Genomic DNA, 108,551 nt, shown 5'->3' with positions numbered 1-108,551 from the left:
CGTGCTCGACGGCGCCGGCTGCGACCACGAACATCCGGTCGGTCGTGTAGTTGCGCCCGAGATAGTGGCGGATCTGGTCGGCCGAAAACGACATGACAGTGTCGGGCGTGCCGAGGATCGGCCGGCCGACGGTCTGGTTGCGATAAGCGGTCTCGGCGAAGCGGTCGAAGACGACGTCGTCGGGCGTGTCGTCGGCGGCGCCGATCTCCTGCAGGATCACCTGCTTTTCGCGCCGGAGCTCCTCCTCGTCGAAGCTCGATTCCGTCAGGATGTCGGCGAGGATGTCGACCGCAAGCGGCACGTGATCCTTGAGCACGCGGGCATAATAGGAGGTCGTCTCGGTGGAGGTCGCAGCATTGACCTCGCCACCGACGTTTTCGATCTCTTCGGCAATCTGGCGGGCGGTGCGCCGCGCGGTGCCCTTGAAAGCCATGTGCTCCAGCAGATGGGCAATGCCATGTTCGCCCACGGTTTCATTGCGCGAACCGGACTTGATCCACACGCCGAGCGCCACGCTTTCGAGATGCGGCATCTGCTCGGTTACCACCGTCAACCCGGAAGGGAGCCGGGTGCACTCAACTTTCATCATACGTTTCTTCTCGTTCTTACCCCCGGAGGCGGGTCCGCTCGCCGATAAAGGTCTCGACGGTTTTCAGGTCCGGATCCAGGATATCGAAACGCTCCTCCCTGTTCATCAGGTCAGCAAGCCACGTCGGAAGCGCCGGGTCAATACCACTTGCCGATTTTACCGCGTCCGGGAATTTCGCCGGATGGGCGGTCGCAAGGGTCACCATTGGAGCGGACGCCTTCTCGTGTTTGGCGGCGACGAAGACGCCGACGGCGCTGTGCGGATCGAGCAGATAGCCCGTGTCGGCAAGCGTCTTTGCAATCGTCCTGGCGACGTCCTTCTCCGAGGCGCGACCGGCGCGGAACTCCTTGCGGATCGCCTTCAGCGCCTTCTCGCGGATGGTGAAGGAGCCGGACTGCTTCAGCCCGTCCATCGCCGAGCGGATTTCGCCCGGGTCGCGGTCGTTCGCCTCGAACAGGAGCCGTTCGAAGTTCGACGAAATCTGGATGTCCATCGACGGTGCGGTGGTCGCCTTGACGTCGCGCATCTCGTAGCGGCCGGTCTTCAGCGTGCGGGCGAGAATGTCGTTTTCGTTGGTGGCGATGATCAGCTTGTCGATCGGCAGGCCCATGCGCTTGGCAACGTAGCCGGCGAAGATGTCACCGAAATTGCCGGTCGGGACCGTGAAGGAGATCTTGCGGTCCGGCCCGCCGAGCGCGACCGCCGTCGTGAAGTAATAGACGATCTGGGCCATGATGCGCGCCCAGTTGATCGAGTTGACACCCGAAAGCTTGACGCGGTCGCGGAAGGCGGCGTCGTTGAACATCGCTTTGACGAGGTTCTGGCAATCGTCGAAGTTGCCGTTGACGGCGATGGCATGAACGTTCGATGCGCTCGAGGTCGTCATCTGGCGCTGCTGCACCGGCGAGACCTTGCCGTGCGGGAAGAGAATGAAGATGTCGGTACGCTCACGACCGGCAAAGGCGTCGATCGCCGCACCGCCTGTGTCGCCCGAGGTCGCGCCGACGATCGTGGCCCGCTCGCCGCGTTCGGCAAGCACATAGTCCATCAGCCGTGCGAGCAACTGCATCGCCACGTCCTTGAAGGCGAGCGTCGAGCCGTGGAAGAGCTCCATGACGAAGGCATTCGGTCCGGTCTGCACCAGCGGCGCCACTGCCGGATGGCGGAAGGTGGCGTAGGCCTCGTCGATCATTTCGCGGAACTTGGCCGCCGGGATCTCCCCATTGATGAAGGGCTCGAGCACAGTGAAGGCAATGTCCTGATAGGATTTGCCGCGCAGGCCGCGGATTTCCTTCTTGGAAAACGTCGGCCATTCCTTGGGGAGATAGAGACCGCCATCGCGCGCAAGACCGGCAAGCAGCGCATCGCAGAAGCCGAGAGGAGCGGCTTCGCCGCGCGTCGAGATATACTTCACCATCGTTGTCCTTCGTCCCACCTCAAGGGTTGCGCCGACCTTGGGAAGCGTCGTCGCGACACGCTCGTCTTATTGCGTCAGTCCTTGACAAAGTCTGCATCTATTCTTGTCACCGACCCAATTTCCGGTCGCAAAACTAGCTTCGGAAAATTCGGAAGGGACGGACTGACCCAATCGATTTTTCAGTTTGTCGCTGCTATAGACGATGCCCGAAGGCCATGAAAGGTCTTCCGGCCGAGATTTCGGTCAAGGAGTTTCAACCGGTCCAGCAGAGGTTGTTCAACGTGTTTGGCAAAGTATCCCGGCCTGTTCTCGCAATATCTTTTCTCGCGGTCCTCGCCGGCTGCAATCAGACTCAATCCGGTGGGGCGATCGATGCTGGCGGCAGTGCCGCTGCTCCGACGCCGGCCGTCGTTCAGGCCGCGTGCCCGCAGGTCATCCTGCGTGACGGCACGTCGGTCTTCACCAGCTACGCCAAGGGCGCCAAGAACGACCCGACCAAGGTCGTCTACCAGGCCTCTCTTGCCGACACCACGCGCCAGTGCGTCCAGAGCGAGAACTCGCTGACGATGACCGTGGTGGTTCAGGGACGCGTGGTCAGCGGACCCGCGGGCGGCCCCGGCAAGGTCACGATGCCGATCCGCGTTGCGGCGACCGATGAAGACAAGACGCTTTATTCCGAGCTGACGCAGCATGCCGTCGAGATCCCCTCGACCGGCTCCGGCCAGTTCGTCTTCACCAAGGCCAACGTGACGCTGCCGGCCGGTGCCGGATCCAACGTTACCGTTTATGTCGGCTTCGACGAAGGTCCGCCGGCCAAGGGCAAGAAGAAATAAGCAGCGGCCCATGCCGCATAAAAAACGCCGGGGCTTGCCCCGGCGTTTTCATTTCCATTGTGTGCGGCTTATTCAGCCGGAACGCTCTTGCCGCCTTCCCACTTGTAGAGCGAGAAAGCCTGCGAGGTGAGGTCGCCGGCTTCGCTGTAGGTCAGCTTGCCGAGAACCGTGTCGATGGCGTCGCCCGACTTGATCGCGGTTGCAACCGCGGTCGCGTCCTCAGCGGAGCCCGCCTTCTCGATGCCGGCCTTCAGCACCTGGACGGCGGCATAGGCGTTCAGCGTGAAGGCTTCGGCCGGGATGTTCTTCGCCTTCAGCGCTTCAACAGCCGGAGCCGAGGCCGGGTTGCTGGTCGCGTCGCTGGCATTGGTGTAGACCGTGCCGGTCGCAGCTTCGCCGCCGATTGCCCAGAACTCGGTGTTGGACAGGCCGTCGCCGCCGAAGATCTGCGCCTTCACGCCCTGGTCGTGCATCTGGCGTGCGAGCAGACCGCCTTCCGGATGGTAGCCGCCGAAGTAGACGACATCGACGTTTTCGGCCTTCAGGCGGGTGACGATGGCGCTGAAGTCCTTGTCGCCCGGGTTCAGGCCTTCATAGACGACTTCGGTGATGCCGCCAGCGTTGATCGCCTTCTTGAAGCCGTCAGCGAGGCCCTTGCCGTAAGGCGCCTTGTCGTGCAGCACGGCGACCTTCTTGTCCTTGAGGTTCTTGAGCACATAGGCGGCCGCAACTTCGGCCTGCTGGTCGTCGCGGCCGCAGGTGCGCAGCACGTTCCAGAGACCGCGGGTGGTGAGGTCAGGCGTGGTTGCCGTCGGCGTCACCATCAGGATGCCGTTTTCGGCAAGGATGTCCGAAGCCGCCATCGAGGTGCCGGACAGAACCGGACCGACGACGTAGCGGATGCCTTCACCGGCAGCCTGGTTGGCAACCGAAACAGCCTGCTTCGGATCGCCGGCGTCGTCGAGCATCTTCAGCACGATCTTCTCGCCATTGATGCCGCCAGCCTTGTTGATCTCGTCTGCGGCCGTTTCCGCGCCGTTCTTCACCTGCTCGCCATAGGCCGCGACCGGGCCGGTAAGCGGCGTGATCACGCCAATGGTGATGTCGGCGAAGGCGAGCGGGCCGAAGGCGACGCTGGCCGCCAGGGTCAGGCCGGTCAACATTGAAAGACGCATTGTGTTTCCTCCTAAAAATACCCCGATGGGGCTTGCTTGGTACGGCCCTCGTGCGCGGCTCCTCGAAAACCGGGAAGATTTTCTAGGGGACGTGACGCCACTGCAATGTGTCATCATGTCCCTTGGCGTCTAATTGGACGTCTGCCGTGTTGGCCGAAGGCTTCTTTCCCGCTCCGGCCGAAAGCCGGAGCGAAAGGGGCATGGCGGTGCGCAACCGCCTGCGGCCAATTAGGCCGTCATCGACTCCGACCATGCGGAAAGGGCCGCGATCACGCCCGGCAGCGCCGTCATGCGCGAAATCACCGTTTCCGCACCCGCTTCGGTCAGCTGGTCGGCATGCGAAGGATGGGTGTGCGAACCGCCGGTGAAGCCGACGACGCGCATGCCGGCGGCACGTGCGCCGTGGATGCCGTGGACGGAATCCTCGATCACCAGCACCCGCGACGGATCGACGCCCATCTGCTTGGCGCCGTGCAGGAAGATGTCCGGCTTCGGCTTGACGCGGTCGGCGCCGAGGTCGCGCGCCGAATAGATGTGGCGGCCGAAATGGTCCTTGATGCCGACCTTGCCGAGCATCATGGCAAGCCGCGCCGAGGTCGAGTTGGAGCAGATGCAGTGCGGCAGCGTCAGTTGCGCCAGCATCGGCTTGACGCCGTCGATGATGTTGAGGTCGCGGGCCAGGCGCTCGTCGAGGATCGTGTCGACCTTGCTGATGAGCTGGGCCGAAAGCGGAATGCTCGCTTCCTTCTCGATCTGCAGCAGCGTGTTGTGCCAGGTCATGCCGGCAAAACGCTCCGCCATTTCCTCGACGCTGATCGGGTAACCCGCTTCTGTCAGCAGTGCTGCTTCGACTTCCGACGCGATGATTTCGGAATCGACGAGAACGCCGTCGCAATCAAAAATGATGAGATCGATACCGGTCATATGGAACAGTTCCCTGGGAGGAGAGGCGCCGCAGGCGGGGGGAGGAATGTTCGCGCGGCGCGGGGCTTTCGTACGGCAGAGCTTTATACGATGGCAGGCCAAAGCTCAACCATTGGAAATTATCGAAACCGCCGCTGCGCTTGCTCGACAGCATTGTTTCGCGGCTCTATCAGTAGGCGATGGAAAAGCAGCAGGACGATACGCTCGCAAGTCGCATCAGCAAGGCCCTGGCCGAGCGGATCATCTCCGGCATGCTGATGCCGGGGGAGCGCTTGCGGCAGGATCATATCGCCGAGGAATTCGGTGCGAGCCACGTGCCCGTCCGCGAAGCCTTTCGGCGGCTGGAGGCCCAGGGCCTTGCCGTCAGCGAACCGCGCCGCGGCGTTCGCGTCGCCTCCTTCGACCTGAAGGAGGTGAGGGAGGTCGCCGAAATGCGCGCGGTGCTGGAGGTTCTGGCGCTTCGCCATGCCATCCCGCATTTGACGCCGGCGATCCTCGATCGGGCCGAGATGGCCACGGCCGCCGCCGATACATCGCGCGACGTGCGCTCCTGGGAGGCGGCAAACCGCGCCTTCCACCGGCTGATCCTCGAACCTTGCGGCATGCCACGCCTGCTTGCGGCGATCGACGATCTGCATGCGGCGAGTGCCCGCTTCCTGTTTTCCGCCTGGCGCACGAGCTGGGAGGCGCGCACCGACCACGATCACCGCGCGATCCTGGCCGCCTTGCGCGAGGGCCGGGGCGACGAGGCGGCAAAGATCCTCGAAAGGCATGTGGGCTGGATCGGCAAGACGCCGGTCAGGACCGCCGCGGGCGAAACCCGTGAGGCCTTTTCCATCGTCGGCTAAAGTGGCTGGCAGCAGCTACTGCGGAAACAGCTCGGAGAAAGCCTTCTCGCCATTGGCGGTGAAGCGGATGACGCGGCTGTTCGCCTCGCGCTTGGCCCAGCCTTTATCGATGAATAGCGTCAGCAGCGCTTCGCCAAGCGAGCCGGCCAGGTGCGAACGGCGCTCGCTCCAATCGAGGCAGGTGCGGCATATCGGGCGGCGGGATTTTTTCAGCGCCGTATAGTCGATGCCGAGCGTCTCGATCCGGCTTTGCCCGTCGGGCGTCAGCGCCAGGTCGTCGCCGGTGACTTCGATCTGCTTTTCGGCGATCAGGCTGTCATACATGCGCACGCCATAGTCGCCGGCCAGATGGTTGTAGCAGACGCGCGCCTTACGCAGTGCCGGATCCTTCGGCCCGGGGCGGTGGCGGGTCATGCCGCGGCCGGCGGCAAAGCCCATCAGGTTCTCGAGCATCAGCCCGACTTCGTCTTCTGCCAGCTGAAAATAACGGTGGCGCCCCTGCTTGCGTTGGCTGAGCAGGCCGCCGGCCTCAAGTTTGGCGAGATGGGAGCTGGCGGTCTGCAGCGTGATGCCGGCATGGGTGGCAAGCTCGGTTGCGGTCAGCGCGCTGCCGCCCATCAGCGCCGTCAGCATGTTGGCGCGGGCGGGATCGCCGATCAGCGAACCGATGAGAGCGATGTCTGGACCTTCCTTCATACTTCGATCGTAATCGAAGCATTCCCGACAGACAAGCGGGCATAGTCACCTCATCGAAGACCGGGCGAAGGGCCCGCAAAAACCTGGAGATGACGATGATCACCTGTTTCATCCGCTACGAAATCGATCCCTTCAAAAAGGACGAGTTCGCCACCTATTCGCGCAATTGGGGTGAAGTCATTCCGCGCTGCGGCGCCGATCTCATCGGCTATTTCGGCCCGCACGAGGGATCGGCGACGACGGCTTACGGCGTTTACAACATCGAGAACCTCGCCGCCTATGAGGCCTATCGCGCCCGGCTTGCTGCCGATCCGCTCGGCCGGGAAAATTATGCCTTTTCCCGCCGCGAGCGGTTTATCCTGAAGGAGGATCGGATTTTCCTGAAGAACGTCTCGATGCCAACAGGAGGAAAGTGAACCATGATTGCCGTCATCTTCGAAGTCCTGCCGGCCGAGGGCCGGCGTGACGCCTATCTCGGCATTGCCGCCGACCTGCGGCCGCTGCTCGACGACATCGATGGTTTCATCTCGATCGAACGGTTCCAGAGTCTGACCAATCCCGACAAGGTGCTTTCCTTGTCTTTCTGGCGCGACGAGGAGGCAGTGAAGGCCTGGCGGAACGGCGCCGAACATCGGGCCGCCCAGGATGCCGGGCGCCACGGCGTCTTTGCAGACTACCGCCTGCGCATCGCTTCCGTGATCCGCGACTACGGGCTGAACGAGCGCCATGAGGCGCCCTCGGACAGCCGCGCCTTTCACGACAACAGGTGAAGCGCGTCCGAGACGCCTAAACGCTGCGGCAGGAGGCGGGTGAATACCCGTTCCCGCCTTTCCTGTTCACTCCAGAAGACCTCTCTAACATAGCGTGACTACGCACTTTTTCGAAACGGCCTTCAGGCTTTGGTAACCATCTTCGGTAACCATAAGCTCCATGATCCGTTCCGAGTAAGCGTATTTGCGAGTTGTCCATGTCTTCAGTTGTTTCGCTTGCCGAAGTCTCCCGCTCCGCCCGTCCGCAGGGCTGGCTAGACACCATCATCAAGGGTGACTGCGTGGCCGCGCTCAATGCGCTTCCCGACAATTCGGTCGACGTCGTTTTCGCCGACCCGCCCTATAACCTCCAGCTCGGCGGCATGCTGACCCGTCCCGACCAGTCGGTGGTCGATGCCGTCGACGACGAGTGGGACCAGTTCGCTTCCTTCGAGGCCTATGACGCCTTCACCCGTGCCTGGCTGCTCGCCTGCCGCCGCGTGCTCAAGCCGACCGGCACCCTCTGGGTGATCGGCTCCTATCACAACATCTTCCGTGTCGGCGCGATCCTCCAGGACCTGCACTTCTGGATCCTCAACGACATCATCTGGCGCAAGACCAACCCGATGCCGAACTTCAAGGGCCGCCGGTTCCAGAACGCCCATGAAACGCTGATCTGGGCGACGCCGAATGCCAGCGCGAAGGGCTACACCTTCAACTACGATGCGATGAAGGCGGCCAATGACGACGTGCAGATGCGCTCCGACTGGCTGTTCCCGATCTGCTCGGGCCACGAACGCCTGAAGGACGACGACGGCAAGAAGGTGCATCCGACCCAGAAGCCGGAAGCGCTGCTTGCCCGCATCATGATGGCCTCGACCAAGCCTGGCGACGTCATTCTCGATCCCTTCTTCGGTTCCGGCACCACCGGCGCCGTCGCCAAGCGCCTCGGCCGCCACTTCGTCGGCATCGAGCGCGAGCAGGATTACATCGACGCCGCATCGGCGCGCATCGACGCGGTCGAGCCGCTCGGCAAGGCGATGCTGTCGGTCATGACCGGCAAGAAGGCCGAGCCGCGCGTCGCCTTCAACACGCTGATCGAAAGCGGTCTGATCAAGCCCGGTACGGTTCTGACGGACGCCAAGCGCCGCTACAGCGCGATCGTCCGCGCCGACGGCACGGTCGCTTCCGGCGGCGAAGCCGGCTCAATTCATCGCCTGGGCGCCAAGGTCCAGGGGCTTGATGCATGCAACGGATGGACATTCTGGCACTTCGAAGAGGGGAACACCCTGAAGCCCATCGACGAACTCAGAACCGTCATTCGAAATGATCTGGCAAAACTGAACTGATCAACCAGTTCCGCCGGATCCTTCGAAAAGCGCTCTGACCGGTTTTTGTACCTTCAGTCCCGGAAGGAGAGCTTTAAATGCCCGGAACCCTCGATGTGAGGATTCCGGGCATTTGTATGTCCGGGCCATAGGACCGAGCGTATGAAGCAACCGGCCAGCCTTGAGGCCGATTGCCAATCTACGCATCCGCCAATAGAGTTCGGGCAGACCAGCTTTCATCCGAACAAGAGTGTCATCCGCATGGCCTTGCCCGATCGTCTCCAGCGCGTGAAGCAATGGGCGCGGCAAATCAAACGGGACGTCGTTGCGCTCTGGTTCGCCGCGCGAGATCGTCGAACGCCGCTTTCGGCGAAACTCGTTGCCGGTGCTGTGGCGGCTTATGCACTCTCGCCGGTCGACCTGATCCCGGACTTCATTCCGATACTCGGATACCTCGATGACCTGGTCCTCGTTCCGCTCGGCATCCTCTTGGCGGTGCGTCTGGTGCCGCCGGCGCTGATGGAAGAATTCCGAGAGCGGGCGACGACACTCGAAGGGCGTCCGTCCGGCCGAAGCGGCCTTATTGCAATCCTGAGCATCTGGTTCGTGGCCGCTGTCCTTGCGGCCTGGCTGGCATGGCGCTTCATCGCGGCCGGGCCTTGACAATGCGCGGCGGCGACCCGTGCCGCCGCCGCGCGTTGAATGGAGGATACACCGCCTTTAGAGAACCGGCGTTCCCTCTGGGCGCAAATGGAAGAGCGTCCGCGGGCCTTTGTCCTCAAAGCCGCAACTGGCGAGCACAGGCTCGAGGCGTGCTCTTTCGTTTTCATTTAGTTCGACCGTGGCGACCCTGATATCGGGATAGGCCGCGGGAATGCGCTGAAGCAGGGCGGCAACCAGGGCAATCAGCCCGGGAGAAGGGGCCTTGTGTTCGGTGATGTGGATCATCATTTCATCGCTCCAGACAAAGGCGTAGGCCTCGGCGACGACGAGGTCGTCACGCTCCAGCATCTGCATCAGCAGCCCGTTTTCATCCCAGTCCGCGATACGTTGGGCGACGGCGTCCGCCTCCCAGGTCGTGGTGCAGGTTTCTCCACTGCAGTTCGATATCCCCGCGCGTGTAAGGAAGTTCACGAACTTTGTGAGGAGATCTTCCGGAAGAGGTGCGTGGACGGCGTGAACGATGGCACCGTCCTCGGGTTTTGCGATTGCGGCTGGCCAGCGCTCAGATGGCGCCTGCCAGGTCCTGAATAGATCCCGAAGCGCTGTCGCGCCGGTCATTTCGACGACCTGCCGGTTGAGAGGGGTTGTTCGGGAGTGCCAGGTGATGCCCTCTGAGCCGGCCTCCACGGCGCCAAGCCGAAAGAGCTGCACCAGAATTTCGGCGTCGCGCAGATCGTGCGATGGCATGGCGTGCCAGCCTCGATCGGCTGCTCTTTCGTCGTCGCCTTCGGTCGGCGGTCGAAGGCTGAGCCAGCCCGCCAATTTGGCATCGCGTCTGGCGACGACGAAACGGGTCTCTGAATACCGTTCACTGAATTCTTGCCGAGAAACCTCGTCGCGAAAGCTGGCCTCGGTCGTCGCGTAGAGCTCGTCCATGAAGGCGTCCTTGGCCACGCCGTCTCGAGCTACTGAAAATTCTAAACTATTCATATATTACCCCTGCGATCACACAATCGCAGGTAGTGAATATGATTCGTGGCGGAATCGTGCCGCCACGAGCAGAAGCCATGTTCGATCGGTAGTTTCAGCCTACGGATGAATGCCGTAGCCGGCGAGATCGGCCTTCAGTTTTTCCGGGTCGACGAAATGCACCGCGTGCCAACCGGCAAGCCGCGCGGCTTCGACATTGGGCACGCTGTCGTCGATGAAGAGCGTGGCCGACGGGTCGAGATCGAAGGTCCGCGTGTGCGTCTCATAGATGGCGATATCGGGCTTGATGAGTTTGACGTCGCCCGAAACGGTGACGCCGCGTGGCAAGGTCAGGAAGGGGTAGAGGACCTGTGCCTCGCGGAACGTATCGGAAGCGAAGTTGGTCAGCATCGTCACGTCGCGCCCTTCGGCGATCAGCCGCTCCAGGAGCGACACCGTCTCGACATAGGCGTGCGGCACCATCTCCTGCCAATATTTGCGGAAGGCGCGGATCTGCTCTTCGCGCTCGGGGAAGTCCTTGATCAGCAGCGTTTCGGCTTCTTCCCACGAGCGGCCGCGGTCCTGCTCGATGTTCCAGTCATGGGTGCAGACATTGGCAAAGAACCACTCGCGCTCGGCCTCATCGGGGATGATGCGGCTATAGGGCAGGTTGGGGTCGTAGTGGATCAGCACCTTGCCGATGTCGAAGACGATGTGACGGATCTCGATGCTGCTCATGAACGTATTCCCTGCTTGAACTTTCGGAGTGAGCGGGACGGGTGACCCCGTACCGCGCTAGCGTTCCGCCTTGAAGGCATGTGGGATCGCCTGGGCGATCGCCTTCTTCATCACCGTCGGCAGCGCCTGGGCGCTCAGTGAGTGAACCGGTTCCCACCAGCCGTTGCCCTGCGTTCCGGCGCGCGCGACATTGGCGCGGTAGACCGAGAGACGCAACTCGAAATGCGTGAACACATGGCTGATGGTGCCGCAATCTTCCCAGGCCGCCGCAAAGGGTTGCGAGGCAAGCGAGGTGTCGCCGTCCTGCCGCGACGTCCAGTCGGTGCCGGGCACTTCGGTCATCCCGCCAAGCAGGCCCGTCTCGGCCCGCTTGCGCAGATAGACCGCGTTGTCGCCGTCGATCGCGACGAAGGCAGCACCGCGCCGAAGCGGCTTGTCCTTCTTCTGCGCCTTGCGCGGAAAGGTTTCGGGGTCTGCTACGGAAAGCGCACGACAGTGGGCGCGGAAGGGACAGAGCGAGCAGGCGGGGCGCTTCGGCGTGCAGATCGTCGCGCCGAGATCCATCATCGCCTGGGCGAAATCGCCCGGGCGCTCGCCGGGGGTGAGCGCGGCGACGCGGCCCCGCATCTCGGGCTTTGCCGCCGGCAGCGGCGTCTCGATCGCGTAGAGACGCGAGATCACCCGCTCGACATTGCCGTCGAGAACGGCGCTTCTGCGGTTGAAGGCGATTGCCGCAATCGCGGCGGCTGTATAGTCGCCGATGCCGGGAAGCGACTTCAGCCCGTCCTCCGTATCGGGAAAACGGCCGCCGTGATCGTTCGCGACGGCCTCGGCGCATTTCTTCAGGTTGCGGGCGCGCGCATAGTAGCCGAGCCCGGCCCATGCCTTCATCACGTCCTCATTGTCGGCCTGCGCCAGATCCTCGACGGTTGGCCACAGCGACAGGAACTTTTCGAAGTAAGCCTTTACCGCCTGCACCGTCGTCTGCTGCAGCATCACTTCGGATAGCCAGACGTGATAGGGATTGGCGACGATGCCTCGGCGCGCCATGGGCGGCGAAACCCGCCAGGGCAGGTCGCGATGGTGCCTGTCGTACCATTCCAAAAGCAGGGGTGCGGCGTCTGCCGCCGGTATCGTATCGTGCATGATTTGCCGGAAGTTCCTTTTCCGGCCTATACTTGGCGAAGCGGAGCCGCAGCATCAAGGCTCAATCGACATTGCCTACAGAAAGTCCATACGTGAGCGAGCAGAAGTCCCGGAAGGGTGTTGTCCAGATCAGCGAAGTCGCGAATGGCCTGATCGACCCGGTGCTCGCCAAGCGCGCGGGCATCAACACCATGCTGCTCGGCTCCTGGGACGAAATCGCCGGCGAAGACTTTGCCGATTGCACGCGGCCCGAAAAGATCGCCTGGCCGCGGCGCGCCTCCGAGATCATGGGCGAGGGCGGCCACCAGCCGGGCGTGCTGACGGTTGCCTGCGAGGGCGCGCGCGCCCTGTTTTTGACCCATGCCCAAGGCGAGCTGATCCAGCGCATCAACGGCTTCTTCGGTTTTTATGCCATCGGCCAGCTGCGCATCGTCCAGAAGCCCGTCTCCCAACAACCGAAGCACCGCGGCAAGCCGAAGCCGCTTTCGGGCGAGCCCGCGCGCCGGCTCGAAACGATGGTCGAAGGCATCGAAAGCGAAGAGCTGAAGGCGGCCCTGCGGCGACTGGGCACCGCTGTGCTCAACCCACGCCGACGCTAAGGCATGTCGCGCAAAACTCCCCAGCGGTTTGCGGCGACGGCATGCGAAAACCAGAGGCCTAAAGCGCAAGGCGCGGATATCCAGGTCGAACTGCGCTTCCGGGCAGCCATCGGTCGGTCACAATTCTTTGAATTCTGTTGACGCCGCGCCACTTGCCGCCCTGCGCGCGGCAAGATATCGAATCCGCACTGCAATTCCCTCCGAACACGGGTCAAATCATGTCCGCTTCCGCAATGAACCTTACCAAGCGCCTGCTCAGCGGTGCCGCCATCGCAACCGTCGCCCTGGTGCTTGCTGCCTGCAGCGACGAAAAGAAGGAAACGGCATCGACCGCCCCGGCCGCAGCCACCGAGACGGCAGCGAAGACCGAAACCAAGCCGGTAACGGACGCAACGACCACCGCATCGACGACCGCGACGCCGGCCACCACCGAAACCAAGCCTGCTGCCGGCACCGAAGTCGCGCAGACGACCGCCGCGCCCGTCAAGGTCGAGCTCCCCTCGTCGGAAGGTTCCGTCGACGTCGCCAAGCTGATGGAGCCGGGTGCTCTGCCGGAAATGGCGATCGGTGACGCCAACGCGCCGGTGACCATCGTCGAATACATGTCGATGACCTGCCCGCACTGCGCCGCCTTCCACAACAACACCTTCGAAGCGATCAAGACCAAGTATGTCGACAGCGGCAAGGTCCGCTTCGTGCTGCGCGAATTCCCGTTCGACCCGCGCGCTGCGGCCGCCTTCATGCTGGCGCGCTGCGCTCCGGAAGGCCAGTACTTCCCGATGATCTCGATGCTCTTCAAGCAGCAGCAGCAGTGGGCTGCAGCCCAGAATGGCCGCGACGCCCTGCTGCAGATGTCCAAACTCGCCGGTTTTACACAGGAGAGCTTCGAGGCCTGCTTGACGAACCAAAAACTTCTGGATGATGTGAACTCTGTTATGCAACGGGGCGCCAAGGAATTCGGGGTTCAGTCGACGCCGACCTTCTTTGTCAATGGCGAGCACTATTCGGGGGACATGTCGGTTGACGTTATGTCGGCCCTCATCGACAGCAAGCTCTGATCCTTCGCTTTTCCTGAAAACGGGCGACGGCAGCAGCCGTGCGCCCGTTTTTCTTGTCTGGGCTGATGGCAGAGGGGGGCATCTCGTAGCCCCAGTGTCCGTCCCATGAAGTTCAACAAGCTTCGCCTGCTCGGCTTCAAGTCCTTCGTCGAACCGACCGAATTCATCATCGAGCGGGGGCTGACCGGCGTCGTCGGACCGAACGGTTGCGGCAAGTCGAACCTCGTCGAAGCGTTGCGCTGGGTGATGGGGGAGAACTCCTACAAGAACATGCGCGCCTCCGGCATGGACGACGTGATCTTTTCCGGATCCGGCAACCGTCCTGCGCGCAACACGGCCGAGGTCGGCCTCTATCTCGACAATAGCGACCGCACGGCGCCCGCTGCCTTCAACGACAGCGACGAGATCCAGGTCAGCCGCCGCATCGAGCGCGAGCAGGGCTCGGTCTACCGGATCAACGGCAAGGAAGCGCGCGCCAAGGACGTGCAGCTTCTGTTCGCTGACGCCTCGACCGGCGCACGCTCGCCGTCGATGGTCGGGCAGGGGCGCATCGGCGAACTGATCGCTGCCAAGCCCCAAGCCCGCCGCCAGCTCCTGGAAGAGGCGGCCGGCATCTCCGGCTTGCATTCGCGCCGCCATGAGGCGGAGCTGCGCCTGCGTGCCGCCGAAACCAATCTCGAACGCCTCGACGACGTCACCTCGCAGCTCGAAAGCCAGATCGAGAGCCTCAAGCGCCAAGCGCGCCAGGCCAACCGCTTCAAGATGCTCTCGGCCGATATCCGCAAGCATGAGGCGATCCTGTTCCATATTCGCTGGGTGCAGGCCAAGGAGGCGGAGGCCGAGGCGACGAGCCAGCTCAATCAGGTGACGGCGCTGGTTGCGGAAAAGGCGCAGCAGCAGATGCAGGCGGCCAAGGACCAGGCGATCGCCAGCCTGAAGCTGCCGGAGCTGCGCGAGAACGAAGCGAAATTCGCCGCCGCCCTGCAGCGCCTGCAGATCGCCCGTTCGCAGCTCGAAGAAGACGCCGGTCGCATCCTCAGGCGCCGCGACGAATTGCAGCGCCGGCTGGCGCAACTGGCCGAGGACATCGCCCGCGAAGAGCGCCTTGTCGTCGACAATGCCGGCATTCTTTCGCGCCTCGACGAAGAGGAAGCCGAACTCAGCGATATGCTCGCCGAGGCCGACGACCGTGCGACGGAAGCGCGCGAGCGCCTCGAAGAGGCGAACGAAAAACTCGCCGGCAGCGAGGCATTGTTGGCGCGGCTGACGGCTGAACGTGCCGAGGCGCAGGCCGGTCGCAACCAGCTCGAGCGGACTTTGCGCGACCTCTCGGAGCGCCAGGCGCGCCTTGCCCGCCAGCTTGGCGACCAGTCGCGCGATCTCGACGAACTCGACCGCCAGATGGCAGCCCTTCCTGATCCGCACGAAAAGCAGGGCCAGGTCGAGGTCGCAGAAGCTGCGCTGGAAGAAGCTGAAAGCAATGTGATCGCGATCGAGGAAAGCCTCGCCGAAGCGCGGCGCACGGAAGTCGAGGCGCGCCAACCCGTCGATCGCACGCGAGCCGTGTTGAACGGCATCGAGACAGAAGCGCGCACCATCCGGCGCATGCTGGAGGCGGTGGCCGGCGGCGCCTATCCCGCCGTCGTCGAGGAAATGAAGGTCGACCGCGGATTCGAAACTGCGCTCGGTGCCGCGCTGGGCGACGATCTTGACTCACCGCTTGAAACCGATGCGCCCGCCCATTGGCGCGAACCGGGGGACCATGCCGGCGACGCCGATTTGCCGGAAGGCGTCAGCCCGCTGATTGCGCATGTGAAGGCGCCCGACGCGCTGACCCGCGCCCTGAAGCAGATCGGCATCGTCGCAAGCGAGGCGGAAGCCGAGCGGCTGCTACCCCTCTTGAAACCCGGCCAGAGCCTGGTCACCAAGCAAGGCTCCGTCTGGCGCTGGGACGGCCACGTGACCGGCTCCGAGGCGCCAAGTGCTGCCGCCTTGCGGCTGGCGCAGAAGAACCGGCTGGCCGAACTCGACGCTGAGGCAGACGGTGCCGCAGAGGCGCTGCGCCGCGCGGAGGCCGAACTTGCCGCTGCGGGCAGCCGCATCCGTGCCGAGGACGAGCGGCTGCGGCTTGCCCGCGACGCGCAGCGTATGATCACCCGACAGCTCGGCGAAGCCCGCGACGCGCTCGCCGCCGCTGAACGCGCCTCGGGCGACCTTGCCCGCCGCCGCGCGGTGCTTGCCGAATCGCGCAGCCAGATCGAAGCGCAGGTCGAAGAGGTGGCCGAGCAGATCGAGACGGCCAACGACGCGCTGGCAGACGCGCCCGATCTCTCCGAACTGGAACTGAAGCTGCGCACGCAGACGGCCGAAGTCGCTGCCGATCGCGCCGCCGTCGCCGAGGCCCGCGCCGCTCATGATGGCCTGGCGCGCGAGAACGAGGCCCGCCAGCGTCGCATCGCCGCGATCGGGGCGGAACGGCAGACCTGGAAGGCGCGTGCCGCCAGCGCCGAGGAACATATCGCCACCCTGCGTGACCGCGAAGCGGAAGCCCGCGACGAGGTGGAAGAGCTGATCGATGCGCCCGACGAGTTCGAGGATAAGCGCCGGGCGCTGATGAACGAATTGCAGAAGGCGGAAGCGGCGCGGCGCGAAGCGGCCGATCTGCTTGCCGAGGCCGAGAACCGCCAGCGCGAGGCCGACCGTCTGGCCGCAACCGCGCTGTCCGAACTGGCCGAATCGCGCGAAAAGCGCGGCCGCGCCGAGGAGCGCCTGGTCTCCGCCCGTGAACGCCGCGTCGAGATCGAGGCGCGCATTCAGGAAGCGCTCTCCTGCCCGCCGCACGAAGTGATGCGATTGACGGGACTTGCCGTTGATGAGGCGCTGCCCGACATGCGCAATGTCGAGCGCGAGCTCGAACGGCTGAAGATCGAGCGCGAGCGGCTTGGCGCCGTCAACCTGCGCGCAGAAGAGGAGCAGAAGGAGCTTTCGGAAAAGCTCGCCCTCCTGCTGCGAGAGCGCGACGACGTCATCGAGGCGATCCGCAAGCTGAGGAGCGCCATCCAGAACCTGAACCGCGAGGGCCGCGAGCGCCTGATCGCCGCTTTTGACGTCGTCAACGTGCAGTTCCAGCGGCTGTTCACCCACCTCTTCGGCGGTGGCACGGCGGAGCTGCAGCTGATCGAGAGCGACGATCCGCTGGAAGCGGGTCTTGAAATTCTCGCCCGTCCGCCGGGTAAGAAGCCGCAGACGATGACGTTGCTATCCGGCGGCGAGCAGGCGCTGACGGCGATGGCATTGATCTTTGCCGTGTTCCTCACCAATCCGGCGCCGATCTGCGTGCTCGACGAAGTCGACGCGCCGCTCGACGACCACAATGTCGAGCGCTACTGCAACCTGATGGACGAGATGGCGGCCTCGACCGAGACACGCTTCATCATCATCACCCACAATCCGATCACCATGGCCCGCATGAACCGCCTGTTCGGCGTGACCATGGCCGAGCAGGGCGTCTCGCAGCTCGTTTCCGTCGACCTGCAGACCGCCGAGCGCCTGCGCGAAGTCGTCTGATCGTTCATTCGAATTCGGCGATGAAACCCGAGACCGGCCGCGATGGATCGCGCGCCTCCCAGGTGTCGACGTAGGCGGATAGGGGAACCTTGTTGGCCCGATAGGCCGCGTAAAGCGTTGCCGCCCATGCCTTTTCCGGCGGCCGCCTGAACCATCTGCCGAATGTAACGGCAGCGCCCGTTGTCCATCTCCACCCTTCGGCACTGCCGTTTTCGTTCGAAAGCCCAAGCCATGGCCCAACCCGCCGGTGCTCACCGCCTTCGAACGAACTGCTGAAGAACCGGTCATCGGTATTCACGAGCGAGGCGACGAAGGTGTTTTCATCGCTGGAATCGATCGTGGCGAGGTGACCGCCGCAGCGCTCGACGATCGCTTTTGCTTGCTGCCAGCCGATCTGCTGCCCCTCATAGGCCGCTGCATAGAGGTGGCCGGCAAAGGTTCCATAGGTCAGGGGTAGAGGCGAAAGACACCGCACCATGGCGATCACCGGTTCGTCCTCCAGTCCCTCGAGATCGGTGGCGTCATAGCGCCGTGCGCTGGCGGCCGAAAGAATGTCCTGGTCGATGCGGGCAAAGGTGAGGCCCAGGCTCGCGCCGGTCTCCTGGTCGAGAAATCCGGATTGCTTCAGCCCGCGGGCCGCCTGAAACGCCGTGACCGCCCTGCGTGTCTGGCCACCGAAGGCGCCGTCCGTAGCACCCGTGTCGAAACCCTTGCTCTGCAGGGCCAGCTGCGCGGTCGCGCGCTTGTCCTTGCTGTCGAGCATCTTCTGTTCCTGCGCCATCGCAGCCAGCGATGATTTGAAGTCGTCGCTTTTGCCGAGCCGCTGAATGGACTGGCGCGCCGCGTCGGCATAGTTGCTCTCGCCATGTTTGGCGATGAAGCGCTTCCAGGTCCTGGCCGTGTCCACGCGCATCGCCTTGTTGAAGTCGAGCGCGGCGATATCGACATTGTCTGCTTTTAAGGGTTGGGGCGCTTCAGCCGTGGCGCTGCCGTTGAGGTAGAATTCCAGATCGAGCGAGGAGAGGATCTGTGGCGACTGTTTGCCGCCCGTCGCCGAGCGCACTTCCCTGATCACCCGCTTGAAGGCGGTGCCGATTTCGACCCCTGGGCCGGAGAGATTGGTGATCAGCGCCCGGGTGAAGGGCGAATGCCCGTCGGTTCCGTCGGCCGCCACCTGTCCGGGCGCCGCGGCAAAGGCAACGAGTGTGCCGGCGCCCTGCGTTTCGATCGGTGCGAGGCCTCTGGTGGCGCCGCCGCGGCTTGTGCCCGCCACGTCGTGGTTGAGCCTGTCTGCGAGCGGATTGTTGCGGCAGGCGTCGAGGAAGATCAGGGAGATTTTCGCGCGTTGTTCCAGCGCGTTCATGATCTCCGAAAGCGGCATGGTTTCGGCCGGAACGTCAAACTCGCTTTCGAGCCGCGCATCGGTGCCAACGAGAAAGTTCTCGCCGCGCAACTGCATGCCGTGACCGGCATAGTAGAACAAGGCGACATCGTTGGGACCAAGCTTGCGGGAGAAGCGCGCGAGCGCATCTGCAAGACCGCGACGGTTCGTATTGAGCACCAGGTCGGTCTCAAAGCTCTGCTCCTTAAGAAAGGCGTCGAAGGCTTCGGCGTCGCGCACGGCATTCGGCAGCACGCCAGCCGCAACGTAGTCCGTCATGCCAACGACAAGCGCCAGCCGCCTGCCGTCGTCAGCGAGAGCGTGCCCGACGGCAAAAAGGACGATCACGACCGACAGCAGCCGGGATGTGATCAACATGCGCCATTTCATGACGGCCCTCCGAGCCCCTGAGCCGGAAACGGATTGTCTGAGCCGGGCCTCTTCATTCGAATTCGAGCACGACGCTGACAGCCGAGTTGCCTGGCCCCATATCGTCCCATGTGTCGAGATAGGCGTTGGTCAAATCGAGCCGACCTTCCCGGTGAAGGTAATACATCGCGGTATCGTCGCCCGGCTTGCTCTCGTTCGGCATCCCCGGAAACCACTTCGAATAGGTCAGGGCCTCGCCATTGTCCCACCGCCAGCCGCCTTTCGGCTCCTTGCCCTGCGGGTCTTGGACGAGTCCGATCCATGGGCCGATCTTGTAGCTGATGTTGTCCGGCGGGTAGTAACCCGTGTCGATAAAGGTCGGGTCCGCGTTGAAGAGCGAAGCGATGAAGCTGTTTTCCGCCTGAGATGAGATCGACGCGACGTGGGTGCCGCAGTTCTTGGCGAGGAGTTCGGCATAAAAGGCACGGGCTGGTCCGGTCCTTGCGACGACGTAGAGATGCCCTTCGAAGGCGCCGTAGACCGTTGGGGACCCGCCGAGACACTTGATGGCGGTAAGGACGCGCGGATCTGTCTCCAGCCCCTTGAGGTCGTTTATGTCGTAGACGCGCGCCGTCTTGGCGCTGTAGAGACCTTCGGCTGCGCCGTTGACTTTCACGCCGAGCTTTTCGGCCGTCTGTTCGGTGACAAAGCCCGTACCGCTCTGGCTGTTGGCGCCCTGGAAACGCTTGATGGCGTCGCGCGTCTGCCCGCCGAAAACACCGTCGGCAGTGCCGACGTCAAAGCCTCTTGCCGTCAGCGCCAACTGGATATCGCGTCGCCGGCCCTTGTCCGGCAACAGTCGCGCCTCGACGGCTTGCGGCAGATGCGACTGGTTGCGCACCGCCGCCGGTTCGATCTGCTCAAGCGTCCGGCGTGCGAGTTCGGCATATTCGCCGGTACGGTGCTTTTCGATGTAGAAGCGCCAGATCCGCGGCGTTCCGATCCTCAACGCCTTCTTGAAATCGACCTCTGCCACGAGCGCGGCGGGGTCGGCGGCCGGCACCGCGAGTGTCGGCTGGACGGCCTCAGGTCGCGGTTGCGGCGTTACGGTTTCGGGCCCGAAATAGAACTCCAGTGACAGGGACGACAGGATCTGCGGTTGCTGCTTGCCCTGCGTTTCCTTGCGCACGTCGCGCACGACCCTCTTGAAGGCGGTGCCAACCTCGAGACCGGCGCCGGAGAGATTGGCGATCAGCGCCCGGGTAAAGGGCGAATGCCCGTCGGTGCCGTCGGCGGCGACCTGTCCCGGGGCTGCGGCAAAGGCGACGAGCGTGCCGCCGCTCTGTGTTTCGATCGGCGCCAGGCCTCTCGTCGCGGCACCGCGGGTCGCACCCTCGACTTCGCGCGTCAGCCGCTCGGCGAGCGGGTTGTTGCGGCAGGCGTCGAGAAAGACCATCGAGATGCGGGCGCGCTTTTCCATCGCGCCGATGATCTCGGACAGCGCCACCGTCTCGGCCGGCACGTCGAATTCGCTTTCGAGCTTGGCATCGGTGCCAACGAGGAAATTCTCGCCGTGCAGCTGCATGCCGTGGCCGGCGTAGTAAAACAGGGCGGTATCGTCTGGCCCGATCTTGCGCGAAAACTCTGAGAGCGCGCCGGCAAGGCCGCGGCGATCGGCGTTGAGCACCAGGTTCGTTTCGAACCCTTGGCCCTTGAGGAAGGTGTTGAATGCTTCCGCATCGCGCGCGGCATTGGGCAGCGTTCCGGCGAGCACGTAATTGCTCATGCCGACGACGAGCGCCAGCCGCTTGCCGTTTCCTTCGGCAAAGGCATTGCCGCTTGCGAGCGGAACCGAAAGGGAGAGGAACAGCAGCATCACACGCCATTTCATGAGCGACCCTCCGACTTGCGCTCCGTTCAACGGCGCGGTCGCGCCTGATCGTTCTTTCACTCGAATTCAAGAATGAGACCGGCCGTTCCATCGGTTGGCCCCATGTCGTCCCAGGTGTCGACGTAGACGGATTTCGTGTCGGCCCTGCCTGTGCGCTGGGAGAAGTACATGCCGATGTCGTCGCCCTTCTTGTCTTCGTTCGGCATGTCCGGATACCACTTCGTGTAGGTCATCGGCGCGCCGTTATCCCAGTGCCAACCGCCTTTCGGCTCTTTGCCCTGCGGGTCCTGTGTCAGGCCGATCCATGGCCCCATCTTGTAGCTGACGTTTCCTCTCGGGTCGTATCCGGTCTCAAAGAAGCTCGGGTCGGAATTGAAAAGCGATGCAACGAACGCGTTTTCTTCCGGAGATGAAATCGAGGCGAGGTGGGCGCCGCAACCGCCGGCAATTCCCCGCGCATAGACGGCCAGGATCGTACCCGTGTGAACGGCGACATAGAGGTGCCCTCCGAACACGCCGTAGACGGTCTCGAAGTGGCGCAGGCAGGTCAGCGCCCGCAGGACGGTCTGATCGGTTTCCAGCCCCTCAAGGTTGGCGACGTCGTATCGCCGGGCTTTCGTCGCGCTGTAGATGCCTTCGGCACGGGCGTTGACCTTTATGCCGAGGGCGGCCGCCGTGTTCTCGGTGATGAAGCCGCTTGCCGGCTGCTGGTTGGTGCTTTGGAAGCGTTTGATCGCGTCCCTGGTTTGTCCGCCGAAGACGCCATCGGCCGTACCTGCTGCAAATCCCCGTGAGGCAAGCGCCAGCTGAATGTCTCGTCGTTGGTCCTTGCCCGGCAGGAGCTGCGCTTCGACGGCTTGCGGCAGATGCGCCTCGTTGCGCATGGCCGCCGGTTCGATCTGTGCCAGCGCTTGCCGTCCGAGGTCGGCATATTCGCCTGTTCGGTGCTTTTCGACGAAGAAGTGCCAGATGCGCGCCGTGCCGATCTTCAGCGCTTTCTTGAAGTCCTTCTCCGCTTCAAACGTTTCGGGATCGATGGCCGGTACGGTGAGTGCCGGCTGGACCGTCGCGCTCTGTGGCACGGTCGTCTGGACCGCAGGGGTCTGCACCACGGGGGTCGGCGGCGTTACGGTCTCCGGCCCGAAATAGAACTCCAGTGACAGGGAGGACAGGATCTGCGGTTGCTGCTTGCCCTGCGTCTCCTTGCGCACGTCGCGCACGACCCGCTTGAAGGCGGTGCCAACCTCGAGACCGGCGCCGGAGAGATTGGCGATCAGCGCCCGGGTAAAGGGCGAATGCCCGTCGGTGCCGTCGGCGGCGACCTGTCCCGGGGCTGCGGCAAAGGCGACGAGCGTGCCGCCGCTCTGTGTTTCGATCGGCGCCAGGCCTCTCGTCGCGGCACCGCGGGTCGCACCCTCGACTTCGCGCGTCAGCCGCTCGGCGAGCGGATTGTTGCGGCAGGCGTCGAGGAAGACCATCGAGATGCGGGCGCGTTTTTCCATCGCGCCGATGATCTCGGACAGCGCCACGGTCTCGGCCGGAACGTCGAATTCGCTTTCGAGCTTGGCATCGGTGCCAACGAGGAAATTCTCGCCATGCAGCTGCATGCCGTGGCCGGCGTAATAAAAAAGGGCGGTATCGTCAGGCCCGATCTTGCGCGAGAACTCGGAGAGCGCACCGGCAAGGCCGCGGCGATCGGCGTTGAGCACGAGGTTCGTTTCGAACCCCTGGCCCTTGAGGAAGGTGTTGAATGCTTCCGCATCGCGGGCGGCATTGGGCAAGGTTCCGGCGAGCACGTAATTGCTCATGCCGACGACGAGCGCCAGCCGCTTGCCGTTTTCTTCGGCAAAGGCGTTTCCCATGGTGAAAAGGACCATGAGCGCCGAAAGCAGCCAGGTTGTCAGATCTGCACGCCACCTCATGACCGACCCTCCGAGCCATCGAGACGGAAACGGATTGCCATGACGGGATATTCCTGGATGCACCCCCATCGCGCATCTATATATTAGATAATTGTTATGTTCAGGGCAATGTCGGATCGGCTGGCGTGGCGCAGCCTTTTCAGGAATTTCGGCTGCAATTTAAAGCCACCGACACGTTTTGTGAGAAGTGAAGCGCGATGTGTAGCAATGTTACAGAAAATGATGCGCTGCAGCATAAATCTTCGCCGGGTGCATTTTCAGCCTGAAGCATATACTGTAAATCGTCATTAAAGACTGTTTCTGGGTGGAGAGCAGGCATGACGAAATGGGTTTATACCTTCGGTGGGGGCAAGGCCGAGGGACGTGCGGGTGATCGTGAACGCTTGGGTGGCAAGGGCGCCAACCTTGCCGAAATGTGCAATCTCGGGCTGCCGGTTCCGCCGGGCCTGACGATCATCACCGATGCCTGCAACAGCTTCTTCGACAATGAAAGGCAGATGCCGGATGGCTTGCGCGACCAGGTGCGCGAGGGGATCAGCCGGATGGAAGAGGTGACCGGCCGCGTCTTCGGCGACACCGCCCGGCCGCTGCTGCTTTCGGTTCGCTCGGGCGCACGCGCGTCCATGCCCGGCATGATGGACACGGTTCTCAACCTCGGTCTCAACGATCAGTCGGTGCATGCGCTCGGTCACGACGCAGGCGACGCGCGCTTTGCCTGGGACAGCTATCGCCGCTTCATCCAGATGTATGGCGACGTCGTCATGGGCGTCGACCACGACGTTTTCGAGGAAATCCTCGAGGACGAGAAGGCGCGCCTCGGGCATGAGCAGGATACCGAGCTTTCGGCTGTCGAGTGGCAGAGCGTCATCGCCCGCTACAAGGAAGCGATCGAGGAAGCGCTCGGCGAACCCTTTCCGCAGGACCCGGAAGTGCAGCTCTGGGGCGCGATCGGCGCCGTGTTTTCGAGCTGGATGAACCCGCGGGCGATCACCTATCGCCACCTGCACGCCATCCCCGCCGCCTGGGGCACCGCCGTCAACGTCCAGGCGATGGTCTTCGGAAATCTCGGCAATTCCTCGGCGACCGGCGTTGCCTTTACCCGCAACCCGTCGACCGGCGAGAACGAGCTTTACGGCGAGTTTCTGGTCAACGCGCAGGGCGAGGACGTCGTTGCCGGCATTCGCACGCCGCAGAATATCACTGAAGCCGCGCGCATCGGTTCCGGTTCCGACAAGCCGTCGCTGGAAAAGCTGATGCCGGAGGCCTTCGCCGAGTTTCGCTCGATCTGCGATACGCTGGAGCGCCACTATCGCGACATGCAGGATCTCGAATTCACCATCGAGCGCGGCACGCTCTGGATGCTGCAGACGCGCTCCGGCAAGCGCACCGCCAAGGCGGCGCTGAAGGTTGCGGTCGACATGGCGGAGGAGGGGCTGATCTCCGAACAGGAGGCCGTCGCCCGCATCGATCCCGCCTCGCTCGACCAGCTGCTACACCCGACCATCGATCCGCACGCACGCCGCGACATCATCGGCTCGGGCCTGCCGGCCTCGCCGGGGGCTGCGACGGGTGAGATCGTCTTCACCTCGGAGGAAGCGGTGCAGGCCGACAAGGAAGGCCGCAAGGTCATCCTCGTCCGCGTCGAGACCAGCCCTGAAGACATCCACGGCATGCATGCCGCCGAAGGCATTCTGACGACCCGCGGCGGCATGACCAGCCACGCCGCCGTGGTTGCTCGCGGCATGGGCACCCCTTGCGTTTCGGGCGCCGGCAGCATTCGTGTCGACCTTCGCAACGAAACGCTGACCGCCGGCGGCGTAACGCTCAGGAAGGGCGACATCATCACCATCGACGGCTCGTCCGGCCAGGTGTTGAAGGGCGCGATCGCCATGTTGCAGCCGGAACTTTCCGGCGACTTCGGCAAGATCATGGCCTGGGCGGACGCGACGCGCCGGATGACCGTCAGAACCAATGCCGAAACGCCGGCGGATGCGCGCGCCGCACGCTCCTTCGGTGCCGAAGGCATCGGCCTCTGCCGCACGGAGCACATGTTCTTCGAGGACGACCGTATCAACGTCATGCGCGAGATGATCCTCGCCGACGACGAAGACGGTCGCCGTTCGGCGCTTGCCAAGCTCCTGCCGATGCAGCGCTCGGATTTCGCCGAACTGTTCTCGATCATGCACGGCCTGCCGGTGACGATCCGCCTGCTCGACCCGCCGCTGCACGAGTTCCTGCCGAAGACCGACGAGGAGATCGCCGACGTTGCCGGCGCGCTCTCGCTCGATGCGTCGGAACTGCGCCAGCGTGTCGACGAACTGCACGAGTTCAATCCGATGCTCGGCCATCGCGGCTGCCGGTTGGCGATTTCCTATCCGGAGATCGCCGAGATGCAGGCGCGCGCCATCTTCGAAGCGGCTGTCGAAGCGGCGCACGAGACCGGAGCGGCCGTCGTTCCCGAAATCATGGTGCCGCTGGTCGGCCTCAAGGCCGAGCTCGATTACGTCAAGGCGCGTATCGATGCGGTCGCCAAGGAAGTGATCGGCGAAGCCGGCATCGGCATCGACTATCTCGTCGGAACGATGATCGAATTGCCGCGCGCAGCCCTGCGCGCCGGTGTGATTGCCGAAGCGGCCGACTTCTTCTCCTTCGGCACCAACGACCTGACGCAGACGACCTTCGGCATCTCGCGCGACGACGCCTCGCAGTTCCTGGCGACCTACCAGCAGAAGGGCATCATCGAGCAGGACCCCTTCGTCTCGCTCGATTTCGATGGCGTCGGCGAACTGATCCAGATCGCAGCGGAGCGTGGTCGTCGCACCAAGAACGGCCTGAAGCTCGGCATCTGCGGCGAACACGGCGGCGATCCGGCCTCGATCCGCTTCTGCGAAGACGCCGGCCTCGACTACGTCTCCTGTTCACCCTTCCGCGTGCCGATCGCCCGGCTCGCAGCAGCCCAGGCTGCGATCAACGGCAAGGGGTAACAAGCCAAGAGCCAGCGCCGCCCAGGCGGCGTTGGCTCGGCCGTGATCGCCTCATTTGGTCTGGACGATCACCGGTCGCGAGACGATGACCGGCCGGTCCCAGCCCCACATCATCATGTCGTTCTGATAGCGGAAGGCGCGCGATTCAGCGCGGCGGTCGAGCTCGATCCGCTGCAGGCAGGTGGCAAACGCATCGGTGCCGCGGCGGAAGCCGTAGGATGCGCAGGTGTTGCCGTCGGCGATGCGCCTTTCCTCCGGAGTCATCGTCTGGCACGCCGTTAAGAGAAGCGCAGCTGCGATAAGGATGGACAATCGGGTCGTCATGGTTCTCGCGCCTCCTGGGCACAACCGGGTCGTGTGAAGCCGTAGCGGTGTGCGTCTCGCTGTGAGCAATCGAGCGGCACGGCGCCAAAGCCTCGAATCACAATCAATATAGGGACTTGTATCGAGAATCGAAACGAGTGGCGGTGATTCTGTGTCGAGTTCGCGGTTGCACGCGAAGCGGCGTCACCGACTGGTTGTTGCCGTGTCGGCGGGCCTATCGGAAGAGGGGAGAAAAGATCTTTGCGCGGCGGCCTGGTCGTGCTTGCGCAGCCTGTGAAAAGCCTTCCCGGCAGCTCGCGAACGCGCCGGGCTCAAGTCGGACGATCCATTTTTCCCTGTGCGGGCAGCCGCGTTACATGCGTTCGAGCACGCCGACAAAGGACTCTGCAAAGCGCTCGAGGTCGCGCGTGCTGTCGCTCGGATGTTCGATGCGGACGGCCCGGCCCTGTTCGTCGAGGCAGGCAAACAGGATCGAAGCATCGCCTCCCATGTCAGCCATACGGAGCACGGCGATGCTCCGGCAATCTTCGATCAGATCGCAGGCGGGTAGGGCAAAGAGAAACTCGCCGCCGGCGTTGTCTGCGACCGTGCGGACGAAGCTGGTGAAATCGGCATTGTTGCCGGAAAAACCATCGAGGGAGAGTTCGAGCTCAAGGAGCCCCATGGGGATGCCGCCGTCTCCGGCCGGAAGGGCAGAGGGGGTGGCGATGGCCACGGCTGCTTGCGATGCGCCCATTGTCGGTTCTCCGTCGATTGCCGAGCGCTCTCGTTTGATGCCGCGCGCCGGCCGTTGCCTCCGATTGAAACGCCGCGCGCCCTTCGAATCCCGGGCGCGCGGGCACATTCCCATGTGTTGATAGGTGGTTAACGAGAATGGCGATTTTGCGGCGAAGCATAAGGGAGGCCCGGCGCGCGGTGTCGGACTGCCGCATTGCCTGTTTCCTCGGCACGGGGCATGGTCTAAGAATGCGGTCTGTTTCGCGGCAGGGAATTGATTCAACTACATGATGGTCCGGTATGAGCGCCCCTATTCCTTTGCCGCCCATTGGGCGCGCCGCTTCGCCCGTGTCTCCTTCCTGCTCTTTGTGCTCTCGCTGCTGGCGCATCGCTTCGGACCGCTGACGACGCCGCATTTCCTCGCCCTTATCGGTCTGGCCGGCATCTTTGCCCTGTTGGGCGTGCTGTTCGCCGTCGTCGGGCTGGCGCGCCTGTGGCAGGTTGCGGCGATCGGTGGTCTGGCGTCTGCTGCAGCCCTTGTCTATGCCGCGCCGGCGCTTGGCTTCATCGGCTATGGCGTCGTCCGGTATCTGACCCGCCCGGAGATCTACGACGTCAGCACGGATACCGTGACGCCGCCGCCGTGGCTCAAGGTGCCGCAGGCGGAGGAGAGCTGGCTGAAGCGCAAGGCGGCGGTAACGCCTCAGGACCGCGAAGCACAGATCCTCGCCTATCCGGCCCTGACCGGCCGGCGCTACGATGGTGCGCTCGACCGCGTCTATCAGGGCGTGCGCAATGTCATCGAACAGAACCGGGTCGGCATCACCGAGGAGCTTGGGGTCGAGAATGCCCGCGCCGATCTGGAGGATCTCGCAGTGCGGCCGAATGCGGGCGCGGACACGAACGCCGAGCCGGAAAACGTACCCGTTCCGGCGGCGCGTCCGGAGATGGCTCTCGAAGGCGCGATTGCCGGCCGCCGCGCCAGCGATGTCGTGCTGCAGGGCGAATGGCGCACGCTGATTGCCGGCTTCCGCTTCGATGTGTTGATCCGGCTGCGTGAAGAGGCGGAGACCACCTTCGTCGACCTGCGGGTCGCCTCGCGCTACGGGCCTCATGATCTCGGCATGGGCGCCGCCTTCGCCGACCAATTCCTGCGCGGGCTCGATGCCGAGCTGCTGGGCATTGCCGGAGACTGAGCGGCCGAAAGCCCGCCAGAAAACATCATTCGTTTGCGAGCGCTTCGTCCTACAGGTCGTCCGTCGGCTCGCCCGCTGGTCGTAGCCAGCCGCGATAATGCACGATCAGACCGGTTAACGGGCTTTCGACCTCCACGTGGAAATGAAACAGGCCGTCGCGATCTTCCTCGAAAGTCCGGCCACCGGGTGCAAACAGCAGAGGGAGTGGAAGGCCGAGGAAGGACCAGGCGCGCACCGAAAGGTGCAGGCGGTTTCCCCTGGGCTCCAGCGCGCAGAGGACGCGGAACGGTCCGAAATCTTCCGCGAGCAGTTCCTCGTTCCGCCGTTTGGCCCCTTGTTGCGAACTGCGCAGGACTTTCCCGCCAAAGCGGCGGGTCCAGACTTCCCGACCCTTGCCGCATGCGAAGTGGATTTCGACCGGAACGTCCGCGCCGGCGCGGGGAAAGCCGAGGATTGAGGCGACAAGTCGCGCTCCTATCGAGGTGCCGCGCTCGATGACCGCGCGCCCGCGAAAGGTGGCATGCCCTTCTGGCCGGTCATGCAGGGCGCGGATCGATGCGGGCACGTCGTCCCACCGCCGGCCAAGGATCTGGCGGTAGAGGCTTTGCTCATGGGTCATGTCCGCCGTCGTCATGCGATGAAGCGTCGGCGCTCCTCGGGCGTCGGCGCCATGCAGTTCTGGCTGCGGCCGGCGATGCGGTAGCGGTTTCTCGCCACGAGATCATAGAGCGGATCGCGAAGGGCAGCGGGCAGGATCCGGAAAATGTTGGCGAGCGACCACGGCAGGCCCAGGCGCGCAAGCGTGCGGATCGACCCGTCGGACTTGAAGCGGGCGACGCCGTCCTCGATCAGCATGTTGCTCTCGAAACGGACGGTATCGAGCCCGTAGTGTCGGTAGAGCGCCTGACCAAGCGGCGACTGGGCGGTGAGGTAGCGATATTGTGCCTGCCGGTCATGGCGAAGCAGGAAGCGCACCCAGCCGGAACAGAAGATGCATTCGCCGTCGAAGACGATTACCGGCTTGTCGTCGGCAAAGGCGGGCACGGAAGCATCGTTGCGATAGCTGTAGGCCTCGCGCCGCATGATCAGCCGGCTCCGCCGGGCGCCAGCCGGTAGGCGCCGAGAAGCGAGGGTGGGCCATCGGTCTCGATCCGCCCCTGCTCGATCAGGTCTTCGAGATGGGCGAGCACCGAAAGTGCAGCCGCCCCATGCAGCCGCACGTCGGTGGAGGCATAGATGACCTTGACCATGTCGAGGATATGGCTGTCACCGGCGCGGATGCGTTCGAGCACGGCGCGCTCGCGCATCTTTCGATGGGCGCGCAGGCCCCGCAGGAAAGAGGCCGGCTCGCTTACCGGCCCGCCGTGGCCGGGCAGGTAGAGATGCTCCTCGCGGGAAAGCAGCTTTTCAAGCGAGGCCATGTAATCCGCCATCGCGCCATCCGGCGGCGCGACGATCGTCGTCGCCCAGGCCATGACATGGTCGGCGGAAAAGAGAATACCGGTGCCATCGAGCGCGAAGGCCATGTGGTTGGCCGTATGGCCGGGCGTGGCAAGCCCCGTCAAGCTCCAGCCGTCACCCTCGATACGCCCGCCGTCGGCAAGTACGAGATCGGGGACGAATTCCATGTCCGAACTCTCGGCGAAGGGATTGCTCTCGCCCGCATGCAAGGGACGGGCGGAGCGGTGTGGGCCTTCGCCGACGATCACCGCACCTGTGGCAGCCTTCAGCCGGCGCGCCAGCGGCGAGTGGTCGCGATGCGTGTGGCTGACGGCGATATGGGTGACCTCGCGGCCGGCCAGCGCCGTCATCAGCGCCTGGAAATGTGTCTCGTCATCGGGACCGGGATCGATGACGGCAACGGAGCGCTTGCCGACGATGTAGCTGTTGGTTCCGTGAAAGGTGAAGGGACCGGGATTGTTGACGGTGATGCGCTGCACGTCGTCGGCGACCGTCACGGCCTCGCCATGGGCCGGCTTGAAATCGAGATCGAAATCCGGGCCCTGCATGCGTCTCTTCCTGGATTTCACTTGTATTCGATCTCGATGAACGACATCGGCTCGGCTCCGGCATTGACGACATTGTGCGCCACGCCCGCCTCACGGCGGTAGGCGGCCCCCTTGGCGATGTCGACCCGGCGGCTGCCCGCCTCTTCCTCGAGCAGGAACTGGCAGTCGGTCATCGGCACCACCACATAGCCGAGCCCATGCACATGGTGACCGGTGTCGGCCCCAGGCTCGAAATCCCAACGGGTGACCCTGACGACTGCGTCGTCGACGAGAACGGTTGGAACGGCAGGGGGGCGGGCGCGAAACTGGCTCATGAAATTCTCCATCTGCCGGGACAATAGGAGGTGCGGCCAGCGAAGGGAAGGGTACATCCGGTACCCGCCGTGACTACCGTTCTGCGTCGTCGCCAACAAATCCGCCGAAAATTCAACTTAGTGCCAACTTAGTGATTGTGACGGGCGGCGAGCTTTGATAATCAGGCGCTCGATTTGGCGGACGTATTGTCCCGTCAATCCGTTGGGGCGTCGCCAAGCGGTAAGGCACCGGTTTTTGGTACCGGCATTCCCAGGTTCGAATCCTGGCGCCCCAGCCACATTTCTCCAGGCAGTCAATCTATTGGGCGGGCGAGGGCGCGCGCCGGATTTGCATGCACTCTTGTCAAGTCATCTTGCAACTGACACGCTAGTTTCGTTGATTCCAACATGTGTGAGGGAGAAGATGGCTCACAAATTCGAAATCTACAAAGACAAGGCTGGCGAGTTTCGCGTTCGCTTCAAGTACAACAGCGAAATCATGTTCTCGACCGAGGGCTACAAGACCAAGGCCAGCGCGCAGAACGCCATCGACTCGATCAAGAAGAACGGTCCCGACGCACCCGTCGAGGACAACAGCAACGGCTGAGTTCGACGCAATCCCCTAGAAAAAAACCCGCCGATTTTCACCGGCGGGTTTTTTGTTTGTTGCCTTAGCCTGCGGTTGCCGCCGGCTTGGTCTGGGCCGGAGCGCCGAGGAACTCTTCGCACCAGCTCGGGCCCTCGGCGCGCTTGCGGTCGCCGGCAATGTGGATCGAGCGGATGACGTAGTCGGACGAGACGGTCAGCTGCACGGCGCAGCTCAGATATTCGGTGCGCGCCGAGGAAATGCGCTTGCCGCGCTTGCCGTCCTTGGTGGTTTCGTACTGTGCCGGGATCTTGCGGGTCTTGTAGCCGCCCTTCCAGCTATAGACCGTGGAGCTGCCGCTTTCGACGTCGGAGATCGGCGGACCGTATTGGGCGAAGAAGCCGCCGGCCGGCTGGCCGAGCCAACGGGCTTCGACCGCGTTCCTGGAAATCCCCGTTCCGGTCGTCGTGCAGCCGGCGAGCACGAGCGCGAGGCCCGCCACCGTCATCATGCGGAAGTTCATGTTTCTGCCCCTTTGGCTCTCGTTCTGAAATAGGCATGGCGCGCAAACCCGTGTCCCCTGGTTTTCCGCGCTTTCCGTTGAGCCTCTAGCGCCAAAAGAGACGAAAGGAAATGCACGCAACGGCTCCTGTTCCAGGAAATTATGAAGCGTTGCAGAAAGTCCCTATCGCGCGGTCTGCCGGGCGCTGTCGGCGCAGACAAGGGCCATTCTCCGCCTCCGTTTTCCACCGTCACAAATTTTTTGAGAAAGGCGCGATGTTTTTCGAGATAGGCGCTTGTGAAATCAAAATGCCTGTTCTATAGAGGCGCCGCTGGTCACGGAGTGTAGCGCAGTCTGGTAGCGCACCACGTTCGGGACGTGGGGGTCGCAAGTTCGAATCTTGCCACTCCGACCAGCCAAATCAATTGCTTAGTCGATCTTTCCCGAAATATGCGCCAGCGCGCGGATCGACTGCAGGCCGCTTCAATCATCACCGTTGGAACGTATTCGCCGCCTGTGCCGCGTGTTTCTGTGGTTTCGGACGCAAGGGCAGATTGCGTCCTTTTTGATCGGCAAGCGCCGGCTGGCCAACCAAAACGGCCTTGCACGGTTTTGCGTCAGTCAGTTGAAAAGGCTTGAAACGCTTTGCTCGCGGGCGGTGCGGGCGAGGGCCTCGCCCAGCAGCGGCGCAACGGTGATCCGGCGGATATTGGCGGTCTGGCGCTGCGCATCGGTGTCCTGAATGGAATCGGTCAGCACCAGTTCCTTGAGGTTGCTGGCACCAATGCGCTCGCAGGCGCCCCTGGAGAGCACGCCATGGGTGATAAATGCCGAGACCTCTCGTGCACCCGCCTCCAGCAATGCGTCAGCCGCATTGATCAAGGTCCCACCGCTATCGATGATGTCGTCGATCAAAAGGCAGGTCTTCCCGGAGACGTCACCAATGATGTTCATGACCTCCGACACGCCGGCGCGGGGGCGCCTCTTGTCGACGATCGCAAGATCGGTGCCAATGCGCTTGGCGATGCCGCGCGCCCGTGCCACGCCGCCCACATCTGGCGAAACGACCATGAGATTTCCGACGTCGTAGCGCTCCTTGATATCGCGCGTCATCACCGGCGCCGAATAAAGGTTGTCGGTCGGTATATCGAAAAAGCCCTGAATCTGATCCGTGTGCAGATCCAGCGTCACAACCCGATTGACACCCGCACCGGCGATCATGTTGGCGACCAGCTTTGCTGAAATCGGCGTGCGGCCAGTGGCCCGGCGGTCCTGGCGGGCATAGCCGAAGTAGGGGATGACCGCAGTGATCCGGCGCGCAGACGAACGGCGCAGCGTATCGGTCAGGATCAGGAGCTCCATGAGGTTGGCGTCGGCGGGCGTGCTCGTCGACTGGAGGATATAGACGTCCTCGCCGCGCACGTTCTCGTGGAGCTGAACGTTGACTTCCTGGTCGGCGAAGCGCTCGACCGTACAGTCCGTGAGGGGAAGATTGAGGTATCTGGCAATGGCTTCGGCAAGGGCGCGGTTGGAGTTACCGGTCACCAGCTTCATGAGCGCAATCCTGTGTCAGGGAGCCTTCGAGCCAGCTTTAGAGCCTCGCTGACGGATTCACAACCAGCGCGGCACATTTTTGTGACGCACCCGGTTTGGGTTGACGGTGATGGCTCTTCCCGTTGCTGCAGTCCGGTGCCGTTCGTCGCCCCTTCCAAGCCGTTGGTCGAATAGAGGTGTATTTGCAGCCGGCTCGCTCTGTCGGTCCAGCGGCGAAGTCTCTAGCGTTCCGCCATTCGATGCTGACGACGAGGAACGGACATGTCGATCAAACACCTATCCATTGCGGCGGTTCTGCTGGTGGCCGGCCATTCGGGGGCGGCGGCGCAGAGCTGCGAGAAGAATTTCAAGGCAAACGGCGTGCCGCTGGTGACGCCTGTTTTCTATAAGACCTGGCAGGAGTTCCCGAAGCTGAAGCCCGATACCGCCCTTCAGCGCATGGCGCGTGGCGTCGCGGCGGAAGGCTTTTCCGGGATCGAGATCAACAAGGCACTCGGCACCATCGAGGCCTATCAGGATACCGCCGGTTCCGGACGCCTGCAGACATTGCGGGTCGTCGCCCGCAAACGCGGTTCAGGCACGCGGGTTGATGCGATGTTTGATATTCAGGTGGGACAGGTGGCCACCAAGCAGGTGGTGCAGGAAGGCCTCTGCAACATCATCCGGTCCGCGACCGAATAGGGACACCCCGCGCACGCCGCCTGGCGTGCGCGGATAAACGAGTTTGCGTGCCGTCAATCGGCCCTGGAGCGCTCGGTAGGCCGGTCAGCCCTGCTTTTCGAGCGCCTTTAGCGCAGTTTGGGCAACGGCCTGCGCCTGCAGCATCGAGGTGAAATTGCCCTGTGCGGGGTAGGTGACGCCGCGATGCTTGATGACGAAGCACCATTTGCCGTTCTGGCGCTTTTCCACCGTCACGCTCGTTTCCGGCTGGTTCGTCATCGTCGTCTCCCTCAAGATCCCGTGCTTTCGCTGTCTTGATCTGCCTGATATCCCCAGGACGTGGTCGCTGTCCATATGCGTCGCGTTTATGTCGGTTTCTCCGGTTTCATCGACACAAAGTTGCGGCAGGTGGCGTTTTTTGTTCGAAGCGTGTTGAAGCCGCCCGCGGGCGGACCTAGACAGCGGCCATCACGTAAGGAGTAAGATTTTGAAGGCCGTCGCATCGTTTTCCCAGTTTGTCGGACGCACATTCGCGCTCTGGGTCATTGTTTTCGCCATTCTCGGGTTCGTCTTCCCGGATATTTTCAAGCAGATCACGCCCTATATCGTCACCCTGCTCGGCATCATCATGTTCGGCATGGGCTTGACCATTTCGCTCGACGACTTCAAGGAAGTCGCCAAGCGTCCGTTTGAGGTCGGTATCGGCGTGGTCTCGCAGTTCCTCATCATGCCGTTGCTCGCGGTTCTGCTGACGGCCGTCATCCCGATGTCGCCGGAGGTGGCTGCCGGCGTGATCCTCGTCGGTTGCTGCCCGGGCGGAACCTCGAGCAATGTCATGACCTATCTCTCCAAGGGCGATGTCGCACTGTCGGTCGCCTGCACCAGCGTCACCACGCTGCTTGCGCCGATCGTCACGCCGTTCATCGTCTGGACATTTGCGAGCCAATATCTGCCTGTCGATGCGACCGCGATGTTCATGAGCATCGTCAAGGTGGTATTGCTGCCGCTGGCGCTGGGCTTTTTCCTGCAGAAGCTTTTGCCGGGTCTGGTCAAGGCGGCGGTGCCTGCGCTGCCGCTCGTCAGCGTCGCCGGCATCGTCTTGATCGTTGCGGCCGTCGTCGGCGCCAGCAAGGGCGCGATCGCCAGCTCCGGGCTGCTGATCTTCGCCGTTGTCGCCCTGCACAATGGCCTCGGCTATCTCCTGGGCTTCTTCGCCGCCAAGGCGGCTGGGCTGTCACTTGCCAAGCGCAAGGCGATCGCCATTGAGGTTGGTATGCAGAACAGTGGCCTCGGCGCGGCCCTCGCCAATACCTATTTTTCGCCGGTGGCAGCGGTACCGAGCGCGATCTTCAGCGTATGGCACAACATTTCCGGTGCGCTCCTTGCCAATTATTTCGCAAGCCGCACGGAAGACGAAACGACCGAACCGGTGGTCAGCACCCGCTGACTTGGCATTGAAGACGTGACAGCAGGAGAGGGCCCGCAGCGGCCCTTTTTTGTTTGGCCTACCGCACCTGACCGTCAGGCGGACTGTCCCACGACGTTCGGAAACGGTGAAACAGCCCTGTCGATCCTCATGATCGATGCGCCAAATTACGAATGCGAAACCGGATTGGAAGGCTCGGTTGTGGCGACCTCGTGCCAAGGTGAAGCATTCGTCAGTTCTGTCCCTGAATGGGACAGTCTCGTGCATGCGGACAAGCTTCGAAGACGGCGGCCGAACGCTTGCGCCCGACAGCGTAACGTCGTCGGTGAAAGCGTTATCGTTCACATGGAAACACGGCGTTCATCAAACGGTGTCTTATCAGTGTGAACAATAGGGGCGATATTTCCATCAACACTTGTCTTTGCCCGAGAGGCCCGGATGTTGAAGGAACCGATTTTCACCTTTCGCGAGATCGCCATTTGGTCCGCCATCCTTGGCAGCGTCGTCGGCTACCAGCTCTGGCAGCATGCGGATCCTGCGCCGCTGACGATCACTCTGCCCGCGATCGAGCAGCAGCTTTGAGGCGATGGCGCCGGTAGGTGCTACGCCGCCGGCACGTCATAGAAAGGCGCGCCGGCAGTGATCGCCGACGGATCTCAACCGCCCAAGTAAACAAAAAAGGGGGCCGTTCGGCCCCCTTTTGCTGTGTGTGATGTCGCTCAACCGTCGATGTCGTCGATGATCTCGACGGCGCGGCCGGCGCTCACGCGTCGGACTTCCGCTTCCTCGCGGCGGCCGGCGAAGAGTTCGGTCGCCATCAGCTGGTCGGCAAGGTCGGCCGGCAGCGAGAGGATGACGCGGGCATCTTCCGTGTGGATGCCGCCGAGCGCCGAGCGCTTGGCGGTGATCATCCCGCCGGCCACCGTGTTGTTGGTGTCCGGATCGATCAGGATGAAGGCGCCGGTGGTGCGGTTCTGCTCGTAGCTGTCGAAGATCGCCTGCTCGTCGAAGGCGAGGTGCACCTTGCCGATGGCGTTCATCGGCAGCTGGTCGGCCTGGTTCCACTTGCCGGTCTGCAGATCGAGCTGGCTTGCCGGCTGCACCTGGACGCGCTGGCGGCGGCTGCCGCTCTTCAGCCAGTAGCGCTTGCCGGGCTGGATGCCCTCGGCCTGCAGCGCGACCAGCTGGGCGTCGAAGGAAAGGCCCGTCAGCGGCTGGCTGTCGATCGCCACGATCATGTCGCCGCGCGAGACGTCCACCTGACGGTCGAGCACGAGCGTGATCGCGTCGCCAGCCACCGCCGCGTTGCGCACCAGGTCGAAGGTGACGATCTTGGTGACGTTGGCGACCATGCCCGAGGGCAGGATGACGACACTGTCGCCGGGCTTGACCGAGCCGCCGGCAACCGTGCCCTGATAGCCGCGGAAGCTTTCGCCCGGACGCGAGACGCGCTGCACCGGCAGGCGGAAACCGACGGTCTGGGCCGAACGGGTCGTCGCCAGTTCCAGGACTTCGATCAGCGTCGGGCCGTCATACCAGGGCATGGAGGCGCGGCCGTCATAGACGACGTTCTCGCCCTTCAGCGCCGAGACCGGAATGGCGGTGACCTGGCGTACGCCGAGCGACAGCGCCAGTTCGCGGAACTCGTGGCTGATCTCTTCGAAGCGGGCGCGGTCGTAGTCGGTCAGGTCGATCTTGTTGACCGCGAGCACGAACTGCTTGATGCCCATCAGCGTCGCGATCGTCGCGTGCCGACGGGTCTGTTCAAGCAGGCCGACGCGAGCATCGACGAGCAGCACGGCGAGGTCGGCGGTCGAGGCGCCGGTTGCCATGTTGCGGGTGTATTGCTCGTGGCCGGGCGTGTCGGCGACGATGAAGGAGCGCTTGTCGGTCGAGAAATAGCGATAGGCGACGTCGATTGTGATGCCCTGTTCGCGCTCCGCCTGGAGGCCGTCGAGCAGCAGCGCGAAATCGGGCAGGCCGAGGTCGTTCTGCTTGCCTTTGGAATCGCGCTGCAGCGTTGCCGCCTGGTCTTCCTTGACCGCCTTGGTGTCCCAGAGCAGGCGGCCGATCAGCGTCGACTTGCCGTCGTCGACCGAGCCGCAGGTGATAAGCCGAAGCGGGCGGCTGTCACGGGTGGCGCGCGCCGGCTCCTGCGCCGGAAAGGCCAGAACCTCGCCGGCTTGAGCGTGCTCAACGGCATTCGCGGTTGCGGTTGCGGTTGCGGTCATCAGAAATATCCTTCGCGCTTCTTCTTTTCCATCGAGCCGGACTGGTCACGGTCGATGGCGCGGCCCTGGCGTTCGGAAACGGTCGCGGTTTCGAGTTCGGAGATGATGTCGTCGAGCGTCGTCGCGTTCGAGCGGATAGCGCCGGTCAGCGGGAAGCAGCCGAGCGTGCGGAAGCGGATCACTTCCTCGCGCTTGGTCTCGCCCGGCAGGAGTTCGAGGCGCGGATCTTCGGCGAGGATCATCATGCCGTCGCGTTCGACGATCGGGCGCTTCTCGGCAAAATAGAGCGGCACGATCGGAATGTCCTCGGCCTGGATGTAGCGCCAGATGTCGACTTCGGTCCAGTTGGACAGCGGGAAGGCGCGCACGCTCTCACCCTTGCGGATCATGCCGTTGTAGACGTTCCACAGTTCCGGGCGCTGGTTGCGCGGATCCCAGCGATGATCCGGCGTGCGGAAGGAGTAGATGCGCTCCTTGGCGCGGCTCGCCTCTTCGTCGCGACGCGCGCCGCCGAAGGCTGCGTCGAACTGGCCGGCGTCGAGCGCCTGGCGCAGCGCCTCGGTCTTCATGATGTCGGTATAGAGCGCCGAGCCGTGGGTGAAGGGTGTAACGTTCTCGGCGGCACCGCGCGGATTGACGTGCTCGATCAGGTCGAGGTCGTAGCGCTCGACGATCTCGTTGCGGAACGCGATCATCTCGGCGAACTTCCAGCCGGTGTTGACGTGCAGCAGCGGGAAGGGCACGCGGCCGGGATAGAAGGCCTTGCGCGCCAGATGCAGCAGCACGGAAGAATCCTTGCCGATCGAATAGAGCATGACCGGGCGTTCGAACTCGGCGGCCACTTCGCGGAAGATGTGGATCGCTTCGTTTTCCAGTGCCTTCAGATGCGGATCGAGCGGCGGCTTGGCGCTCTGCGGGTTATGCAGTTCCGTTTCCGGATGGATATGGGGCATTTCAGTCTCCGGGAGGATTTGTCTTGGGACGGGCGCGCCAGCTTCAGGCGGCGCTGCTCGAATTGGGGATGATGGAGCTTGCGGCGGCTTCCGGAACGTGCAGACCACATTCGCGCTTCTCGTCGTTCTCCCACCACCAACGGCCGGCGCGCTCGGGCTCGCCGGGCTTGATGGCGCGGGTGCAGGGCTCACAGCCGATCGACGGATAGCCGCGGGCGTGCAGCGGGTTGACCGGAACAGCATGGGTGGCGACGTAGCTGTTGATGGTCTCGATGTCCCAGTCGGCCAGCGGATTGATCTTGATCAGGCCGCGTTCGGCATCTGCCTCGGCAAAGGGCGTGGAGGCGCGGTTACCCGACTGACCGCGACGCAGGCCGGTGATCCAGAAGCTTGCCCCTTCGAGTGCGCGCGCAAGCGGCTTCAGCTTGCGCACGTCGCAACAGGCATGTCGTGCTTCGACGCTTTCGTAGAAGCCGTTGAGGCCGTAACGCGCTGCGTAAGCGTCGATGTCGGCCTTTTCCGGATGGTAGCGCTTGATCAGGATGTCGAAGGCTTCTTCCGTCTTGTCGATCAGCGCTGCGGTCTCATTGAAGAGGCGGCCGGTCTGAAGCGTAACGACATCGACGGAGAGCTTGTTCTTGCCGATCGCGGCGGTAATCACCTGGTCCTCGATGCCGAGCGAGGTCGTGAAGACCGCCCGCCCTTCAAGGCTTGCGACGAGCGCCAGCCGCCCGGCGAGATCGAGGCCTTCTAGCCTCTCGTTCAGTGCCTTGGCGGTGGTTTCGAGGGATGACGTGGTCATGGCTGCGTCCTGTTCCAACTTGGGCGGAATATCGCAGCCGAACAGGACAATGGACAGAAATAGCGGTTTCTAATGCTGTTTGTTTGGAGCAAATCTGCCTCTCAGATCGAAAGGCAGCGAAAAACCGAATATAGACTAGTAATTTACTAGATTTAATACTGTGCTGCTTGCGGCTGCTGGGTCGTAAAGAAGCAAAAGGCGCGAACCCTGCTGTCCGCGCCTCGCTGGTTGGCAATCGACCGGATCGTCAGAACTCCGCCCAGCCGTCCTCCTGTGGCCGCGCGCTGCCGCGATAGGCGCTTGCGAGCTTGCGGGTCAGGGCCCGTGCGGGCGAGGGGGCTGCACTTTCCGTGACAGCACTTGCCACGCGGCGCGGCGCGGCCGAAGCGCCGTTGCCGGTCCTGAAGCGCATCAGGAGGTCGTTCAGCGCGCCGGCCTCGCGGGCAAGACTGTGGCTGGCGGCGGTCGATTGCTCCACCATGGCCGCGTTCTGCTGCGTCCCCTGGTCGATGGCGTTCACCGCCGTGTTGATCTGCTGGATGCCGGCTGCCTGTTCGCGGGCGCTTTCGACGATCGCCGTTACGTGGCTGCTGATCTCCTTGACCTCGACGATGATGCTTTCGAGCGCGGCGCCGGTCTCGCGCACCAGAGTGACGCCGGATTTGACCTGCTGGCCGGATGTGGCGATCAGCACCTTGATCTCCTTGGCGGCCTGGGCCGAGCGTTGGGCGAGTTCGCGCACCTCCTGGGCGACGACGGCAAAGCCCTTGCCGGCTTCGCCGGCGCGGGCCGCCTCGACGCCGGCATTGAGCGCCAAGAGGTTTGTCTGGAAGGCGATATCGTCGATGACGCCGATGATGCTGGATATTTCCCGCGACGAGGCCTCGATGCCGCTCATGGCGGTGACGGCATTGCCGACGATCTCGCCAGATTTCTCCGCAGCACCACGGGTGCGGGTCACGAGCGTGCCCGCCTCTTCTGCGCGCCGGCTGGCATCGGCGACGGTGGTGGCGATCTGGTCGAGTGCGGCGGCGGTTTCCTCGACCGAGGCAGCCTGCTGTTCCGTGCGCTTGGAGAGGTCGCCCGCCGCCGAACGGATTTCGCTGGCGCCGGCATCGATGCTGCGGGCGTTCTCGCCGACCGAGCGCAGAGCATCCTCAAGGTTGGTGACGGAGCTGTTGAAATTGGTGCGCAGCGCGTCGAGCCGATCGGCAAGCGGCGTTTCGATCCGGAAGGTGAGGTCGCCTTCGGCAAGGCGATCGAGGCCAAAGCCAAGCGCACTGACCGCCGTCTGAACCTCCGCGGCCTCTTTCGCCTTCTGCGCTTCGCGCTGCTCGCGCTCGCGCTCCGACAGCGAACGGCCGGCCTCCGCCTCCTGCTCCAGCCGCTGGCGTTCCAACGCATTGTCGCGGAAGACGGCGACCGCGCCGGCCATCTGGCCGATCTCGTCGCGGCGCCCTTCGCCGAAGATCAGTGTCTTGAGATTGCCGGCGGCCAGCTGGCGCATGGCTTCGCGCAGCTTGGTCAGTGGGCGTAGCAGGCCGGCAATGACGAACCAGACGGTCGCGCCGAGCATAAGCAGGGCGAAACCGGCAATCACGCTTTGCCAGAGTGTGAGGTTGTTCTTCTCGGCCTTCGCCGCTTCGAGCTCGGCGTTGGCCTCCGAAAGCTGCAGCTTGATCAGGTCGCTGATCGGCGCAGCGAGCGGATCGACGGAGGAGTACAGTTTGCTATCGACGAAGCGTTCGAGTTCGGCCTTGTCCTGACGCTGCATGATCTGCACGAGATCGTGGATCGACGCATCGCTTGCGATGCGCGCCTTGTCGAAAATCTCGGTCAGCTTCTTCTCCTCGGGCGTCAGCCGCGTGGCTTCATAGGTGCGCCAGCGCGTGTCGATGGTTAAGAGCGCCAGGTCGATCGCCTTTGCTCCGGCCGCCCAGTCCAGGGCGCCGCTGCGAACCTTGTGGGTGGTGTCGACGATTTCGACCGCATACATGTCGGACACCGTTTTCAGATGATCGACCGGCAGCAACCGGTCGGCGACAATCGATTCGGTGCGTTTGGAGATGGAAGTCATCGCACTGAAGGCCGTGACGATCATGACCAGCATGGCGACGGCGAGCAGGGACAGACACACGAGCAGGCGTGCTTTGATTGTCATGAATAACGCTCCGCGGTTGCCCGCAAGGCAAATCATCCTCGGCCGATGCCGCGGGGATGGCCGCAAAGGCATCGGTAAGCGAGCTCGCCTTGGCAGGGGAGTGATGTCGATGATGGGATGGAGCACGCGATATTGCGCGGCGAAACTGCCGTCATGGCACGTTCGCCCAGCGTTCACTCCGTCTCATATAGACATAACAACCGGAGATTAAGAATGGCTAAATTTTAAGCTGTTCATGAATTCGACATGCAACTTTCGGTCACGGCGGTTATCACCGCGCCAGACAAGGTCGGCGCCCTTCTCTTCAAGAAGTGTTGAACGCTCAGCGCTTCCGTCAACGGCTGTTCAGGTCCAAGCTTGCGGCTCCCCGAGGCAAACGAAGGAGCAGGTCGATGCTGGATGCCATTTCACGCAGAGGTTTAGCTGGCGTTGTGATCGCCGCCGTGCTGGCCACCGGCGCTTATGCCCATCACGGCTGGTCGTGGGCCGAGGCCGACCAGATCGAGCTCAAGGGCACGATCCGCGAAATCTCCATGGCACCGCCGCATCCGACGCTTCAGGTCGAATCGACCACGGACGGGACGTGGCACGTCGAACTCGGCAATCCCCGCCAAACGGAACGTTCAGGCTTTATCGAGGGTTCGGCCAAAACTGGCGACGAGGTCGTTGTACTCGGCAATCGCTCGCTCGACCCGAACGAAAAGCGCATGAAGGCCGTGCGGATCACGGTCGCGGGCAAGACCTATGACATCTATCCGGAACGCATCCGGGCTGGGGGATGAGTCCGGCCGAGCTTGCCGAATGGGTCTCAGGCTGGCCGGTTGGGGCAGCACTCAGACGCTCGGCGCTGCTCTATCTCGTGGTCAATGCGGCCCACATCCTGGCGATCGGGCTCTTGATCGGCGCGATCGTGCCGCTCGACCTGCGGCTGCTGGGGCTCCTCGGACATGCGCCCGTCGACGTGCTCGGCCCGTTCCTTACGCGCGCCGCTGCCATCGGCCTCCTGCTGGCTGTCGCCACCGGGTTCTGCCTCTTCAGCGTCAGGCCCGCGGTCTATCTCGCCAATCCGGCATTTCTGGCGAAGCTCGCATTGCTGGCGCTTGGCGTCCTCAATGCGTTGTCGCTGCGCCTGGGTACGGCCTGGCGGACCGCCTTGGCGGGCGGCATGATAGCCCCCCGTCTGCGGCTGCAGGCGCTCGTTTCGCTGGCCCTCTGGCTCGCCGCAGTGCTCGCCGGCCGCTGGATCGGCTTCATCGGATAGCCGCTTACCGGTCGCTGACCTGCCAGCGCGGGTTGATCCAGGACTCCTGGTTGGAGCGGGCGAGCGGCTGCTTGCCCAGAATATGGTCGGCCGCTTTCTCCCCGGTCATGATCGAGGGGCTGTTCAAGTTGCCATAGGTCACGTGCGGGAAGATCGAGCTGTCGGCGACACGCAAGCCATCGACACCGATGACGCGGGTCTCGGGATCGACCACCGCCATCGGATCGTCCTTGGCGCCCATCCGGCAAGTGCCGCAGGGGTGGTAGGCGCTTTCCAGATGCTCGCGCAGGAACGCGTCGATCTGTTCGTCCGACTGGACGCTCTCGCCCGGCTGGATCTCCGGGCCGCGGTAGTGGTCGAAGGCCTTCTGGCCAAAAATCTCGCGGGTGAGGCGCACGCAGTGGCGGAACTTTTCCCAGTCCTCCGGGTGGCTCATATAGTTGAAGCGGATAACCGGATCGGCCATCGGATCGGAGGAACGCAGCGTGACGTTGCCGCGTGACTTCGACAGGTTGTAGCCGACATGCACCTGGAAGCCGTGCGTGTTGGCGGCAGCCTTGCCGTCATAGCTGATTGCCACCGGCAGGAAATGGTACTGGATATCCGGCTGCTTGACGCCGGGGGCCGAGCGCAGGAAGGCGCAGGCCTCGAACTGGTTGGAAATGCCGAGGCCCTTCTTGAAGAACAGCCACTGCGCACCGGCAACGCCCTGCCAGAACCAGGGCAGCCAGGAATAGAGCGACACCGGCTTGGTCGAGACCTGTTGGAAATAGAACTCCATATGGTCCTGCAGGTTTGCGCCGACACCCGGCCGGTCGACCTTCACCTCGATGCCCATGTCCTTCAGGTGCTGGGCCGGGCCGATGCCAGAGAGCATCAAGAGCTTCGGCGAGTTGAACGAGGAGGCCGACACGACCACCTCGCGGTTTGCCTTGACGATCTCGATCTTGCCGGCGCGCTCGATCTCGACTCCGGTCGCCCGACCGTTCTCGATGATGATGCGGCGGGCAAAGCAGCGCACGAGCGAGACGTTCTGGCGCTTCATCGCCGGCTTCAGATAGGCGTTCGCCGCCGACCAGCGCCGGCCCTGCCACACGGTCTGTTCCATCAGCCCGAAGCCTTCCTGCTTCGAGCCGTTGTAATCGTCGGTCACTTCGAAACCGGCCTGCTGTCCCGCCTCGATGAAGGCATGGAACAGCGGGTTGTGCACCGGCCCGCGCTTGACGTGCAGCGGTCCGTCGGTGCCGCGCCAGCCGGCTTCGCCGCCGTGACTGTTTTCCATACGCTTGAAATAGGGCAGCACGTCCGCGTAGGCCCAGCCGCGCGCGCCGAGGTCTTCCCAGCGATTGAAGTCCTCGGCATGGCCGCGCACATAGACGAGGCCGTTGATCGAGGAGGAGCCGCCGATCACCTTGCCGCGGGGTGCCGTGATGCGCCGGTTGTTGAGGTTCGGCTCCGGTTCGGAGAGGTAGCCCCAGTTGTAGCGCTTCATGCTCATCGGCCAGGCAAGCGCTGCCGGCATCTGGATGAAAGGGCCTGCATCCGTGCCGCCATATTCCAGCACCAAAACGGTATTCTTGCCGTCTTCCGAGAGACGATAGGCGAGCGCCGAGCCGGCGGAGCCGGAGCCGATGATGATGTAATCTGCCTGCATAAGCGTGGTCTTTCTTCTAGCTGGATGCCCCTCGGCACGCCTTCATCCGCGCGGTGAGGGGGCGCCCCTCATCCGCCTGCCGGCACCTTCTCCCCGCAAGCGGGGCGAAGGGACATTGCCGCATCCTCTTCTGCACTCTCAAACCGCTGGTGGGGCACGTCCCCTCTCCTCGCTTGCGGGGAGAGGGTTAGGGTGAGGGGCGGCCTTAGCCTCAATCTCAGTACGGCGCCTGCACCGGCCCCATGCCGACATAGACGGTCTTCAACTCGCTGTAGTGGTTGAGTGCTGCCACCGAATTTTCGCGGCCGAAACCGGACTGCTTCGAGCCGCCGAAGGGGATTTCCACCGGGCAGAGATTGTAGGTGTTGATCCAGAGCGTCCCGGCTTCGAGCTGGTCGACGACACGGTGCGCGCGGGTGATGTCGGCGGTGAAGACGCCGGCCGAAAGGCCGAACTCGGTCGCATTGGCGCGCTTGATCACCTCCGCCTCCTCGTCGAAATCGAGCACGCACATGACAGGCCCGAAGATCTCTTCGCGGGCGATCGTCATGTCGTCGGTGACGTCGGCAAAAACGGTCGGCTGGATATAGGTGCCTTCACTGTTGACGGCGTTCGGGATGCCGCCGCCGGTCACGAGGCGCGCGCCCTCGGCCTTGCCCTTCTCGATGTAGGAGAAGACCTTGTCGCGCTGCGGCGCCGAGACCATCGGCCCGAGTTGCGTCGCCTCGTCCATCGGGTCGCCGATGACGATCGCCTCGGTGCGGGCCTTCAGCCGCGTCAGGAACTGTTCCTTGATGCCCTTCTGCACGAAGACGCGTGTGCCGTTCGAGCAGACTTGGCCGGTCGAATAGAAATTGCCGAGCATGGCGCCACCGATGGCGCTTTCGAGATCGGCGTCGTCGAAGACGATCAGCGGCGACTTGCCGCCGAGTTCCATGGTGACGTGCTTGAGTTCGGCCGCGGCCGCACCGGCCACCTTCTTGCCGGTCGGAACCGAGCCGGTCAGCGACACCTTGGCGACGTCGGGATGGTTGACGAGCAGCGGGCCGGTCGTGCGGTCGCCCTGGATGACATTGTAGAGGCCCTTCGGCAGGCCGGCTTCGACGAGGATCTCGGCGATCTTCAGCGCGCCGAGCGGCGTGTTTTCCGAGGGCTTGAAGACCATGGCGTTGCCGGCGGCGAGCGCCGGTGCGCCCTTCCAGCAGGCGATCTGCTGCGGGTAATTCCAGGCGCCGATGCCGACGCAGACGCCGAGCGGCACGCGCTTGGTGTAGGCGAAGTCGCCGCCAAGCGGGATGTAGTCGCCGTTGAGCGCTGTGGCGATGACGCCGCCGAAGAACTCGAAACTGTCGGCGCCCGAGGTCGGGTCGGCGACGATCGTCTCCTGGATCGGCTTGCCGGTGTCGAGTGTTTCGAGTTCGGAGAGCTCGCGGTTGCGATCGCGCATGATCTCGGCGGCGCGCTTGAGGATACGGCCGCGGGCGGTCGGGCTCATCGCTGCCCATTCCGGCTGGGCGCGCTTTGCCGCCGCAATCGCCTTTTCGACGATCGCGGGCGTTGCCGCGTGCAGCCGCGCGATGACTTCGCCGGTCGCCGGATAGATGCTCTCGATGACGGTGCCTTCGATGTCCTCGACATATTCGCCGTCGATGAAGTGCGAGGCTTGCGGTTGGGCTTTCATGTCATTCTCCTCGCGGGTAGCGTTTGGATTCCTCGAGATTGTCGAGGTTCATGTGGTTGCGCATGTAGCGCTCGGATGCCTTCTGCAGCGGCTGGTGATCCCAGGGATAATAGGCGCCATTGCGAAGCGCCTCGTAGACCACCCAGCGCCGTGCCTGGCTTTCGCGCACGGCGGCGTCGAAGGCCTCCATGTCCCAGTGGGCGGCGCACATGTCGCGAAACGCCTGCAGGGTCGCGGCCTGAACCGGCGTCTCCGGATCGGCGGCGAGGTTCTTCAGTTCCAGAGGGTCCGCCTCGAGATCGTAGAGCTGGTCGGGATCAAGTGTGCAGTGGATGTACTTCCACTTGCCTTCGCGGATGGCGACGAGTGGTGCGTAGGAGGCCTCTGCCGCATATTCCATCAGCACCGGCTCTGAGCGCTCCTCGCCGTTGATTATGGGCACGAGGCTGGTGCCGTCGGTCCAGGGTTTTATCTCGTCCATGGAAATGCCGGCGAGATCGGCAAGCGTCGGCGTCACGTCGAGGTTGGAGGTCGGCGCCAGATGCAGGCCGGGCGCGACGCCGGGACCGGCGACCATCAGCGGCACGCGGGCCGAGCCCTCGAAGAAGTTCATCTTGAACCACAGGCCGCGCTCGCCGAGCATGTCGCCGTGATCCGAGCAGAAGAGGATCAGCGTGTCGTCGAGCATGCGGGTGCGCTTCAGCGTGTCCACCAGTTCGCCGACCTTCTCGTCGAGGTAGGAGATGTTGGCGAAATAGGCCCGGCGCGAGCGGCGGACATTGTCTTCCGTCAGGTCGAAATTGACGTAGTCGCAGGAATGCATGATGCGCTTGGAATGCGGATCCTGCCGATCCTCCGGCAGCATGCCGATCTCGGGCAGGAGGTGCTCGCAATTCTCGTAGAGGTCCCAGAATTTCTTGCGCGCCACGTAAGGGTCGTGCGGATGGGTGAACGAAACTGTCAGGCACCAGGGGCGGCGTTCCGCATCGTCGTTGTCGCGCGAGAGCTGGTAGAGCTTCTGGTTGGCGAGGAAGGCGACCTCGTCGTCATACTCCATCTGGTTGGTGATCTCGGCAACGCCGGCGCCGGTGACGGAGCCGAGATTGTGATACCACCAGTCGATGCGCTCGCCGGGTTTGCGATAATCCGGGGTCCAGCCGAAATCGGCCGGGTAGATGTCGGTCGTCAGCCGCTCTTCGAAGCCGTGCAACTGGTCCGGCCCGACGAAATGCATCTTGCCCGACAGTGCCGTGTAGTATCCGGCACGGCGCAGGTGATGCGCATAGGTCGGGATCGAGGATTGATACTCGGCGGCGTTGTCGTAGACGCGGGTGCGGCTCGGCAGTTGCCCGGCCATGAACGAGGCGCGGGCAGGGGCGCAGAGCGGCGACGAGGTGTAATTGTTGCGGAAGCGGGCCGAACGGGCCGCGAGCGCTTTCAGGTGCGGCGCATGCAGGAACGCGGCCGGTCCGTCCGGAAAGAACGTTCCGTTCAGCTGGTCGACCATGATGATCAGGATGTTCGGTCTTGCGGTCATGCGGCCGTTCCCCGGTATGTGAGCCGATCGATGTGCGAGGTGACGTAGTCTTCGGTGAGCGCGATCGAGGCTTCGATGCTGATCGGCGCGGAGCGCAGACTCTGGCGGATATAGAGCCCGTCGATCATCGCAGCTGCGCCTTCGGCGATGCGTTCCGCGTCATCGTCGGCACAAAGCGTCTTGAGGCTCGCCAGCAAATTGGAACGCAGCCGCCGGGCATAGACCACGAGCAGCCGCCGCACCTCTTCCGAGCGCTGCGCTTCCGAGTAAAAGGCAAGCCATGCGGCGATCGTATCAGGGGCGAACTGGCTTGCCTGGAAGGAGACGCGGATGAGCGCGCTCAGCCTTTCGCGCGGGCTCACGACTGCGCGGAGCGCCGTCACCGTGTCGTCGCGCAATTGCCGTAGAAGGCTGCGGATGGTCTCGATCAGCAACTGTTCCTTGCTGCCGAAATAGTGGTGGGCAAGGGCAGGGGAAACGCCGGCCTGGCGGGCGATTTCGGACATGGTGACGGCAAGCGTGCCCTGGTCGCCGATAACGCGTAGTGCAGCGTCCACCAGCGCCTTGCGGCGCACCGGTTCCATCCCGACCTTCGGCATCCGTCTCTCCCTTGACAATGATCAGTCTATTTTTGATTGACTCATCAATCAATAAAAATCGGCAGTGTTTTCGCTTTCCTTTTGTGCAGAAATCCGGCTCAATCCCCGCGTTAGCGATCTCGCGTTGCAAAGGACTGGAGGTTGAGATGACCCACGCATTCGATCGAGCCGACAAGTCAGCGGTTGCCGGTAAATGGGGGTGGTTCGTCGCCCTTGGCGTGCTGTTGATCATGTGCGGCGGCCTTGCCTTCGGCAATCTGCTGATGGCGACGGTCGCGTCCGTCTATTATGTCGGGATCATCATGCTGGTCGGCGGGCTGTTCAATCTCGCCCACGCCTTTCAGGTGAAGGGCTGGGACAGCGTGCTCTACTGGGGCCTGAGCGGCGCCTGCTACATGATCGCCGGCCTGTTTGCCTTCATCAACCCCGTGCTCGCCTCGTCCTTCCTCACCTTTATCATGGCGATCGCCTTGATCGTCGCCGGCTGCTTCCGCATCTGGGTCGGCCTGAAGCTCAGGCCGCTGCAGGGCTGGGGCTGGGTTGCGCTCGGCGGTTTGGTCACGCTTGTGGCCGGCCTGATCATCGCTGCCGGCTGGCCGGTCAACAGCCTCTGGATCCTCGGCCTGTTCCTCGCCGTCGACCTCGTCATGCAGGGCTTGTCGCTGATCGCCTTCGGCGTTTTGGCAAAGGGCTGAGTTTAGCTTGAGGCTCTGCTGCCAAGCAGCGCCTCGAGCAGCCGGAGCAGGTCGCCGCGAAGATCGGCAAGGCCGCTCGCGGCGAGTGCCTCAAGTCCGATCAGCGCGCCATAGAGCGCGCTGGCGCCGCTGCGGCTCTCAGCTGACGAAAATCCGCAATCACCGAGCAGGACGGCGATGTAGCCGAGGCGGCTTTCGTCGACGGACTTAAGGGTCGTCGCGGCCATGGCGTCGAAGCGCGCCCATTCGCGGACCGCGCCGTCCGTCAGCAAGCCGCCATAGGGAAGGCTGCGTTCGTCGGTCGCGGCATGCACCAGCAACCGCAGTCGCTCTCGCGCCGGTACTTCCAAGGCTTCGATTTCCGCGATGATCGCGTCTGTCGCTTCGCGCGCCCAGTGGGCAAGCATTTTTGCCTTCAGGTCGGGCACATCCTTGAAATGCCAATAGAAGGAGCCCTTGCTGACCTTCAGGTCGCGCGCAATCGCCTCGGCGCGGATCGCCTGCACGCCGCCCGTCGTCAGTGCGCGGAAGGCGGCCTTGATCCAATCATCGCCCGTCAAAGTGTTTTTTGTTGCCATGAGCTTCCATACGTCACCGTATTGACGGATGCAACCAGGTGGCGTACATACGCTACCGTATGGTGGCGATTGGAGGCGAACGCATGAGCAAATGGCTTCTGGCAGCGGGCACCCTGTCCCTGGTGACAACGGGAATTCATCTCTTTGCCGGCGGGCCGGAGGTGCATGTGCCCTTGCTTGCAAGCAGCCCGTCGGCGCTGCTCAAGACCTATGTCTCGCTTCTCTGGCACGCGACGAGCGCCATCCTCCTGATCAACAGTTTTGCCCTGCTGGTTGCCGCCGTGAACGGACGTTACCGTGTGCCGCTCGCCGCTGCGGTGATCGTGCAATATCTCGCCTATGCGGTGCTCTTCATCGGTTACGGCCTTGCCTATCTCGGTTCTCTCTCGACCACGCCGCAATGGGCGGCTTTTCTCCTCATGGCCGCGCTCGCGGCGATCGGCGTGCGCTCGGGCAAAGGGTCTCCGTCAACCATGGCCGCTTGAGGCGGTCCGCCCATAGGCAAGCAAGGAACCATCATGTCGACGGCAATCGCGATCCTGCTTTTCCTCGTCCTTTCCGGTATCGCCGGGCTGCATGCCTACTGGGCTTTCGGCGGACATTGGCCCTGTGACGACGAGGAGACGCTGGTGCGCACGGTGGTCGGCACGAAGCACCGGTCGGTGATGCCGCCGGCCTGGCTAACGCTGGTCGTCGTCGCACTGCTCTTTGCGGCAGCGATCCTGCCCTTGTCCGTGACGCCAGTCTTTGCGGACATGTTGCCACCGGTCCTTGCCTATGGCGGCCTTGCGGGGCTCGCCGCCGTCTTCGTCGCCCGTGGTCTCCTGGCCTACACCACCGCCTTTCACCAGCGCCACGGCACGGAGCCCTTCGTGACGCTCGACCGTCGCATCTACGGTCCGCTCTGCCTTGTTATCGGTGCCGGATACCTGGCATTGCTCGTTCTCGGCTGATGCCATCCTGGCTCGACGGTCAACATTGCGCAGATGCCGACCGATCACAGGACTTGCTCATGAAACCACTGATTTCATTAGAGTGTTTGCATCTGATTGGCGCAGTGGCCGCTGTCACATAGCTTTCATCAAAGCTTCATAATGGGGAAAGACTTCGTTGACGCTTGCTGGCCATGCTGCCGGCGTTCGACCGTCCGTCCCATATTTCTGGAGCCCGGCATGTCCGCCGCCCCCGCCGAAATTCTCTCGTTGCGCCGGTTCGGCGACGACCAGATCGTAACGCTCGCCAAGCTGGTGATCGAAACCGCCTTCCAGCCGATCGCGGAAGCGGCGACCGGCACCGTCTTCGGCTACGAATCCCTGATGCGCGGCTTCCAGAAGCTCGGCTTTGCCTCGCCGCTGGAGCTGCTCGACAAGGCGGAAGAAGAGGGGCAACTGCTGGCGCTCGAGCATATGATCAACAGCCGCGCCGTCGCCGGCTTTGCGACGCTGCCCGATCATTCCGCCCGCACGCTCTTTCTCAACTTCGACTCGCGCCTTGTCGGCGGCGAAGGCGACATTGTCGAACGCCTCGTCAACCACCTGAAGCGCGCCAACATCGCCCCGTCGTCGCTCTGCTTCGAGCTTTCCGAGCGCTTCGATGGCGGGAAGATGCCGGATTTCTCGGCCCTCGTGCGCGATCTCCGCCTTGCCGGCTTCAAGCTGGCGATTGACGATTTCGGCGCCGGCTTCAACGGGCTGAAGCTCCTCTGCGACCAGCCCGTCGATTATGTGAAGATCGACAGACATTTCATCTCCGGCATCGAGGCCGATGCCCGCAAGCGCCATCTGGTCCGCCACACGGTCAACACCGCCCATGTGCTTGGCACCCGGGTGATTGCCGAAGGCGTCGAGACCGAGGCGGAATTCCTCACCTGCCGCGACCTCGGCTGCGATCTGGTGCAGGGCTACTACGTCGCCCGGCCGACGACGCATCTGAGCGAGCTTCTGCCCGCCTATCCGCATCTCGATCAGAGCGTCGCCAGCCGGCGGTCCTCGTCTTCGCTCGACGGCATCCTGATCCGCAAGCAGATCGAGCAACTGCCGACCGTTCGCGAGAGTGACGAGCTCGATTCCGTCTTCGATCTCTTCCGGCGCAATCCGCGCCAGGGCTTCTTCCCAGTCCTGAATGCCAATGGCGAGCCGCGCGGCATCCTGCACGAATATCACGTCAAGGAGCTGATCTATCACCCCTTCGGCCGCGATCTCCTGAAGAACCGCATCTACCAGCGGCGGATCTCGCACTTCGCAAGCCCGGCGCCGATCGCCGATCTCGACACGCCGGCGGATGAGATGCTGAAGATCTTCGCCGGAATGGACGGCAGCGATTGCCTGATCCTGACGGAAAACATGCGCTACGCCGGCACGCTCTCGGCCTCGTCGCTTCTGAAGATCATCAACGAAAAACAACTGAAGATGGCGCAGGAGCAGAACCCGCTGACGGGTCTGCCCGGCAACCGCGCCATCCGCGACTATGTCCAGGACGCGATCCTCGACGGCGATCATGCGCGTTACTTCTGCTATTGCGATTTCGACGACTTCAAGCCCTTCAACGATACCTACGGTTTCCAGAAGGGCGATCTCGCGATCACGCTCTTTGCCGCCCTGTTGCGCCGCCATTTCATCGGCGAGGAGAAATTCCTCGGCCATGTCGGCGGCGACGACTTCTTCGTCGGTGTCAGCGGCTGTTCGGTCGAGGAACTGGAGGCGGTGCTGAACCGCCTGCTCGACGATTTCCGCTCTGACGTAGGCCAGCTCTATTCGCCGGAGCATCAGGCGGAGGGCCGCATCAGCGGATACGGCCGTGACGGCTCGGCGAAGGATTTTCCGCTGATGCGCTGCTCGATTGCCGTCCTGGGGCTGCCCGAAGGCTTTGTTTTCTCCGACGCCCAGGCCGTCAGCGCCCGCATCGCCGAGATCAAGTCGCGCGCCAAGGCGAGCGATACCGGTCTTGTCATGGATGCACTCGGCGGCTGAGCTGCGCTTTCGACGACCGGTCGTTCGACAATCAGCCTTTTCGCCTCGCGTTTCCGGCGCTACCTATGCGCCTTGAGAATTCGCGAGGTAGTGCCATGTCTCTTCCATTGGAAATGCAATTCGTCGACCTTCCGGCCCCGGGCGGGCCTGAAAACATGGTGCTCGCCAAGGGGCCGTTGCCAGGGCTCAAGCCCGGCGACATCCTCGTTCGGGTGGAGGCGGCGGGCATCAATCGTCCGGACGTCTTGCAGCGCAAGGGTGACTACCCGCCGCCGCCTGGCGCAAGCCCGATCCTCGGCCTGGAAGTGGCAGGCGAAGTCGTGGCGATCGGCGAGGGGGCTCAAGGGTTCCGCATCGGTGACAAGGTCTGCGCGCTCGCCAATGGCGGCGGCTATGCGGAATATACGGCAGTGCCCGCGACCCAGGCGCTCGCCTGGCCCAGGGGTTATGACGCCGTGAAGGCGGCCGCCCTGCCGGAAACCTTTTTCACCGTCTGGGCCAATGTCTTCGACATGGCCGGCCTGAAGGCGGGTGAGACGATCCTCATCCACGGCGGTTCCAGTGGCATCGGCACGACGGCGATCCAGCTTGCCAAGGCCTTCGGCGCCGAGGTCTTCGTGACGGCCGGGAGTGGCGAGAAATGCCGGGCCTGCGAAGCACTCGGCGCGAGGCGCGCGATCAACTATCGCGACGAGGACTTCAAGACGGTCGTACTCGAGGAGACCGGCGGTCGCGGCGTCGACGTCATTCTCGACATGGTCGGGGGCCGTTACTTCGACCGCAACATCGGCTCGCTCGCCAAGGACGGCCGCCTGTCGATCATCGCCTTCCTCGGTGGGGCCAAGGTCGAAGGCGCGAACATCGCGCCGATCCTGACCAAAAGGCTGCATGTCATGGGTTCGGCCCTGCGCCCGCGCACGGCTGCGGAAAAGCAGGCGATCCGCGACGGCCTGGTGGAAAAGGTATGGCCATTGCTGGAAACAGGCAAGGTCGCCCCAGTCATCCATTCCGTCCTGCCCTTCAGCGCGGTTGCCGACGGGCATCGACAGATGGAGGAGGGCGACCATATCGGCAAGATCATCATGTCCCTGTGATCGGAACGATCGTCGGGCCTGTGATCGGCGGCGAAGAGGAAAACGATCTTCGACCATCGTCGCCCTTGTAATCGCTGACGGATCGCTTACCTTCAAATCATCAGCAACGAACAGAAAGGAAGGTGGTCCAATGTCTAATGAGATTTCGGTCTTGGTGAAGGGCATGGAAGAGGTGAAGATGTCGAGGCAGCCCTCGGCGTAATCCCCGCCTTCCTTCGGGTTTAACAGCCCGGGCCAGTCATACGGCCAAAACTCATGGAAGGGTCGCCTCGCGCGGCCCTTTTCCATTTTCGGGACTTGCTCTGGACCAAGCCTCGCCTAACCGGGCGACCCGGCCGGCGCTGTGTCTTGGATCAGCAGCCAGGGATTCGGTTCATTGTCGATGAATTCCTCCCGGACATGCTTCAGCACTTTCCTCTGCCCCGCAAAGGGCACCATTCGTCAAAGCTTGCCCAACGAAAGTCGCTGTGTTCGGCATTCAGCCGAACCGTGGCGCTCTCAGTCGCAAAGCCGACGAACACGGGCAGCAGGCTGATGGCGTTGCGGTCGGCCTCGTAAAATTGCTCGCAGATGTCGGCGGAATAGAAACGGTCGGGCCGCAGCCCCGTTTCCTCCTCGACTTCGCGCAGGCCCGCCTGCCAGGCCGTCTCATCCGCTTCGATCGCGCCGGCGACCTGGCACCAGGTTCCCGCGAGTGTTCCGGTGCGCTTGAGAAGGAGTACCTCGAAGGTGCTCCCAGCCGAGCGGAGAACGACAACCGAAACGGCAAAGCTCCTGATCGGTATTTCATGCATCGCGCGCGTCCTTCTCATTCGACCGGCGGACCATGCAACGCAAACCGCCGGCGCTCAACTTAAGCGATCGCCCGTCGAACCTGCACCATCATATGCCGATGCGTCCGATCGCCGGGACCTTGATGCCCGGATTGGCGAAGTCGAATCCGGCGACAAGGCCGAAGAAATGCAGCTCGAGACCGCTGCGAACACCGGCCGAGATGCCGGCCAGGCCATAGAGTGTGGCGTGCAGGTCGCGCCCGTCGGCATCGATCTGGAACAGCCTGCCCTCCGGCAGATAGTCGCGGCCGACGGCATCCGGCGGCAGGACGGCGCCGAGTTCCGGCACGGTGCGCAGCACGTGGGCGACGAATGTGTTGGAGTTCGGGCCGGGCCAGATCCGGTAGCCGCCGGGCGAAGCATAGGGATAGCTGGCGATTGCCGCCTCGATCTTCGGGATCAGCCGCGTGGCGTCGGCACCAGTCACCGAGACGACTAGCCGCGGCTCATTCGAGTACCAGCGTGCATCCGCCGGATAGCCGTTCTTGCGGATTGGTTTGCCCCAGCCGACCTTGTCGTAGCGATCGTAAGTGGCAGCGCCCTGATCCTTGGTCACGATCCAGGCGTGGCTCGCGACTGCACCCTTCATGCCGCCCGTGGTCGCCGAGAACACGTAGATTGCCGCGTCCGCGCTTTCTGCCGCTTTCGGCAGGATGCCGGCCGAGGACCAATCGGCGTCGCGCCAGCTTTGCGGCCGGTCCTGCATGTACCACCAGCCGGCCGAGGCCAGTGCCGGCAGCAGGTAGATGACGAGAAAGGCGGCGGCCAGCCTGCGGGCGAATTTCATGAAAACTCCGTTTCTTGCCGGTAAAATCCTGCTAAATGCACGGAGCAATTTCGGATATTTGAGGGCAAGGCATGTCAAATCCCGTTCTCGTCGAAGTTACCCGCGGAAACCTCGTCGAAAGCCGCCACCGTGGCGTAGTCATTGCCGTCGATGGCGACGGCCGGACCGTCTTCTCGCTGGGCGAAACTGACGGTGCCGTCTTCCCGCGTTCGGCCTGCAAGGCAATGCAGGCGCTGCCGTTGATGGAAAGCGGCGCGGCCGACGCCTACGGCTTCGGCAACCGGGAACTGGCGCTTGCCTGTTCCTCCCATTCCGGCGAGCCGGAACATGTGGAACTGGCCGCCAAGATGCTGGCCGCTGCCGGCCGCGATGTCTCGGCGCTCGAATGCGGCGCCCATTGGTCTTCCGACCAGAAAACCCTGATCGGCCAGGCCCGCAGCCTGGAAGCGCCGACAGCGCTGCACAACAATTGCTCGGGCAAGCATTCCGGCTTCATCTGCGCCTGCTGCCATTCGGGCACCGAGGTAAAGGGGTATGTCGGCTACGAGCATCCGCTGCAACGCGAAATCCGCGGCGCAATGGAAAGCCTGACGGGCGCGATCCTTGCCAAGGACAATTGCGGCGTCGACGGCTGCTCGATCCCGACCTATGCGGTACTGCTGAAAGGGCTCGCACACGGCTTCGCGAAGATGGCGACCGGTGTCGGCCTCGAAGCCGAACGTGCCCGCGCCTCGAAGCGGCTGATAGCGGCCTGCATGGCCGAGCCCTTCTATGTTGCCGGCACCAAGCGCGCTTGCACACGGCTGATGAAGACGGCGCCTGGCCGCATCTTCGCAAAGACCGGTGCCGAGGGCGTGTTCTGCGCCGCCATTCCGGAAAAAGGCATCGCCATCGCTCTGAAGTGTGAGGATGGTACGACCCGGGCTGCCGAAGCCATGGTCGCGGCAACGCTTGCCCGCTTCTTCCGGGACGAGCCCGAACTGCACGCGGCGCTGATGGCGCAGGCCAACCATTCCATGCACAACTGGAACGGCATCCATGTCGGCGACGTCAGGGTGACCGACGCCTTCGCCGCCTGAGCCGCAGCGGAGCGGGCCGTCTCGGCCCGCTCAATTTTCCGATGGTCCGCCCGTTGGCGCAGCACGCCATCAAGCGCCGATGATCGCAATGTCCGTGCCGTCGTAAGGGGCGAGCATGTCGTCACCGATCTCGTTCGGAACGATGAAGCCCGAGAGTTCAGGGATCGCGGCCACGTGGTGCGGCGAGACCGCATCGAATTTTTCCGTCGTTGCGAGCACATAGGTTTCTGCGGCCTGGCCAAGGATGGCCCGCTTGACGGCCGCCTCCTCGAAGTCGCCGGTCGAAACACCGTGGGCCGGATGAATGGCGGTGACGCCGAGGAAGAACAGGTCGACGCGGATACCGGCAATCGCTGCAACCGCTGCGGCTCCTGTCGCAACCATCGAATGCTTGTAGAGCCGCCCGCCGATCAGGATCACCTCCGCCTCGTGGCGCTCAAGCTCGGCGGCGATCGTCGGGCTGTGGGTGACGACGGTCAGCCGCATGTCGCGCGGCAGCGCCCGGGCAATCTCTGCATTGCTCGTGCCGCCATCGAGAAAGATCGTCTGACCGGCCTCGATCATCGCAGCCGCCTTTTGTCCGAGCCGGCGCTTGACGTCGCCGGCAATCTCCTGACGCGCCGCAAAGTTGGGCAGCGGCGGCACCAGGGGCAGCGCGCCGCCATGCACCCGCTTCAGCAGTCCCTCCGCCGCCATTTCGCGCAGATCGCGCCGGATCGTGTCCTCGGACAGGTTCAACTCGTCGGCCATGCGCTTGGCGACGACCTCGCCGTCGCGTGCCAATCGCGCCGAAATCAAAGCCCGCCTCTGTATAGTCAGCATGAAATGTCTCCTTGACTCTTCACGATATTGCACGAAATATCATGAATATTCCAGAATAATCTGGATCGTTCATCGCATCTCGGGAGAGAAAAATGCTGATCTTGATCGCGGGCCCCTATCGTTCGGGAACCGGTGACGACCCGGCGAAAATGGCCGCCAATCTGAAGCAGCTGGAAGAGCCGTCCTATGCGCTGTTCAAGGCGGGCCATGTGCCAATGATCGGCGAGTGGGTGGCGCTGCCGGTCTGGCATGCGGCCGGCGGCGCGCGGATCGGCGACGACCTCTATGAGGAGATTTTTCATCCGGTGGCGGGCCGATTGCTGGCGCTTTGCGATGCGGTTCTGCGCCTGCCGGGCGACAGCAAGGGGGCGGACAACGACGTGCGCATCGCCCGTGAACGCGGAATTCCCGTCTATTATCGCCTTGTGGACGTACCCGGCTGCAGCGAGCCGCTGGTCGCGTGAGCGTGCAAGACCCGGCAGTTGCAGCCTGCCGGGCACCCCTAACGACGGCGGATGGCAGCGATCCTTCGCCGCCTTGCCACTTCTGCTTGTCAATCGAGGTGACTTCCTTTCTTCTGCGGCCGGTCTTTGCTTCGGAGCGACACGGCAGGAAGCGCCCGGGTCTCCGTTCGCATGCCGCGTCGACCCACCGCAATTGACAGAGCCGGATCGGTTGATCGACATCACGTAAACCGGTCCGCATGATCGCAGAGGAGAGCTTAAAGTGTTGAAACTGTTCTACGCCCCCGCAACCTGTTCATTGGCCTCGCATATCGCGCTGGAAGAAGCAGGTGCCGAGTATGAGGCGCGCCGTGTCGATTTCTCGACAGCCGAGCAGACCAAGCCCGACTATCTCGCGGTGAACCCGAAAGCGCGGGTCCCCGCACTCCTGACCGACCGGGGCGTCATCACCGAAACGCCGGCGATCCTGACCTATATCGCGCAGGCCTTTCCGGCCGCGAAACTCGCTCCGGCGAACGACGCCTTCGCCTTCGCGCAACTGCAGTCGTTTCTGAATTACCTCTGCTCGACGGTGCATATCGCCCACGCCCATGGTCGCCGCGGTGCACGCTGGGCCGACGATCCGGCCGCGCATGAGGCCATGAAGGCCAAGGTCGCCTCCAACATGACCGCCTGCTACGAACTGATCGAAAGCAAGATGTTCGAAGGGCCGTTCGTTTTTGGTGACAGCTATTCGATCGCCGATCCCTATCTTTTCACCGTCGCCGGCTGGATCGAGCCCGATGGTGTGGATCCCGCGCGCTTCCCCAAAATCGTTGATCATCGCAACCGCATGACCGCACGCCCGGCCGTCGCCCGGGTGCTGGCGACACTGAAGGTGTGACGCCTCGGTAGCGGCGGCTACATCAGGATGTAGTTCTTCGGCTGCGGTAAAGGCGGAAGGTCGGTCTCGCCGAGCGCCTCGCGCAGATTGATTTCGATCGTTTCGGCAAGAGCGACGATCGGAAGGTCGTTCGGCAACACGCCGAACGGCTCCTCCAGCTCGTCGCCGAGCGCGTCGAGGCCGAAAAAGGTGTAGGCGACGAGCGCGGTGATAAACGGCGTCGCCCAGCCGAGCGCATCGGCAAAGCCGAAAGGCAGCAGGAAGCAGAAGAGATAGGCCGTGCGGTGCAGGAGCAGCGTATAGCCGAACGGCACAGGTGTGTTGCGGATCCGCTCGCAGGCCGCGAGCATGGCCGACATCCTGCCGAGCGTGCCATCCAGCTGCGCCCACTGAAAATCGCTGATCGTCCCGGTTCCCCGCAGGCCGGCGAGAATGCGGCCCATTTCGCGCAGCAGAAAATCCGGTCCGTTGCGGCTGGCCTTGTAGCCGGCAGAAAGATCCGCCGGCAACCGCGCCAGCGGCCTGCCGACATCGCTCCCAGGCCGCAGATGGCAGACCAGTGCGTGGCCAAAGGCGATCGTGATGTCGAGCAGCCGCTGCCGCTCGGCCTCGGCAAGGATCAGCGTCTGGCGGGCGAGGTCGCGCGCGGTAAAGATCAATTGTCCCCAGTCCTTTCGCGCCTCCCACCAGCGGTCGTAGCAGGCATTGTTGCGGAAGCCGAGAAACACGGAGAGTGCGATGCCGAGCAGCGCGAAGGGGCCGCTGTTGACGCTCGGCACGAGGCCTGGATCGACGCGGTGCGCCCAGACGACAAGGGCAGAGAGGGCAAAGACGAACAGCACTTGCGGAAAGATCCGCTGGATGACCGACCCTCGGAGGATGAAGAAGAGTTTCAAAAGGGTAGGGCGGTTGCGAACGATCATGGGAATACCTGTCCGGCTGTTCGCTTAACCGGTATAGGCGCCGGCTTCGAAATGGAAGGGCCGTCCGTTCGATGATGTGTCCCCGCATAGCCAGGATTATTTTGCCGGTGATGTCGGGCGTTCTCTCTGCCGCACGTCCTTGGCGTGTAACGCCAACAGGGAGGCAATGACGATGCGCAAGGTGGTTGCAGGCATGCAGATGTCCATCGACGGTCTGATCGATGGGCCGGATGGCTATACGGATTGGGTCGATTCCTGGTCGGATACGTTCGACCTCCTGCCCGAGATCGACGCTTGCGTCCTTGGGAGCGGCATGTATTCGGGCTACGAGCAATATTGGAGCGCGATCAAGCGCGACCCGCATGCGCCACTGGAGTTCACCGGCCAGCTGCCGACGCCTGAAGAAGTCGAATACGCGGACTTCGCACTTGGCACGCCGCATTACGTCCTCTCGAAAACCCGTTCCGACGTCGAATGGGAAAACGCCAGGATCGTGCGCGACGCCTCCGAAATCGAGGCGCTCAAGCGGGCGCCGGGCCGCACCATCTATGTCGTCGGCGGCGCGCGCACGGTGTCGAGCCTGATGGACCACGGCCTGATCGACGAACTGCGTCTCACCATCCACCCGCTCGTGGTCGGCAAGGGCAAGGCGCTGTTCGACACCGTGGTGGAGCGCCATCATGTGCAGCTCGATGACGCGAAGCGGCTGGATGGTGGCAAGGTCTGCCTGGTCTACAAGGTCGGCGGCGGAGCCTGACCTCGCTCGAGGAAGCTCGCGGCGAGCCGCTTTGGCGCCTTCTCGCGCCAGGCGGCAACCAGCCGCCCGGTTAGGCTCTGGTCGTCGATTTCCGAAAACCGCACCAGCATAGCGGGCCAGCCCTTGTAGTGATCCGTTTGAAAGTAGAGCCCCGGGTCGAGCTCCAGCAGCATTTCCTTTTCTTCGAGCGCGCACATGACGACCAGCGTCTCGCCATCCTTCATGCGCACAAAACTCTTGTCTTTCACCAACAGCGCCGGCGTACCATAGGACGTGCCGATCGTCACTTCGGGCAGGCCGGCTGCCTCCGCCAGCCTGACGACACGGATGAAGTTGCGCTCGAGATCGTCGCTCATCCGGCCAGCATATCATAGTGCAGCTTCAAAGCCGCAGGTCCTAGAGGCGGCTGCCGGTGCACTCCGCCGTGCGTGGCCACGGCCAGCCCGGGAAGGGCAGGTCACCGAGTTCGCGCCCATCCATCCGTTCGAGATCTGGATGCTGCAGCGGATCGCGCGCCCAGGCGAGCGGCGCATCGTCCTTTCGGTCGTCGGATGTTTTGAGCGGCGTCAGTTTCGAGAGAAGCCTAAACATGGCGGACCATCCTTTCGATGCTTGGATGATCCGCCTGTCCCGTCATCTTTTCAATTGAGAATGGCAGAGATCGTGTTTAGAAAAACTATATGAGAGATCTGAATTCCGTGCATTTGAACGGGCTGCGCGCCGTCGAGGCTGCCGGCAGGCTGGGATCGCTGGCTGCCGCGGCGGAAGAATTGGGCGTGACCCCGGGCGCCGTCAGCCAGCAGATCGCCAAGGCGGAGGCCCAGCTCGGCCGCGTCTTGTTCGAGCGCACGCCGCGCGGCCTCGTGCCGACCGATTTCGGCCAGCGCTTCCTCGCGCGCATCGGCAATGCCTTTCACGAACTGGCGGAGGCCGTGGCTTCGGCGCGTCGCCGCGACGAGTCGGTGCTGACGATCTCGGTCGCGCCGGTCTTTGCCGCCCGCTGGCTGGTTTATCGGCTCAATCGTTTTGCCGAACGCCATCCCGACATTCGCCTGCGCATCGACGCGACGACCAAGCTCGTCAATCTCGACACGTCGGACGTGGATGTCGGCATCCGTGTCGGAACGGGGGAATGGCCGGGGGTGAAGTCCGAGCCGCTGTTGCAGCAGGAGGTTTTTCCGGTCTGTTCGCCGGCGATGGCCGAAGGGCTTCGGAAGCCTGCAGATATTCTAAAACTGCCGGCCGTTATCGACGGCCATTCGATGTTCAGCTGGGAGGTGTGGCTCCGCGAAGTCGGGCTCTCGGGCGCGGAAATGAATGTGCGCCACACCTTCAACGAGGCGTCGCTGGTGCTCGATGCGGCGATCTCCGGGCAGGGGGTGATGCTCGCCTGGCAGACGCTCGCCGGCTTTGCGATCGCGCAGGGCAGCTTGGTGGTGCCGTTCGGCATCCGGGTGCCGACGGGTTTCGGCCATTACTTCGTCAGCGCGCCGTCACGGCGCGAAAGCAAGGGCGCCAAGGCGTTCAAGCGCTGGGTTCGTGACGAGGTGGAGGAGGGCATGCGCCTGCTCGACATCAAGGCGCCGCGTGTTGGCTTTAACGCGGCGACCATGGGCTGATCGCGGGAAGGCCCCCTATTGACCGCTCCTCAGTCCGCCAACTCTTTCAGCCGTTCTTCCATCATCGCCTTGAAGGCTGGGCGGGCATGGCAGCGGGCAAGCCAGGCCGAAACCCGCGGATGCTTTTCGAACAGCTGCGTCTGGCTCATGGCGTAGCGGAAGACCTCCGCGAGATTGAGGTCGGCGACGGTGAAGCGATCGCCGACGAGATAGTCGCGTCCGTCAAGGTGGCTTTCCATGCGGGCAAAGACTTTGTCGAGCGACGTCACGCATCTGGCGATCGTCGTCTTGCCTTCGTCGGTGTTCTCGGTCCCGTAGTCGTAGGTCAGGATGATCTCCACGGCGTGCGGCTCGACCTCGGTCGCCCCCCACATCGTCCAGTTGCCGACCAGGCCTTCCTCGGCGATATCGGCAGGCGCCAGTGGCCCGCCGTGTTTGCGCGCGAGATAGAGATTGTTGGCAAGCGATTCCGTCAGCACCACGCCGTCATCCTCGATCGCGGGGATCAGCCCCATCGGGTTGACGGCGAGGAAAGCGGGCGACTTGGTGTTGATCGGCGCATCGGCAGCCAGAGGATCGGCGACACGGCGCGCCTGGATGACCGGCACCGATTGGAAAGGGATGCCGAGCTCCCGCGCCATCCAGTAATTGCGCGATGCGCGCGAGCGATAGACCCCATAGATCGTCAGCATGTCGATTTCCTCCCGTCCTGCGTTGTCGTCTGTCTTAGGCAAGCGCCGGGGGCGACGGAAGCGGGCGGCGCTGATAGCACACATGAAATCTTTTGATGCGCCGTGCGGCGCTTTGCCGGCTTGCCTTTGCGGCCGCGGATCTTTAGCTGTCGCTGGTCGGTTTGGGGATAGATTTGGCAGGGATTTTGGGGGATCGGTTGACGAACTTGGCGGCGCGCATGCTTTGCGCGCTGGTTCTCGTCGTTTCGGCCTTGATCCAGCAGCCGGCCGCTGCCATGCCGCGGTCGCCGGATGCGACCGCCTACGTGCTCCCCGATGGCAGCCTTGCCGATCTTTGCCTCTCGGGCCACGACGACCCCGATGGAAAAGGTGGCACGAAGGGGCATGGATGCCAGTCCTGCTGCCTGGTTGCGCCCGCCGACCTGCCGGCGCCTTACCCGGTCGCCTTGCCGTCACAAGCCCGGACGGCTCCACTTTCCGCTCCGGCCGGCGATTTCGGCTTCGTTCGCTCGGTGCTCTTGACCGGAGCCGGGCCAAGGGCGCCACCAACGGTTTTCTCCGCCTGATACGCGCTTGAACGACAGTTGATCGGCCCATGGGCGTCACTCTTCGACGCGCGTTGCCGCGATCGGCTGTCGTCCCGATCACCAAGAGGCGAAGCCGTGCAAACGGTCCTTCCCGGAGAAAACCATGACAACCGCATCCTTCACCAGCGCCGTGGAAAGCCCCGCGGCAACAGAGCGCGGCATCTCGCTCTACCGCGCCATCTGGCGCTGGCACTTCTTTGCCGGCCTGCTCGTCATCCCCTTCATGATCAGTCTGGCGCTGACCGGTGGGCTTTATCTCTTCAACGACGAGATCGACGATACCGTTTTTGCCTATCGCAACGTCGTGCCCACGGGCACGGAGCGGATGTCACCCTCCGCAATCGTCGCCACCGCCGTCGAGTCCGTGCCCGGCAGCGCGCCCGTCTCCTATCGCACACCGGCGGGTGCGGATCGTTCCGCACGGGTCACAGTCGGCATCGGCAAGGCCCGCATGCTGGTCTTCGTCGATCCCTATACCGGCGCCATTCTCGACCGGGTCGCGCCATCGGAGGAATTCAACCAGGTGGTCGAGGACCTGCACAGCCTCGACTATTTCGGCAAGTCGGTCGAAACGATCATCGAGATCGTCGCGGGCTTTGCCATCCTGTTGGTCTTCACCGGCATCTATCTCTGGTGGCCGCGCCAGCAGACCGGCGGTGTTCTGACCGTGCGCGGCACGCCGGCGCGTCGCGTCTTCTGGCGCGATCTCCATGCCGTGACCGGTATCGGCGCCGGCCTGCTGATCGTCTTTCTCGCCTTCTCGGGGCTTTTATGGTCGGGCTATTGGGGGGCGACGGTCAACGGCAAGCTGACGGCGATGGGGCTCGGTTATCCGGCAGCGCTGTGGGATGAGGTTCCGACCTCCAGCAAGGTGTCGACCGACGTGCTGCCCAAGGCCAATTGGCTGATGGAGAACGCGCCGGTTCCAGCCTCCAGCGGCGATGCGGGTGAGCCGGTCGGGATCGATAGCGCCGTCGCCATCGCGGATGCTGCCGGCATGCTGCCCGGCTACGAACTGGCGATCCCGCTCGACGAGACCGGCGTCTATACGGCAGCGATCTTTCCCGCCGACCTTGCCCGGGAGCGCACGATCCATATCGATCAATATTCCGGCAAGCCGCTCGTCGACATCTCCTTTGGCGATTACCCGGCGCTCGGCAAGGCGATCGAGTGGAGCATCAACGTGCACAAGGGGCAGGAGTGGGGACGTTTCAACCAGCTGCTGATGCTGGCCGCCTGCATTTCCATCGTGCTGGTTTCTCTTTCCGCCGTCGTCATGTGGTGGAAGCGCCGCCCGGCGGGACGCATCGGCGTGCCCCCGATGCCGCCGCAGCGCAGCGTCTATGTGGGATTGTGGCTCATGGCGATTGCCTTCGGGTTGGCGTTTCCGTTGACCGGCATTGCGATCGTCGTCATGGTGATCGCCGATCAATTGCTGATGCGCGTTGCGACGGTGCGCCGGCGGCTGTCCTGAACGAACAGCAAGGGGTGGCGTCGTCCGCCCCTTCTATCGCCCGCTGCAACTTGGTCGTTGCAACCTCTACACGATTTTTCTACAGTTATTTAGGAAGGGCTAACTCTTGCTCGTCTAACGTGAAGTGGGGAAAGATCGACCAGCGACGCGACGAAGAGCGTCGGGAGGCCTTGCTTGGCGAAGAACACGTCCCGCAATCCGCGATATGCCGCTCTCAATGCTGGTGGCAACGAGGAAACGCGCCGCCTGATCGATGCCAGCAATCGGCTGGCCGAGGAGGTCGCGCGCATCTTTCCGAGTGAACCCGACATCGCCGACCGCCACTACTGGTTGGAGACGATGATCAACCATGTGCCCGACTACATCTACGCCAAGGATGTAGAGGGGCGGTTCCTGATCGCCAACCAGGTGACGGTTGCCGACAACGGGCTCGAAGCCTTGAAGGATATCGTCGGCAAGACCGATTTCGACCTCCATCCGCCGCAGATGGCCAAGGCGATCGCCGACATCGAGCGTCGAGTCATCGAAACCGGCGAGCCGATCTTCGGCATCGAGGAACGGGCCATCGTCAGCAAGGGCCGCGATCGCTGGCTGATGACCTCCAAGGTGCCGCTGCGCAACAAGAGCGGCAAGATCGTCGGCATCGTCGGCGTCTCGCGTGACATCTCCGACCGCAAGGCGGCCGAGCGGCTGCTGGAAGGACAGGCGCGCCTGCTGGAAATGATTGCCAATGGCCGGCCGCTCGACGCCTTCTTTCGCGACATGATCCTCTTGATCGAAGCCTTGATGCCGGGCATCAAGGGCTCGGTGCTGCTGCTGTCGGCCGATGGCCGCTATCTCTTCCATGGCGCAGCGCCAAGCCTCGACGAGGCCTATTGCGCGACCATTCACGGCGTCGAGATCGGCCCGCGCATGGGCTCCTGCGGCACGGCCGCCTGGCGCGGCGAGCAGGTGATCGTCTCGGACATTATGATCGATCCGCTCTGGGACGATTATCGCGAACTGGTGGTTCCGTACGGTTTCCGCGCCTGCTGGTCGACCCCGATCCATTCGCGCGAACGCAAGGTGCTCGGCACTTTTGCGCTGTATTCCGAATCGGTCGGCGTGCCCGACGACGGACAGAAGGAACTGATCGCAATGGCGGCGCATCTCGCCGGCATCGCGATCGAACGCAAGCAGGCGGAAGATCGCATCAGCTTCATGGCGCACCACGACGCGCTGACCGGCCTGCCGAACCGTGCGCTGTTCGAGGAGCAGGTCGCCGAGGCGCTGGAAGCCTTGCGCGGCAGCGGCCAGTGGGCCGTGCTGGCCTTCCTCGATCTCGACAATTTCAAGCTGGTCAACGACACGCTCGGCCACGCCGCCGGCGACGAACTCCTGAAGGTCACGGCCTCGCGCATGCGGGCTTCTGTGCGCAAGTCCGACATGGTCGTGCGGGTCGGCGGCGATGAGTTCATCCTGCTTTTGAACGGGCTTCCCTGCGAACGCGATATCGTGTTGGCACGGCTCGAGGATATCCGGCGGGCGATCGCAGCGCCGATGCAGATCGAGGGCCGCAGCCTGCAGGTCACCTGCAGCATGGGGGTCGCCTGTTTTCCCAATCAGGGCAAGACGGTCGGCGAACTGCTCGCCAATGCCGACATGGCGATGTACCGGGCCAAGGAGCTCGGCCGCAACAACCTGCAGGTCTTTACCGAAGAGATGGCCGCCAAGGCCCATGAGAAGCTCAAGCAGCAGGAAGAACTGCGCAAGGCGCTTGCGCGCGACGAGTTCTTCCTGCAGTTCCAGCCGCAGATGAATCTGGCGAATGGCCGCGTGTTCGCCGCCGAAGCCTTGCTGCGCTGGCGTCACCCCGAGCGTGGCACGGTCTCGCCGGCGGCGTTCATTCCGCTCGCCGAGGAAACCGGGCTGATCGTTCCGATCGGTGACTGGGTGCTGCGCGCCGCCTGCCGCCAGGCCAGGGCCTGGCAGGATGCCGGCCTGCCGCCGCTGATCATCAGCGTCAACGTTTCGGCGCGCCAGTTCCGCGAGCGCAACTGGGCCGCCCACGTGGCTGCAATTCTCGCAGAGACCGGACTTGACCCATTCTGCCTCGAACTGGAACTGACCGAGAGCCTGATCATGCAGGACGTGCCGGGCGCGATCGCCACCATGCACGAGCTGCAGGCGATCGGAGTGCATCTGGCGATCGATGATTTCGGTACCGGCTATTCGAGCCTCAGCGCGCTGAAGCGCTTTCCGGTGCGCCGCCTGAAGATCGACCGGTCCTTCGTCGCCGACATCCCGACGGATCTCGACGACAATGCCATCACCGCCGCGATCATTTCGCTCGCCCGGAACCTCGGCCTGCGTGTCATTGCCGAGGGTGTGGAAAACCAGGCTCAGGTGGAATTCTTGCGCCAGAGCGGTTGCGACGAGATCCAGGGCTACTTCTTCAGCCGGCCGCTCTCGGCTCCAGATTTCGAGGCGCTCATGCTTCAGCCCCGGTTCAGTATCCACAGCGTTTGAGCCCTGCCGCCCGCGCGACGCAAGCCTCGTTCCAGCCGTAAATGCAAGCATCGCCCCAATCCGTGGGGGCTGTGCGTAGCATTTCGTTAAGCAAATTCATGCAGCACTCCTCATGCCGCACTCAAGCCCCCAGAGTTCGATGTCCTCTTCAGTCCTTTTCTCCCGTCGCCAGTTTCTTCGCACGTCCGGTGTGGCGCTTGCCTCCGCCGGTCTTGCAAGCTGCACTTCGTCGATGAACACGGATGTCTTTCGCTATGAGACGGCGCCGGTGTTCCGCAATCCAGCGGTCGAGGGACGTTTTACCGATCCGCGCGCCGAAGGCATCTATGAAAGGCAGGATGGCCCAGGGCCGGTTCCGACCGGTCTGCCGCCGCAGGGCCTCTATGTCTCGGACATCTATGCTTCTGTGAGCGACAGCGGCTACCAGGTGCCGGAAATTCCCTATCGCCAGATCGACGCGCGCTTCTACCGCCAGGAGGTCAGCGATCCCTTCGGCGAGCAGCCGGGCACGATCGTCGTCGATACCGGCGACCGTTACCTCTACCTGATCCAGCCGGGCGGCCGGGCGCTGCGTTACGGCGTCGGCCTCGGTCGCGAGGGGTTCGCCTGGTCCGGCCGCGGCGTCATCCAGTGGAAACAGAAATGGCCGCGCTGGACCCCGCCCGACAGCATGGTCGCGCGTCAGCCGCAACTAAAACCCTATTCGGCCAAGAACGGCGGCATGGCCCCGGGCCTCAACAATCCGCTCGGTTCGCGGGCGCTCTACATCTTCCAGAATGGCCAGGACACGCTCTACCGCGTCCACGGCACGCCGGAATGGAAGTCCATCGGCAAGGCGGTCTCGTCCGGCTGCGTGCGCATGCTCAACCAGGATGTGATGGATCTTTACGATCGCGTCCGCGGCAAGGCGCCGATCCTCGTCATCTGATGACGGGCAGGGGCGGATATCCGCCCCTCTTTTTTCTGCTGGGTCGAGCGGAAGGCAGGCCGGTCACTCTTCGCCCGGGCCGGCGTTGAGCTGTCGCGTCAGCTGATGCAGCGTCTCGCGAATGTCTTCCGCTTGCTTCAGGCTGCATCCCGAGGCCTTGCTGATGCCCACAAGGATGCCGAAGGCCTCGTTCTTCAGGTCCTGGCCCTTAGCCGTCAGCCGCACGATCACCTGACGTTCGTCGCTCGGGTCACGCTGGCGACCGACATAACCGGCTGCCTCCAGGCGCTTGAGAAGCGGCGACAACGTTCCTGAATCCAGACCGATCTCCTCGCCGATCCGCTTGACGGTCATCTCGTCCTGTTGCCAGAGCGCCAGGAGCACGAGATATTGGGGATAGGTGAGGCCGAAACGATCGAGCAGCGGCTTGTAGGCGCGGTTGAATGCGTGCGCCGCAGAATAGACCGCAAAACACAGCTGCTTGCCGAGCGCGAGTGCTTCCTCGGGAATGGTGTCGCTATGTGCCGCCTTGTTCGCCATGCGCCATTGTCGCAAAAAGACGCCCGAAATGCAATTTGCAAAATTAATTTGCGTACAATTGAATTTTGCGCTATCTAAAACGCATTCACTCAGGAAACGCAAAGGAGACCCCGCCAATGCCCATTCTTTACCGCACCACAGCATCTGCAACCGGTGGCCGCGCCGGCCAGGCCAAGAGCGCCGACGGCGTGCTCGACGTCACGCTCACCGTTCCGAAGGAACTGGGCGGTGACGGCGCCCGCGGCACCAATCCCGAGCAGCTCTTTGCAGCCGGCTACTCGGCCTGCTTCCTTGGCGCGCTGAAATTCGTGGCCGGCAAGGAGAAGGTAAAACTTCCGGAAGACACCACGGTGACGGGAACCGTCGGCATCGGTCCGCGCGAAGATGGCACCGGCTTCGGCATCGACGCAGCACTCGAAATCTCTTCGCCGGGCGTCGACAAGGCCGTGCTCGAAGATCTCGTACAGAAGGCGCATATCGTTTGCCCTTACAGCCATGCGACCAAGGGCAACATCGACGTGAAGCTCACCGTCGCCTGAGTTTCCTCAGATACCCTATTGAAAGAAGCCCGGCGGTCTCCGTCGGGCTTCTTCTATTTCCGGCATGCTTCGTGCCGGTCTACTGCAGAACCTCGATGACCCGCCTGCTTTGCGGATCGACCAGCACCCTTTGCTGGTTGACGACGACATAGCCGTAGGTTGGCTGCTGCGGGATCGGGTAGACCTCGACCGTGTCGGGCAGGGGCTCGCCCACCACGACGGTGCCGTCATAGGTCACCGACGGGCTGGTTTGCTGAAGGACGTAGGTTTTGACCTCGCCGGGAACGACGACCGTCGTGGTCTGAGCCAGGGCGACGCCGGAAAAGGCAAGGCTCGCTACAAAACTGGCTAGGATGATTTTCTTCATGACAGTACCTCCTGTCCCTAGCCAACGGCCCGGCGACCGATTGGTTCCCCTTGCACGGCGTTGGGCGGTGCTCGAACCGAGGCTCCGGCCAGGCGTTGCTGGAACCTATGGTCCGGCTGGGCGTTGATGAGCAGGAGGTAAAATAGGATGATCGCCAGGCCGAAAACCAGAACCTGCACACTCGCCCAGCGCGAGCTCGAATGCGCAACCGCGTTGCGCGAGGAGTTCGAACTGCTGACGGATCTCGCCGAGCGGGCAGGGTGGCATTGGGACGAGATCGCTCTGGCTCTGCTGGGGCTGACGGACGAATACGCGGCCACCCAGCGCGCCGCCGTCGCGGTGAGCGGGCGCCGTTTAAGTGCAGTCACTATCCCCAAGACGCGGCATTGATGGCGGCACGGCAGGCCGTCGGGCAATTTCGCCGCGCCGTTCCGGCACTCGGCGTTGGACTTAAGCTTTCTTCAGAAATTCGGTGCGACGACGCGCCCTGATGGGGGCAGGGCGCGTGGGAATGCATGGGCCGCGTGGTCGGCCTCGGTTAGCGCCGGCTGAGGCTGCCGAGGATACCGCGCACCAGGGCGCGGCCAACCTGGGTCGCGACCGTGCGGGCGACCGATTTCATTGCCGCTTCGACGACCGTCTCGCGCTGGTAGCCGGAGCTGCGCGGACGCGCTTGCTTGCCGGCCGGTGCCGCCTGATCGTCGTCGCCAAAACCGGGGAGTGTCCAGCGGCTGCCGCCGGTGCTGGCCTCGCTCGTCTGCTGGCCGGCCTGAGCCTGGGCTTCGGCCTGCGCGTCGGATGCCTTCTTGGCGCGTGCTGCCAGGATCTCGTAGGCCGATTCGCGGTCGAAATCCTCGTCGTAAAGACCGCGGACCGGGCTGACGTCCATGACCTTCTTTCGCTCGGCCTCGGTCAGTGGGCCGACGCGGGACTGCGGCGGGCGCACCAGCGTGCGCTCGACCATCGAGGGTGCGCCCTTGCCTTCGAGCGTGGAGACCAGAGCTTCACCGGTGCCGAGATTGGTGATCACGGTGGCGCAGTCGAAATCCGGGTTCGGGCGGAAGGTGTCGGCGGCGGTCTTCACCGCCTTCTGGTCGCGCGGCGTATAGGCGCGCAACGCATGCTGGACGCGGTTGCCAAGCTGGCCGAGAACCGTGTCCGGCACGTCGAGCGGATTCTGGGTGACGAAATAGACGCCGACGCCTTTGGAGCGGATCAGGCGCACGACCTGTTCGACGCGCTCGATCAGCGCCTTCGGCGCGTCGTTGAAGAGCAGGTGCGCCTCGTCGAAGAAGAAGACGAGCTTCGGCTTGTCCGGGTCGCCCACTTCCGGCAGTTCCTCGAACAGTTCCGACAGCAGCCAGAGCAGGAAGGTGGCGTAGAGCCGCGGGTTCATCATCAGCTTGTCGGCGGCAAGCACCGAGATCGCGCCGCGACCGTCATTGGTGGTGCGCATGATGTCGGAGATCTTCAGTGCCGGCTCGCCGAAGAAATGTTCGGCACCCTGCTGTTCGAGAATCAGCAGCTCGCGCTGGATCGAGCCGACCGAGGACTTGGATATGAAACCGAACTGGTTGGAGAGTGCGCTCGCATTGTCGCCCATGTAGTTGAGCAGCGCCTGCAGATCCTTGAGGTCGAGCAGCGGCAGTCCGCCCTCGTCGGCAATCTTGAAGGCGATGTTGAGCACGCCTTCCTGCGCATCGGTGGCGTTCATCAGCCGCGACAGGAGCAGCGGGCCCATCTCCGACATGGTGGTGCGGACACGATGGCCCTTTTCACCGTAGAGATCCCAGAAGATTACCGGGAATTCCTGAAACTCGTACGGGTTCGTCGGCAGACCGATCTGTTCCGCACGCTTCAAGATGAAATCCTTGGCTTCGCCGATCGCGCCGATGCCGGAGAGGTCGCCCTTGACGTCGGCGCAGAAGACCGGGACGCCGGCGTTGGAAAAGCCTTCGGCGAGCACCTGCAGGGTGATCGTCTTGCCGGTGCCGGTGGCGCCGGTTACCAGGCCGTGGCGGTTGCCGAACTTGAGCTCCAGATACTCGCCCTTGTTGATCGAATCATCAGGCTTGCGGCTGGTGCCGATAAAGAGCTTGCCTTCTTCCAACATGTGGGCTTCATCTCCGTTTCATCAATGAAAGCGGGCGGTTCGCAGTGTCGCGGTGGCGCGCCGTCATCGAAATGTGCCTGGATTTCTGTTATAGGTGGTGCGGTTGCGCCCGGCAACAAGGCTGTGCCCATCCGCGACCCGAAAGCGGCGATATCGACGGGTCGATAGTCACGGCTCACGGCTTGTTATTTGGCGAGCGATCATTTACCTTGACGTCAACGTCAAAAATCCAAAATGAGGGAGTTTCTCCATGAATGAACTGGTCACGCGCGTTGCTGAAAATGTCGGCATCGAGCCGGCAACGGCCGAAAAGGCTGTCGGCATGATTCTTGGCTTCCTGCAGCGCGAAGCCGCCGACGGTCCGGTTGCCCAGATGATCGAAGCGATCCCGGGCGCGTCCGAGCTGATCGCGCAGTACAACGGCGAAGGCACCGGCGGCGGCGGCCTGCTCGGCGGTCTGATGTCGGCGATCGGTGGCGGCGGCGTCATGGCGCTCGGCCAGCAGCTGATGAGCCAAGGCCTCGGCATGGGTGAAATCACCGGGCTTGCCAAGGAGACCATCGCATTCGCCAAGGAGAAGGCTGGCGCCGACGTGGTCGACGAAGTCGTCGCTTCGGTTCCGGGTCTCAGCCAGTTCGTCTGATACGGGCGTCTCGACTGCAAAAACGAAACCCACCGGCATTTGCCGGTGGGTTTTTTGTTGGCTGCGGCTGGTGTCAACGTTCGGATCTGCTTTCCCGTAGCGTCCGTTCGAGTGTGGGCGCCAGCGCGATGCAAAGAACCGCGCCGGCGCCGATGAAGACCGCCCCTGAAGCCCATCCGTAGTGTTCGATTGCGGTTCCGACTGCAACAGGGCCGACGAGCTGCCCGAAGTTACTGCCCTGCATCAGCAGGCCCATTGTCATCGGCGCAAGCGCCGGACGCGGCGACAGGAGCGGCACCGAAGAGATCAGCGTCGCTGGGATGAGCCCGCCGATCGCGGAAAACAGGATGCAGAGCGCCAGGATCAGATGTCCGCCTGAAGGGCTCAGGAAAATCCAAAGGCCGGACACGCCGGTTAAGAGTGCGGCACTCGCGACCAGCCTGCCGCGGGCAAAGCCGCGGGACAGCAGATGGCCGGCGGCCAGATTGCCGAAGACGTTCACCAGCGTGATGACGGCGCTCAGGAGGCCAACGGTTCCAAGCGAGACCTGCAGGCGCTCGATCAGCAGGATCGGGAGAAAGCTGGAAAGCGTGAAGCTCATCAGGCTGTAGAGCGAAAAAAGCACGAAGAGCAGCACGGGGCCTCGGCTTGTCAGCGTTTCCGCGGCATCGTCCCTGAAGCGGGTGGAGACACGCGATGCTTGCCGGGACGGCGAAACGGCGAGGAAGATGGAGACGAGGCTCGCAAGCGTGAGCAAGCCGTTGCTCCACCAGATCGCCTGCCAGTCGGCAAAGGCAGGCCCTGTCAGCATGGCGATCGCCATGCCCGCGGGCATGAAACAGCTCCAGAGCGCAAAGACGACATCACGGCGCTCCTGCGTCACCAGCCGCATGAGGATGGCCGGGCCGGCGACGACGACCAGCAGAAAGCCGAAGCCTTCGACGATGCGCGACACCAGAAGTAGCGTGAACGCGGGGCTCGCGGCGCCGGCAAAGGAACCGAGCGCCAGCAGCGCCATGCCGATGCCAAGCAGACGACGGTCGCCCGCCGCCGTGACGAATGCGCCGGCGGCCATGCCCCCGACGACGCCGACGATGGCGAAGACGGAGGTGATCCAGCCGAGGGCGGAGAGGTCAAGCCCCAGATCGGACTGCAGCAGTGGCCCCGCAATCAAGCCCTTGCCCACTTGCATGGCGGCGACCACACCGGCCGCAACCACGGTTGTCACGCCGGTCCAGTCGGTTCTGTCCCGGATGAGGATTGCCGTGGCGGTCATCACGCGGGCTCCGGCACGCGCGCACGGCCAGCCACGAGGGCGGCCGTGAGCTGCGCGATGTGGCGACCCTGGAAGCGCGCGCCGTTCAGTTCGTTGGCGCTCGGTTGGCGGTCGCCGCCACGACCGTTGTCGGCCAGTGTGGTGGCGCCATAGGGAGAGCCGCCGGTGATTTCGTCCATGCGCATCTGGTCCTTGAATGTATAGGGCAGGCCGACGATCACCATGCCCAGATGCAAGAGAACCGTATGGGTGGCAAGGATCGTCGCTTCCTGGCCGCCATGCTGGCTGCCGCTCGAGGTGAAGACCCCGCCGACGCGCCCCACCAGCGCGTCCTGCGCCCAGATGCCGCCCGCCTGGTCGAGAAAATTCTTCATCTGCGCCGCCATGCTGCCGAACCGAGTCGGCGTGCCGATGATGATCGCATCGTAGTCGGGAAGTTCCGCGACCGTGGCGACAGGCGCCTCCTGGTCGCGCTTGTAGCCTGCCTTGATTGCGACCGCCTCGGGAACGATCTCCGGCACACGCTTCAACGCGACGTCGGCGCCGGCGGCGCGGGCGCCCTCGGCCACCGCCTTCGCCATGGTTTCGATATGGCCGTAGGAGGAATAGTAAAGTACGAGCACCTTGGTCATCCGCTGTCCTTTCTGGAGAGCATCTCTGTTCAAGGAAAAGATGGGTGCTTTTCTTGATCTCTTGGAGTGTTATAATTTTCATCAAGATGATCTATGGAATCGATCATGCTGGATGCGCTCACTCTCGATCAGATGCGGACCTTCGTGACCGTCGCCGAAAGCGGAAGCTTCCGCGCCGGTGCCGCCAGGCTCTCACGGGTGCAGTCGGCCGTCAGTCACGCCATCGCCAACATGGAGGCCGAACTCGGTGTCGCCCTGTTCGACCGTTCCGGCCATCGGCCGGTCCTGACGGCGGAAGGGCAGGCGCTGCTCGCCAACGCCCGCGACATCCTGCTCAGAGTGGACGCGATGCGCGCCCGGGCACGCGGGCTCGGCGAAGGCATCGAGCTTGAGCTATCGCTGGTCGTGGACACGCTGTTTCCGATCGAGACCGTCGGCCTGGCGCTGAAGGAGATGCGGTGCGCCTATCCGGATGTGTCGATCCGGCTTGCGGTCCTGCCGCTCGGCGGGCCGCTCGATGGGCTGGTCGATCGCCGCTTCACGCTCGGGATCACCGTTGGCGAGGATTTCCGCGATCCGGCGATCGCCCGCCGGGCGCTTGCGACGGTCGAACTCGTCGCGGTCGTTGCTGCAAATCATCCCTTGGGCCTGCGCGCAGGGGGAGATGTGCTCGACACTGCCGAGCTTGCGGACCATCTGCAGATCGTCCTGTCGGATCCGTCGCAGCGTACGGTCGGGCGCGACTTCGGCGTGCTCTCGCCGCAAACCTGCCGCGTCAGCAACCAGGACACGAAACATGCGATGATCCATTCGGGCCTCGGCTGGGGTCGGCTGCCGTTCTGGCAGGTGGAGCGCGACCTTGCCGAAGGCCGGCTCGTGCGCATGCCGACGGCAGCCCTTGGCCGCAACAGCCAGGTGGGGGCCGAGGCCTATCTCATTCACCGGATCGACGAGCCGCTTGGACCGGCCGCCCGCGTCTTCAGCGAGGCTCTCGCCCGGATCTGTGCTGAGGCTAGCGTCGGCCGTTGAACGCGAAGGCAAGCGTGAAGACTACGAGCACGAGGCCCACGCCGAGCGGGCCGGCGACCGGATTGATGAAGTTCATCAGCGCGCCGGTCGCGCCGGAGCCAGCGGCACTGCCGGCGGCATAGGCAAGCGAAAAGGCGGCGCTGCCGGCAACCAGCATGCTGCCGCGATACTCTTCCCCAAGCATGGTGAGTGCTGCCGTATAGAGCGCGAAGCTCGCCGCGCCGATGAAGGCGAAGGTCAAAAGCAGCGCCACGTCGGACGAGAGGAACGGCACGAGAAGATAGCCGGTGGCAGCGACCGCGGCAGCCGAGATCGCCACCCGGCGGCGCGGCAGCCGGTCGAGCAACACACCGATGAAAGGCTGCGCGACTGCCGTCGGTATCGCCAGGGCCGTGACGCTGAGCGCGGCAAAGGCCTGGCTGTGGCCCGTCTTGACGAAATAGACAGGCATGGCCGAGATCGCCGCGATATCGGCAAAACCGAACATCAGCACCATGAGGATCAGGATTGGCGCCTTCTTGAAAAAGGCAAAGAGGTCACGCGTCGAGGTGGGTTCCGGCCGGGTGCGGGCGCCCATGGTCAGAAGCCCGGTGAGGAACGCGACCAGCGCGATGTAGATCGCCAGGAGGGCAAAGCCGAGACCGCCGCTGGTGCCGAGCAGGGGGATCGCCAGCGGACCCGCGGCAAAGCCGCCGCACATGCCGGCACCATAGAGGCCGGAGACGCGGCCGCGCAGCCGGTCCGGGCAGGCGGTGTTCAGCCACGCTTCACCGAGCATGAAGACCATGCTGACGAAAAAGCCGAGCGCAAAGCGGGCGACAAACCAGATGACGAGTTCCGACGTCGAGGCCAGCGTCGCGAGACAGATGGAGCAGCCAATCAGGCTGGCGATGATCAGCTTGTCGGCGGAGGCGAGCCGGGTCAGCCGGCCGAGAATGAGGGTCGCAACGCCGAGACCGGCGGCAAAGCCCATGGCGTTAAGGCCGATCATGCCGGCCGAGACGCCGCGGCTCTCAAGCGAAAGCGAGATCAGCGGATAGGTGAGCCCCTGCGCCACCGAGAAGGCGGTGACACCGAGAACGACGGCGATGATCGCCGGCCAGTCGGGAGCAAAATCGCTCGCCTGCGCCTCATGCAACGACATCGCCCCCTCCCTCTGATCGGTGTCTTCAAGGCGATGTCCATATCGTATCCGCCGCCGGCAGGGAATTGGCCGGCGGCGAAATGACCGAGCGGGATGAGGAAAAGTGTGCGCGGTTTTCCGCCCGCATCCCGCTCCAATAAGAGGCGGGATGCGGAAAAGTGGATGCGGTTTCCACCCGCATCCCGCCCAACCTAAGATCAGGCGGCCTTGTCCCAGACCGGTGCGAGGCCTTCCGGGTTGACGATGCGGCCGTCCGCACGCGCAAGCGCGTGGATCTCGGCCATTTCGCCGTCGCCGAGCGCGAAGTCGAAGATCGCGAAGTTTTCCTTCAGGCGATCGATCGTCGCGGTCTTCGAAAGCGTGATCACGTCCTTCTGCTGCACCAGCCAGCGCAGCGCGACTTGTGCTGCCGTCTTGCCGTGGCGGGCGCCGATCTCCTTCAGGAGCGGATCGTTCGGCACCTTGCCGTTCGCCATCGCGTAGTATGCGGTGATCGACATGCCGTGCTTGCGGGCGGTCTGAAGCACCTTGGTCTGGTCGAGATAGGGGTGGTATTCGACCTGGTTGGTGGCAACAGGCGCGTCGCTGAGCTTCACGGCCTCTTCCATCTGCGCCGTGTTGAAGTTGCTGACGCCGATGTGGCGGACCTTGCCGGCCTTGTGCACTTCGTTGAGGGCGTCGATACGCTCGGCCATCGGCACGTCACTGCCGCCCGGCCAGTGCAGGAGCAGCAGATCGACATGGTCGGTCCGCAGCTTCTTCAGGCTTTCGTCGACCGAAACGAGGAAGTCGCGATGGGCATACTTGTCGACCCAGACCTTGGTGGTGAGGAAGATATCGGCACGGGAGACACCGGAATTCTGGATCGCTTCGCCGACTTCGGCCTCGTTGCCGTAGATCTGTGCGGTGTCCACGTGGTGGAAGCCGAGCTTCAAGGCTTCCGGCAGAACGCGCAGCACGTCGGCGCCGGGCATGCGGAAAGTGCCGAAGCCGAGCGCCGGAATGTTGGCGCCGTTGGAATTGACGGAATGCATGGTGGGTAACTCCTTGTACTTGGCATGTTATGCTTGATGCACGCCCGGCCGTTTGGCCGGGCGAAAAAGGAATGAGGCTATAGGTGGTCCTCGGGAACGGCGGTTCAAGCCGTTTGGTAGGCCGCCCCGGTGCGACGATCAAGGGCACCGCTGAGCAGCGTCAGCAGCAGGGCGGCGGCGACGAGCAAGGCACCGATGACGGGCGTCATGCCGAGCCCGAGCGGCGAGGCGACGATGACGCCACCGAGCCAGGCGCCGACGGCGATGCCGAGGTTGAAGGCCGCGATGTTGAGCGCCGAGGCGACATCGACGGCGCCGGGACGGTGTTGCTTGGCAAGCTGCACCACATAGAGCTGCAAGCCCGGCACATTGGCGAAGGACAGGAAGCCGAGTGCGGCAAGGGTGACCAGCGTCAGCACCGGCGAGGGGGCGGTGAAGGTGAAGAGCACGAGCACGGCCGTCTGCGCCAGGAAGAGTCCGATCAGCGCCTTGACCGGGTCGCGGTTGGCGATCTTGCCGCCGGCAATGTTGCCGATGGCGATCGCGATCCCGTAGAGCACCAGGATCAGGCTGACGGCGCTTTCCGAAAAGCCGGTGATGTCCTGCAGGATCGGCGCGAGGAAGGTGAAGGCGACGAAGGTGCCGCCGTAACCGAGCGCGGTCATGGCAAAGACGATCAGCAGGCGGCCGGAGCCGAGCACGCGGACCTGGTCGATGAGCTTTGCCGGCGGGGCCTTGGACAGCGTGTTCGGCAACAGGGCGGCGATCGCGACAAGGGCGACGACGCCGAGACCGGTGACGGCCCAGAAGGTGGCGCGCCAGCCGAAGGTCTGACCGATCCAGGTGCCGAGCGGCACGCCGGTGACGATCGCGACCGTGAGGCCCATGAACATCATGGCGATGGCCGAAGCGCGGCGGTCTTCCGGTACGAGGTCGGCGGCAATGGTCGAACCGACCGAGAAGAATACGCCATGGGCAAAGGCGGAAATGACGCGGGCGACGAGCAGCGGTTCATAGCTCGGCGACAATGCTGCGGCGGCATTGCCGACGATGAACAACGCCATCAGGCCGATCAGCAGCGGCTTGCGCTCGATCCGGCCGGTGAGCGCAGTTAGAACAGGTGCGCCGAAGGTGACGCCGAGCGCGTAGACGCTGACGATCAGGCCGGCGAGCGGCAGGGTAACATTGAGGTCGGTGGCAACCGTCGGCAGCAGGCCGACGATCACGAATTCCGTGGTTCCGATCGCATAGGCCGCGATCGTCAGCGCTAGTATGGCAATAGGCACGACGAGACCTTTCCCACCCGGCTGGGAGCACCGGGCGTGTGGGTGTTGTTGAAGTCGGGGGGAATATGAGCCTTTGCACTCCTTGCGATAATACGCATAATCAGACAAACGTTTGTGAATTCAGTTCAAAGGACGAGCATGGACAACCGGGCGGGTGAGATGGAGGTTTTTGTCGCCGTGTCGGAGACCCGCAGCTTCTCTGCTGCGGCGCGGCGTCTGAAACTGTCGCCGTCGGCGGTCAGCAAGCTGGTGACCCGCATCGAGGATCGGCTCGGCACGCGTCTTCTCGTGCGCTCGACCCGCACCTTGCAACTCACACCGGAGGGCGAAGTCTATTTCCAGCGGGCGCAACGGATCCTCGGAGACATTGCCGAGACTGAGCATGTCGTTGCCGCCGGCGGACGCATGGCGCCGCGCGGGCTCTTGCGGGTGAACGCCGCCGTCGGTTTCGGCGAGCGCTACATCATGCCGCTCGCGCCGGAGTTCCTGGCGCGATACCCGGAAGTCCAGCTCGACCTGACGCTGACCGATAGCATGATCGATGTGGTCGGCGAACGCACGGACGTGGCGATCCGCACCGGACCGCTGCGTGATTCATCCCTGAAGGCGCGCAAGCTGATGGAAACCCGGCCGGTGGTGATCGCTTCGCCCGCCTACCTGGAAAAGCACGGGATCCCGAAAACCCCTGACGATCTCGACGGCCACAATTGCATTCGTTTCAATTTCCGCCGCAGCGTCGACGAATGGGCGTTTCGCATGCCGGGCCAGTCTCAGATCGAGCACCGAACGGTCTCCGGCAACATGCAGGTTTCGAGCGGCTCGATCGTCCGCCAGCTTTGCCTTGCCGGAGTTGGCATCGGCCGGATCGGTCGTTTCCATGTCGAGCCGGATTTCGAGGCGGCAACGCTGGTGCCGCTGCTCGAGGACTATCAGTCGGGCGAGATCGAGACGGTCTATGCCGTCTATGCCGGCCACGAGCATCTCGCGGCCCGTCTCCGCGCCTTTATCGATTTTCTGGCAGAGCGCATGTAAGCGCCCGGCGGGCAAACGAACTCAGCTCGCCTTGACCGCCACGATGAAGAACCGCGGAAAACGCAGGAGCACCTTGCCGTCGCTCGTCGCCGGATAGGCTGCGCGTATCCTGTCGGTGTAGTCGGCGAGAAAGCCGCTCCGCCGGCCCTCGGGCAGGGCGTCGAGATAGGGTCTAAGGCCGGTCCCTTTCACCCATTCGACGATCGCTTCGGCATTGGCGAGGCGATGATAGTAGATCGTGTGCCAGACCTCGATACGCGCTGCCCACGGAACCAGGCATTCGACATAGGTTGCCGGCGGCGGCATCGGGTTGCGGCGGATGGTCTTGCCGGCAAAGGCCTCAGCGAAAGCCGGGCTGCGCGCGGTCTCTTCCATCAGCACGTGGGTCGGCTCTGCGAGGTTGTCGGGCATCTGCACCGCGAGCGTGCCGCAGGAGGCGAGCGCCTTCATTAGCCTTTCAAAGATCGTGAGATGGTTCGGAAGCCATTGGAAGACGGCGTTGCCGTAAAACAGCGAAGCGCCGGTGGGAGGAACCCAGGTCGCAAGATCTGCCTTTTCGAAGGATACTCCGGGCAACCGCTTGGCGGCGGCAACGAGCATGTTCTCGTCGCTGTCGAGGCCGGAAAGTGTGCTCCAGGGAAAACGGTCGCGGATGAGTTCAGTGGAGTTTCCCGGGCCGCAGCCGAGATCGAAGGCGAGGCCTTCCGGCAGGTCCGGCACTTGGGCGAGAAGGTCTCTGGCTGGTCGAGTACGTTCGTCTTCGAACTTCAGATACTGCGCGGGCGACCAGGCCATCGGGAACTCCTTCAGATACCGAATTGCAGACTTTCGAGAGAGCGTAGGATCAAGGCAGGCCCGTGATCGCGATATTCGTCCGGCATGTCCGCCCTATTGATCCACACGGTGCGGAAGCCGAACTTCGTTGCCCCGGCAATGTCCCAGCGGTTCGACGACTGGAACGACACGGCGTGCGGGTAGAGCCTGTAGCTGGTGGTGACGAGATCGTAGACGGCAGGTGCCGTCTTGAACGCCTTGACCGCATCGACCGAAAAGACGTCGTCGATGACGATATCGAGTGCGGCGTTGCGCACGGCTGACGCGAGCATGGCCGGCGAACCGTTGGAGAGGATGGCGATCCGTGCGCCGCGCTCCTTGAGGCCCTTCAGAACTGCCGGCACTTCCGGATAGCAGTCGAGCGTCCAGTAAGCGTCCAGCAATCGCTTGCGCAGCTTCGGGTCGGCGGAGGGAAAGCGCGCGAAGGCAAAGTCGAGCGCCTGTTCGGTCAGCTTCCAGAAATCCTGGTAGCTGCCCATCAGCGAGCGCACCCAGGAATATTCGAGCTGCTTGGCGCGCCAGAGTTCGGAAAAAGCCTGCCCGTCCGGACCGATCTCCTCGGCGTGGCGCCTGACGGCCGCATGCACGTCGAAGAGCGTGCCGTAGGCGTCAAACACATAGGCCGCGTGGGACATCGTTTCCTCCCGTCTGCTGTCTTCGGCGCTGGCCGACAGGGCACACATGCCGCGTCAAAGCCCATCCGAAAACAAAGGCTTACAGCATCATGCCCGATCGGGCAGCACGCTGTCACCGTTCTTTACGCGGATCATGTCAAATATTTGTGCATCGCACAACGGTCGGCCGCTCGAAGGCAGATTTCCTGCCTCAGGCTTTGGCCGGTTTCCAGACTTTCGCCGGGAAGCGCAGCGCCTGCTTGGCGAGCTTGCCCTTGAGCCCGAGCGCCGTGTCGCAAAGGTTGACCACATGCCGGTTCGGCTTGGCCTCCGGCCGCAGCGCATGCAGGGCTGCAGCCGCGTCTTCCGGCGGCATGTAGCGGGCGAGAATGCCGAGGGTAAGCGCGGTGGCGCGGCCGATGCCGCGCAGGCAATGGACGAGCAGATGCGCATCCTCCGGCAAGCGGTCGACGAAGGCGAAGGTCGCTTCGATCGCCTCCGGGCGGGCCGCATCCGGTTCGTCCGGATCGGTGGTGTCGCCGAAATAGAGCTCCAGGTGACGCTCCGGCGGCAGCTCGATCATCGACAGAAGCCGGCTGCCGGGCGCGCGGATGGAGATCAGGTGCGTCGGCGCCCAGAGCGCGCGATTGTGCCGCGCCTCGGTCTGCGAGCTAACGATGACCCGGATCGGCCAGCCGGACGGATGCGCCGGATTGGCCTTGAGTATGGGATGGTAAAGTTCATCCGCAGTAACGGCTGCCGCAAGCGCCATGGCAGGACCTCGCTCGTGATTCTTCAGCGCGGATTTTGCCCTGAAACCCGTCCGGGCTTAAGGGCAAAAACTTGGCGAGAGGCGAAAAGCTGTGGCCGGAGCGGGATCAACCCGGATGGGTGTAGCGCTTCGACCAGCGCGACGGCACGAGAATGGTGGCCAGCGTGAGCCCGGTGCTGAGCGCGAAGGAGGCCCAGAGCGACGCCGGGCCGAAGTGTCGCTGCAGCACGGCGCCGGCGACGGCGCCTGAGAACATGCCGAGCCAGGGCACGATCTGCATGAGCCATTGGCGGTTGGTGTTGCCGAGCAGCCAGCGTCCAAGGCCGCGCCCGAAACGGGAAAGGGCGCCGGTCACGTAGGTAAGCCCGATCGGCAGACCCTCGATGTGTTCGACGGCGGCGTTGACCAGGCCCATGGCAAGCACGATGCCGTAGAAATAGAAGGGGCGTGGCATCGAGATCCCGAAGCCGGCGCAGAGCATCAGCACCAGACTGACCATCGAGAGGACGCCGACGACCCCGAGGCGTGCGGCTGCGATCACGCCGAGCGCGTTGCCGAGGATGAACGCCCCGAGCGCGCCGACCAGCAGCAAGGCGCCGACAAAATCCCCGTCGCCGAGTGCGATCGCCGCCCGGGTCGTGTTGCCGCTCATGAAGGAAACGAAGTCGCCGATGCTCAAGAGCCCGATCGCGTCGGTCATGCCGGCGAGAAACGAGATCGTCGCGGCGACGGCCAGCGCCGTGCCGGTGCGCTGCCGCTTGATCAGTCTTCGCCGTCTCGCAATGGTCATCTGCCTTGCCCCCGATTGGGCGCAAGGCTAGCGCATGCGGACGGTGAGTCGGAATGGGCGCGTGTCATATTGCCTGCCGACGTTTCCGGCGTGCTATCAGAAACGCGTGATGACGCTGATGCCGAGATCGGTTGCGCGGTCCATGGCGACGAGGGCGGGGATCGCCTCCTCGAGAGAGATTTCCCGGCCGATCAGTTGCTGCGGCTTCAGCCTGCCATCGGCGATCATCGCCAGCATGGCGTCGTAGCGCCAGGCCTGCATGCCGTGGCTGCCGTAGATTTCGAGCTCGTGGCCGATCACCTGCGCCATCGGGATCTGCGGCGTCGCCTGGTCCCCGAGCATCAGCCCGACCTGGACGTGGCGGCCGCGCCGGCGCAAGTTCTTGATCGAGTTGAAGCAGGTTACCGGATTTCCGAGCGCGTCGATCGAGACATGGGCGCCGCCGCCAGTGATATCCTTCACTGCCGCTGCCACGTCCTCAACCTCGCGACCATTGATGACTGCGACCGCGCCGAGTTTGCTGGCGAAGGCGAGCTTGTCTTCGGCAATGTCGATCGCGATCGGCTGGGCGCCGAGGGCGGCCGCGATCATGATCGCCGAGAGGCCGACGCCACCGCAGCCATGCACCGCCACCCACTCGCCGCCCTTGACCTTGGCCTGGTCGGCGACGGCGCGGAAGGAGGTGGCGAAGCGGCAGCCGAGGCTCGCAGCCGTGGCGAAATCCATGCTTTCAGGCAGGTGCACGAGGTTCTGGTCGGCAAAGTCGAGCGCCACATATTCGGCAAACGAGCCCCAATGGGTGAAGCCCGGCTGGAACTGCGCCTCGCAGACCTGCTGGTTGCCGGAACGGCATTCGCCGCAGCGGCCGCAGCCGGAAACAAAGGGCACGGTGACGCGGTCGCCGACCTTGTAGCGCATGACGCCGCGGCCGGCAGCGGTCACCACGCCCGCCAGCTCGTGGCCGGGCACATGCGGCAGGCGGATATCGGCGTCATGGCCCATCCAGCCGTGCCAGTCCGACCGGCAAAGCCCTGTTGCCTCGACCTTGATGACGACACCGTTCTCCGTCGGTGTCGGATCCGGAAGGGTGCGGATTTCCGGCATCTTCTCGAAGGCGTCGTAATACATGGCTTTCATCGGGGCGCTCCTTGCAATGGCTGAATGGGTGCGGCGCGGCCGTCGATGTGGCGCGCCATCAGAAATTCGTCGACCTCCCGGTCGCCGTCGCGCATGCCGCCGGGAACGTGCCCGATCTTGTAGAAACCTGCGCGTTCATAAAAGCGGATCGCCGCCGGATTGTCGGCACGCACCACGAGCTCGAGCAGCCGGATGCCGGCCGAGCGTGCGTGGTCGGTCAATTGCTGGAGAAGCTGCTGCGCCACGCCGGATCCGCGTGCCGCGCTGCAGACATAGACCATGATGATCGTGCCCCGGTGCGCCAGCCGGCTCGCGCGCTCGCGCATCAGCCCCATGATGCCGACCGGTTCATCGCCGTCGAAGGCCACGAATACGGCGTTGGCGGTCAGCCGCGTCCGCCATTCTTCCGTTGAAAGCCGCTCCCAGTCGGCCGCCGTCGAGGCGAAGGCATCGGGGTCGCGGTTGAGCGCTTCCAGCCTGATGCGGCGGAAGATATCCACGTCGTCTGCGTCGAGATGCTTGATGCGCACGGCTTTCCCTTTCTTTGCCGAGGAGACTAAGCGAGAGGCCGTCGCGGTACCAGAACGGCCGCCATGACATTTTTTGATAGACCCATTCACCCCGATGCTGTTTTTTCGGGGTATGCGGAAAGACTAGAATAAAAACCTCAAGGAGACGCAGATGGCCGTCGATACATCCCCCCGCTCAGTGACCTGGACCTATGTCGATGGTGAATGGCTCTCGGGCAATCCGCCGCTGATCGGCCCGACCTCGCACGCGATGTGGCTGGGCTCGACGGTATTCGACGGCGCCCGCGTCTTCGACGGTGTCGCCCCCGACCTCGACCTGCATTGCCAGCGCGTCAACCGCTCGGCGACCGCGCTTGGCCTGAAGCCGACGATGGCGGCGGAAGAGATCGAGGCGCTGACCTGGGAAGGCGCCAAGAAATTCGACGGCAAGACAGCACTTTACGTGAAGCCGATGTACTGGGCCGAGCATGGCGCAGCCGGCGTCGTCGCCATTGATCCGGAATCGACCCGTTTTGCGCTTTGCCTGTTCGAGGCGCCGATGGGCAACGGCCATGGCGGCTCGTCGCTGACGCTGTCGCCCTTCCGTCGGCCGACGCTGGAATCGATGCCGACCGACGCCAAGGCAGGTTGCCTGTATCCGAACAATGCGCGCATCCTGACCGAGGCCCGTTCGCGCGGCTTCGACAATGCGCTGGTGCGCGACATGCTCGGCAACATTGCCGAGACCGGCTCTTCCAACGTCTTCCTGGTCAAGGACGGCGTCGTCTTTACGCCGGCTGCCAACCGCACCTTCCTCGCCGGCATCACCCGCTTCCGCGTCATGACGCTGCTGCGCGAAGCCGGTTTCGAAGTGGTCGAGGCAACGCTGACGATGGCCGACTTCGAAGCGGCCGACGAGATCTTCACGTCCGGCAACTACTCCAAGGTTCTGCCCGTGACGCGTCTTGAAAGCCGCGACCTGCAGGCAGGCCCGGTCGCCGCCAAGGCGCGCGATCTCTACATGGACTGGGCGCACGCAGCCCGCGACATCTGACGCAGCCGGGGTCTTCATCAGCGTGCGGCCGGGGCCGCTACGCCGGTGAAGGCGGCCAACCGTTCTTATCGGACATCAACGCGTGCGCGGAGCGCGCGCCGTGGCTGCGGCGCGCCTGTGGATCAGGTAGGCCTGCACGGAAAGACCGGACAGGAAAATCACCAGCCAGACAAGCAGTGTTGTTTGTACGATCGGCGATTCTGGCCCGCTGGCAAGCGGTTGCGAGGCGGGCAGGCGCTTCAGCGTTTCAGCGATCGCCGGCACGATCAGCAGGAAGTAGCTGAACGAGAGACCCAGCGTCGTGAGGTACGGCTTCAGGCGTCCGACGAAGGCGAGCCTGTCGACCGCCAGGCTTCCGGCGACCACTGCCAGCGTGACGAGTCCCAGCGCATGCCCCGCGTTGAACCCCCCGGTGCTTGAAAGCCCGGCAGAGGTCAGAACCGCAAGAATGAGCGTGGCGAGATAGATCTTGCCGGATCGGGTGGAAGGGACAATCGCGCCGTAGCGTCCAAAGCCGTAGAGGCCGGCAGCGACAGGGGCGAGACTGATTGCGGTATGGATGATGCCGAGCGTGGAAAGTGGATTTGCCATGAACTTGCTCCTTCAGGTCTCGACCGACTAGTTGGTCGGCGCGGTTGTCAAAAGAAAACGCAATGGTCCCTTTGCCATCGCGTCCGTTACGTCAATTTCTAGCGCCGGCGGCTCAAGCCTGCCGTTCCCACGGGAACACCGTGCTGCAAATGTCCATTTTGTCGTCACGGCTTTTGATCCCCCGTCACGGCCCGCCCACCAGACGATCCAGTGCCGGTCGGGCGATTGCGGAAAACACCGCCGGATCGGAGCCAGCAACGCGTGCGGCGAGCATCGCGCCGTGAACGGTGGCCATGAGGGTCTCGGCCTCGGCCTTCGGTCCATGCGCAGCCTTCAGGTGGCCGCTGGTCACGCCGTCTTCGATCGCCGCACCGAGCCACCCGGAAAGATCGGCAAAATGGCCGCGCACCTGCGCGACGACACTGTCGGGAAGGGCGGGGATCTCCGAGGCGAGAAGAGCGCCGATGCAGAAGGGCGTATGCTGCTTGGCGATACAGTCTTCCCAGTAGCCGACATAGGCTTCGAGCCGGGCGACCGGATCGCTGACGGCGGCAAACAGTCCCTCGACGCTGCGGCGATTGTTCTTGCGATAACGGGCAAGCACGGCGGTTGCGAGGTCGGCTTTGGTCGGGAAGTGATGATGGATGGTCGCCTTGCCGAGGCCCAGTTCGGAGGAGATGTCGGCATAGCTGAACGCATTGTAGCCCCTCGACACCATGAGGCGCTCGGCTGCGTCCAGGATTCTCTCGTGGGTATCGCTTACCATGACCAAGATCTATCAACGGCGCTGTTGAAGCTCAAGCGACAAGCCATGTCCGCAAGGCGGCTGTATCGCTCGTCGGGTCAGGCAGCCACGTCCAGCCGGGCTGCTTGACCGGCTGGACGTCGATGCGGCCGCTGGCCTATCGGCCCTGCAGGATCTTGATGAGGTTCACCGTTGGACCTTGGTTGCTCGTGAGCTGCCGGACGTCGGCATATTTGAGCCGGCCGGACGCCATGGCGTTAACGATACGCTTGCATACGACAGCCTGAACCTTGCCCGGCGGGACGCTGATCAGCAAGGCGCCGTATTCGCGGTCGGCTTTCGACCACTTCTTGCTGACGCAATCCTTGTGCAGCGCCTTTTGCATGGCCGGGCTGCCCTGGACTGCGGTCTGCAGGCGGGCATATTCGTCCTGTGATGGTGCGCAGGCGGCAAGGGTCGTGAGGGCAACAACAAGTGAGGCGATGCGTAGGGACTTCATGACAATCTCCGGTTGGTGTTGCCCCGGTAATTGCATGTGTTTCGATTCGCAACTGATTGTGGCCGACGGTGGCAGGTTGTGACGGGCTGGAGATCGCACCACGGACCGTCGACGCTGCGACCGGCTTACGACGTGGAGTGCCCGCGCCTCTTGACCCAGTCAGGCACAACCGGCCGGGCCGCGATAGCTGTCGCCCGCGACCCTCGCTCATTGATCTATTGTGCCTTCGTCGGAACGGCGATGTTGACCGTATCGGGTGCCAGTTCGCCGCCGAGCTCCACCGTCTTCTTCTGCTTGTCGAAGACGCAGATCTGGGTCACGGCGGTGTCGGATCCCTTGGGCGTGCCGATCACCAGCGCCAGGCCGAAGCTTTCCGAGCCGAAGGGGTCGACGACGGCGCTTGCCTTTTCCAGCGACGCGGCGGCAGCCAGGCACTTTTCCGAGACCTCTGCCCGGAAACTTTCCCATGCATCGCCGGAGGAGGCGGCAGCCGTGGACGCAATGAACGTTGTGGCGGCGGCGAGGGCGAAGGCGGGGATGAGACGCTGCGGCATGGACTGTCCTTTATGCATGGTTGCAACGATCGCGAAGCTGCACGCGAACCGTGGCATGAATGTGCTCGAAAGTGTCATGCTTTCAAAATGATGTTGAAAGTATATTCCGTGGGTTGAGGAAAAATTGGCATTGCATCGGTTGCCTCCATGGGGGTCGGTGCCTATGTTCCCGCTCACGGATTTCCCGACGAAATTCCATGCCAAGAGGAGATGCCCACATGGCTTTCGAATTGCCGAACCTTCCCTATGACTACGATGCGCTGGCGCCCTACATGTCGCGCGAGACGCTCGAGTACCACCACGACAAGCATCACCTCGCTTACGTGACCAACGGCAACAAGCTTGCCGAAGAGGCCGGCCTTGCCGACCTGTCGCTCGAGGAGATCGTCAAGAAGTCCTACGGCACCAACCAGCCGCTGTTCAACAATGCCGGCCAGCACTACAACCACGTCCACTTCTGGAAGTGGATGAAGAAGGGCGGCGGCGGCACCAGCCTGCCGGCCAAGCTCGAAGCGGCCATCAAGTCCGACCTCGGCGGCTACGACAAGTTCCGCGCCGACTTCATCGCCGCCGGCACCGGCCAGTTCGGCTCGGGCTGGGCTTGGCTCTCGGTCAAGAACGGCAAGCTCGAAATCTCCAAGACCCCGAACGGCGAAAACCCGCTCGTTCACGGCGCCTCGCCGATCCTCGGCGTCGATGTCTGGGAACACTCCTACTACATCGACTACCGCAATGCCCGTCCGAAGTACCTCGAAGCCTTCGTCGACAGCCTGATCAACTGGGACTACGTGCTCGAAATGTACGAAGCGGCTTCCAAGTAAGCTGCCCGTCTTCGATGCATGACGTTTGGACCCGGCGCTTGCGCCGGGTCTTTTTGTGCTGAATGCGGGTGGGGCCAGGCTCAGGCAACCGCGGGCGGTGTCTTCCAGCCGCTGACCCAGAGGTCCCTGAGACGGTCTCCTTCGCCCGGAAAATAGGCGTCCGCCGTCTGGCAATGCTCGACGCGGTCGGCGCGAAAGTTGCGGATCGCCTGGCGCAATTCGCACCAGCCGACGATGTTGGCGGTTTCCGAATAGTAGATCAGCGCGACCGGCCGGATCGTGCGTTCCGTGGCGCGGCCCATTTCGTCGCGATAGTCGAGCTCGAGCTTCTGCTCGTCGCGGATCGCCCGACGCACCAGGGCGAGATCGATGCCGGCAGGCGAGGGGGCGATCGTTCCCCAGGCATGCAGCGCCTGCGAGCGGAACGCCAATCTGAGCGGTTCGGGCACGGCGGCGGTGATCTTCTGGTTGACGCGGCCGGCGGCCGCCTTCAGCTCCTCGTCGCCGGTTCGCGCCAGCAGCGCCAGCGCCAGGGCGATCGCTTCCGTTTCCTCGATCGAAAACATCAGCGGCGGCAGGTCAAAGCCGGGCCGAAGGATGTAGCCGATGCCGCGGCCACCCTCGATCGGTACGCGCATCGCCTGCAGTGCGGCGATATCGCGGTAGATCGAGCGAACCGTCACCTCCAGCGTCTCGGCCATTTGGGCGCCCGTCACCGGCTTTCGCGCAAGCCTGAGGATCTGGATGATCTCGAAAAGCCGTGCCGCCTTGCGCATCGAAAACCGCTCCCGTCGTCAACGCTCCTGACACTACCTTGTCAGTTGCCAGAATTTATACCATCAGCCAACGAATTGAAAAAACAGCAATTCGTCTTGAGAAATCAAAACCCGGACGACGGACAACTGACATGACCTACGCGGAAAATCTCTGGCTCTTTTTCACCCTTCTCTTCGGCATCATCATCGTGCCGGGCATGGACATGGTTTTCGTCCTGGCCAACTCGCTGACGGGCGGCCGGGCCTCCGGCCTGTCGGCGACCGCCGGCATCATGGCGGGCGGCGTGCTGCATACGCTTTATGCGGCGCTCGGCGTCAGCGTCATTCTCCACCTGGTGCCCGGTCTCTTCAACGTGCTGCTCGTCGCCGGCGCTGCCTACATCGCGTGGATCGGCTTTTCGCTGGTCAAAAGCTCGATCACCATCGGTGGCATCGAAGGCTCGGGCAAGCTCTCGCGCTGGGCAAGCTTCCGCCAGGGCGCGCTGACGAGCCTGATGAACCCCAAGGCCTATCTCTTCATGCTGGCGGTCTATCCGCAGTTCCTCAAGCCGCAGTTCGGGCCGATCTGGTCGCAGGCCCTGGTCATGGCGGCGATGATCGCTGCGACGCAGCTCGCCGTCTATGGCGGTCTTGCCCTTGCTGCAGGCCGCGGCCGGGACTTTCTGGTCGGCAGCCCCGAGACGACCGTGTGGATCGGCCGGGCCGCCGGGGCCGTGCTCGTTCTGGTCGCCGCCTTCACCGTGTGGCAGGGTTGGTCGGCGCGGTGATGCCGCCCCGGTTTCTGCAAGTATAAACATGAATATTAAAGTCATGTTATTGACGGGTTCGTGGAGATCCCGGAATTGCGCCGAGCGACGGAAATTCCTTTGTCCTAACAAGAGCATCAAATAAATGTTACTTCCGTCGAATACTCAAAATGACATCATGCCGGCGCATTGGGCATGAAGGCCAGGCAGGCAGATTCGCCGAATAGATTTCATTGACCGGGAGATCCTGATGAAAATACGCGCACTCATGTTGGCTGCCGCACTCGCGGGCCTGGGTGTTACTGCCGTGACCGCAGCCGACGAGCCGCAGGTGGTTCGCCAGCAGGCGATGAAGAAGGTGGGTGCCGCGACCGGCGCGCTTGCCGGCATCGCCAAGGGCGAAAAGCCCTATGACGCCGAGGTCGTCAAAGCGTCGCTGACGACGATCAGCGAAACGATGAAGACCTTCCCGGACCATTTCCCGGCCGGCTCGGAAACGGGCCATGAGACCGAGGCAAGCCCGAAGATCTGGGAAAACATGGACGACTTCAAGGCCAAGGCCGCCAAGCTCGGCACGGATGCCGGAGCGGTGCTGGCACAGCTTCCGGCCGACCAGGCAGCCGTTGGCGCGGCCCTCGGCGGCATCGGCAAGGACTGCGGCAGCTGTCATGAGAGCTACCGCCTGAAGAAGAATTGATAGGCGACAACGTCCTATCCGGCTGAATGAGGAGGCACGCGACGTCCCGCCGCGTGCCTCCATTCGTATTGAGCACGCTGTTTTCGGCAGGGCATGAGGGGAACTATGGGTCGTCGGGCGAGAAAGCTGGTTTCGGGTCTTGTTGTGCTGGGCGTCGTCGGCGGTGCCGCCTTCTGGTGGCTGACGAAGCCGGCACCTTGGAGCGCCTCCCATTGGGAGGGCCTGGGCGAGCCGGATCTTGCCAATGGCGAACAGGTCTTCTGGGCCGGCGGCTGCGTCAGCTGTCATGCTAGCAAGGGTGCGGAAGGCGACGCGCGTCTGGTGCTTTCCGGTGGCGCACCGCTGAAGAGCCCGTTCGGCACCTTCCACGCGCCGAACATCTCGTCGGACGAAACCGCCGGCATCGGCGCATGGACGCTGGCGGAGTTCGGCAACGCGATGACCCGTGGGGTGGGGCGCAACGGCGAGCATCTCTATCCGTCGTTTCCCTATGGTTCCTATGCGCGCATGACGGCCAAGGACGTCAACGACCTCTGGGGCTTCATGAAGACGCTGCCGAAGAGCACGGAGGTGGCGCCGCCGCACGAACTGCCGTTCCCCTACAACATGCGGATCGCGTTGGGTGGCTGGAAATTGCTGTTCCTGACCGACAAGCCACGCGCCGCGGTGGACGCGAACGACCCGAAGCTCGCCCGTGGGCAATACCTCGTCGAGGGGCCCGGCCATTGCGGCGAGTGCCACACGCCGAGGAATGCGCTCGGCGGCTTCGAGCCGGACCAGTGGCTCGCCGGCGCGCCGAACCCGGAAGGCGAGGGCCGTATCCCCGATATCACGCCCGGCTCCAAGAGCATCGGCAGCTGGAGCGCCTCGGATATCGCCTCCTATCTGGAGACGGGCTTCACGCCGGAGTTCGATTCCGTCGGTGGCTCCATGGTGGAAGTGCAGAAGAACATGGCGAGACTCACGCCGGCCGATCGCGAGGCGATCGCCGCCTATCTGAAGGCGGTACCGTCGCTCTAAGGCCTTGATCTGAGAGGCAAGGCGCGCTCAACTCCGCTTCGCAACGAGGAGGAGACTGAATGCGCCCACACGAAACTGCGCCCTACGACCAGTGGATCGAACGCAGCCCCGAGGAGATGGTGGCGCGCGCCGCGGACTTCTATGAGGAGGTTAACCGCCGCCGCACCACGCGCTACTTCAGCGACCGCCCGGTGCCGCGCGAGGTCATCGAAACCTGTCTGAAGGCGGCCGGCACGGCACCGAGCGGCGCCAACCATCAGCCCTGGCATTTCACCGTCATCGAGAGCGCGCGGATCAAGGCCGAGGTGCGCCACGCGGCGGAAGAGGAGGAACGCATCTTCTATCGGGACAAGGCTCCGCAGGAGTGGCTCGATGCGCTGGCGCCGCTCGGCACCGACGAAGACAAACCCTTCCTTGAGACCGCTCCCTACCTGATCGTCGTCTTCTCGCAGAAGCGCGGCGGCCCCAATCCGGGGGACCTGAAGAAGAACTACTACATCAACGAAAGCGTCGGCATCGCCACCGGCATCCTGATCACGGCGCTGCATCACGCGGGCGTTGCGACACTCACCCATACGCCGGCGCCGATGAACTTCCTCAACGAGATCTGCGGCCGGCCGGACAGTGAAAAACCGTTCCTGATCCTGGTGGTGGGCTATCCCGCCCCGGATGCGACCGTACCGGTCGCCGGCAAGGTGAAGAAGCCGCTCGATCAGATCTCCAACTGGCTCTAGGCCAGTTTTTCAAACGGAAGGGAGGCTGCTTTCCGCCCCGAAACGGAAAGCGGCTTACCCGATGCTGCCGCTGTCGTCGGGCCGATGCTCCCGCCCGTAAAGTGCGAGAAAGCCGTCGAGCTCGGGTGAGCCGAGGCCAAGGCCATGCAGGATCTCGCCGGTAAAGCTGATCGGCGCCGTGCCGGCGGCGGTGACGACATGGCCGCTACGCATCGCCTGCGGCTGATCGCGATAGTGCGAAGCACCATGATAGCCGGTCAGCGCCGCAAGGCTTTCGGCGCTGTTGCCGGTGTGCTCGATGCGGTCGAGAAGGCCGCATGTCGCAAGAGCATGGACGCCGCCACAAATGGCTGCGACCACACGCTTGTTGCGATCGAAGGCGCGGATCGTCGAGGAGAGATCGGGCGCCTCGTTCGTGTCCCAGATGGCGCCGCCGCAGATCACCAGCCCGTCGAAGCCGGCCGGATCGAGGGCATCGACCGAGAGATGCGCCGAAACGTCGAGGCCACCCATGGAGGTGACGCGCGCGCCGTCGACGGTGGCAACCTCGATATCGACGCCGAGATGGGTGCGCGCCGCCGCCATCAACAGCGCACATTCCCAATCGGCGAAACCCTCGCACAGGACGATTGCAAGACGCATCGGCAGCTCCTCAGCCAAGCTTCTGCATATAGCGCATGCCGGTCACCGGGCGAGGGACGAAGCGTTCGGATTCATAGAAATGGTGTGCCTGGAAGTTACCCGTGGCGGCGCTGACCGAAAGGAAGTCGCAGCCGGCCATCTTCGCCTGTTCACGCGCCTTGGCGACCAGGTGGCGGCCGATGCCGGTGCCGCGGTTTTCCGGGCGAACGAAGAGGTGATGCAGTTCCATGCCGCGCGCGCCTTCGGCTGCCCGGTAGATCGGTACCAGGATCGCGTAGCCGATCAGGCGGTTGCCGGCCTCGGCGACGAGCGCCGTGATCCAGGGCATGCGACCGAAGAGATCGCGCTCAAGCTGTTCCGGCGTGATCGGGGCGGCGTCGCCGTGATGGGCGGAAAGCTCCGCGATCATGTCGCGCAGCTCCGGCAGGTCGCGCTGCTTGGCTGAGCGGATCGTCACCATCGGCGGGCGTGTCGCCGGGGTCGCATGAAGGGTAGGGATGGCGGTCTGTAGCATGTCTCGGCTCCTCGGGTTTTCTCGCCATCAGGAGCCGGAAAAACAAAAGCCGCCTGATGGCGGCCTTGTTGAATATGATCAGCAGGCCGCTCCTATCGGAACAGCCAAAAATACACGCGGCAAATGGGTGCGTTCTTGATCATGGGCGCTAGATTGTTTGTTTTCGCGCTTTTGTCAACGGGGATTTTTCAAGGCGACTAATTAAGCTGCCGCCTCAGTGTTCGCTCTCGCACATGGAATGGTCGGCGAGCGCCCGGATCACGTAGCAGTCGCCGACGGTATGGTTGCCGTCGCAGGCGACGATGCGTTCCAGTTCCTGCTCCAGCTTCTTCAGCCGCGCGATCTTCTCGCGGACCGTCGTGAGGTGCTCGCTGGCGATGCGGTCGGCTTCGCCGCAGGGGCGCTCCGGATGTTGGCTGAGGGCGAGCAGATCCTTGATCGAATCGATCGACAGGCCGAGGTCGCGCGCATGGCGGATGAAGGCCAGCCGCTCAAGCTCGCTTTTCTCGTAGCGCCGCTGGTTGCCTTCGGAACGCTCCGGTGCCGCGATCAGCCCCATCTGCTCGTAATAGCGGATCGTCGGGATTTTGACGCCAGTGCGCCGGGAAAGATCGCCGATGGAATACATGTTCGCCTCAAACCTATAGCTTCTGGAGCATTAGATAGTTGGGCGCGATCAAGTGTCAATGGTTGGGAGGGGGAGGGGCCGGTCTCGACCCCTCCGAATGCTGGACACTGCGAGCCGGGTGGCCTAGCCGCGATGGTTTTCGAGGAACGAGAGCAGGGCTTCGTCGAAGAGATTGCTTTCTTCCAGCTGCGGCGTATGCCCGCTCTCCTCGAAGAGCCGCACCTTCAGGTCTTTGAAGTCCGCCCGGTATTCGTCCCAGCTGAAGGCAGGAGCGACGAGATAGTCCGAGCGGCCGAGCGCAAGCAGCACCGGCGCCGCCAGCCTGTTCAGACCCTTGCGGATATCGATGTCGCGAAAGACCTCGCCCCAGAGATGGTCGAACACCGCATTGTTGACGGTCACATCGCGCCAAAGCGGCGCTGCGTCGAAGTCCGGCTGATGCCAGCTTTTCGCGCCGAGCCGGATCAGCAGGGCTTTGAAACGCGCCTCAGGTTGTGCGGCCATGTCGTCGCCAAGCTTGGCCATCTCCCGTTCGAAGATCGCCTTGCGTGCGGGCGACACGGTTTCTTCCCAGATCCGATCGGCGAGCGCCATGTGGCGTGCCGAATGGCTCGGGCCGGTGCCGACCATGATCACGTGGCTGACCCTCTCCGGATGCCGCTTGGCATATTCGAGCGACATGTAGCCATGGCCGGAATGGCCGAGAATGGGGAAGCGCTCTAGACCCAGATGCGCGCGCATCCGCTCAATGTCGTCGAGCACCGTCTCGAAACCGATGTCGACGGCGGCATAGTCGGTCCGCGCCGGCGCGAAGCCGCGATGGTCGATGAAGACCAACTGCAACCTCTCGCGAAGCGCTTGGGAGAAGGTGCGCGGGTAGTAGGTGGCGCTGCCGACGACGAGCAGCGGCATGCCGCTGCCTTCGATCCGATAGCTGAGGTCGAAGGGGCCGGCGCGAAGGCTGCCGGCTTCGGAAACAAATCCGTCTTTGGTGGTCATGAGGATGATCCTAGCGATGGCCGGTGAACGGTCATATCCATGTCAGGCGTTCAGGCGGCCGGAAAAAGCCATGCCAAAAACCGCCGAAAGGCGGCCGTGGCGTCGGTTGTTTTCTGCCGGTGAACGTCGCTAACGGATCAGGCGCATGGAACTTGGTCCTCTCTGGAGATCGCTGGATATCATCGATTGTCCGAACGAGACAAGCCGATCGGCACAAGCGGCCCAGTCAGAGGATGTCGCTACCGCCATTGGCGATATCGGCGGTCGCCGTGTCGCGCTGCTGCTCCACACCCATGGCGCGCTCGACGGCCTTGCGGATTTCTTCCTCGGCGGCCTGCCGCTGCTCAGGCGGCATCTCCTTGAGATCCGCTTCGGTCAGGCCCATTGCCTTGAGGACCTGTTCGCGGATTCTCTCGACGAGGCTCTTCTTCGCTTCGTTCAGAAACTCGTCGCCGACCGAACCGTCCGGAGCCGCCGGACCTTCCTTGGCGGAAATCGAAGCCGTGCTCTCGCCGTCCCGGGTCGCCGTCATCCACAGTGCGTTGGAAAGCGCGTTCGATGTCGAAGGCGGCGCGATCGTCGGGGCCTGGCGTGGGCGCGCATCACTGCCGCTCTCTTCGATCGGCGCGATGGTGCCCCCCTGCTGGCGGCGCTGGGAGAAGTAGTAGCTCGAGATGCTGTTGTCGATCTTCATGGGAATCCCCCGGAATCTGTCGTCCGGGGGAAGCTGCTGTCGCGGGCTTGCGCGGAGCTTGCTTTTGCAACCCTCTAGCGAGAATTAGGGATATCTCGCGCGCCTCAGGGCAGGGTATAGGCGATGATGTAGTCACCCGGCCTGGTGCCGACCGAGCCGTGGCCGCCGGCAACGATCAGCACATACTGCTTGTCGCCGACCGCATAGCTCATCGGTGTCGATTGGCCGCCGGCGGGGAGACGCGCCTCCCAGAGCTGGCGGCCGGTCGTCAGGTCATAGGCGCGCAGGTAATCATCGACCGCGGCACCCAGGAAGGCGACGCCGCCCTTGGTGATCATCGGCCCGCCGATGCCGGGAACGCCCACCTTGAACGGCAGCGGCAACGGCGTCATGTCCTCGACCGTGCCGTTCTTGTGCTTGTAGGCGATCTTGCCGGTCCTGAGATCGGCGCCAGCGACGTAACCCCATGGCGGCGCCTGGCAGGGAATGCCGAGCGGCCCGAGGAACGGCCCCATGAACACGCCGTAAGGCGCGCCGTCGTTGCGGTTGAGGCCCTGTTCAGAGCCCTTCTCGTCCTGGCCCTTCGGCGGCACCTGGTCGCGGGGCACGAGCCGCGAGGTGAAGGCGAGATAGGTCGGCATGCCGAACATCACCTGCCGTTCCGGATCGATCGCCACGGAGCCCCAGTTGAAGGTGCCGAAGTTGCCGGGATAGACGAGCGTGCCCTCGATCGACGGCGGCGTATAGCGGCCCTCGTATTTCAGCGACCGGAACGCGATACGGCAGGCGAGCTGGTCGAACAGCGTGACGCCCCACATGTCCTTTTCCTGCAGCGGCGCTGGCATGAAGGTGAGGCCGGAGACCGGCTGGGTCGGGGCGGTGAAGTCCTCCGGGATCGCGCCGCCCGGCGCCTGGACCTCTTCGACCGGGATAATCGGCTCGCCGCTCCTGCGGTCGAGCACGTAGATGTCGCCCTGTTTCGTCGGGCCGACCAGCGCCGGCACGACGGTGCCGTCTTCCTTGGTGATGTCGAGCAGCGCCGGCTGGGCCGGCACGTCCATGTCCCAGAGATCGTGATGCACGGTCTGGCGCACCCAGCGCACCGCGCCGGAGTTGATGTCGAGCGCGACGATCGAGGACGAGTACTTTTCGACGTGCTCGCTGCGGCCCATGCCGAGCTGGTCGGGCACCTGGTTGCCCATGGGAACGTAGACGAGGCCGAGGCCCTCGTCATAGCTCATCACCGACCAGCTGTTCGGCGAGTTGGTCGTGTAGGTTTGCCCCTCTGGAAGCGGTGTCGTCACGTCAGGATTGCCGCTGTCCCAGTTCCAGATCAGTGCACCGGTGTTGATGTCGAAAGCGCGTATGACGCCGGACTGTTCCTGGGTGGAATAATTGTCGTTGACCGCACCGCCGATGATGAGCTTGCCGCCGACGGCAACCGGCGGCGATGTCGAATAATAGTAGCCGGCCGGATTGTATTTCATCCCCGTTTCGAGATGCAGCACGCCGTTGTCGGCAAAGCCGGTGCAGACCGAGCCGGTCGCGGCATCAAGCGCAATCAGGCGCGCATCCGAAGTTGGGAGATACACGCGTTCGGCGCAGGGGCCGCCCGGGGCTGCAGCCGGGTCGGCCCAATAGGTGACGCCCCGGCAGGTCTGGTGCTGGCGGTCCGGGTTCATGCCGGAGTTGCTGTCATATTTCCACTTCTCTTCGCCGGTTGCCGCATCGAGCGCGATCGCCCAGTTGTGCGGCGTGCAGGCATAGAGCGTGTCTTTGATCTTGAGCGGCGTTACCTGATAGGTGGTTTCGCCCACGTCGTCGGGGCGTTTGACGTCGCCGGTCTGGTACTGCCAGGCGACCCTCAGCCCCGCGACATTCTCAGGCGTGATCTGATCGAGCGGCGAATAGCGCTGGCCGTAGGCGGTGCGCCCGTACTGGTGCCATTCGTCTGGCGGTACCGAGCCGCCGAGCGGCGGATTTTCCGCGACGACATCGCTTGGCAGGTCGCCGCGGATGTCGTGCGGGTCCTGCATGATCGCGTATCCGGCGACACCGACCGACACCAGCACCGCAAGGGCCAGCGGCCAGGCACTCACGGCATAACGCTCGCCTGTCGGGCTTTCGAAGCCGAGCGGCCGGCGCACGGCCGGTAGCAGCAGCCAGAGCCCCAGAAGGACGATGACGCCGCCACGCGGGCCAAGCTGCCACCAGTCGAAACCGACCTCAGACACCGCCCAGCCGAGCGAGCCGAGGATCATGAACGCATAGAGCCAGATCGCCGCCGATTTCCGCATGAACAGCAGCACCGCCGTCAGCAGGAAGCCGATGCCGATTGCGAGGTAATAGGGGCTGCCACCAAGCGTCAGCAGCTTGGCGCCGCCGCCGCCAAGCGCGAGGCCGATGAGAGCAAAGACGATGGCCGTCAGAACGAGCATGATGGGAACTCCCGCATCGAAGAACGGTGCCGTGGCACCTTTCCATTGCGGCGGTCCTCGCCGGACCGCGTGAGACAGGTGGGTTTCGAGGCGGCGGTCGCGCGCGTGTCGCGGCCGCCCGGTCAGGCAAGGCGCAGAGCGCCTGTCCTTCTAGCACCTAACGCGCCACCTCTGCCTTTCAATAGCCACATTCCGCAACGCGGAAATTTTCGCAGGTCCGCAATAAGCTTGCGCTCAAGCGAGGGCCGGCCGAGCGTGAGCCACGCGCGTTGAGCCGCTGCGGATAGCGCGTCGTCCGAGAGCGATCAGCCGAAAGTCACCGCGTAAAAACAGCGACATAGAGCGATTGGGTGAATCTGTCTGGCAGCGGATGCCCAGGGACTGCGGGAACACAGGCATGGCGGCCGCATTCCCGCATGGCGCCCCGTATGGCGGCCCGCATGGCGCCTATGTGCCACAGAAGGTGCGCTGGACTTCCTCTTGCGGGCTCGGCGGAGCCTGGTAGCGGGCAAACTGCGGCTGGTCGGCATAGGGGTTGGCGGTCACCTCGACCAGGGCCTCGAACAGCGAAAAGTCCGCATCCTCGGTCGCGGCAGCGATCGCCTCTTCGATCCGGTGGTTGCGCGGAATATAGGCCGGGTTGACCGCCTTCATGGCGGTCGCGCGTTCATCCGGCGTCGCCTGCTCGCGGCTGAGACGCTGACGCCAGTTCTGCAGCCACGGCCCGATTGCCTCGGCCGAGGCAAAGGTCGAGGCGAGCACGGCGTCGGCGGCCGGGTCGCTAGCGCTGTCGCACAGCCGCCGGAAGGTGAGGGTGAAATCCGCCTCTCCCTGATGCATCGCCGTCAGCAGCGCCTGCAACAGGTCGAGGTCTCCCTCTTCGCTCATGGCCAATCCGATCTTGCGCCGCATGCCGTCCAGCCAGTGGCGCTGGAAGATCGCGCCGTATTCGCCGAGCGCATCGTTGGCCAGTTCCACCGCCGTATCCTGGTTGTCGTCGAACAGCGGCACCAACGTTTCGGCCAGCCGCGCCAGATTCCATTGCCCGATCGCCGGCTGGCTCGCATAGGCGTAGCGACCGACCTGGTCGATCGAGGAAAACACCTTCTTCGGATCGTAGGTGTCGAGGAAGGCGCAGGGGCCGAAGTCGATCGTCTCGCCCGAGATCGTCATGTTGTCCGTGTTCATCACGCCATGGATGAAGCCGACATGCAGCCAGCGTGCGATCAGCTCCGCCTGGCGCGCGGTCACCGCCTTGTAGAAGGCCAGATAGGGTCGTTCAGCGTCCCTGACCTCGGGGTAGTGGCGATCGATCGCGTAGTCGGCAAGCACCTTCACCGACTCGATGTCGCCACGTGCCGCGAAGAACTGGAAGGTGCCGACGCGCATATGGCTTGCCGCAACCCGCGTGACGATTGCGCCCGGCAGGATCTGCTCGCGGTAGACCGGCTGTCCGGTGACGACGGCGGCAAGCGCCCGTGTCGTCGGAATGCCGAGCGCGTACATCGCCTCGCTGACGATATACTCGCGCAACACGGGGCCGAGTGCCGCGCGCCCGTCGCCGCGCCGTGAGAAGGGCGTCTGGCCCGGTCCTTTGAGCTGGATGTCGCGCCGCTTTCCGTTGCGGTCGATCACCTCGCCAAGGAGGATCGCGCGGCCGTCGCCGAGCTGCGGCACGAAGGTACCGAACTGATGGCCGGCATAGGCCATGGCGAGCGGATCGGCACCGGCGGGAAGACGGTTGCCTGAAAAGATCTCGGCGCCCTCGCGCTCGAGCGTCGCCACGTCCAGCCCGAGCTCCTCGGCCAACGGCTTGTTGAGCTTGATCAGCCAGGGCTCTGCGACGGGTGTCGGCGCAACACGCGCGAAGAACTGCTGTGGCAGGCGGGCGTAGCTGTTGTCGAAGGCAAAGGCTTCGGCATTTCCGGTCGGCGACGGGGGAGCGTAATTCATGACGATGCGGTCAACGGCTCTTGCCGGGATGTCCGGCTGCCGTCCTTTCCGCCCAAGTCTACACGACCGCTATCGCTTTCGCGAGGGTGGCGACGAGAGGGCGCCCTCCCGCAATTGCTTGCGAGAGGGCCGGGGAGGGCGAGGCCTCGCGCCTCAGGCGCTGAGCGCCGTCGGTGGAAGGCAGGCCTCGCAGATTGCCGCGATGTGGCGATGGTCGGTGCCGCAGCAACCGCCAAGGATGCGCAGTCGTGGCAAATGGGTCGTCAGTGTCCGATAACGCTGGCCGAGGTCGAGGGGATCCCCGGCATCCAGGGTCTCGCTGTTGTCGAGCTCGGCATGGCTCATCCTGGAGGCATTGGCGCGGATACCGGCAATGCGCTGCGCCCAGGCACTCCCCGTATCAAGGCTGGTCTCGAAATGATCGGGATGGGCGCAATTGACCATGTAGTAGTGGGGATAGCCGCCGGTTTCTGCATCCACCGTTTCGATCGCGGCCTGAAGGGTACGGCCGTCTGGGAGCCGGCCGTTGGTTTCCACCGTGAAGGCGATCGAGCAGGGCATGCCATGGCTTTGGGCCGCCCGGGCAATGCCGGTCGCCTCGTCGATGCTGGTCAGCGTATAGGCGCCGACGATATCGGCGTCGCTGGCGGCAAAGGCCGAGATCTGTGGCCCGTGATAATCCTCGGCCTCGTCCGCGCTCATGCGGCCCAGGCGATAGCCGTCTCCGCGCGGCCCGATGGCGCCGCTCAGCACGATCGGTGCTTGCGGACGTTCGTACTCGGTGCGCAGTTCCGCCAACATGTAGATGGCGTTCTGGTTGACCTCGGCGAGGGCCGAGGCGTCATAGCCGAGCTTCATGCCCCAGTCGGCGCTGGCGCGCCAGGTGGGCGTGTCGAGCACGAAGCCGGTGCCGTGCTGCTGGGCGATCGCGAGGTATCGCTTGTAGTAGTCGAGCAAGCGTCGCCGCCCGTCCGCCGTCGAAATGAGCACGAAAGCGGCGAAATGCGGGAGGGAGATGCCTTCATGAAAGATCAGCGTCGTTTCGATGCCGCCGTCACTCAGGAACAGTCCACCCTTCAAGAGCGGCAGGCTGCGTCTGTATTTGGCCATATCGGTCTCCACCGGTTCAGTCTTGGCTGAAGGGCCCGCGGATGCCTCCAACACCGCAGAGCCAAGTAAATTTCTGCCTTATGATCATCTTCTAAACTAGACGACTTGCGGTATACTATTGCTAATATACTAAATTACTGTCGCAAAATCAGTGACTTACTGTTCTGTTGCCGTCGCTGCGTTAGGGGCTGGCCGCCGAGTAATTGCTGGAAACCGTACCAATGGTAGGGAGCAGCTAATGCGAAAGGGTGAGGAAACGCGCGCCAGAATCCTCGACGTTGCCGAGGCGGCGGTGCTTGCCAAGGGGTTCGGCGCGACGTCGATCGACGAGCTGATTGCCGAAACCGGCATCACCAAGAGCGGGTTCTTCTACCATTTCCGCGACAAGAACGAGCTCGCGCGGGCTCTGCTCGAGCGCTACATCGAGAACGACGAGCGCATCTACGACGAGATCTTCGGCCGCGCCCATCAATTGTCCGACGACCCGCTGCAGGCCTTTCTTCTGGGCCTGAAGATGCTGTCGGAAATTCTCGCCGACCTGCCGAACGGCCATCCCGGCTGCCTGGTCGCGGTCATGTGCACGCAGGAGCGTGCTTTCGATCGCGAGATCCAGGAGATCAACCGGCAGGCGGCGCTGATGTGGCGTCGGCGTTTCGGCACGATGTTCGAGGCGATCATGCAAGTCTATCGGCCACGCGAGCCGCTCGACGTCGACCAACTGGCCGATATGGTCTCGACCGTGCTCGAAGGCGGCATCATCCTGTCGAAGGCTCTGAAGCAGCCTGAAAGCCTGCCACAGCAACTGCTGGTGCTCCGGTCCTTTGTCCGGCTGCTGTTCCAGCCGGCGGCGTGAGCACTTCCGGAAAAGCGTGAAGCGCTTTTCGGTCCGGAACGGCGCCTTTGAGGAGCGTCAGCCTTCCATCTCGAGCGCCATCGCAGCAAGCTTGCGCACCGTGTTGAGGTTGCGTGCCGTGCCGGACTTGGCCGCCGGCAGCTTGAACTTCGACCGGCCGGAGCCGTTCGGGAAGTGGATATAGATCTCAGTTCCGGCAACCTGGGCTTCTTCGCCATCGGGCGCCACGAGCTTGTCGAGCGCGTCTGATGGTGCCGGCTCGCGCAGGAAAACGACAAGCAGCAGATTGGGCTTGGCGTTCGGGAAGGGTGCCTGATCGGCGATCGCCTGCAATTGCGCGCCGGTCCTGATCATTACGCCCGGCACCTTACCGAGTTTTTCCTGAAGGGCGCTGTCCAGCATTGCGGCTGCTTCTGCCGCCGGCAGATCGGAGCGGAACAGCACGTTGCCGCTCTGAATGTAGGTCCTGACGTCGGCAAAGCCGAGCCCCTCGCAGATCGCCTTGAGGTCGGCCATTGCAAGTGATCCCGTACCGCCGACATTGACGGCACGCAGCAGGGCGACGTGGACGGACATGGCGGGACCTCCGGGATAAGGTGAGAAAGGGACGAGGAACCCGCAAACAGGTTCCTCATCCCGATCCGTTTACATCTTGCCGGCGACCTTGATGGCAAAGGCGTATTCGAAGGCGATTTCCTCGAGCCGCTGGAAGCGGCCCGACGCGCCGCCATGGCCGGCATCCATGTTCGTCTTCAACAGGATCGGCGCGCTGCCGGTTGTCTTCTCGCGCAGCCGCGCGACCCACTTGGCCGGTTCCCAATAGGTGACGCGCGGATCGGTGAGGCCGCCGAGCGCCAGGATCGCCGGGTAGGACTTCGGCTCGACATTGTCGTAGGGCGAGTAGCCGGCGATGATGTCGTAGAACTCCCGGCTCTCGATCGGGTTGCCCCATTCCGGCCATTCCGGCGGGGTCAGCGGAAGGGTGTCGTCGAGCATGGTGTTGAGCACGTCGACGAAGGGGACGGCCGCGATAACGCCGGTGAACTTCTCCGGCGCCATGTTGGCGATCGCGCCCATCAGCATGCCGCCGGCCGAGCCGCCTTCTGCGACGATCTTCGCGTAGGACGTGAACTTCTGTTGATTCAGATAGTCAGCGGCAGCGATGAAATCCTTGAAGGTATTGGTCTTCTTGGCCATCTTGCCGTCTTCGTACCAGGCAAAGCCGCGATCCTTGCCGCCGCGGATATGGGCGATGGCATAGACGAAGCCGCGATCGGCAAGCGACAGGCAATTGGTGTTGAAGCCGGCCGGAATGGTGATGCCATAGGCGCCATAGCCATAGAGCAGGCAGGGCGCCGAACCGTCGAGCGGCGTGTCCTTGCGGTAAAGCAGCGTCACCGGCACTTCGGTGCCATCCCAGGAGGGGGCGAAGACGCGGCGGGTGACATAGTCGTCCGGGTTGTGGCCCGAAGGCACTTCCTGGGTCTTCAGGAGCGTGCGGGCGCGCGTCGCCATGTTGTAGTCGAAGAGCTGCGACGGCGTGGTCATCGAGGAATAGGAGAAGCGGATGACGTCGGTGTCGTATTCGGCAGCACCCGAAAGGCCGAGCGAATAGGCTTCTTCCGCAAAGGCGATCGCATGCTCTTCACCGGTCTTGCGGTCGCGGATGACGATCTCCGGCAGGCCTTCGCGGCGCTGCAGCCAGACGAGATGGCGGGCATAGGCCATGTGGCTGAGGACCAGCGTGCCCGGCTTGTGCGGCACCACCTCGCGCCAGTTCTCCTTGCCTGGTGCTTCTACCGGCGCTTCGACGATCTTGAAGTCCTTGGCGCCATCGGCATTGGTGAGGATGTAGAAGACGTCGCCGCCTTCGGTCATCGCGTATTCGAGCCCGGTGACGCGTTCGGCGACGAGCTTCGGCTCAGCCAGGAGATCCTTGGTCGAGAGCAGCCGATACTCGCTGGTCTCGTGATCGTGAATGTCGATGTAGATGAAGTCGTCGAGCAGCGAGCCGCCGACCGACATGAAGAAGCCCGGATCGGTCTCCTCGAAAACCAGCCGGTCGTCAGCCTGGGCGGTGCCAAGGATATGATGGAAGATCTTCGACGGGCGGTGATTGTCGTCGAGCACCGTGTAGAAGAAGCTCTTTCCATCCGGCGCCCAGGCGCCGCCGCCACCGGTGTTCTCGATCACGTCGGCAAGATCCTCGCCCGTTGTGAGGTCGCGCACCCGAAGCGTGAAATACTCCGAACCCTTGTCGTCATAGCCCCAGATGCCGAGGCTGTGGTCGGTCGAATGGTCGAGGCCGCCGAGGCGGAAATAGGCCTTGCCTTCCGCTTCCTTATCGCCGTCGAGCAGCAACTGCCGGATTGCCTCGTCCTTGTGGTCGCCGTCACGGGGAATGCGGAAGTAGCGCGGCTGTTCGCCGCCGGTGACATAGGCATGACCATAGGCAAACGGACCGTCCTTGACCGGGATCGAGCTGTCGTCCTCCTTGATGCGGCCGCGCATCTCGGAAAAAAGCGTCTTCTGCAGCGCCTTCGTGTCGTCCATCGCCGCGTTCATGTAGGCGTTTTCGGCCTCCAGATGCTTGCGGATATCCGGATCGAGGATCGAGGGATCCTTGAACATCGCCTGCCAATTGTCCGCGCGCAGCCAGGCATAGTCGTCAGTGCGGGTAATGCCGTGGCGCGTGTCGCTGACCGGCTTCTTTGCGGCGACGGGAGCTTTGGGGAGGTTGCTGAATACGGACAAGATACGTCTCCGGGATCAATGCGGCGGGAGACAATGAGATAGAGACCCTGTCGAAAGCGATCAAGCGCAAAGCGGTCGCCCAACGGCCGGTGTGCCATCGGACGACCGCATCGCCCCTTGCCCGCAGCGGGCAAGGGGCGATGCGGTCGGCTAGGAATTTTCCTTGGCTTTTCGTCGATACGCATCGACCGGCAGCCCGCCGACGCCCCAGTCTTCGAGCGCCACTTCGTCGATGACGACGAAGGTGGTGGCCGGATCCTTGTTGAGCACGGTGTGGAGCAGATCGGTGACGCCTTTGATCAGGGCTGCTTTCTGCTCGGCGGTGGCACCCTCGCGGGTGATCTTGATGTTTACGTAGGGCACAAGCTTCTCCTATTGCGCTGATGCGATGTCGTAGTGGAAGACCTTGGCGATGATCTGCCAGCGGCCGTCGATAAAGACCAGGGACAAAAAGTCGGTGAAGGCCTTCTCGCCGATGGCGCATTGCACCTTGGCAAACGCGGTTACGGGGCCGGCGAACTCGATCGAAAGAATACGGTCGATGCGCGCTTCGCCTCGGCTTTCGGGCGAGGGACGTTTTTCGACGATCGGAAAGTACCTGTCCATGTCGAGTTCGAGCAGGGTTCCGTCCGTCGCGGTGGCATAGAGCGCCTTCGGGTGGAAGACCTGCCTGAGAATGTCGGCGTCGCTGCGATAGAGCCCGTCGAAGTAGCGTTGGAGGACGTCGATGACGGCTGCAAACTGCGGATCCTTCGGTGATGCACTCATGCCGCGACCAGGCCTTCTGCCTGCATCGCGGCGCGCACGGCAGGACGTGCGCCGACCCGTTGCATGTAGGCGGCGAGATGCGGCCATTGCGTGAGCGCGATCCCGGTGCCGCCGCTCCAGTTGACGACCGTGAAAAGGTAGGCGTCGGCGACCGAGAAGGCCTCCCCGAGCAGGTAAAGGCGTCCGTCCGCAAGCAGGCTTTCGACATGGCTGAAGCGTTTCGCCACCTGCAGCGTGGCTGCCTCCTTTGCCTCGGCGGATGCGTTCGGGTTGAACAGCGGCGAGAAGGCCTTGTGCAGTTCCGATGCGATGAAGTTCAACTGTTCCTGCAGGCGGGTGCGCGCCAGCGTGCCGTTTTCAGGCGCAAGCTTCGCCGCCGGGAAGCGATCGGCGATGTACTGCACCACGGCAGCACCTTCGGTAACGACTTCGCCGCCTTCCAGCACCAGCGCCGGCACATAGCCCTTGGGGTTGACCGCCTTGTAATCCGCACCGGTCTCGGTGCGATGCGTCTTGGTATCGACCCGGACGATCTCGAAGTCGGCGCCGGCCTCGTGCAGGCTGATATGGGGGGAAAGCGAGCAGGCGCCCGGGGCGTAATAGAGCTTCATGATCTGGTTCCTTCTGAAATGATTGCCCGTTTGTCGAGGACGGCGGAACCTAAGCCGAAGCGATAACCTTTGTATATCAGATAACCTTATGTTACCTCCCTTTCCGGTTTCCCGGCGGTAACTGGAAAGTTTTGCCCATGAGCTTGAAAATTCGGAAAAATCGGGCTGCGACCTTACCGCCGAACTGCCCGGTTGGTGAGTGCATGGTGCTGCTCGGTGGCGCATGGACGCCGAACATCCTCTGGTCCTTGAGCGCCGGGCCGCGCCGTTTCAGCGAACTGAGGATCGACGTGCCCGGTATTTCTGCAAAGGTGCTGAGCACGCGGTTGAAGGAGCTTGAGGAGAAGGGTGCTGTTGAGCGGCGGATCATGCCGACGTCGCCGCCTTCCGTGGAATACAGCCTCAGTGAGCTCGGCGCGGAGTTCATCCCGGCCATCCACGCCATCGTCGAGGTCGGCTATCGGCTGAAGCAGCGGCGAGGCGTCGAGGTCGTGCGCAAGGAAACGCCTGCCGCTCCGGTCCCGGCCACCGGTGGATAAGACCTACCAGCGCCCCTTCAGGCTCTGCACCGCATGCTCGATGAACGCGCGCACCTTCGGCGTTTGCGCCTGGCGGTCGGCAAAACAGGCGTAGAAGTCGAAGGGCTCGTGGTCGGTGCTGGCCAATCCCTCCTGCGGCAGTTCGCCGAAGAGCGGCACCACCAGCCCGCGCTCGATCAGCGGCGCTGCGATGAAGGCGCCAAGCCGGGTGATGCCGGCGCCGGCGATCGCCATCTCGGCGAGCGTGTCGATATCGTTGCTGACGATCGTCGCCTTCAGCTCCGGCTCGAAGCGCAGGCCGTCGCGGGTAAACGCCCAGCGAAAGATCCGACCATGCCCGGCATAGCGGTAGACGAGGCAATCGTGGTGCACGAGATCTTCCGGCCGCTGCGGGCGGCCGCGCCGCTCCAGATAAGTGGGGGCCGCACAAATGATCATCGGCACGGAGGCCAGCTTGCGGGCAATCAGCCCCTGTTCGAGTTGCAGGCCGAAGCGCACGCTGATGTCGATGCCTTCGCCGATATGGTCGATCTCGCGGTCGGTGACGACGAGCTCGATCGAGACATCCAGGTACCTGGCGGCGAAGGAGGGAACGAGGGGCGCAACCACATGCCGGCCGAAGGCGACGGACGAGGCAATCTTAAGCGGTCCGCGCGGCTCGGCGCTGAGTGCCGAAACGGCGGCGGCCGCAAGCTCCAGCTCGTGCACGACGCCGCGCACCCGCTCGTAGTAGATCCGCCCGCTCTCGGTCAGACCCAGCTGGCGCGTGGTGCGGCTCAAGAGCCGGCTGCCGAGCGTTCGTTCCAGGCGGGCGATGTTCTGGCTCGCGGAAGCGGGCGTAATCCCGAGCTTTCGCGCCGCCGCGGCGATGCTGCCTTCCTCGACGCTTCTCACGAAACTCTCGACGCCGCGCAAAGTGTCCATAATTCAATCCATCGAATAAAAACTTCTATTCGATGGTTTTGCCTGTTTCTGAACAAGGCTGCAATGGTCTACCTGGCGAAGACGCGATCCGTATAGTTCGGCCAGAAACGAGGGGGTGGTCCCCTCGATCAAACCAGGAGACTTCGGATGGAAGATACCCTATCGGCGCCGCGGCTCGCGCGTAGCCGCAAGCTGCCGCCGCGCGCGGCGCCCATTGCCTTTGCCTTCTTCATGTCGGCGATCATGGCGTTCCTGATGTGCTGCGTCATCGTCGGCGCCAACACCGGCATCGACGCCGGCTACCCGGCCCGCGTGCTCGGTTCCTACGCGCTTGCCATGCCCGTCGCCTTTTTCTGCGTGCTCATGGTCCGCCCCGTGGTCGCGCGGCTGGTCGGCGTCGTCTGCCGCCTACCAGGCTGACAAAGCCCCGTCCCGGAAAGCCGGGACGGGCGGCTTCGCCCAGGTCGTTCTCGGATAGGGGCGGCGCTCTCGTCGTGAAATCCATTCAGTTGCAATTCAGGCGAGGGGCCGCATTCTGTTTCCTGCCGCAACAACCGGCGGCCTGACCAAGGGGCAATCGAGATGGGCATGCTCAATAAACTGATGCCGGCGGCCATCCTGGCCGGGGCGCTCTCCGCTGCACTTCCCGCCACCGCAAGCACGTTCGCCGCCTGGGAAGTGTCGGGTGTCGACTGGAACGACGTGCTCAACGCGCGGGCCTGGCCATCCTCCTCCTCCGCGATCCGCGCCGGCTATCCCAACGGCACGAAGTTGCAGATGACCGGCCGCTGCATAAACGGCGTCGATCTGAAGCGCATCGCTCGCTGGTCGGTTTCCGCCCAGCGCCAGGCCGTGCGAGCCACCTGGTGCCAGATCTGGCACGATCCGCAGCGCAACGGAAACTGGCAGGAG

Annotated in this window: 115 protein-coding genes and 2 tRNA genes (2 of these 117 running past the window's edge); 48 read left to right on the top strand and 69 right to left on the bottom strand. The window is 63.6% G+C overall.

The window, feature by feature from the left end:
- Together OKW20_RS02485 and thrC are read right to left on the bottom strand one after the other, a co-directional pair.
- Nucleotides 1–589 carry the start of a M16 family metallopeptidase gene (locus OKW20_RS02485; protein ID WP_429169986.1) on the bottom strand. Its footprint begins 713 nt before the window's first position, so only the first 589 of its 1,302 coding nucleotides appear in the window; it begins with the start codon at nt 587–589; the stop codon falls past the left edge of the window.
- 16 nt (nt 590–605) lie between these two features.
- Nucleotides 606–2,006 (bottom strand): threonine synthase, encoded by a 1,401-nt coding sequence (gene thrC, locus OKW20_RS02480; protein WP_429169984.1) that lies wholly within the window; start codon nt 2,004–2,006, stop codon nt 606–608.
- 281 nt (nt 2,007–2,287) lie between these two features.
- Here thrC and OKW20_RS02475 point away from each other — a divergent pair, with 281 nt between their 5' ends.
- The gene (locus OKW20_RS02475; RefSeq protein WP_043619928.1) at nt 2,288–2,839 is read left to right on the top strand and encodes a hypothetical protein; all 552 of its coding nucleotides are present in this window, start codon (nt 2,288–2,290) and stop codon (nt 2,837–2,839) included.
- 68 nt (nt 2,840–2,907) lie between these two features.
- On the opposite strand, the gene OKW20_RS02470 is transcribed toward OKW20_RS02475, so the two are convergent.
- Nucleotides 2,908–4,014 (bottom strand): ABC transporter substrate-binding protein, encoded by a 1,107-nt coding sequence (locus tag OKW20_RS02470; protein WP_043619889.1) that lies wholly within the window; start codon nt 4,012–4,014, stop codon nt 2,908–2,910.
- Nucleotides 4,015–4,242: 228 nt separating this feature from the next.
- Nucleotides 4,243–4,938, bottom strand: coding sequence for an HAD family hydrolase (locus tag OKW20_RS02465; RefSeq protein ID WP_043619891.1), 696 nt, complete (start codon nt 4,936–4,938; stop codon nt 4,243–4,245).
- A 179-nt stretch (nt 4,939–5,117) separates the two neighbouring features.
- Here OKW20_RS02465 and OKW20_RS02460 point away from each other — a divergent pair, with 179 nt between their 5' ends.
- Nucleotides 5,118–5,786 (top strand): GntR family transcriptional regulator, encoded by a 669-nt coding sequence (locus OKW20_RS02460; RefSeq protein ID WP_034801282.1) that lies wholly within the window; start codon nt 5,118–5,120, stop codon nt 5,784–5,786.
- Nucleotides 5,787–5,801: 15 nt separating this feature from the next.
- On the opposite strand, the gene OKW20_RS02455 is transcribed toward OKW20_RS02460, so the two are convergent.
- On the bottom strand, nt 5,802–6,482 hold the full coding sequence (locus OKW20_RS02455; RefSeq protein WP_429169982.1) for an ArsR/SmtB family transcription factor: 681 nt from the start codon (nt 6,480–6,482) through the stop codon (nt 5,802–5,804).
- A 95-nt stretch (nt 6,483–6,577) separates the two neighbouring features.
- Between OKW20_RS02455 and OKW20_RS02450 the strand changes: the two genes are divergently transcribed.
- The 4 genes from OKW20_RS02450 (at nt 6,578) to OKW20_RS02435 (ending at nt 9,222) form a co-directional block, all read left to right on the top strand.
- Nucleotides 6,578–6,898: an NIPSNAP family protein gene (locus tag OKW20_RS02450; protein ID WP_043619930.1), complete on the top strand. Its 321-nt coding sequence runs from the start codon at nt 6,578–6,580 to the stop codon at nt 6,896–6,898.
- Nucleotides 6,899–6,901: 3 nt separating this feature from the next.
- Complete coding sequence (locus OKW20_RS02445; protein WP_402323172.1) at nt 6,902–7,252, top strand: antibiotic biosynthesis monooxygenase family protein; 351 nt, start codon at nt 6,902–6,904, stop codon at nt 7,250–7,252.
- 197 nt (nt 7,253–7,449) lie between these two features.
- On the top strand, nt 7,450–8,580 hold the full coding sequence (locus OKW20_RS02440) for a site-specific DNA-methyltransferase (protein ID WP_043619897.1): 1,131 nt from the start codon (nt 7,450–7,452) through the stop codon (nt 8,578–8,580).
- A gap of 240 nt (nt 8,581–8,820) precedes the next feature.
- Nucleotides 8,821–9,222, top strand: a complete 402-nt coding sequence (locus tag OKW20_RS02435; protein ID WP_429112750.1) for a YkvA family protein — start codon at nt 8,821–8,823, stop codon at nt 9,220–9,222.
- A gap of 57 nt (nt 9,223–9,279) precedes the next feature.
- Here OKW20_RS02435 and OKW20_RS02430 read toward each other — a convergent pair whose 3' ends face one another.
- The 3 genes from OKW20_RS02430 to mutY form a co-directional block, all read right to left on the bottom strand.
- The gene (locus OKW20_RS02430) at nt 9,280–10,158 is read right to left on the bottom strand and encodes a hypothetical protein (RefSeq protein WP_429169979.1); all 879 of its coding nucleotides are present in this window, start codon (nt 10,156–10,158) and stop codon (nt 9,280–9,282) included.
- 153 nt (nt 10,159–10,311) lie between these two features.
- Nucleotides 10,312–10,929: an HAD family hydrolase gene (locus OKW20_RS02425; protein WP_429169977.1), complete on the bottom strand. Its 618-nt coding sequence runs from the start codon at nt 10,927–10,929 to the stop codon at nt 10,312–10,314.
- A 57-nt stretch (nt 10,930–10,986) separates the two neighbouring features.
- Nucleotides 10,987–12,075, bottom strand: a complete 1,089-nt coding sequence (gene mutY, locus OKW20_RS02420) for an A/G-specific adenine glycosylase (protein ID WP_402323168.1) — start codon at nt 12,073–12,075, stop codon at nt 10,987–10,989.
- A gap of 92 nt (nt 12,076–12,167) precedes the next feature.
- On the opposite strand from mutY, the gene OKW20_RS02415 reads away from it, so the two are divergent.
- From OKW20_RS02415 to OKW20_RS02405, 3 genes are all read left to right on the top strand, one after another.
- Entirely contained in the window at nt 12,168–12,674 is a 507-nt protein-coding gene (locus OKW20_RS02415) for a DUF721 domain-containing protein (RefSeq protein WP_043619908.1), read from the top strand.
- Between the two features lie 218 nt (nt 12,675–12,892).
- Nucleotides 12,893–13,732: a DsbA family protein gene (locus OKW20_RS02410; RefSeq protein WP_429112759.1), complete on the top strand. Its 840-nt coding sequence runs from the start codon at nt 12,893–12,895 to the stop codon at nt 13,730–13,732.
- 105 nt (nt 13,733–13,837) lie between these two features.
- Nucleotides 13,838–17,299, top strand: a complete 3,462-nt coding sequence (locus tag OKW20_RS02405; RefSeq protein WP_429169975.1) for a chromosome segregation SMC family protein — start codon at nt 13,838–13,840, stop codon at nt 17,297–17,299.
- Between the two features lie 4 nt (nt 17,300–17,303).
- On the opposite strand, the gene OKW20_RS02400 is transcribed toward OKW20_RS02405, so the two are convergent.
- From OKW20_RS02400 to OKW20_RS02390, 3 genes are all read right to left on the bottom strand, one after another.
- The gene (locus OKW20_RS02400; protein ID WP_429169972.1) at nt 17,304–19,058 is read right to left on the bottom strand and encodes a caspase family protein; all 1,755 of its coding nucleotides are present in this window, start codon (nt 19,056–19,058) and stop codon (nt 17,304–17,306) included.
- Nucleotides 19,059–19,122: 64 nt separating this feature from the next.
- Nucleotides 19,123–20,940, bottom strand: a complete 1,818-nt coding sequence (locus OKW20_RS02395; RefSeq protein ID WP_429169969.1) for a caspase family protein — start codon at nt 20,938–20,940, stop codon at nt 19,123–19,125.
- Nucleotides 20,941–20,996: 56 nt separating this feature from the next.
- Nucleotides 20,997–22,862 carry a caspase family protein gene (locus tag OKW20_RS02390; RefSeq protein WP_429169967.1) on the bottom strand — a complete coding sequence of 622 codons (1,866 nt, stop codon included), beginning with the start codon at nt 22,860–22,862 and terminating at the stop codon, nt 20,997–20,999.
- A 317-nt stretch (nt 22,863–23,179) separates the two neighbouring features.
- Between OKW20_RS02390 and ppdK the strand changes: the two genes are divergently transcribed.
- Nucleotides 23,180–25,846 (top strand): pyruvate, phosphate dikinase, encoded by a 2,667-nt coding sequence (gene ppdK, locus OKW20_RS02385; RefSeq protein ID WP_043616713.1) that lies wholly within the window; start codon nt 23,180–23,182, stop codon nt 25,844–25,846.
- Between the two features lie 51 nt (nt 25,847–25,897).
- On the opposite strand, the gene OKW20_RS02380 is transcribed toward ppdK, so the two are convergent.
- Nucleotides 25,898–26,170: a hypothetical protein gene (locus tag OKW20_RS02380; RefSeq protein WP_429169966.1), complete on the bottom strand. Its 273-nt coding sequence runs from the start codon at nt 26,168–26,170 to the stop codon at nt 25,898–25,900.
- A gap of 352 nt (nt 26,171–26,522) precedes the next feature.
- A complete protein-coding gene (locus tag OKW20_RS02375) occupies nt 26,523–26,906 on the bottom strand; it encodes a hypothetical protein (RefSeq protein ID WP_429169964.1) in 384 nt (127 codons plus the stop codon).
- 268 nt (nt 26,907–27,174) lie between these two features.
- Here OKW20_RS02375 and OKW20_RS02370 point away from each other — a divergent pair, with 268 nt between their 5' ends.
- Nucleotides 27,175–28,083 (top strand): DUF1499 domain-containing protein, encoded by a 909-nt coding sequence (locus OKW20_RS02370; RefSeq protein ID WP_429169962.1) that lies wholly within the window; start codon nt 27,175–27,177, stop codon nt 28,081–28,083.
- Nucleotides 28,084–28,132: 49 nt separating this feature from the next.
- On the opposite strand, the gene OKW20_RS02365 is transcribed toward OKW20_RS02370, so the two are convergent.
- The 4 genes from OKW20_RS02365 to OKW20_RS02350 are packed head-to-tail and all read right to left on the bottom strand — an operon-like array spanning nt 28,133 to nt 30,406.
- Nucleotides 28,133–28,702, bottom strand: coding sequence for a DUF4166 domain-containing protein (locus tag OKW20_RS02365; RefSeq protein WP_429169960.1), 570 nt, complete (start codon nt 28,700–28,702; stop codon nt 28,133–28,135).
- A gap of 11 nt (nt 28,703–28,713) precedes the next feature.
- Nucleotides 28,714–29,166 (bottom strand): thiol-disulfide oxidoreductase DCC family protein, encoded by a 453-nt coding sequence (locus OKW20_RS02360; protein WP_429169957.1) that lies wholly within the window; start codon nt 29,164–29,166, stop codon nt 28,714–28,716.
- Between the two features lie 2 nt (nt 29,167–29,168).
- A complete protein-coding gene (locus tag OKW20_RS02355) occupies nt 29,169–30,092 on the bottom strand; it encodes an MBL fold metallo-hydrolase (protein ID WP_429169954.1) in 924 nt (307 codons plus the stop codon).
- A gap of 17 nt (nt 30,093–30,109) precedes the next feature.
- Entirely contained in the window at nt 30,110–30,406 is a 297-nt protein-coding gene (locus OKW20_RS02350) for a cupin domain-containing protein (RefSeq protein ID WP_043616738.1), read from the bottom strand.
- 203 nt (nt 30,407–30,609) lie between these two features.
- On the opposite strand from OKW20_RS02350, the gene OKW20_RS02345 reads away from it, so the two are divergent.
- Nucleotides 30,610–30,684: transfer RNA gene (locus OKW20_RS02345), tRNA-Gln, on the top strand.
- 125 nt (nt 30,685–30,809) lie between these two features.
- The gene (locus OKW20_RS02340; RefSeq protein WP_043616741.1) at nt 30,810–30,992 is read left to right on the top strand and encodes a YegP family protein; all 183 of its coding nucleotides are present in this window, start codon (nt 30,810–30,812) and stop codon (nt 30,990–30,992) included.
- Nucleotides 30,993–31,056: 64 nt separating this feature from the next.
- Here the strand turns inward: OKW20_RS02340 and OKW20_RS02335 are convergent, their stop codons facing one another.
- Complete coding sequence (locus tag OKW20_RS02335) at nt 31,057–31,494, bottom strand: hypothetical protein (protein ID WP_034801335.1); 438 nt, start codon at nt 31,492–31,494, stop codon at nt 31,057–31,059.
- A 317-nt stretch (nt 31,495–31,811) separates the two neighbouring features.
- Between OKW20_RS02335 and OKW20_RS02330 the strand changes: the two genes are divergently transcribed.
- A tRNA-Pro gene (locus OKW20_RS02330) sits at nt 31,812–31,888 on the top strand.
- A 206-nt stretch (nt 31,889–32,094) separates the two neighbouring features.
- On the opposite strand, the gene OKW20_RS02325 is transcribed toward OKW20_RS02330, so the two are convergent.
- Entirely contained in the window at nt 32,095–33,027 is a 933-nt protein-coding gene (locus tag OKW20_RS02325; RefSeq protein ID WP_429169951.1) for a ribose-phosphate pyrophosphokinase, read from the bottom strand.
- 267 nt (nt 33,028–33,294) lie between these two features.
- Between OKW20_RS02325 and OKW20_RS02320 the strand changes: the two genes are divergently transcribed.
- Nucleotides 33,295–33,708, top strand: coding sequence for a hypothetical protein (locus OKW20_RS02320; protein WP_429171125.1), 414 nt, complete (start codon nt 33,295–33,297; stop codon nt 33,706–33,708).
- A gap of 84 nt (nt 33,709–33,792) precedes the next feature.
- On the opposite strand, the gene OKW20_RS02315 is transcribed toward OKW20_RS02320, so the two are convergent.
- Nucleotides 33,793–33,966 carry a hypothetical protein gene (locus OKW20_RS02315; RefSeq protein WP_192447550.1) on the bottom strand — a complete coding sequence of 58 codons (174 nt, stop codon included), beginning with the start codon at nt 33,964–33,966 and terminating at the stop codon, nt 33,793–33,795.
- A 208-nt stretch (nt 33,967–34,174) separates the two neighbouring features.
- Between OKW20_RS02315 and OKW20_RS02310 the strand changes: the two genes are divergently transcribed.
- Both OKW20_RS02310 and OKW20_RS02305 read left to right on the top strand, forming a co-directional pair.
- The gene (locus OKW20_RS02310; protein WP_429169948.1) at nt 34,175–35,134 is read left to right on the top strand and encodes a bile acid:sodium symporter family protein; all 960 of its coding nucleotides are present in this window, start codon (nt 34,175–34,177) and stop codon (nt 35,132–35,134) included.
- 417 nt (nt 35,135–35,551) lie between these two features.
- On the top strand, nt 35,552–35,695 hold the full coding sequence (locus tag OKW20_RS02305; protein WP_089045238.1) for a hypothetical protein: 144 nt from the start codon (nt 35,552–35,554) through the stop codon (nt 35,693–35,695).
- Between the two features lie 137 nt (nt 35,696–35,832).
- Here the strand turns inward: OKW20_RS02305 and cysN are convergent, their stop codons facing one another.
- The 4 genes from cysN to OKW20_RS02285 all read right to left on the bottom strand — a co-directional run bounded on the left by cysN (nt 35,833) and on the right by OKW20_RS02285 (nt 41,260).
- Nucleotides 35,833–37,344, bottom strand: a complete 1,512-nt coding sequence (gene cysN, locus OKW20_RS02300; protein ID WP_429169945.1) for a sulfate adenylyltransferase subunit CysN — start codon at nt 37,342–37,344, stop codon at nt 35,833–35,835.
- Nucleotides 37,344–38,297: a sulfate adenylyltransferase subunit CysD gene (gene cysD / locus OKW20_RS02295; RefSeq protein WP_043616754.1), complete on the bottom strand. Its 954-nt coding sequence runs from the start codon at nt 38,295–38,297 to the stop codon at nt 37,344–37,346. The genes cysN and cysD overlap by 1 nt, the downstream gene beginning before the upstream one ends.
- A 43-nt stretch (nt 38,298–38,340) precedes the next feature.
- Complete coding sequence (locus tag OKW20_RS02290) at nt 38,341–39,099, bottom strand: phosphoadenylyl-sulfate reductase (RefSeq protein ID WP_429112785.1); 759 nt, start codon at nt 39,097–39,099, stop codon at nt 38,341–38,343.
- Between the two features lie 247 nt (nt 39,100–39,346).
- On the bottom strand, nt 39,347–41,260 hold the full coding sequence (locus tag OKW20_RS02285; RefSeq protein WP_429169942.1) for a HAMP domain-containing methyl-accepting chemotaxis protein: 1,914 nt from the start codon (nt 41,258–41,260) through the stop codon (nt 39,347–39,349).
- A 392-nt stretch (nt 41,261–41,652) separates the two neighbouring features.
- On the opposite strand from OKW20_RS02285, the gene OKW20_RS02280 reads away from it, so the two are divergent.
- Nucleotides 41,653–42,042, top strand: a complete 390-nt coding sequence (locus OKW20_RS02280) for a DUF6152 family protein (protein ID WP_192447544.1) — start codon at nt 41,653–41,655, stop codon at nt 42,040–42,042.
- On the top strand, nt 42,039–42,521 hold the full coding sequence (locus OKW20_RS02275) for a DUF6644 family protein (RefSeq protein WP_429169939.1): 483 nt from the start codon (nt 42,039–42,041) through the stop codon (nt 42,519–42,521). The genes OKW20_RS02280 and OKW20_RS02275 overlap by 4 nt, the downstream gene beginning before the upstream one ends.
- Nucleotides 42,522–42,525: 4 nt before the next feature.
- On the opposite strand, the gene betA is transcribed toward OKW20_RS02275, so the two are convergent.
- The 4 genes from betA to betI all read right to left on the bottom strand — a co-directional run bounded on the left by betA (nt 42,526) and on the right by betI (nt 47,992).
- A complete protein-coding gene (gene betA / locus OKW20_RS02270; RefSeq protein ID WP_429169936.1) occupies nt 42,526–44,175 on the bottom strand; it encodes a choline dehydrogenase in 1,650 nt (549 codons plus the stop codon).
- Between the two features lie 217 nt (nt 44,176–44,392).
- Nucleotides 44,393–45,856 (bottom strand): betaine-aldehyde dehydrogenase, encoded by a 1,464-nt coding sequence (gene betB / locus OKW20_RS02265; protein WP_429169933.1) that lies wholly within the window; start codon nt 45,854–45,856, stop codon nt 44,393–44,395.
- 1 nt (nt 45,857) lies between these two features.
- Complete coding sequence (gene betC / locus OKW20_RS02260; protein WP_429169931.1) at nt 45,858–47,393, bottom strand: choline-sulfatase; 1,536 nt, start codon at nt 47,391–47,393, stop codon at nt 45,858–45,860.
- Complete coding sequence (gene betI, locus OKW20_RS02255) at nt 47,390–47,992, bottom strand: transcriptional regulator BetI (RefSeq protein WP_043620060.1); 603 nt, start codon at nt 47,990–47,992, stop codon at nt 47,390–47,392. Before betI ends, betC begins: the two co-directional genes overlap by 4 nt.
- A 146-nt stretch (nt 47,993–48,138) precedes the next feature.
- Here betI and OKW20_RS02250 point away from each other — a divergent pair, with 146 nt between their 5' ends.
- Nucleotides 48,139–48,687, top strand: coding sequence for an HdeD family acid-resistance protein (locus tag OKW20_RS02250; RefSeq protein ID WP_429169929.1), 549 nt, complete (start codon nt 48,139–48,141; stop codon nt 48,685–48,687).
- 2 nt (nt 48,688–48,689) lie between these two features.
- On the opposite strand, the gene OKW20_RS02245 is transcribed toward OKW20_RS02250, so the two are convergent.
- The gene (locus OKW20_RS02245) at nt 48,690–49,265 is read right to left on the bottom strand and encodes a TetR/AcrR family transcriptional regulator (RefSeq protein WP_429169927.1); all 576 of its coding nucleotides are present in this window, start codon (nt 49,263–49,265) and stop codon (nt 48,690–48,692) included.
- Between the two features lie 83 nt (nt 49,266–49,348).
- Here OKW20_RS02245 and OKW20_RS02240 point away from each other — a divergent pair, with 83 nt between their 5' ends.
- The 4 genes from OKW20_RS02240 to OKW20_RS02225 all read left to right on the top strand — a co-directional run bounded on the left by OKW20_RS02240 (nt 49,349) and on the right by OKW20_RS02225 (nt 53,328).
- Nucleotides 49,349–49,750 carry a hypothetical protein gene (locus tag OKW20_RS02240; RefSeq protein WP_429169924.1) on the top strand — a complete coding sequence of 134 codons (402 nt, stop codon included), beginning with the start codon at nt 49,349–49,351 and terminating at the stop codon, nt 49,748–49,750.
- A gap of 33 nt (nt 49,751–49,783) precedes the next feature.
- Entirely contained in the window at nt 49,784–50,218 is a 435-nt protein-coding gene (locus OKW20_RS02235) for a DUF3995 domain-containing protein (protein WP_429169922.1), read from the top strand.
- A 219-nt stretch (nt 50,219–50,437) separates the two neighbouring features.
- The gene (locus tag OKW20_RS02230; RefSeq protein WP_429169920.1) at nt 50,438–52,234 is read left to right on the top strand and encodes an EAL domain-containing protein; all 1,797 of its coding nucleotides are present in this window, start codon (nt 50,438–50,440) and stop codon (nt 52,232–52,234) included.
- A 95-nt stretch (nt 52,235–52,329) separates the two neighbouring features.
- Nucleotides 52,330–53,328: an NAD(P)H-quinone oxidoreductase gene (locus tag OKW20_RS02225; RefSeq protein WP_429169918.1), complete on the top strand. Its 999-nt coding sequence runs from the start codon at nt 52,330–52,332 to the stop codon at nt 53,326–53,328.
- Nucleotides 53,329–53,732: 404 nt separating this feature from the next.
- On the opposite strand, the gene OKW20_RS02220 is transcribed toward OKW20_RS02225, so the two are convergent.
- Together OKW20_RS02220 and OKW20_RS02215 are read right to left on the bottom strand one after the other, a co-directional pair.
- Complete coding sequence (locus OKW20_RS02220) at nt 53,733–54,122, bottom strand: NUDIX hydrolase (RefSeq protein ID WP_429169916.1); 390 nt, start codon at nt 54,120–54,122, stop codon at nt 53,733–53,735.
- Between the two features lie 88 nt (nt 54,123–54,210).
- Nucleotides 54,211–54,948 carry a DUF3750 domain-containing protein gene (locus OKW20_RS02215; protein WP_429169914.1) on the bottom strand — a complete coding sequence of 246 codons (738 nt, stop codon included), beginning with the start codon at nt 54,946–54,948 and terminating at the stop codon, nt 54,211–54,213.
- Between the two features lie 71 nt (nt 54,949–55,019).
- On the opposite strand from OKW20_RS02215, the gene OKW20_RS02210 reads away from it, so the two are divergent.
- Nucleotides 55,020–56,027 (top strand): asparaginase, encoded by a 1,008-nt coding sequence (locus tag OKW20_RS02210; RefSeq protein ID WP_429169912.1) that lies wholly within the window; start codon nt 55,020–55,022, stop codon nt 56,025–56,027.
- 69 nt (nt 56,028–56,096) lie between these two features.
- Here the strand turns inward: OKW20_RS02210 and OKW20_RS02205 are convergent, their stop codons facing one another.
- Entirely contained in the window at nt 56,097–56,849 is a 753-nt protein-coding gene (locus tag OKW20_RS02205; protein ID WP_043620045.1) for a DeoR/GlpR family DNA-binding transcription regulator, read from the bottom strand.
- Nucleotides 56,850–56,941: 92 nt separating this feature from the next.
- Between OKW20_RS02205 and OKW20_RS02200 the strand changes: the two genes are divergently transcribed.
- Together OKW20_RS02200 and OKW20_RS02195 are read left to right on the top strand one after the other, a co-directional pair.
- On the top strand, nt 56,942–57,313 hold the full coding sequence (locus tag OKW20_RS02200; RefSeq protein WP_429169909.1) for a DUF4406 domain-containing protein: 372 nt from the start codon (nt 56,942–56,944) through the stop codon (nt 57,311–57,313).
- A gap of 262 nt (nt 57,314–57,575) precedes the next feature.
- On the top strand, nt 57,576–58,196 hold the full coding sequence (locus OKW20_RS02195; RefSeq protein ID WP_429169906.1) for a glutathione S-transferase family protein: 621 nt from the start codon (nt 57,576–57,578) through the stop codon (nt 58,194–58,196).
- Nucleotides 58,197–58,213: 17 nt separating this feature from the next.
- Here OKW20_RS02195 and OKW20_RS02190 read toward each other — a convergent pair whose 3' ends face one another.
- Nucleotides 58,214–59,119, bottom strand: a complete 906-nt coding sequence (locus OKW20_RS02190) for a bestrophin family protein (protein ID WP_429169903.1) — start codon at nt 59,117–59,119, stop codon at nt 58,214–58,216.
- Between the two features lie 166 nt (nt 59,120–59,285).
- Between OKW20_RS02190 and OKW20_RS02185 the strand changes: the two genes are divergently transcribed.
- Nucleotides 59,286–59,876 (top strand): dihydrofolate reductase family protein, encoded by a 591-nt coding sequence (locus OKW20_RS02185; RefSeq protein ID WP_429169901.1) that lies wholly within the window; start codon nt 59,286–59,288, stop codon nt 59,874–59,876.
- Here the strand turns inward: OKW20_RS02185 and OKW20_RS02180 are convergent.
- The gene (locus OKW20_RS02180) at nt 59,852–60,232 is read right to left on the bottom strand and encodes an MmcQ/YjbR family DNA-binding protein (RefSeq protein WP_429169898.1); all 381 of its coding nucleotides are present in this window, start codon (nt 60,230–60,232) and stop codon (nt 59,852–59,854) included. The genes OKW20_RS02185 and OKW20_RS02180 overlap by 25 nt on opposite strands.
- A 40-nt stretch (nt 60,233–60,272) precedes the next feature.
- On the bottom strand, nt 60,273–60,467 hold the full coding sequence (locus OKW20_RS02175; protein ID WP_034789229.1) for a hypothetical protein: 195 nt from the start codon (nt 60,465–60,467) through the stop codon (nt 60,273–60,275).
- Nucleotides 60,468–60,556: 89 nt separating this feature from the next.
- Here OKW20_RS02175 and OKW20_RS02170 point away from each other — a divergent pair, with 89 nt between their 5' ends.
- Entirely contained in the window at nt 60,557–61,495 is a 939-nt protein-coding gene (locus OKW20_RS02170) for a LysR substrate-binding domain-containing protein (RefSeq protein WP_429169896.1), read from the top strand.
- A gap of 29 nt (nt 61,496–61,524) precedes the next feature.
- Here the strand turns inward: OKW20_RS02170 and OKW20_RS02165 are convergent, their stop codons facing one another.
- Nucleotides 61,525–62,187 (bottom strand): glutathione S-transferase family protein, encoded by a 663-nt coding sequence (locus OKW20_RS02165; RefSeq protein ID WP_429169894.1) that lies wholly within the window; start codon nt 62,185–62,187, stop codon nt 61,525–61,527.
- A 197-nt stretch (nt 62,188–62,384) separates the two neighbouring features.
- Between OKW20_RS02165 and OKW20_RS02160 the strand changes: the two genes are divergently transcribed.
- From OKW20_RS02160 to OKW20_RS02145, 4 genes are all read left to right on the top strand, one after another.
- Nucleotides 62,385–62,753 carry a hypothetical protein gene (locus tag OKW20_RS02160; RefSeq protein WP_429169892.1) on the top strand — a complete coding sequence of 123 codons (369 nt, stop codon included), beginning with the start codon at nt 62,385–62,387 and terminating at the stop codon, nt 62,751–62,753.
- 124 nt (nt 62,754–62,877) lie between these two features.
- Entirely contained in the window at nt 62,878–64,248 is a 1,371-nt protein-coding gene (locus OKW20_RS02155) for a PepSY-associated TM helix domain-containing protein (RefSeq protein WP_429169890.1), read from the top strand.
- A 174-nt stretch (nt 64,249–64,422) separates the two neighbouring features.
- Nucleotides 64,423–66,756 carry a putative bifunctional diguanylate cyclase/phosphodiesterase gene (locus tag OKW20_RS02150; protein ID WP_402323129.1) on the top strand — a complete coding sequence of 778 codons (2,334 nt, stop codon included), beginning with the start codon at nt 64,423–64,425 and terminating at the stop codon, nt 66,754–66,756.
- Between the two features lie 139 nt (nt 66,757–66,895).
- Nucleotides 66,896–67,684: a L,D-transpeptidase family protein gene (locus OKW20_RS02145; RefSeq protein WP_429169887.1), complete on the top strand. Its 789-nt coding sequence runs from the start codon at nt 66,896–66,898 to the stop codon at nt 67,682–67,684.
- 63 nt (nt 67,685–67,747) lie between these two features.
- Here OKW20_RS02145 and OKW20_RS02140 read toward each other — a convergent pair whose 3' ends face one another.
- The gene (locus OKW20_RS02140; protein ID WP_429169885.1) at nt 67,748–68,224 is read right to left on the bottom strand and encodes a MarR family winged helix-turn-helix transcriptional regulator; all 477 of its coding nucleotides are present in this window, start codon (nt 68,222–68,224) and stop codon (nt 67,748–67,750) included.
- Nucleotides 68,225–68,340: 116 nt separating this feature from the next.
- Here OKW20_RS02140 and OKW20_RS02135 point away from each other — a divergent pair, with 116 nt between their 5' ends.
- On the top strand, nt 68,341–68,763 hold the full coding sequence (locus tag OKW20_RS02135; RefSeq protein ID WP_043610962.1) for an organic hydroperoxide resistance protein: 423 nt from the start codon (nt 68,341–68,343) through the stop codon (nt 68,761–68,763).
- A 79-nt stretch (nt 68,764–68,842) separates the two neighbouring features.
- Here the strand turns inward: OKW20_RS02135 and OKW20_RS02130 are convergent, their stop codons facing one another.
- The gene (locus tag OKW20_RS02130) at nt 68,843–69,130 is read right to left on the bottom strand and encodes a DUF1236 domain-containing protein (protein WP_192447517.1); all 288 of its coding nucleotides are present in this window, start codon (nt 69,128–69,130) and stop codon (nt 68,843–68,845) included.
- 147 nt (nt 69,131–69,277) lie between these two features.
- Between OKW20_RS02130 and OKW20_RS02125 the strand changes: the two genes are divergently transcribed.
- Complete coding sequence (locus OKW20_RS02125; RefSeq protein WP_429169882.1) at nt 69,278–69,520, top strand: hypothetical protein; 243 nt, start codon at nt 69,278–69,280, stop codon at nt 69,518–69,520.
- Between the two features lie 148 nt (nt 69,521–69,668).
- Here OKW20_RS02125 and OKW20_RS02120 read toward each other — a convergent pair whose 3' ends face one another.
- Complete coding sequence (locus tag OKW20_RS02120; protein ID WP_429112835.1) at nt 69,669–71,243, bottom strand: helicase HerA-like C-terminal domain-containing protein; 1,575 nt, start codon at nt 71,241–71,243, stop codon at nt 69,669–69,671.
- A gap of 250 nt (nt 71,244–71,493) precedes the next feature.
- On the opposite strand from OKW20_RS02120, the gene OKW20_RS02115 reads away from it, so the two are divergent.
- Nucleotides 71,494–71,886 carry a hypothetical protein gene (locus tag OKW20_RS02115; protein ID WP_034789243.1) on the top strand — a complete coding sequence of 131 codons (393 nt, stop codon included), beginning with the start codon at nt 71,494–71,496 and terminating at the stop codon, nt 71,884–71,886.
- 73 nt (nt 71,887–71,959) lie between these two features.
- Here the strand turns inward: OKW20_RS02115 and OKW20_RS02110 are convergent, their stop codons facing one another.
- Together OKW20_RS02110 and wrbA are read right to left on the bottom strand one after the other, a co-directional pair.
- Nucleotides 71,960–73,162 (bottom strand): CynX/NimT family MFS transporter, encoded by a 1,203-nt coding sequence (locus OKW20_RS02110; protein WP_429169879.1) that lies wholly within the window; start codon nt 73,160–73,162, stop codon nt 71,960–71,962.
- A complete protein-coding gene (gene wrbA / locus OKW20_RS02105) occupies nt 73,162–73,794 on the bottom strand; it encodes an NAD(P)H:quinone oxidoreductase (RefSeq protein ID WP_043610952.1) in 633 nt (210 codons plus the stop codon). Before wrbA ends, OKW20_RS02110 begins: the two co-directional genes overlap by 1 nt.
- Nucleotides 73,795–73,899: 105 nt before the next feature.
- Between wrbA and OKW20_RS02100 the strand changes: the two genes are divergently transcribed.
- The gene (locus tag OKW20_RS02100; protein ID WP_429169876.1) at nt 73,900–74,823 is read left to right on the top strand and encodes a LysR family transcriptional regulator; all 924 of its coding nucleotides are present in this window, start codon (nt 73,900–73,902) and stop codon (nt 74,821–74,823) included.
- On the opposite strand, the gene OKW20_RS02095 is transcribed toward OKW20_RS02100, so the two are convergent.
- From OKW20_RS02095 to OKW20_RS02085, 3 genes are all read right to left on the bottom strand, one after another.
- Complete coding sequence (locus tag OKW20_RS02095) at nt 74,807–75,967, bottom strand: MFS transporter (protein WP_429169875.1); 1,161 nt, start codon at nt 75,965–75,967, stop codon at nt 74,807–74,809. The two genes, OKW20_RS02100 and OKW20_RS02095, sit on opposite strands and share 17 nt — an antisense overlap.
- Nucleotides 75,968–76,164: 197 nt before the next feature.
- Nucleotides 76,165–77,001, bottom strand: a complete 837-nt coding sequence (locus tag OKW20_RS02090) for an aldo/keto reductase (RefSeq protein ID WP_429169874.1) — start codon at nt 76,999–77,001, stop codon at nt 76,165–76,167.
- A gap of 104 nt (nt 77,002–77,105) precedes the next feature.
- Entirely contained in the window at nt 77,106–78,287 is a 1,182-nt protein-coding gene (locus OKW20_RS02085) for an MFS transporter (protein WP_429169873.1), read from the bottom strand.
- Between the two features lie 138 nt (nt 78,288–78,425).
- On the opposite strand from OKW20_RS02085, the gene OKW20_RS02080 reads away from it, so the two are divergent.
- Nucleotides 78,426–79,319: a LysR family transcriptional regulator gene (locus OKW20_RS02080; protein WP_429169872.1), complete on the top strand. Its 894-nt coding sequence runs from the start codon at nt 78,426–78,428 to the stop codon at nt 79,317–79,319.
- A gap of 21 nt (nt 79,320–79,340) precedes the next feature.
- Here the strand turns inward: OKW20_RS02080 and tam are convergent, their stop codons facing one another.
- The 6 genes from tam to OKW20_RS02050 all read right to left on the bottom strand — a co-directional run bounded on the left by tam (nt 79,341) and on the right by OKW20_RS02050 (nt 83,996).
- Nucleotides 79,341–80,114, bottom strand: coding sequence for a trans-aconitate 2-methyltransferase (gene tam / locus OKW20_RS02075; protein WP_429169871.1), 774 nt, complete (start codon nt 80,112–80,114; stop codon nt 79,341–79,343).
- Nucleotides 80,115–80,125: 11 nt separating this feature from the next.
- Nucleotides 80,126–80,788, bottom strand: a complete 663-nt coding sequence (locus OKW20_RS02070; protein ID WP_429169870.1) for a haloacid dehalogenase type II — start codon at nt 80,786–80,788, stop codon at nt 80,126–80,128.
- 190 nt (nt 80,789–80,978) lie between these two features.
- A complete protein-coding gene (locus OKW20_RS02065) occupies nt 80,979–81,539 on the bottom strand; it encodes a phosphatase (protein WP_429169869.1) in 561 nt (186 codons plus the stop codon).
- A 106-nt stretch (nt 81,540–81,645) separates the two neighbouring features.
- On the bottom strand, nt 81,646–82,329 hold the full coding sequence (locus tag OKW20_RS02060) for a YoaK family protein (protein WP_429169868.1): 684 nt from the start codon (nt 82,327–82,329) through the stop codon (nt 81,646–81,648).
- Between the two features lie 96 nt (nt 82,330–82,425).
- Entirely contained in the window at nt 82,426–83,466 is a 1,041-nt protein-coding gene (locus tag OKW20_RS02055; protein ID WP_429169867.1) for a zinc-dependent alcohol dehydrogenase family protein, read from the bottom strand.
- A complete protein-coding gene (locus tag OKW20_RS02050; protein WP_429169866.1) occupies nt 83,463–83,996 on the bottom strand; it encodes an N-acetyltransferase family protein in 534 nt (177 codons plus the stop codon). The genes OKW20_RS02055 and OKW20_RS02050 overlap by 4 nt, the downstream gene beginning before the upstream one ends.
- Before the next feature lie 151 nt (nt 83,997–84,147).
- Between OKW20_RS02050 and OKW20_RS02045 the strand changes: the two genes are divergently transcribed.
- Nucleotides 84,148–85,029 (top strand): branched-chain amino acid aminotransferase, encoded by an 882-nt coding sequence (locus OKW20_RS02045; protein WP_402323114.1) that lies wholly within the window; start codon nt 84,148–84,150, stop codon nt 85,027–85,029.
- A gap of 75 nt (nt 85,030–85,104) precedes the next feature.
- Here OKW20_RS02045 and OKW20_RS02040 read toward each other — a convergent pair whose 3' ends face one another.
- From OKW20_RS02040 to OKW20_RS02025, 4 genes are all read right to left on the bottom strand, one after another.
- A complete protein-coding gene (locus OKW20_RS02040) occupies nt 85,105–85,620 on the bottom strand; it encodes a hypothetical protein (protein ID WP_429169865.1) in 516 nt (171 codons plus the stop codon).
- Nucleotides 85,621–85,804: 184 nt separating this feature from the next.
- Complete coding sequence (locus tag OKW20_RS02035; RefSeq protein WP_429169864.1) at nt 85,805–86,386, bottom strand: TetR/AcrR family transcriptional regulator; 582 nt, start codon at nt 86,384–86,386, stop codon at nt 85,805–85,807.
- A gap of 136 nt (nt 86,387–86,522) precedes the next feature.
- Entirely contained in the window at nt 86,523–86,864 is a 342-nt protein-coding gene (locus OKW20_RS02030) for a hypothetical protein (RefSeq protein ID WP_429169863.1), read from the bottom strand.
- A 215-nt stretch (nt 86,865–87,079) separates the two neighbouring features.
- The gene (locus OKW20_RS02025; protein ID WP_429169862.1) at nt 87,080–87,418 is read right to left on the bottom strand and encodes a hypothetical protein; all 339 of its coding nucleotides are present in this window, start codon (nt 87,416–87,418) and stop codon (nt 87,080–87,082) included.
- 218 nt (nt 87,419–87,636) lie between these two features.
- On the opposite strand from OKW20_RS02025, the gene OKW20_RS02020 reads away from it, so the two are divergent.
- Nucleotides 87,637–88,239: a superoxide dismutase gene (locus OKW20_RS02020; protein ID WP_043610924.1), complete on the top strand. Its 603-nt coding sequence runs from the start codon at nt 87,637–87,639 to the stop codon at nt 88,237–88,239.
- Between the two features lie 80 nt (nt 88,240–88,319).
- On the opposite strand, the gene OKW20_RS02015 is transcribed toward OKW20_RS02020, so the two are convergent.
- Nucleotides 88,320–89,015, bottom strand: a complete 696-nt coding sequence (locus OKW20_RS02015; protein ID WP_429169861.1) for a helix-turn-helix transcriptional regulator — start codon at nt 89,013–89,015, stop codon at nt 88,320–88,322.
- Between the two features lie 131 nt (nt 89,016–89,146).
- Here OKW20_RS02015 and OKW20_RS02010 point away from each other — a divergent pair, with 131 nt between their 5' ends.
- The 4 genes from OKW20_RS02010 (at nt 89,147) to OKW20_RS01995 (ending at nt 92,212) form a co-directional block, all read left to right on the top strand.
- Nucleotides 89,147–89,782, top strand: coding sequence for a LysE family translocator (locus tag OKW20_RS02010; RefSeq protein WP_429169860.1), 636 nt, complete (start codon nt 89,147–89,149; stop codon nt 89,780–89,782).
- A gap of 229 nt (nt 89,783–90,011) precedes the next feature.
- Nucleotides 90,012–90,458, top strand: a complete 447-nt coding sequence (locus OKW20_RS02005; RefSeq protein WP_043610920.1) for a c-type cytochrome — start codon at nt 90,012–90,014, stop codon at nt 90,456–90,458.
- Between the two features lie 105 nt (nt 90,459–90,563).
- The gene (locus tag OKW20_RS02000; protein WP_429169859.1) at nt 90,564–91,478 is read left to right on the top strand and encodes a c-type cytochrome; all 915 of its coding nucleotides are present in this window, start codon (nt 90,564–90,566) and stop codon (nt 91,476–91,478) included.
- 59 nt (nt 91,479–91,537) lie between these two features.
- A complete protein-coding gene (locus OKW20_RS01995) occupies nt 91,538–92,212 on the top strand; it encodes a nitroreductase family protein (RefSeq protein ID WP_043610916.1) in 675 nt (224 codons plus the stop codon).
- Between the two features lie 54 nt (nt 92,213–92,266).
- Here the strand turns inward: OKW20_RS01995 and OKW20_RS01990 are convergent, their stop codons facing one another.
- The 8 genes from OKW20_RS01990 to OKW20_RS01955 all read right to left on the bottom strand — a co-directional run bounded on the left by OKW20_RS01990 (nt 92,267) and on the right by OKW20_RS01955 (nt 101,190).
- A complete protein-coding gene (locus OKW20_RS01990; protein WP_429169857.1) occupies nt 92,267–92,854 on the bottom strand; it encodes a DJ-1/PfpI family protein in 588 nt (195 codons plus the stop codon).
- A 10-nt stretch (nt 92,855–92,864) separates the two neighbouring features.
- On the bottom strand, nt 92,865–93,368 hold the full coding sequence (locus tag OKW20_RS01985) for a GNAT family N-acetyltransferase (RefSeq protein WP_043610912.1): 504 nt from the start codon (nt 93,366–93,368) through the stop codon (nt 92,865–92,867).
- A gap of 214 nt (nt 93,369–93,582) precedes the next feature.
- On the bottom strand, nt 93,583–93,996 hold the full coding sequence (locus OKW20_RS01980) for a MerR family transcriptional regulator (RefSeq protein WP_043610910.1): 414 nt from the start codon (nt 93,994–93,996) through the stop codon (nt 93,583–93,585).
- A 123-nt stretch (nt 93,997–94,119) separates the two neighbouring features.
- A complete protein-coding gene (locus tag OKW20_RS01975) occupies nt 94,120–94,995 on the bottom strand; it encodes an alpha/beta fold hydrolase (protein ID WP_429169856.1) in 876 nt (291 codons plus the stop codon).
- Between the two features lie 226 nt (nt 94,996–95,221).
- Nucleotides 95,222–95,689, bottom strand: coding sequence for a hypothetical protein (locus tag OKW20_RS01970; protein WP_052201516.1), 468 nt, complete (start codon nt 95,687–95,689; stop codon nt 95,222–95,224).
- Nucleotides 95,690–95,793: 104 nt separating this feature from the next.
- Nucleotides 95,794–98,127 (bottom strand): glucose/quinate/shikimate family membrane-bound PQQ-dependent dehydrogenase, encoded by a 2,334-nt coding sequence (locus tag OKW20_RS01965; RefSeq protein WP_429169855.1) that lies wholly within the window; start codon nt 98,125–98,127, stop codon nt 95,794–95,796.
- Between the two features lie 447 nt (nt 98,128–98,574).
- Entirely contained in the window at nt 98,575–100,080 is a 1,506-nt protein-coding gene (locus OKW20_RS01960) for a protein adenylyltransferase SelO (RefSeq protein ID WP_429169854.1), read from the bottom strand.
- Between the two features lie 153 nt (nt 100,081–100,233).
- Nucleotides 100,234–101,190 carry a homocysteine S-methyltransferase family protein gene (locus tag OKW20_RS01955; protein ID WP_429169852.1) on the bottom strand — a complete coding sequence of 319 codons (957 nt, stop codon included), beginning with the start codon at nt 101,188–101,190 and terminating at the stop codon, nt 100,234–100,236.
- A 238-nt stretch (nt 101,191–101,428) separates the two neighbouring features.
- On the opposite strand from OKW20_RS01955, the gene OKW20_RS01950 reads away from it, so the two are divergent.
- Nucleotides 101,429–102,043, top strand: a complete 615-nt coding sequence (locus tag OKW20_RS01950) for a TetR/AcrR family transcriptional regulator (protein WP_034789290.1) — start codon at nt 101,429–101,431, stop codon at nt 102,041–102,043.
- A gap of 57 nt (nt 102,044–102,100) precedes the next feature.
- On the opposite strand, the gene OKW20_RS01945 is transcribed toward OKW20_RS01950, so the two are convergent.
- The 5 genes from OKW20_RS01945 to gstA form a co-directional block, all read right to left on the bottom strand.
- The gene (locus OKW20_RS01945) at nt 102,101–102,619 is read right to left on the bottom strand and encodes a DUF1697 domain-containing protein (protein WP_429169851.1); all 519 of its coding nucleotides are present in this window, start codon (nt 102,617–102,619) and stop codon (nt 102,101–102,103) included.
- Nucleotides 102,620–102,688: 69 nt separating this feature from the next.
- Nucleotides 102,689–104,797, bottom strand: a complete 2,109-nt coding sequence (locus OKW20_RS01940) for a S9 family peptidase (RefSeq protein ID WP_429169849.1) — start codon at nt 104,795–104,797, stop codon at nt 102,689–102,691.
- Between the two features lie 150 nt (nt 104,798–104,947).
- The gene (locus OKW20_RS01935) at nt 104,948–105,160 is read right to left on the bottom strand and encodes a tautomerase family protein (RefSeq protein WP_429169848.1); all 213 of its coding nucleotides are present in this window, start codon (nt 105,158–105,160) and stop codon (nt 104,948–104,950) included.
- 9 nt (nt 105,161–105,169) lie between these two features.
- Entirely contained in the window at nt 105,170–105,565 is a 396-nt protein-coding gene (locus OKW20_RS01930; protein WP_429169847.1) for a nuclear transport factor 2 family protein, read from the bottom strand.
- Nucleotides 105,562–106,176 carry a glutathione transferase GstA gene (gene gstA, locus OKW20_RS01925; RefSeq protein ID WP_429169846.1) on the bottom strand — a complete coding sequence of 205 codons (615 nt, stop codon included), beginning with the start codon at nt 106,174–106,176 and terminating at the stop codon, nt 105,562–105,564. Before gstA ends, OKW20_RS01930 begins: the two co-directional genes overlap by 4 nt.
- Nucleotides 106,177–106,313: 137 nt before the next feature.
- Here gstA and OKW20_RS01920 point away from each other — a divergent pair, with 137 nt between their 5' ends.
- Nucleotides 106,314–106,715 (top strand): winged helix-turn-helix transcriptional regulator, encoded by a 402-nt coding sequence (locus OKW20_RS01920; RefSeq protein WP_429169845.1) that lies wholly within the window; start codon nt 106,314–106,316, stop codon nt 106,713–106,715.
- Nucleotides 106,716–106,718: 3 nt separating this feature from the next.
- Here the strand turns inward: OKW20_RS01920 and OKW20_RS01915 are convergent, their stop codons facing one another.
- Complete coding sequence (locus OKW20_RS01915) at nt 106,719–107,639, bottom strand: LysR family transcriptional regulator (protein ID WP_429169844.1); 921 nt, start codon at nt 107,637–107,639, stop codon at nt 106,719–106,721.
- 147 nt (nt 107,640–107,786) lie between these two features.
- Here OKW20_RS01915 and OKW20_RS01910 point away from each other — a divergent pair, with 147 nt between their 5' ends.
- Entirely contained in the window at nt 107,787–108,059 is a 273-nt protein-coding gene (locus OKW20_RS01910) for a DUF2798 domain-containing protein (RefSeq protein ID WP_192447482.1), read from the top strand.
- A 168-nt stretch (nt 108,060–108,227) separates the two neighbouring features.
- Nucleotides 108,228–108,551, top strand: the 5' portion of a protein-coding gene (locus OKW20_RS01905; RefSeq protein ID WP_429169842.1) for an SH3 domain-containing protein. 42 nt of this gene lie beyond the right edge of the window; only the first 324 of its 366 coding nucleotides appear in the window; the start codon lies at nt 108,228–108,230; its stop codon lies beyond the right edge, outside the window.

This window comes from Ensifer sp. LBL (assembly GCF_050435225.1).
Lineage (GTDB): Bacteria > Pseudomonadota > Alphaproteobacteria > Rhizobiales > Rhizobiaceae > Ensifer.
Note: the sequence above shows the minus strand (reverse complement) of the source record. Positions and strands in the feature narration are given on the sequence as shown.

Excerpts from the sequence above, each read along its gene's own strand:
- OKW20_RS02360 (WP_429169957.1), bottom strand. The coding sequence starts at position 29,166 with ATGCGGCGCGAGGCCTACAGCTATCGCAACGATGCTTCCGTGCCCGCC.
- OKW20_RS02080 (WP_429169872.1), top strand. The coding sequence starts at position 78,426 with ATGGACAACCGGGCGGGTGAGATGGAGGTTTTTGTCGCCGTGTCGGAG.
- OKW20_RS02455 (WP_429169982.1), bottom strand. The coding sequence starts at position 6,482 with ATGAAGGAAGGTCCAGACATCGCTCTCATCGGTTCGCTGATCGGCGAT.
- OKW20_RS02165 (WP_429169894.1), bottom strand. The coding sequence starts at position 62,187 with ATGCTGACGATCTATGGGGTCTATCGCTCGCGCGCATCGCGCAATTAC.
- OKW20_RS01990 (WP_429169857.1), bottom strand. The coding sequence starts at position 92,854 with ATGCGTCTTGCAATCGTCCTGTGCGAGGGTTTCGCCGATTGGGAATGT.
- OKW20_RS02445 (WP_402323172.1), top strand. The coding sequence starts at position 6,902 with ATGATTGCCGTCATCTTCGAAGTCCTGCCGGCCGAGGGCCGGCGTGAC.
- OKW20_RS01965 (WP_429169855.1), bottom strand. The coding sequence starts at position 98,127 with ATGCTCGTTCTGACGGCCATCGTCTTTGCTCTCATCGGCCTCGCGCTT.
- OKW20_RS02440 (WP_043619897.1), top strand. The coding sequence starts at position 7,450 with ATGTCTTCAGTTGTTTCGCTTGCCGAAGTCTCCCGCTCCGCCCGTCCG.
- OKW20_RS02130 (WP_192447517.1), bottom strand. The coding sequence starts at position 69,130 with ATGAAGAAAATCATCCTAGCCAGTTTTGTAGCGAGCCTTGCCTTTTCC.
- OKW20_RS01930 (WP_429169847.1), bottom strand. The coding sequence starts at position 105,565 with ATGAGTGCATCACCGAAGGATCCGCAGTTTGCAGCCGTCATCGACGTC.
- OKW20_RS02005 (WP_043610920.1), top strand. The coding sequence starts at position 90,012 with ATGAAAATACGCGCACTCATGTTGGCTGCCGCACTCGCGGGCCTGGGT.
- OKW20_RS02125 (WP_429169882.1), top strand. The coding sequence starts at position 69,278 with ATGATCGCCAGGCCGAAAACCAGAACCTGCACACTCGCCCAGCGCGAG.
- OKW20_RS01910 (WP_192447482.1), top strand. The coding sequence starts at position 107,787 with ATGGAAGATACCCTATCGGCGCCGCGGCTCGCGCGTAGCCGCAAGCTG.
- OKW20_RS02045 (WP_402323114.1), top strand. The coding sequence starts at position 84,148 with ATGGCCGTCGATACATCCCCCCGCTCAGTGACCTGGACCTATGTCGAT.
- OKW20_RS02225 (WP_429169918.1), top strand. The coding sequence starts at position 52,330 with ATGTCTCTTCCATTGGAAATGCAATTCGTCGACCTTCCGGCCCCGGGC.
- OKW20_RS02015 (WP_429169861.1), bottom strand. The coding sequence starts at position 89,015 with ATGCGCAAGGCGGCACGGCTTTTCGAGATCATCCAGATCCTCAGGCTT.
- OKW20_RS02380 (WP_429169966.1), bottom strand. The coding sequence starts at position 26,170 with ATGACGACCCGATTGTCCATCCTTATCGCAGCTGCGCTTCTCTTAACG.
- OKW20_RS02000 (WP_429169859.1), top strand. The coding sequence starts at position 90,564 with ATGGGTCGTCGGGCGAGAAAGCTGGTTTCGGGTCTTGTTGTGCTGGGC.
- wrbA (WP_043610952.1), bottom strand. The coding sequence starts at position 73,794 with ATGACCAAGGTGCTCGTACTTTACTATTCCTCCTACGGCCATATCGAA.
- OKW20_RS02055 (WP_429169867.1), bottom strand. The coding sequence starts at position 83,466 with ATGAAAGCCATGTATTACGACGCCTTCGAGAAGATGCCGGAAATCCGC.
- OKW20_RS02275 (WP_429169939.1), top strand. The coding sequence starts at position 42,039 with ATGAGTCCGGCCGAGCTTGCCGAATGGGTCTCAGGCTGGCCGGTTGGG.
- OKW20_RS02040 (WP_429169865.1), bottom strand. The coding sequence starts at position 85,620 with ATGGCAAATCCACTTTCCACGCTCGGCATCATCCATACCGCAATCAGT.
- cysN (WP_429169945.1), bottom strand. The coding sequence starts at position 37,344 with ATGACCGCAACCGCAACCGCAACCGCGAATGCCGTTGAGCACGCTCAA.
- OKW20_RS02215 (WP_429169914.1), bottom strand. The coding sequence starts at position 54,948 with ATGAAATTCGCCCGCAGGCTGGCCGCCGCCTTTCTCGTCATCTACCTG.
- gstA (WP_429169846.1), bottom strand. The coding sequence starts at position 106,176 with ATGAAGCTCTATTACGCCCCGGGCGCCTGCTCGCTTTCCCCCCATATC.
- OKW20_RS02030 (WP_429169863.1), bottom strand. The coding sequence starts at position 86,864 with ATGAAGTCCCTACGCATCGCCTCACTTGTTGTTGCCCTCACGACCCTT.
- OKW20_RS02070 (WP_429169870.1), bottom strand. The coding sequence starts at position 80,788 with ATGTCCCACGCGGCCTATGTGTTTGACGCCTACGGCACGCTCTTCGAC.
- OKW20_RS02425 (WP_429169977.1), bottom strand. The coding sequence starts at position 10,929 with ATGAGCAGCATCGAGATCCGTCACATCGTCTTCGACATCGGCAAGGTG.
- OKW20_RS02185 (WP_429169901.1), top strand. The coding sequence starts at position 59,286 with ATGACGATGCGCAAGGTGGTTGCAGGCATGCAGATGTCCATCGACGGT.
- OKW20_RS02175 (WP_034789229.1), bottom strand. The coding sequence starts at position 60,467 with ATGTTTAGGCTTCTCTCGAAACTGACGCCGCTCAAAACATCCGACGAC.
- OKW20_RS02135 (WP_043610962.1), top strand. The coding sequence starts at position 68,341 with ATGCCCATTCTTTACCGCACCACAGCATCTGCAACCGGTGGCCGCGCC.
- OKW20_RS02355 (WP_429169954.1), bottom strand. The coding sequence starts at position 30,092 with ATGCAGGGCCCGGATTTCGATCTCGATTTCAAGCCGGCCCATGGCGAG.
- mutY (WP_402323168.1), bottom strand. The coding sequence starts at position 12,075 with ATGCACGATACGATACCGGCGGCAGACGCCGCACCCCTGCTTTTGGAA.
- OKW20_RS02095 (WP_429169875.1), bottom strand. The coding sequence starts at position 75,967 with ATGTCGTTGCATGAGGCGCAGGCGAGCGATTTTGCTCCCGACTGGCCG.
- OKW20_RS02180 (WP_429169898.1), bottom strand. The coding sequence starts at position 60,232 with ATGAGCGACGATCTCGAGCGCAACTTCATCCGTGTCGTCAGGCTGGCG.
- OKW20_RS02190 (WP_429169903.1), bottom strand. The coding sequence starts at position 59,119 with ATGATCGTTCGCAACCGCCCTACCCTTTTGAAACTCTTCTTCATCCTC.
- OKW20_RS02205 (WP_043620045.1), bottom strand. The coding sequence starts at position 56,849 with ATGCTGACTATACAGAGGCGGGCTTTGATTTCGGCGCGATTGGCACGC.
- OKW20_RS02035 (WP_429169864.1), bottom strand. The coding sequence starts at position 86,386 with ATGGTAAGCGATACCCACGAGAGAATCCTGGACGCAGCCGAGCGCCTC.
- OKW20_RS02140 (WP_429169885.1), bottom strand. The coding sequence starts at position 68,224 with ATGGCGAACAAGGCGGCACATAGCGACACCATTCCCGAGGAAGCACTC.
- OKW20_RS02120 (WP_429112835.1), bottom strand. The coding sequence starts at position 71,243 with ATGTTGGAAGAAGGCAAGCTCTTTATCGGCACCAGCCGCAAGCCTGAT.
- OKW20_RS02460 (WP_034801282.1), top strand. The coding sequence starts at position 5,118 with ATGGAAAAGCAGCAGGACGATACGCTCGCAAGTCGCATCAGCAAGGCC.
- OKW20_RS02315 (WP_192447550.1), bottom strand. The coding sequence starts at position 33,966 with ATGACGAACCAGCCGGAAACGAGCGTGACGGTGGAAAAGCGCCAGAAC.
- OKW20_RS02450 (WP_043619930.1), top strand. The coding sequence starts at position 6,578 with ATGATCACCTGTTTCATCCGCTACGAAATCGATCCCTTCAAAAAGGAC.
- OKW20_RS02110 (WP_429169879.1), bottom strand. The coding sequence starts at position 73,162 with ATGACCGCCACGGCAATCCTCATCCGGGACAGAACCGACTGGACCGGC.
- OKW20_RS02470 (WP_043619889.1), bottom strand. The coding sequence starts at position 4,014 with ATGCGTCTTTCAATGTTGACCGGCCTGACCCTGGCGGCCAGCGTCGCC.
- OKW20_RS01985 (WP_043610912.1), bottom strand. The coding sequence starts at position 93,368 with ATGCTACAGACCGCCATCCCTACCCTTCATGCGACCCCGGCGACACGC.
- OKW20_RS02430 (WP_429169979.1), bottom strand. The coding sequence starts at position 10,158 with ATGGACGAGCTCTACGCGACGACCGAGGCCAGCTTTCGCGACGAGGTT.
- OKW20_RS02100 (WP_429169876.1), top strand. The coding sequence starts at position 73,900 with ATGCTGGATGCGCTCACTCTCGATCAGATGCGGACCTTCGTGACCGTC.
- OKW20_RS02020 (WP_043610924.1), top strand. The coding sequence starts at position 87,637 with ATGGCTTTCGAATTGCCGAACCTTCCCTATGACTACGATGCGCTGGCG.
- OKW20_RS02410 (WP_429112759.1), top strand. The coding sequence starts at position 12,893 with ATGTCCGCTTCCGCAATGAACCTTACCAAGCGCCTGCTCAGCGGTGCC.
- OKW20_RS01915 (WP_429169844.1), bottom strand. The coding sequence starts at position 107,639 with ATGGACACTTTGCGCGGCGTCGAGAGTTTCGTGAGAAGCGTCGAGGAA.
- OKW20_RS01975 (WP_429169856.1), bottom strand. The coding sequence starts at position 94,995 with ATGACCACCAAAGACGGATTTGTTTCCGAAGCCGGCAGCCTTCGCGCC.
- OKW20_RS02400 (WP_429169972.1), bottom strand. The coding sequence starts at position 19,058 with ATGTTGATCACATCCCGGCTGCTGTCGGTCGTGATCGTCCTTTTTGCC.
- OKW20_RS02290 (WP_429112785.1), bottom strand. The coding sequence starts at position 39,099 with ATGACCACGTCATCCCTCGAAACCACCGCCAAGGCACTGAACGAGAGG.
- OKW20_RS02240 (WP_429169924.1), top strand. The coding sequence starts at position 49,349 with ATGAGCAAATGGCTTCTGGCAGCGGGCACCCTGTCCCTGGTGACAACG.
- OKW20_RS01980 (WP_043610910.1), bottom strand. The coding sequence starts at position 93,996 with ATGTATTCCATCGGCGATCTTTCCCGGCGCACTGGCGTCAAAATCCCG.
- cysD (WP_043616754.1), bottom strand. The coding sequence starts at position 38,297 with ATGCCCCATATCCATCCGGAAACGGAACTGCATAACCCGCAGAGCGCC.
- OKW20_RS02350 (WP_043616738.1), bottom strand. The coding sequence starts at position 30,406 with ATGAGCCAGTTTCGCGCCCGCCCCCCTGCCGTTCCAACCGTTCTCGTC.
- betI (WP_043620060.1), bottom strand. The coding sequence starts at position 47,992 with ATGCCGAAGGTCGGGATGGAACCGGTGCGCCGCAAGGCGCTGGTGGAC.
- OKW20_RS01995 (WP_043610916.1), top strand. The coding sequence starts at position 91,538 with ATGCGCCCACACGAAACTGCGCCCTACGACCAGTGGATCGAACGCAGC.
- tam (WP_429169871.1), bottom strand. The coding sequence starts at position 80,114 with ATGGCCTGGTCGCCCGCGCAGTATCTGAAGTTCGAAGACGAACGTACT.
- OKW20_RS02090 (WP_429169874.1), bottom strand. The coding sequence starts at position 77,001 with ATGCATTCCGTCAATTCCAACGGCGCCAACATTCCGGCGCTCGGCTTC.
- OKW20_RS02375 (WP_429169964.1), bottom strand. The coding sequence starts at position 26,906 with ATGGGCGCATCGCAAGCAGCCGTGGCCATCGCCACCCCCTCTGCCCTT.
- OKW20_RS02305 (WP_089045238.1), top strand. The coding sequence starts at position 35,552 with ATGTTGAAGGAACCGATTTTCACCTTTCGCGAGATCGCCATTTGGTCC.
- OKW20_RS02390 (WP_429169967.1), bottom strand. The coding sequence starts at position 22,862 with ATGAGGTGGCGTGCAGATCTGACAACCTGGCTGCTTTCGGCGCTCATG.
- OKW20_RS02155 (WP_429169890.1), top strand. The coding sequence starts at position 62,878 with ATGACAACCGCATCCTTCACCAGCGCCGTGGAAAGCCCCGCGGCAACA.
- OKW20_RS02285 (WP_429169942.1), bottom strand. The coding sequence starts at position 41,260 with ATGACAATCAAAGCACGCCTGCTCGTGTGTCTGTCCCTGCTCGCCGTC.
- OKW20_RS02280 (WP_192447544.1), top strand. The coding sequence starts at position 41,653 with ATGCTGGATGCCATTTCACGCAGAGGTTTAGCTGGCGTTGTGATCGCC.
- OKW20_RS02060 (WP_429169868.1), bottom strand. The coding sequence starts at position 82,329 with ATGACCATTGCGAGACGGCGAAGACTGATCAAGCGGCAGCGCACCGGC.
- OKW20_RS01920 (WP_429169845.1), top strand. The coding sequence starts at position 106,314 with ATGAGCTTGAAAATTCGGAAAAATCGGGCTGCGACCTTACCGCCGAAC.
- OKW20_RS02145 (WP_429169887.1), top strand. The coding sequence starts at position 66,896 with ATGTCCTCTTCAGTCCTTTTCTCCCGTCGCCAGTTTCTTCGCACGTCC.
- OKW20_RS02200 (WP_429169909.1), top strand. The coding sequence starts at position 56,942 with ATGCTGATCTTGATCGCGGGCCCCTATCGTTCGGGAACCGGTGACGAC.
- OKW20_RS02025 (WP_429169862.1), bottom strand. The coding sequence starts at position 87,418 with ATGCCGCAGCGTCTCATCCCCGCCTTCGCCCTCGCCGCCGCCACAACG.
- OKW20_RS02325 (WP_429169951.1), bottom strand. The coding sequence starts at position 33,027 with ATGAAGCTGGTGACCGGTAACTCCAACCGCGCCCTTGCCGAAGCCATT.
- OKW20_RS02335 (WP_034801335.1), bottom strand. The coding sequence starts at position 31,494 with ATGAACTTCCGCATGATGACGGTGGCGGGCCTCGCGCTCGTGCTCGCC.
- OKW20_RS01950 (WP_034789290.1), top strand. The coding sequence starts at position 101,429 with ATGCGAAAGGGTGAGGAAACGCGCGCCAGAATCCTCGACGTTGCCGAG.
- OKW20_RS02115 (WP_034789243.1), top strand. The coding sequence starts at position 71,494 with ATGAATGAACTGGTCACGCGCGTTGCTGAAAATGTCGGCATCGAGCCG.
- OKW20_RS02365 (WP_429169960.1), bottom strand. The coding sequence starts at position 28,702 with ATGACCCATGAGCAAAGCCTCTACCGCCAGATCCTTGGCCGGCGGTGG.
- betB (WP_429169933.1), bottom strand. The coding sequence starts at position 45,856 with ATGAAAGCCCAACCGCAAGCCTCGCACTTCATCGACGGCGAATATGTC.
- OKW20_RS02210 (WP_429169912.1), top strand. The coding sequence starts at position 55,020 with ATGTCAAATCCCGTTCTCGTCGAAGTTACCCGCGGAAACCTCGTCGAA.
- OKW20_RS01945 (WP_429169851.1), bottom strand. The coding sequence starts at position 102,619 with ATGTCCGTCCACGTCGCCCTGCTGCGTGCCGTCAATGTCGGCGGTACG.
- OKW20_RS02340 (WP_043616741.1), top strand. The coding sequence starts at position 30,810 with ATGGCTCACAAATTCGAAATCTACAAAGACAAGGCTGGCGAGTTTCGC.
- OKW20_RS02235 (WP_429169922.1), top strand. The coding sequence starts at position 49,784 with ATGTCGACGGCAATCGCGATCCTGCTTTTCCTCGTCCTTTCCGGTATC.
- OKW20_RS02405 (WP_429169975.1), top strand. The coding sequence starts at position 13,838 with ATGAAGTTCAACAAGCTTCGCCTGCTCGGCTTCAAGTCCTTCGTCGAA.
- OKW20_RS02435 (WP_429112750.1), top strand. The coding sequence starts at position 8,821 with ATGGCCTTGCCCGATCGTCTCCAGCGCGTGAAGCAATGGGCGCGGCAA.
- OKW20_RS01955 (WP_429169852.1), bottom strand. The coding sequence starts at position 101,190 with ATGGCCAAATACAGACGCAGCCTGCCGCTCTTGAAGGGTGGACTGTTC.
- betA (WP_429169936.1), bottom strand. The coding sequence starts at position 44,175 with ATGCAGGCAGATTACATCATCATCGGCTCCGGCTCCGCCGGCTCGGCG.
- OKW20_RS02395 (WP_429169969.1), bottom strand. The coding sequence starts at position 20,940 with ATGAAATGGCGTGTGATGCTGCTGTTCCTCTCCCTTTCGGTTCCGCTC.
- OKW20_RS02010 (WP_429169860.1), top strand. The coding sequence starts at position 89,147 with ATGACCTACGCGGAAAATCTCTGGCTCTTTTTCACCCTTCTCTTCGGC.
- OKW20_RS01970 (WP_052201516.1), bottom strand. The coding sequence starts at position 95,689 with ATGAAGATCGACAACAGCATCTCGAGCTACTACTTCTCCCAGCGCCGC.
- thrC (WP_429169984.1), bottom strand. The coding sequence starts at position 2,006 with ATGGTGAAGTATATCTCGACGCGCGGCGAAGCCGCTCCTCTCGGCTTC.
- OKW20_RS02220 (WP_429169916.1), bottom strand. The coding sequence starts at position 54,122 with ATGCATGAAATACCGATCAGGAGCTTTGCCGTTTCGGTTGTCGTTCTC.
- OKW20_RS02370 (WP_429169962.1), top strand. The coding sequence starts at position 27,175 with ATGATGGTCCGGTATGAGCGCCCCTATTCCTTTGCCGCCCATTGGGCG.
- OKW20_RS02230 (WP_429169920.1), top strand. The coding sequence starts at position 50,438 with ATGTCCGCCGCCCCCGCCGAAATTCTCTCGTTGCGCCGGTTCGGCGAC.
- OKW20_RS02170 (WP_429169896.1), top strand. The coding sequence starts at position 60,557 with ATGAGAGATCTGAATTCCGTGCATTTGAACGGGCTGCGCGCCGTCGAG.
- ppdK (WP_043616713.1), top strand. The coding sequence starts at position 23,180 with ATGACGAAATGGGTTTATACCTTCGGTGGGGGCAAGGCCGAGGGACGT.
- OKW20_RS01960 (WP_429169854.1), bottom strand. The coding sequence starts at position 100,080 with ATGAATTACGCTCCCCCGTCGCCGACCGGAAATGCCGAAGCCTTTGCC.
- OKW20_RS02065 (WP_429169869.1), bottom strand. The coding sequence starts at position 81,539 with ATGGCGCTTGCGGCAGCCGTTACTGCGGATGAACTTTACCATCCCATA.
- betC (WP_429169931.1), bottom strand. The coding sequence starts at position 47,393 with ATGACCGCAAGACCGAACATCCTGATCATCATGGTCGACCAGCTGAAC.
- OKW20_RS02465 (WP_043619891.1), bottom strand. The coding sequence starts at position 4,938 with ATGACCGGTATCGATCTCATCATTTTTGATTGCGACGGCGTTCTCGTC.
- OKW20_RS02245 (WP_429169927.1), bottom strand. The coding sequence starts at position 49,265 with ATGGCAACAAAAAACACTTTGACGGGCGATGATTGGATCAAGGCCGCC.
- OKW20_RS02250 (WP_429169929.1), top strand. The coding sequence starts at position 48,139 with ATGACCCACGCATTCGATCGAGCCGACAAGTCAGCGGTTGCCGGTAAA.